At 71.7% G+C, this 113,063-nt stretch carries 104 protein-coding genes, 2 tRNA genes, 3 pseudogenes and 2 riboswitches (2 of these 111 only partly in view); of the genes and pseudogenes, 33 read left to right on the top strand and 76 right to left on the bottom strand.

Going from position 1 to position 113,063, the window contains the following annotated elements; all coding sequences use genetic code 11:
- On the top strand, window positions 1–256 hold the 3' portion of the coding sequence (locus EGX94_RS12315) for a FadR/GntR family transcriptional regulator (RefSeq protein ID WP_021797207.1). Its footprint begins 515 nt before the window's first position; the window shows 256 of its 771 coding nt (coding positions 516–771); its start codon lies off the left edge, out of view; it ends in the stop codon at window positions 254–256.
- Here the strand turns inward: EGX94_RS12315 and EGX94_RS12310 are convergent.
- The 6 genes from EGX94_RS12310 to dapA form a co-directional block, all read right to left on the bottom strand.
- A complete protein-coding gene (locus tag EGX94_RS12310; RefSeq protein WP_021797214.1) occupies window positions 222–1,358 on the bottom strand; it encodes a glycerate kinase in 1,137 nt (378 codons plus the stop codon). The genes EGX94_RS12315 and EGX94_RS12310 overlap by 35 nt on opposite strands.
- A 64-nt stretch (window positions 1,359–1,422) precedes the next feature.
- Window positions 1,423–2,385, bottom strand: a complete 963-nt coding sequence (garR, locus tag EGX94_RS12305) for a 2-hydroxy-3-oxopropionate reductase (protein WP_021797223.1) — start codon at window positions 2,383–2,385, stop codon at window positions 1,423–1,425.
- 20 nt (window positions 2,386–2,405) lie between these two features.
- Window positions 2,406–3,740, bottom strand: a complete 1,335-nt coding sequence (locus EGX94_RS12300; protein ID WP_021797209.1) for an enolase C-terminal domain-like protein — start codon at window positions 3,738–3,740, stop codon at window positions 2,406–2,408.
- A 126-nt stretch (window positions 3,741–3,866) separates the two neighbouring features.
- Window positions 3,867–5,195 carry an enolase C-terminal domain-like protein gene (locus tag EGX94_RS12295; protein WP_021797228.1) on the bottom strand — a complete coding sequence of 443 codons (1,329 nt, stop codon included), beginning with the start codon at window positions 5,193–5,195 and terminating at the stop codon, window positions 3,867–3,869.
- 31 nt (window positions 5,196–5,226) lie between these two features.
- Window positions 5,227–6,576: a gluconate:H+ symporter gene (locus EGX94_RS12290; RefSeq protein WP_021797237.1), complete on the bottom strand. Its 1,350-nt coding sequence runs from the start codon at window positions 6,574–6,576 to the stop codon at window positions 5,227–5,229.
- A 103-nt stretch (window positions 6,577–6,679) separates the two neighbouring features.
- Window positions 6,680–7,567 (bottom strand): 4-hydroxy-tetrahydrodipicolinate synthase, encoded by an 888-nt coding sequence (dapA, locus tag EGX94_RS12285; protein ID WP_028707225.1) that lies wholly within the window; start codon window positions 7,565–7,567, stop codon window positions 6,680–6,682.
- Between the two features lie 276 nt (window positions 7,568–7,843).
- Between dapA and EGX94_RS12280 the strand changes: the two genes are divergently transcribed.
- Window positions 7,844–8,611 carry an IclR family transcriptional regulator gene (locus EGX94_RS12280; protein ID WP_028707226.1) on the top strand — a complete coding sequence of 256 codons (768 nt, stop codon included), beginning with the start codon at window positions 7,844–7,846 and terminating at the stop codon, window positions 8,609–8,611.
- Between the two features lie 148 nt (window positions 8,612–8,759).
- Here the strand turns inward: EGX94_RS12280 and EGX94_RS12275 are convergent.
- The 8 genes from EGX94_RS12275 to ribD all read right to left on the bottom strand — a co-directional run bounded on the left by EGX94_RS12275 (window position 8,760) and on the right by ribD (window position 15,048).
- Window positions 8,760–8,832 (bottom strand) — tRNA-Asn (locus tag EGX94_RS12275).
- An 88-nt stretch (window positions 8,833–8,920) separates the two neighbouring features.
- On the bottom strand, window positions 8,921–9,430 hold the full coding sequence (locus EGX94_RS12270) for a hypothetical protein (RefSeq protein ID WP_021797232.1): 510 nt from the start codon (window positions 9,428–9,430) through the stop codon (window positions 8,921–8,923).
- A gap of 30 nt (window positions 9,431–9,460) precedes the next feature.
- A complete protein-coding gene (locus EGX94_RS12265) occupies window positions 9,461–10,198 on the bottom strand; it encodes a sigma factor (protein ID WP_021797208.1) in 738 nt (245 codons plus the stop codon).
- A gap of 112 nt (window positions 10,199–10,310) precedes the next feature.
- Window positions 10,311–12,185, bottom strand: coding sequence for a DNA primase (gene dnaG, locus EGX94_RS12260; protein WP_021797233.1), 1,875 nt, complete (start codon window positions 12,183–12,185; stop codon window positions 10,311–10,313).
- A 25-nt stretch (window positions 12,186–12,210) separates the two neighbouring features.
- Window positions 12,211–12,717, bottom strand: coding sequence for a 6,7-dimethyl-8-ribityllumazine synthase (ribH, locus tag EGX94_RS12255; RefSeq protein ID WP_021797235.1), 507 nt, complete (start codon window positions 12,715–12,717; stop codon window positions 12,211–12,213).
- 11 nt (window positions 12,718–12,728) lie between these two features.
- Window positions 12,729–13,370, bottom strand: a complete 642-nt coding sequence (ribA, locus tag EGX94_RS12250; protein ID WP_021797219.1) for a GTP cyclohydrolase II — start codon at window positions 13,368–13,370, stop codon at window positions 12,729–12,731.
- On the bottom strand, window positions 13,367–14,020 hold the full coding sequence (locus EGX94_RS12245; protein WP_021797227.1) for a riboflavin synthase: 654 nt from the start codon (window positions 14,018–14,020) through the stop codon (window positions 13,367–13,369). Before EGX94_RS12245 ends, ribA begins: the two co-directional genes overlap by 4 nt.
- Entirely contained in the window at window positions 14,002–15,048 is a 1,047-nt protein-coding gene (ribD, locus tag EGX94_RS12240) for a bifunctional diaminohydroxyphosphoribosylaminopyrimidine deaminase/5-amino-6-(5-phosphoribosylamino)uracil reductase RibD (protein WP_051383768.1), read from the bottom strand. The genes EGX94_RS12245 and ribD overlap by 19 nt, the downstream gene beginning before the upstream one ends.
- Window positions 15,049–15,203: 155 nt before the next feature.
- A riboswitch (FMN riboswitch) is annotated at window positions 15,204–15,326 on the bottom strand.
- A gap of 103 nt (window positions 15,327–15,429) precedes the next feature.
- Here ribD and EGX94_RS12235 point away from each other — a divergent pair.
- Complete coding sequence (locus EGX94_RS12235; protein ID WP_021797206.1) at window positions 15,430–16,005, top strand: GNAT family N-acetyltransferase; 576 nt, start codon at window positions 15,430–15,432, stop codon at window positions 16,003–16,005.
- 9 nt (window positions 16,006–16,014) lie between these two features.
- On the opposite strand, the gene EGX94_RS14125 is transcribed toward EGX94_RS12235, so the two are convergent.
- The 14 genes and pseudogenes from EGX94_RS14125 to EGX94_RS12170 all read right to left on the bottom strand — a co-directional run bounded on the left by EGX94_RS14125 (window position 16,015) and on the right by EGX94_RS12170 (window position 29,189).
- Window positions 16,015–16,266 (bottom strand): Rossmann-like domain-containing protein, encoded by a 252-nt coding sequence (locus tag EGX94_RS14125; RefSeq protein ID WP_021797231.1) that lies wholly within the window; start codon window positions 16,264–16,266, stop codon window positions 16,015–16,017.
- A gap of 185 nt (window positions 16,267–16,451) precedes the next feature.
- Window positions 16,452–16,784 carry a DUF4213 domain-containing protein gene (locus tag EGX94_RS13945; protein ID WP_021797216.1) on the bottom strand — a complete coding sequence of 111 codons (333 nt, stop codon included), beginning with the start codon at window positions 16,782–16,784 and terminating at the stop codon, window positions 16,452–16,454.
- An 871-nt stretch (window positions 16,785–17,655) separates the two neighbouring features.
- Window positions 17,656–18,738 (bottom strand): HD domain-containing protein, encoded by a 1,083-nt coding sequence (locus EGX94_RS12225; RefSeq protein WP_043121072.1) that lies wholly within the window; start codon window positions 18,736–18,738, stop codon window positions 17,656–17,658.
- A gap of 143 nt (window positions 18,739–18,881) precedes the next feature.
- Window positions 18,882–20,051, bottom strand: a complete 1,170-nt coding sequence (gene dusB / locus EGX94_RS12220) for a tRNA dihydrouridine synthase DusB (RefSeq protein ID WP_021797238.1) — start codon at window positions 20,049–20,051, stop codon at window positions 18,882–18,884.
- A gap of 9 nt (window positions 20,052–20,060) precedes the next feature.
- Window positions 20,061–21,266, bottom strand: coding sequence for a cation:proton antiporter domain-containing protein (locus EGX94_RS12215; protein ID WP_021797210.1), 1,206 nt, complete (start codon window positions 21,264–21,266; stop codon window positions 20,061–20,063).
- Window positions 21,214–21,552 (bottom strand): annotated as a pseudogene (locus EGX94_RS14465) (cation:proton antiporter domain-containing protein); the annotation flags it as partial. The pseudogene EGX94_RS14465 and the gene EGX94_RS12215, both read right to left, overlap by 53 nt.
- Before the next feature lie 290 nt (window positions 21,553–21,842).
- Window positions 21,843–22,130, bottom strand: a complete 288-nt coding sequence (locus EGX94_RS12205; protein ID WP_043121057.1) for a prealbumin-like fold domain-containing protein — start codon at window positions 22,128–22,130, stop codon at window positions 21,843–21,845.
- A 277-nt stretch (window positions 22,131–22,407) separates the two neighbouring features.
- The gene (locus tag EGX94_RS12200) at window positions 22,408–22,917 is read right to left on the bottom strand and encodes a SpaA isopeptide-forming pilin-related protein (protein ID WP_123826371.1); all 510 of its coding nucleotides are present in this window, start codon (window positions 22,915–22,917) and stop codon (window positions 22,408–22,410) included.
- Window positions 22,918–23,502: 585 nt separating this feature from the next.
- The gene (locus EGX94_RS12195; protein WP_028707237.1) at window positions 23,503–23,712 is read right to left on the bottom strand and encodes a hypothetical protein; all 210 of its coding nucleotides are present in this window, start codon (window positions 23,710–23,712) and stop codon (window positions 23,503–23,505) included.
- Between the two features lie 366 nt (window positions 23,713–24,078).
- Window positions 24,079–24,507, bottom strand: a complete 429-nt coding sequence (locus tag EGX94_RS12190) for an Ig-like domain-containing protein (protein WP_021797239.1) — start codon at window positions 24,505–24,507, stop codon at window positions 24,079–24,081.
- A 231-nt stretch (window positions 24,508–24,738) separates the two neighbouring features.
- On the bottom strand, window positions 24,739–25,497 hold the full coding sequence (locus EGX94_RS12185; protein WP_021797211.1) for a succinate dehydrogenase/fumarate reductase iron-sulfur subunit: 759 nt from the start codon (window positions 25,495–25,497) through the stop codon (window positions 24,739–24,741).
- Window positions 25,494–27,605: a fumarate reductase/succinate dehydrogenase flavoprotein subunit gene (locus EGX94_RS12180; protein WP_021797221.1), complete on the bottom strand. Its 2,112-nt coding sequence runs from the start codon at window positions 27,603–27,605 to the stop codon at window positions 25,494–25,496. Before EGX94_RS12180 ends, EGX94_RS12185 begins: the two co-directional genes overlap by 4 nt.
- Complete coding sequence (locus EGX94_RS12175; protein WP_028707239.1) at window positions 27,602–28,270, bottom strand: succinate dehydrogenase cytochrome b subunit; 669 nt, start codon at window positions 28,268–28,270, stop codon at window positions 27,602–27,604. The genes EGX94_RS12180 and EGX94_RS12175 overlap by 4 nt, the downstream gene beginning before the upstream one ends.
- Before the next feature lie 187 nt (window positions 28,271–28,457).
- A complete protein-coding gene (locus EGX94_RS12170; protein WP_021797226.1) occupies window positions 28,458–29,189 on the bottom strand; it encodes an NUDIX hydrolase in 732 nt (243 codons plus the stop codon).
- 110 nt (window positions 29,190–29,299) lie between these two features.
- Between EGX94_RS12170 and nadA the strand changes: the two genes are divergently transcribed.
- The 3 genes from nadA to nadC are packed head-to-tail and all read left to right on the top strand — an operon-like array spanning window position 29,300 to window position 32,858.
- The gene (nadA, locus tag EGX94_RS12165; RefSeq protein WP_021797204.1) at window positions 29,300–30,295 is read left to right on the top strand and encodes a quinolinate synthase NadA; all 996 of its coding nucleotides are present in this window, start codon (window positions 29,300–29,302) and stop codon (window positions 30,293–30,295) included.
- 11 nt (window positions 30,296–30,306) lie between these two features.
- Complete coding sequence (nadB, locus tag EGX94_RS12160) at window positions 30,307–31,944, top strand: L-aspartate oxidase (protein ID WP_051245834.1); 1,638 nt, start codon at window positions 30,307–30,309, stop codon at window positions 31,942–31,944.
- Window positions 31,941–32,858, top strand: a complete 918-nt coding sequence (gene nadC / locus EGX94_RS12155; RefSeq protein WP_021796644.1) for a carboxylating nicotinate-nucleotide diphosphorylase — start codon at window positions 31,941–31,943, stop codon at window positions 32,856–32,858. Before nadB ends, nadC begins: the two co-directional genes overlap by 4 nt.
- Window positions 32,859–32,895: 37 nt before the next feature.
- Here nadC and EGX94_RS12150 read toward each other — a convergent pair whose 3' ends face one another.
- Window positions 32,896–34,302 carry a glycine--tRNA ligase gene (locus EGX94_RS12150; RefSeq protein ID WP_043120442.1) on the bottom strand — a complete coding sequence of 469 codons (1,407 nt, stop codon included), beginning with the start codon at window positions 34,300–34,302 and terminating at the stop codon, window positions 32,896–32,898.
- 196 nt (window positions 34,303–34,498) lie between these two features.
- Between EGX94_RS12150 and EGX94_RS12145 the strand changes: the two genes are divergently transcribed.
- The 5 genes from EGX94_RS12145 to EGX94_RS12125 all read left to right on the top strand — a co-directional run bounded on the left by EGX94_RS12145 (window position 34,499) and on the right by EGX94_RS12125 (window position 38,860).
- A complete protein-coding gene (locus EGX94_RS12145; protein ID WP_226906029.1) occupies window positions 34,499–35,443 on the top strand; it encodes a metal ABC transporter substrate-binding protein in 945 nt (314 codons plus the stop codon).
- Window positions 35,444–35,493: 50 nt separating this feature from the next.
- Window positions 35,494–36,330, top strand: a complete 837-nt coding sequence (locus EGX94_RS12140; RefSeq protein WP_021796654.1) for a metal ABC transporter ATP-binding protein — start codon at window positions 35,494–35,496, stop codon at window positions 36,328–36,330.
- A gap of 1 nt (window position 36,331) precedes the next feature.
- Window positions 36,332–37,300, top strand: a complete 969-nt coding sequence (locus tag EGX94_RS12135) for a metal ABC transporter permease (protein WP_021796641.1) — start codon at window positions 36,332–36,334, stop codon at window positions 37,298–37,300.
- The gene (locus EGX94_RS12130; protein ID WP_043120446.1) at window positions 37,290–37,727 is read left to right on the top strand and encodes a Fur family transcriptional regulator; all 438 of its coding nucleotides are present in this window, start codon (window positions 37,290–37,292) and stop codon (window positions 37,725–37,727) included. The genes EGX94_RS12135 and EGX94_RS12130 overlap by 11 nt, the downstream gene beginning before the upstream one ends.
- A gap of 14 nt (window positions 37,728–37,741) precedes the next feature.
- Window positions 37,742–37,898, top strand: a riboswitch (cobalamin riboswitch).
- 65 nt (window positions 37,899–37,963) lie between these two features.
- Window positions 37,964–38,860 (top strand): tyrosine-type recombinase/integrase, encoded by an 897-nt coding sequence (locus tag EGX94_RS12125; RefSeq protein ID WP_021796649.1) that lies wholly within the window; start codon window positions 37,964–37,966, stop codon window positions 38,858–38,860.
- Here the strand turns inward: EGX94_RS12125 and EGX94_RS14115 are convergent.
- Window positions 38,850–39,122: a hypothetical protein gene (locus EGX94_RS14115; protein ID WP_028707245.1), complete on the bottom strand. Its 273-nt coding sequence runs from the start codon at window positions 39,120–39,122 to the stop codon at window positions 38,850–38,852. The two genes, EGX94_RS12125 and EGX94_RS14115, sit on opposite strands and share 11 nt — an antisense overlap.
- Window positions 39,123–39,183: 61 nt before the next feature.
- Window positions 39,184–39,429: pseudogene (locus tag EGX94_RS14110) on the bottom strand (MFS transporter); the annotation flags it as partial.
- Window positions 39,430–39,715: 286 nt separating this feature from the next.
- On the opposite strand from EGX94_RS14110, the gene EGX94_RS12115 reads away from it, so the two are divergent.
- A complete protein-coding gene (locus EGX94_RS12115) occupies window positions 39,716–40,588 on the top strand; it encodes an ABC transporter ATP-binding protein (RefSeq protein ID WP_021796652.1) in 873 nt (290 codons plus the stop codon).
- The gene (locus tag EGX94_RS12110; RefSeq protein WP_021796645.1) at window positions 40,585–43,164 is read left to right on the top strand and encodes an ABC transporter permease; all 2,580 of its coding nucleotides are present in this window, start codon (window positions 40,585–40,587) and stop codon (window positions 43,162–43,164) included. The genes EGX94_RS12115 and EGX94_RS12110 overlap by 4 nt, the downstream gene beginning before the upstream one ends.
- Window positions 43,165–43,254: 90 nt before the next feature.
- On the opposite strand, the gene EGX94_RS12105 is transcribed toward EGX94_RS12110, so the two are convergent.
- The 14 genes from EGX94_RS12105 to pduA are packed head-to-tail and all read right to left on the bottom strand — an operon-like array spanning window position 43,255 to window position 54,995.
- A complete protein-coding gene (locus tag EGX94_RS12105) occupies window positions 43,255–44,682 on the bottom strand; it encodes an aldehyde dehydrogenase family protein (protein WP_021796648.1) in 1,428 nt (475 codons plus the stop codon).
- Window positions 44,679–45,758: a cob(I)yrinic acid a,c-diamide adenosyltransferase gene (locus tag EGX94_RS12100; RefSeq protein WP_028707247.1), complete on the bottom strand. Its 1,080-nt coding sequence runs from the start codon at window positions 45,756–45,758 to the stop codon at window positions 44,679–44,681. Before EGX94_RS12100 ends, EGX94_RS12105 begins: the two co-directional genes overlap by 4 nt.
- Window positions 45,759–45,760: 2 nt before the next feature.
- The gene (locus tag EGX94_RS12095; RefSeq protein ID WP_021798367.1) at window positions 45,761–46,033 is read right to left on the bottom strand and encodes a EutN/CcmL family microcompartment protein; all 273 of its coding nucleotides are present in this window, start codon (window positions 46,031–46,033) and stop codon (window positions 45,761–45,763) included.
- Window position 46,034: 1 nt separating this feature from the next.
- The gene (locus EGX94_RS12090; protein WP_021798364.1) at window positions 46,035–46,892 is read right to left on the bottom strand and encodes a flavoprotein; all 858 of its coding nucleotides are present in this window, start codon (window positions 46,890–46,892) and stop codon (window positions 46,035–46,037) included.
- Window positions 46,889–47,737, bottom strand: coding sequence for an ethanolamine utilization protein EutJ (gene eutJ / locus EGX94_RS12085; RefSeq protein ID WP_021798362.1), 849 nt, complete (start codon window positions 47,735–47,737; stop codon window positions 46,889–46,891). The genes EGX94_RS12090 and eutJ overlap by 4 nt, the downstream gene beginning before the upstream one ends.
- Window positions 47,738–47,780: 43 nt before the next feature.
- Window positions 47,781–48,059 (bottom strand): BMC domain-containing protein, encoded by a 279-nt coding sequence (locus tag EGX94_RS12080; RefSeq protein ID WP_021798363.1) that lies wholly within the window; start codon window positions 48,057–48,059, stop codon window positions 47,781–47,783.
- Between the two features lie 2 nt (window positions 48,060–48,061).
- Window positions 48,062–48,679 carry a BMC domain-containing protein gene (locus EGX94_RS14175; RefSeq protein ID WP_051245809.1) on the bottom strand — a complete coding sequence of 206 codons (618 nt, stop codon included), beginning with the start codon at window positions 48,677–48,679 and terminating at the stop codon, window positions 48,062–48,064.
- Window positions 48,680–48,696: 17 nt separating this feature from the next.
- Window positions 48,697–49,089, bottom strand: coding sequence for a glycerol dehydratase reactivase beta/small subunit family protein (locus EGX94_RS12070; RefSeq protein WP_021797831.1), 393 nt, complete (start codon window positions 49,087–49,089; stop codon window positions 48,697–48,699).
- Complete coding sequence (locus EGX94_RS12065; protein WP_021797828.1) at window positions 49,086–50,900, bottom strand: diol dehydratase reactivase subunit alpha; 1,815 nt, start codon at window positions 50,898–50,900, stop codon at window positions 49,086–49,088. The genes EGX94_RS12070 and EGX94_RS12065 overlap by 4 nt, the downstream gene beginning before the upstream one ends.
- Window positions 50,901–50,947: 47 nt before the next feature.
- Window positions 50,948–51,481, bottom strand: a complete 534-nt coding sequence (locus EGX94_RS12060) for a diol dehydratase small subunit (RefSeq protein ID WP_021797819.1) — start codon at window positions 51,479–51,481, stop codon at window positions 50,948–50,950.
- On the bottom strand, window positions 51,463–52,215 hold the full coding sequence (locus EGX94_RS12055; RefSeq protein ID WP_028707249.1) for a propanediol/glycerol family dehydratase medium subunit: 753 nt from the start codon (window positions 52,213–52,215) through the stop codon (window positions 51,463–51,465). The genes EGX94_RS12060 and EGX94_RS12055 overlap by 19 nt, the downstream gene beginning before the upstream one ends.
- A gap of 10 nt (window positions 52,216–52,225) precedes the next feature.
- The gene (locus EGX94_RS12050; protein WP_021797825.1) at window positions 52,226–53,887 is read right to left on the bottom strand and encodes a propanediol/glycerol family dehydratase large subunit; all 1,662 of its coding nucleotides are present in this window, start codon (window positions 53,885–53,887) and stop codon (window positions 52,226–52,228) included.
- 17 nt (window positions 53,888–53,904) lie between these two features.
- Window positions 53,905–54,699, bottom strand: coding sequence for a propanediol utilization microcompartment protein PduB (gene pduB, locus EGX94_RS12045; protein WP_021797820.1), 795 nt, complete (start codon window positions 54,697–54,699; stop codon window positions 53,905–53,907).
- Window positions 54,700–54,713: 14 nt separating this feature from the next.
- A complete protein-coding gene (pduA, locus tag EGX94_RS12040) occupies window positions 54,714–54,995 on the bottom strand; it encodes a propanediol utilization microcompartment protein PduA (RefSeq protein WP_021797827.1) in 282 nt (93 codons plus the stop codon).
- 394 nt (window positions 54,996–55,389) lie between these two features.
- Here pduA and EGX94_RS12035 point away from each other — a divergent pair, with 394 nt between their 5' ends.
- Together EGX94_RS12035 and EGX94_RS12030 are read left to right on the top strand one after the other, a co-directional pair.
- Entirely contained in the window at window positions 55,390–55,734 is a 345-nt protein-coding gene (locus EGX94_RS12035; protein ID WP_021797824.1) for a BMC domain-containing protein, read from the top strand.
- Window positions 55,735–55,745: 11 nt separating this feature from the next.
- Complete coding sequence (locus EGX94_RS12030; RefSeq protein ID WP_162142634.1) at window positions 55,746–56,156, top strand: EutP/PduV family microcompartment system protein; 411 nt, start codon at window positions 55,746–55,748, stop codon at window positions 56,154–56,156.
- 69 nt (window positions 56,157–56,225) lie between these two features.
- On the opposite strand, the gene EGX94_RS12025 is transcribed toward EGX94_RS12030, so the two are convergent.
- The 3 genes from EGX94_RS12025 to recO all read right to left on the bottom strand — a co-directional run bounded on the left by EGX94_RS12025 (window position 56,226) and on the right by recO (window position 59,459).
- The gene (locus tag EGX94_RS12025; protein WP_021797829.1) at window positions 56,226–57,353 is read right to left on the bottom strand and encodes a 1-propanol dehydrogenase PduQ; all 1,128 of its coding nucleotides are present in this window, start codon (window positions 57,351–57,353) and stop codon (window positions 56,226–56,228) included.
- Entirely contained in the window at window positions 57,310–58,614 is a 1,305-nt protein-coding gene (locus tag EGX94_RS12020) for a PocR ligand-binding domain-containing protein (RefSeq protein ID WP_081660878.1), read from the bottom strand. The genes EGX94_RS12025 and EGX94_RS12020 overlap by 44 nt, the downstream gene beginning before the upstream one ends.
- A gap of 101 nt (window positions 58,615–58,715) precedes the next feature.
- Window positions 58,716–59,459 (bottom strand): DNA repair protein RecO, encoded by a 744-nt coding sequence (gene recO / locus EGX94_RS12015; protein ID WP_021797833.1) that lies wholly within the window; start codon window positions 59,457–59,459, stop codon window positions 58,716–58,718.
- Window positions 59,460–59,556: 97 nt separating this feature from the next.
- On the opposite strand from recO, the gene EGX94_RS12010 reads away from it, so the two are divergent.
- The 10 genes from EGX94_RS12010 (at window position 59,557) to EGX94_RS11965 (ending at window position 72,215) form a co-directional block, all read left to right on the top strand.
- Window positions 59,557–60,339 carry an isoprenyl transferase gene (locus EGX94_RS12010; protein WP_021797832.1) on the top strand — a complete coding sequence of 261 codons (783 nt, stop codon included), beginning with the start codon at window positions 59,557–59,559 and terminating at the stop codon, window positions 60,337–60,339.
- Between the two features lie 7 nt (window positions 60,340–60,346).
- Complete coding sequence (locus EGX94_RS12005) at window positions 60,347–61,369, top strand: LacI family DNA-binding transcriptional regulator (RefSeq protein ID WP_021797830.1); 1,023 nt, start codon at window positions 60,347–60,349, stop codon at window positions 61,367–61,369.
- 103 nt (window positions 61,370–61,472) lie between these two features.
- A complete protein-coding gene (locus tag EGX94_RS12000) occupies window positions 61,473–62,861 on the top strand; it encodes a class-II fumarase/aspartase family protein (protein ID WP_021797835.1) in 1,389 nt (462 codons plus the stop codon).
- Between the two features lie 5 nt (window positions 62,862–62,866).
- Entirely contained in the window at window positions 62,867–64,357 is a 1,491-nt protein-coding gene (locus EGX94_RS11995) for a DASS family sodium-coupled anion symporter (protein WP_021797818.1), read from the top strand.
- Window positions 64,358–64,367: 10 nt separating this feature from the next.
- Complete coding sequence (locus EGX94_RS14460; RefSeq protein ID WP_021797822.1) at window positions 64,368–64,892, top strand: dihydrodipicolinate synthase family protein; 525 nt, start codon at window positions 64,368–64,370, stop codon at window positions 64,890–64,892.
- The gene (locus tag EGX94_RS11985; RefSeq protein ID WP_123826369.1) at window positions 64,889–65,278 is read left to right on the top strand and encodes a dihydrodipicolinate synthase family protein; all 390 of its coding nucleotides are present in this window, start codon (window positions 64,889–64,891) and stop codon (window positions 65,276–65,278) included. The genes EGX94_RS14460 and EGX94_RS11985 overlap by 4 nt, the downstream gene beginning before the upstream one ends.
- A 927-nt stretch (window positions 65,279–66,205) precedes the next feature.
- Window positions 66,206–67,714, top strand: a complete 1,509-nt coding sequence (locus tag EGX94_RS11980) for an aldehyde dehydrogenase family protein (RefSeq protein WP_043123166.1) — start codon at window positions 66,206–66,208, stop codon at window positions 67,712–67,714.
- A 183-nt stretch (window positions 67,715–67,897) separates the two neighbouring features.
- Window positions 67,898–69,667, top strand: coding sequence for a choline dehydrogenase (gene betA, locus EGX94_RS11975; RefSeq protein ID WP_021798683.1), 1,770 nt, complete (start codon window positions 67,898–67,900; stop codon window positions 69,665–69,667).
- The gene (gene betT, locus EGX94_RS11970) at window positions 69,664–71,718 is read left to right on the top strand and encodes a choline BCCT transporter BetT (RefSeq protein WP_021798680.1); all 2,055 of its coding nucleotides are present in this window, start codon (window positions 69,664–69,666) and stop codon (window positions 71,716–71,718) included. Before betA ends, betT begins: the two co-directional genes overlap by 4 nt.
- Before the next feature lie 137 nt (window positions 71,719–71,855).
- The gene (locus EGX94_RS11965) at window positions 71,856–72,215 is read left to right on the top strand and encodes a DUF488 domain-containing protein (protein WP_021798681.1); all 360 of its coding nucleotides are present in this window, start codon (window positions 71,856–71,858) and stop codon (window positions 72,213–72,215) included.
- 24 nt (window positions 72,216–72,239) lie between these two features.
- Here the strand turns inward: EGX94_RS11965 and leuA are convergent, their stop codons facing one another.
- Window positions 72,240–73,919, bottom strand: coding sequence for a 2-isopropylmalate synthase (leuA, locus tag EGX94_RS11960; RefSeq protein ID WP_051383863.1), 1,680 nt, complete (start codon window positions 73,917–73,919; stop codon window positions 72,240–72,242).
- Between the two features lie 315 nt (window positions 73,920–74,234).
- Here leuA and EGX94_RS11955 point away from each other — a divergent pair, with 315 nt between their 5' ends.
- Entirely contained in the window at window positions 74,235–75,728 is a 1,494-nt protein-coding gene (locus EGX94_RS11955) for an amidohydrolase (protein WP_021798682.1), read from the top strand.
- Between the two features lie 215 nt (window positions 75,729–75,943).
- Here EGX94_RS11955 and EGX94_RS11950 read toward each other — a convergent pair whose 3' ends face one another.
- From EGX94_RS11950 to tgt, 9 genes are all read right to left on the bottom strand, one after another.
- A complete protein-coding gene (locus EGX94_RS11950; protein ID WP_021798115.1) occupies window positions 75,944–76,156 on the bottom strand; it encodes a hypothetical protein in 213 nt (70 codons plus the stop codon).
- A 79-nt stretch (window positions 76,157–76,235) separates the two neighbouring features.
- Window positions 76,236–76,841: a hypothetical protein gene (locus EGX94_RS11945; RefSeq protein WP_021798132.1), complete on the bottom strand. Its 606-nt coding sequence runs from the start codon at window positions 76,839–76,841 to the stop codon at window positions 76,236–76,238.
- An 11-nt stretch (window positions 76,842–76,852) separates the two neighbouring features.
- A complete protein-coding gene (gene era / locus EGX94_RS11940; protein WP_021798125.1) occupies window positions 76,853–77,794 on the bottom strand; it encodes a GTPase Era in 942 nt (313 codons plus the stop codon).
- Window positions 77,787–79,088, bottom strand: coding sequence for a hemolysin family protein (locus EGX94_RS11935; RefSeq protein ID WP_021798122.1), 1,302 nt, complete (start codon window positions 79,086–79,088; stop codon window positions 77,787–77,789). The genes era and EGX94_RS11935 overlap by 8 nt, the downstream gene beginning before the upstream one ends.
- The gene (gene ybeY, locus EGX94_RS11930; RefSeq protein ID WP_021798128.1) at window positions 79,085–79,534 is read right to left on the bottom strand and encodes an rRNA maturation RNase YbeY; all 450 of its coding nucleotides are present in this window, start codon (window positions 79,532–79,534) and stop codon (window positions 79,085–79,087) included. The genes EGX94_RS11935 and ybeY overlap by 4 nt, the downstream gene beginning before the upstream one ends.
- A complete protein-coding gene (locus tag EGX94_RS11925) occupies window positions 79,531–80,478 on the bottom strand; it encodes a PhoH family protein (RefSeq protein ID WP_043122388.1) in 948 nt (315 codons plus the stop codon). The genes ybeY and EGX94_RS11925 overlap by 4 nt, the downstream gene beginning before the upstream one ends.
- A gap of 214 nt (window positions 80,479–80,692) precedes the next feature.
- Entirely contained in the window at window positions 80,693–82,123 is a 1,431-nt protein-coding gene (locus EGX94_RS11920) for an MFS transporter (RefSeq protein WP_021798129.1), read from the bottom strand.
- A gap of 114 nt (window positions 82,124–82,237) precedes the next feature.
- Window positions 82,238–82,729, bottom strand: coding sequence for a DUF5709 domain-containing protein (locus EGX94_RS11915; RefSeq protein ID WP_043122376.1), 492 nt, complete (start codon window positions 82,727–82,729; stop codon window positions 82,238–82,240).
- An 83-nt stretch (window positions 82,730–82,812) separates the two neighbouring features.
- Window positions 82,813–84,069, bottom strand: a complete 1,257-nt coding sequence (gene tgt, locus EGX94_RS11910; RefSeq protein ID WP_021798116.1) for a tRNA guanosine(34) transglycosylase Tgt — start codon at window positions 84,067–84,069, stop codon at window positions 82,813–82,815.
- Window positions 84,070–84,202: 133 nt separating this feature from the next.
- Here tgt and EGX94_RS11905 point away from each other — a divergent pair, with 133 nt between their 5' ends.
- The gene (locus tag EGX94_RS11905) at window positions 84,203–85,510 is read left to right on the top strand and encodes a metallophosphoesterase (protein WP_021798117.1); all 1,308 of its coding nucleotides are present in this window, start codon (window positions 84,203–84,205) and stop codon (window positions 85,508–85,510) included.
- Between the two features lie 43 nt (window positions 85,511–85,553).
- Here the strand turns inward: EGX94_RS11905 and EGX94_RS11900 are convergent, their stop codons facing one another.
- From EGX94_RS11900 to lepA, 7 genes are all read right to left on the bottom strand, one after another.
- Complete coding sequence (locus EGX94_RS11900) at window positions 85,554–86,288, bottom strand: 16S rRNA (uracil(1498)-N(3))-methyltransferase (RefSeq protein ID WP_021798131.1); 735 nt, start codon at window positions 86,286–86,288, stop codon at window positions 85,554–85,556.
- On the bottom strand, window positions 86,285–87,511 hold the full coding sequence (gene dnaJ, locus EGX94_RS11895; RefSeq protein ID WP_021798121.1) for a molecular chaperone DnaJ: 1,227 nt from the start codon (window positions 87,509–87,511) through the stop codon (window positions 86,285–86,287). The genes EGX94_RS11900 and dnaJ overlap by 4 nt, the downstream gene beginning before the upstream one ends.
- A 12-nt stretch (window positions 87,512–87,523) precedes the next feature.
- Complete coding sequence (gene hrcA / locus EGX94_RS11890) at window positions 87,524–88,534, bottom strand: heat-inducible transcriptional repressor HrcA (protein WP_021798127.1); 1,011 nt, start codon at window positions 88,532–88,534, stop codon at window positions 87,524–87,526.
- A 147-nt stretch (window positions 88,535–88,681) separates the two neighbouring features.
- Window positions 88,682–89,467 carry an inositol monophosphatase family protein gene (locus EGX94_RS11885; protein WP_021798124.1) on the bottom strand — a complete coding sequence of 262 codons (786 nt, stop codon included), beginning with the start codon at window positions 89,465–89,467 and terminating at the stop codon, window positions 88,682–88,684.
- 40 nt (window positions 89,468–89,507) lie between these two features.
- Window positions 89,508–90,386: a DUF3097 domain-containing protein gene (locus EGX94_RS11880; protein WP_021798114.1), complete on the bottom strand. Its 879-nt coding sequence runs from the start codon at window positions 90,384–90,386 to the stop codon at window positions 89,508–89,510.
- Between the two features lie 138 nt (window positions 90,387–90,524).
- Complete coding sequence (gene hemW / locus EGX94_RS11875) at window positions 90,525–91,643, bottom strand: radical SAM family heme chaperone HemW (RefSeq protein WP_043122381.1); 1,119 nt, start codon at window positions 91,641–91,643, stop codon at window positions 90,525–90,527.
- A 65-nt stretch (window positions 91,644–91,708) separates the two neighbouring features.
- Window positions 91,709–93,541 (bottom strand): translation elongation factor 4, encoded by a 1,833-nt coding sequence (lepA, locus tag EGX94_RS11870; protein WP_021798130.1) that lies wholly within the window; start codon window positions 93,539–93,541, stop codon window positions 91,709–91,711.
- 479 nt (window positions 93,542–94,020) lie between these two features.
- Here lepA and rpsT point away from each other — a divergent pair, with 479 nt between their 5' ends.
- A complete protein-coding gene (gene rpsT / locus EGX94_RS11865; protein WP_021798133.1) occupies window positions 94,021–94,281 on the top strand; it encodes a 30S ribosomal protein S20 in 261 nt (86 codons plus the stop codon).
- A 68-nt stretch (window positions 94,282–94,349) separates the two neighbouring features.
- Here rpsT and holA read toward each other — a convergent pair whose 3' ends face one another.
- The 7 genes from holA to EGX94_RS11830 form a co-directional block, all read right to left on the bottom strand.
- Complete coding sequence (gene holA / locus EGX94_RS11860) at window positions 94,350–95,360, bottom strand: DNA polymerase III subunit delta (RefSeq protein WP_021798123.1); 1,011 nt, start codon at window positions 95,358–95,360, stop codon at window positions 94,350–94,352.
- Between the two features lie 71 nt (window positions 95,361–95,431).
- On the bottom strand, window positions 95,432–97,852 hold the full coding sequence (locus tag EGX94_RS11855; protein WP_051245823.1) for a ComEC/Rec2 family competence protein: 2,421 nt from the start codon (window positions 97,850–97,852) through the stop codon (window positions 95,432–95,434).
- Complete coding sequence (locus EGX94_RS11850) at window positions 97,839–98,906, bottom strand: ComEA family DNA-binding protein (RefSeq protein ID WP_123826365.1); 1,068 nt, start codon at window positions 98,904–98,906, stop codon at window positions 97,839–97,841. Before EGX94_RS11850 ends, EGX94_RS11855 begins: the two co-directional genes overlap by 14 nt.
- Window positions 98,907–98,971: 65 nt before the next feature.
- Window positions 98,972–100,684, bottom strand: coding sequence for an NAD-dependent malic enzyme (locus tag EGX94_RS11845; protein WP_021797958.1), 1,713 nt, complete (start codon window positions 100,682–100,684; stop codon window positions 98,972–98,974).
- A 28-nt stretch (window positions 100,685–100,712) separates the two neighbouring features.
- Window positions 100,713–102,002 (bottom strand): dihydroorotase, encoded by a 1,290-nt coding sequence (locus EGX94_RS11840; RefSeq protein WP_021797957.1) that lies wholly within the window; start codon window positions 102,000–102,002, stop codon window positions 100,713–100,715.
- A 77-nt stretch (window positions 102,003–102,079) separates the two neighbouring features.
- Window positions 102,080–104,575 carry a leucine--tRNA ligase gene (gene leuS / locus EGX94_RS11835; protein ID WP_051383819.1) on the bottom strand — a complete coding sequence of 832 codons (2,496 nt, stop codon included), beginning with the start codon at window positions 104,573–104,575 and terminating at the stop codon, window positions 102,080–102,082.
- Window positions 104,576–104,722: 147 nt separating this feature from the next.
- Window positions 104,723–105,667 (bottom strand): DUF4192 domain-containing protein, encoded by a 945-nt coding sequence (locus tag EGX94_RS11830; RefSeq protein ID WP_021797956.1) that lies wholly within the window; start codon window positions 105,665–105,667, stop codon window positions 104,723–104,725.
- Window positions 105,668–105,796: 129 nt separating this feature from the next.
- Between EGX94_RS11830 and EGX94_RS11825 the strand changes: the two genes are divergently transcribed.
- The 3 genes and pseudogenes from EGX94_RS11825 to EGX94_RS11815 form a co-directional block, all read left to right on the top strand.
- Window positions 105,797–106,651 carry a hypothetical protein gene (locus EGX94_RS11825; protein WP_028707273.1) on the top strand — a complete coding sequence of 285 codons (855 nt, stop codon included), beginning with the start codon at window positions 105,797–105,799 and terminating at the stop codon, window positions 106,649–106,651.
- A gap of 123 nt (window positions 106,652–106,774) precedes the next feature.
- Window positions 106,775–106,847, top strand: a tRNA-Ala gene (locus EGX94_RS11820).
- A 117-nt stretch (window positions 106,848–106,964) separates the two neighbouring features.
- Window positions 106,965–107,989 (top strand): annotated as a pseudogene (locus tag EGX94_RS11815) (IS256 family transposase); the annotation flags it as partial.
- Between the two features lie 138 nt (window positions 107,990–108,127).
- Here EGX94_RS11815 and EGX94_RS11810 read toward each other — a convergent pair.
- Complete coding sequence (locus EGX94_RS11810) at window positions 108,128–109,195, bottom strand: IS630 family transposase (protein ID WP_021797348.1); 1,068 nt, start codon at window positions 109,193–109,195, stop codon at window positions 108,128–108,130.
- Between the two features lie 736 nt (window positions 109,196–109,931).
- Here EGX94_RS11810 and EGX94_RS13515 point away from each other — a divergent pair.
- A complete protein-coding gene (locus tag EGX94_RS13515) occupies window positions 109,932–110,237 on the top strand; it encodes a helix-turn-helix domain-containing protein (RefSeq protein WP_192962662.1) in 306 nt (101 codons plus the stop codon).
- Between the two features lie 127 nt (window positions 110,238–110,364).
- A complete protein-coding gene (locus tag EGX94_RS11805; RefSeq protein WP_021797338.1) occupies window positions 110,365–110,988 on the top strand; it encodes a transposase in 624 nt (207 codons plus the stop codon).
- A 162-nt stretch (window positions 110,989–111,150) separates the two neighbouring features.
- Here EGX94_RS11805 and EGX94_RS14455 read toward each other — a convergent pair whose 3' ends face one another.
- From EGX94_RS14455 to EGX94_RS11790, 3 genes are all read right to left on the bottom strand, one after another.
- Window positions 111,151–111,831, bottom strand: a complete 681-nt coding sequence (locus EGX94_RS14455; RefSeq protein WP_226906104.1) for a prenyltransferase/squalene oxidase repeat-containing protein — start codon at window positions 111,829–111,831, stop codon at window positions 111,151–111,153.
- Between the two features lie 83 nt (window positions 111,832–111,914).
- Window positions 111,915–112,418, bottom strand: a complete 504-nt coding sequence (locus EGX94_RS14450; RefSeq protein ID WP_226906103.1) for a prenyltransferase/squalene oxidase repeat-containing protein — start codon at window positions 112,416–112,418, stop codon at window positions 111,915–111,917.
- A 4-nt stretch (window positions 112,419–112,422) separates the two neighbouring features.
- Window positions 112,423–113,063, bottom strand: partial view of an ABC transporter permease gene (locus EGX94_RS11790; RefSeq protein ID WP_162142616.1) — the 3' portion only. It continues 466 nt past the right edge of the window; only the last 641 of its 1,107 coding nucleotides appear in the window; the start codon falls outside the window, past its right edge; the stop codon is at window positions 112,423–112,425.

Below are 113,063 nucleotides of genomic sequence, written 5' to 3'. Positions count from 1 at the left end.
GCACGCCGTTCTCCGCCATCGGGCGGGTCTGGCCGACCCCACGGTGCTGGCACCGGGGCATGCCGACCTCCTCGTGCACGAGCACCAGCAGATCTGCGATGCGATCGCCAGGCGGGACCCCGAGGCGTCGAGGGCCGCGATGCGCACTCATCTCTCCCGCTCCCTCGCGGCCCTCGACGCCGAGACGGAGGGGCCCGCGGGAACGGGACGGCCCGGGATTCTTAGGGGTTGCCCGTCCGCCGGCCCGCCAGGATGAGGCGGACGGCCCGCTCGGCCGCGTCCGCGAGGGCCTGTCGCCCGTTGCGCAGGGAGTCCTCGAGGGTCGTGATGGTGGCGACGATCGGGACGAGTCCGACGAAGCCGTGGTCGTACAGCTCCTCGACGCCCTCACCGAGCCTGCCGGCGAAGGCGACGACGGGCACGCCGGCCGGCCGGGCCACGCGGGCGATGCCCGAGAGGGTCTTTCCCATGAGCGTCTGACGGTCCATGGCGCCCTCGCCGGTGAAGACGAAATCGGCGCCCTCGATGGTCCGGGCGAGCTCGACGGCCTCGACGACCAGATCGGCCCCGGACTGGAGCCTGCCGCCGAGGAAGGCGCGGAAGGCATAGCCCAGACCGCCAGCGGCACCGGCCCCCTCCTCGGCCGCGACGGAGTCCAGGTGTCCGCACACCGCGGCGAGGCGCCGCAGGGCGGCATCGAGGAATTCGACGTCCTCGGGTGACGCGCCCTTCTGCGGGCCGTAGACGGCGGAGGCGCCGCGGTCGCCGAGCAGGGGGTTGTCGACGTCGCAGGCGATCCTGAAGACCGCATCCCGGGCCCGCGGGTCGAGACCCGTGGTGTCCACCGCGGCGAGCCGGACGAGGGAGGCCGGGCTCCCGTCCAGCTCGGCGCCCTCGTCATCGGTGAACCGCACGCCGAGGGCGCGCAGCATTCCCGCGCCGCCGTCGTTCGTGGCCGATCCGCCGATGCCGATGAGGAACTCGCGCGCGCCCCGATCGAGTGCGGCGAGGATCATCTGCCCGACGCCGGCCGTGGTCGCCTCACGGAGGCGGCGGCGCTCGGCGAGGATCATGCCCAGCCCGATCGCCTGCGCGCACTCCATGACGGCCACGCCGTCGGCCAGCGCGAACCGTGCGGACGCCGGGCCGCCGTAGGCGTCGGTGACAGGCGCCTCGACCATCCCGAGGTCGAGCGCATCGGCGAGGGACTCGGTGAAGCCCTCGCCGCCGTCGGCCATGGGGACCTGGGGGCAGTCGGCGTCGGGGAGCACCCGGTGCACGCCCTCGGCGAGTGCCGCAGCGGCCTCGGCCGCGCTCATGGACTCCTTGAAGCTGTCGGGTGCGCAGACGATCTTCATGTCGGTTCCTCCTTCGCATCGGCGGCGTGCCCGCCGGCCCGGTGGAACGGCGGTGGTCCGCGAATCAGTCCTGCGACCCGCCCGGCCTCAGCTCGATGTTGGCGAGCTTCTCGTACACCTTGACGAGCGAGGAGTGATCCTCTGCGGCGGAGCCGTCGCCGTCCAGCACACTCATCATCTCGCGGACCAGGGAGGTCAGCGGAAGGGGCGCGTCGACCCCGTGGCCGGTGTCCAGCGCATTCGCCAGGTCCTTGATGTGAAGGTTGATGCGGAACCCCGGGGCGAAGTCGCGGGCCAGCATCATCGGGACCTTCGCGTCCATGACCGTCGACCCGGCCAGGCCGCCGCGGATGGCCCGGTAGACGGCCTCCGGGTCGACCCCGGCCTTCTGGGCGAGGGTGAAGGCCTCGGCGCACGCGGCGATGTTGACCGCGACGATGGTCTGGTTCGCGAGCTTGGCGATGTTGCCGGCCCCGATGGCGCCGACATGGGTGACGTCTCCGGCCATCGCGTCGAGGACCGGCGCGACCCGGTCGAACACGTCCTTGTCGCCACCGACCATGACCGACATCGTCCCGTCGATCGCCTTGGGCTCCCCGCCGGAGACCGGGGCGTCGAGCATGGCGATGCCGGCCGCGGCGAGGGCGTCGTGCACCTCACGAGACACGAGCGGGGCGATCGACGACATGTCGACATGGACGAGCCCCTCGTGGGTGCCCTCGATGATGCCGCCCGGGCCCAGTGCGACCTCCTTCACCTGCGGCGAGTTCGGGAGCATCGTAATGACCAGTTCGGCGGCCTCGGCGGCCTGGGCGGCCTTCTCGACGGCGGTCGCCCCGAGCGACACGAGATCGTCGACGGCGTCCTGGTGATGATCGTTCACGTAGAGCTCGTGGCCAGCCCTCACGAGGTTCTTGGCCATGGGGCGGCCCATGATGCCCAGTCCGATGAAACCGATCTTCATGAGTTCTTCTCCTTCAGCTGTCTCGTTGATCATCCGTGAACGGTCCCGAAGAGCCTCGTTCACGGCTCATCCTGTCGATCGTCTCATCTGACGAGGGCCGGCTTCTTCGGGTCGAAGGTCCAGCCGGGGATGAGGTACTGCATGCCGATCGCGTCGTCACGGGCCCCGGAGCCGGCGATCCTCTCCCGGTACGACTCGTGGGCGGCCAGGATCCGGTCCATGTCCGGCTCGACGCCCAGACCCGGCCGATCGGGTATCGTCACCTGTCCGTCGACGATGACCGGCGGCTCCTTCGTCAGCCGTTCCAGTCCCTCCTGCCAGATCCAGTGCGTGTCGAGCGCGTTGTACTCCCCCGGGGCCGCCGCACCGCAGTGGCTGATCATGGCCAGGGAGATGTCGAAGTGGTTGTTCGAATGGCAGCCCCAGGTCAGCCCCATGTCGTGGCACAGCTGCGCCACCCGCACCGAGCCCTGCATCGTCCAGAAGTGCGGGTCGGCCAGCGGGATCGACACCGCCTGGAGGGCCATCGAGTGGGTCATCTGGCGCCAGTCCGTGTCGACCATGTTCGTGGCGGTGGGCAGTCCGGTCGCCCTGCGGAACTCGGCGAGGATCTCGCGGCCGGAGAAGCCGCCCTCGGCGCCGCAGGGGTCCTCGGCGTAGGCGAGCACGCCGACCTTGTCCCGGCACAGTGCGATCGCCTCGCCGAGCGACCACGCGCCGTTGGGGTCGAGGGTGATGCGCGCCTGCGGGAACCGCTCCTTGAGCGCGAGCACCGCCCTCATCTCCTCCTCGCCGGCCAGCACGCCGCCCTTGAGCTTGAAGTCGTGGAAGCCGTACAGCTCGTGGGCGGCCTCGGCCTGCCGGACGATGGCCTCGGGGGTCAGCGCCTCCTCGTGTCGGATGCGGTACCACTCGACCGGGGAGTCCTTCTCGCGGGCGTACTCCAGGTCGGTCCTGTCCGGGTCGGCGACGTAGAAGAGGTAGCCGAGGGTCCTGACCCGGTCACGGACCTGGCCGTCGCCCAGGAGGGCGGCGACGGGCACGCCGACGAACTGGCCGAAGAGGTCGAGCAGGGCCGCCTCGATCGCCGTCACGGCGTGCACCGTGGTGCGCAGGTCGAAGGTCTGCAGGCCCCGCCCCCCGGCGTCGCGGTCGGCGAAGGCCGCCCTGATCTGCGCGAGGATGTTCTTGTACTGGCCGAGCGGCCTGCCCAGCACGATCGGTTCAGCGTCCTCGATGGTCCGCGTGATCCTCTCACCGCCCGGCACCTCGCCGACCCCCACGTTTCCGGAGGAGTCCTCGATGATGACGACGTTCCGGGTGAAATAGGGGCCGTGCGCGCCGGAGAGGTTGAGTTCCATGCAGTCGCGTCCGGCGACGGGGAAGACGTCGATTCTGGCTACCGCGGGAACGGTCATCGGATCTCCTTGCTCTGGTGGTGTACGGGTTGGGAGCAGTCGTGGTCTCCGGCCGTCCCGGGACGGCGGACACGGCTGCCATCGTGCGGCCCTTCCGGATTCCGCCCGCGCCGGCCGACGGTGCTCTCATCTGACGAGGGCCGGCTTCTTCGGGTCGAAGGTCCAGCCGGGGATGAGGTACTGCATGCCGATCGCGTCGTCACGGGCCCCGGAGCCGGCGATCCTCTCCCGGTACGACTCGTGGGCGGCCAGGATCCGGTCCATGTCCGGCTCGACGCCCAGACCCGGCCGATCGGGGACACGCACCACGCCGTCGGCGATGACCGGCGGGGAGACGGTCAGCCGCTCGACCCCCTCCTGCCAGATCCAGTGCGTGTCGAGCGCGTTGTACTCCCCCGGGGCCGCCGCACCGCACTGGACGGCCATCGCCAGGGAGATGTCGAAGTGGTTGTTCGAGTGGCAGCCCCAGGTCAGCCCCATGTCGTGGCACAGCTGCGCCACCCGCACCGAGCCCTGCATCGTCCAGAAGTGCGGGTCGGCCAGCGGGATCGACACCGCCTGGAGCAGCAGCGTCGAGGCCATCTCGCGCCAGGTCGTGGCGACCATGTTCGTGGCGGTGGGCATGCCGGTCAGACGGCGGAACTCGCCCAGGGTCTCGCGGCCGGAGAAGCCGTCCTCGGCGCCGCAGGGATCCTCGGCGTAGGCGAGCACGCCGAGCAGCGGTGCGCACAGCTCGACGGCCCGGTCCAGCGACCAGCAGCCGTTGGGGTCGAGGGTGATGCGCGCCTGCGGGAACCGCTCCTTGAGCCTCGTGACGGCCTCGACCTCCTGCTCGGGTTCCAGGACCCCGCCCTTGAGCTTGAAGTCGCGGAAGCCGTACTCCTCGTGGGCGGCCTCGGCCTGCCGGACGATGGCCTCGGGCGTGAGCGCCTCCTCGCGGCGCAGCCGGTACCACTGGCAGTCGCCGTCGTCCTCACGCAGGTAGTCCAGGTCGGTCCTGTCCGGGTCGGCGACGAAGAAGAGATAGCCGAGGACCCGGACCTCGTCGCGCTGCTGCCCCTCACCGAGCAGCTCGGCCACCGGAAGACCCACGAGCTGGCCGAAGAGGTCGAGCAGGGCCGCCTCGATCGCCGTCACGGCGTGGATCGCCGTGCGCTCGAAGGTCCAGAAGGCGGTGGTGTCGTCGCGCCCGGCCACGGCACGGGCGACATCGCGCAGGATCCTCCGGTGGCTCGTGACGGGCCGGCCGATGACGGCGGCGAACCCATCCCTGATCGCCGTCGTGATGCGTCGTGCCCCGGGGACCTCCCCGAGGCCGAGGCGGCCCTCCGAATCGGTGAGGACGACGACGTCGCGCGTGAACCAGGGCTGGTGGGCGCCGGCCAGGTTGAGGAGCATCGAGTCGTGTCCGGCGACCGGGTAGACGTCGGCCTTGACAATGGTGGGAGCCTTCATGGACTTGTTCCTCCTCTGCTGGGGGTGCGGCTCATGCGTGGATGAAGAGGCTCAGGAGCAGGCAGCCGGCCAGGCCGAGGACGGCGAGCACCGTCGTGTAGGTGGTCCGCACCTTGAGGGTGTCCTTGACCGACAGGCCGAGGAACTCCTTGAACATCCAGAACCCCGGATCGTTGAGATGTGAGGCGATGACGGAACCGCACGCCGTGGCCAGCACCATGAGTTCCGGGCTGACGGCCCCCGCGGCCACCAGGGGCTGGGCGATGCCGGCGGCGGCCACCACGGCCACCGACGCCGAGCCGAGGGCGATGCGCATGAGGGCCGCGATCGCCCAGGCGAGAATGATCGGGGAGACGTCCCACCCGCCGGTCAGCCCGATGATGTAGTCGGAGATGCCGCCGGCCTGGAGGACCTGTTTGAAGGCGCCGCCCGCGCCGATGATGAAGATGATCATCGCGATGGACTTGATGGAGGAGCTGCACGAACCCATGAGGGTGTCCATCGGCACCCTGCGCACCAGCGCGAAGTAGCAGATCGCGGCGAGGAGCCCGATGAGGAGGGCGACCGGGGCGTCGCCGATCGCGGCGAACACCCGGGTGATGATGTGATCCTCGCCGAGTCCCAGCTCGAAGACGGCCGATCCCGCGATGAGGAGGACGGGCAGGGCCGTGATGCCGAGCGAGACCCCGAAGCCAGGCATGGTCTCGTCGGTGAACTCCTTCTCGCTCACGAGCCCCTCGGGGGCGGTCGCGGTGACGTTGCGGACGAAACCGAGCCGGGGCCAGACGAGGGCGACCACGAGGCCGACGGGCAGGGCGATGATGAGCCCGAAGAGCAGGGTCTTGCCGATCGAGGCCTCGTAGATGCCCGCCACCGCGGTCGGCCCGGGGTGCGGTGGCAGGAAGGAGTGCATCGAGGACAGCGCGATCGCCAGCGGCATGGCCAGCCACATGATGGACAGTTTCTCCTGCCGGGCGACGGCGAAGACGATCGGGATGAGGATGATCCACGCCGTCTCCCAGAACAGGACGACGCCGACGAGGAAGGCCACGATGATGATGGCCAGCTGGGCGCGTTGCACGCCGAAACCGCGGATGAGCGTGGTGGCCAGCCGGTTCGCGGCGCCCATGTCGGCCATGAGGACCCCGAGCATCGCGCCGAAGCCGAGGATGAGGATGAGGTCATCGACCTGTCCGCCGACGCCGTCGACGATCGAACTCATCACCGTGACGTCGTCGCTGTCACCGCTGATGAAGGGCAGCCCCTGCAGGAGACCGACCACGACGGCGACGAGGACGAGTGAGATGAAGCCGTTGAGCTTGAAGACGAGCATGAGCAGCAGCAAGAGTGCTATGCCAACGGCGAGAATGACGAGGGGCATGGAGTCCTCCCAACGTGAGCCGGAGGTGCGGGAAGCCGCGCTGCGTCCCGCGACGCGTCCGGTGATGCAGTTTGCGGTTGTGGACCGGGGCGGACGAGCCCGCTCAGCCGGCGGTGACGGCGCGGACCGCCGTGCGCAGCGCTTCGCGGTACTGCTCGTCGAGCTCACGGGCCGGCGCGAAGCAGTACCCGGCCTCCACGCCCGCACACCTCAGGCCCTCCTTGAGAACGACCGGGAAGGTCGCCTTGTCGACGAGGTTGCGCAGCGGGGAGAGGCGCTCCTGCAGTTCGAGTGCACGGGCCCGGTCGCCGGCCACGAAGCTGTCGTACAGACCGGCGAGCAGTCGTGGCGCGATGTTCGCGGTGGAGGCGATCGCACCATCGGCGCCCATGGCAAGGGCGGGGTAGATGAGGGTGTCGCGGCCCATGAGGACGCTGAAGCCCTCCGGCGCCTCGCGGATGTAGTCAGCGGTCAGGGTCATGTCGCCGGCCGAGTCCTTGACCCCGATGATGTTGTCGACCTCGGCCAGCTCGAGGACCGTGCAGAGCGTCACCGGCACCTGGGTACGGCCCGGATTCGAGTAGACGAGGATCGGGAGATCCGTCTCGGCGGCGATCGCCCGGTAGTGCTCGACGAGTTCCGACTGGGTCGGCGTCATGAAGTAGGGGGTGAGGACCGACAGGGCCTGCACTCCCCCGACGCTCTGGACCATGTGCGCCGTCGCGATGCAGTCGCGCGTCGTGATCTCGGAGGCGCCGGCGTAGATCGGCACCCGGCCGGCCACGTGCTCGACGGTGATCTCGACGACGCGGCGTTTCTGGACCTCCGACAACCCGTAGATCTCGCCGGAGGATCCGAGGACGAAGACCCCGTGCACCCCGTTGGAGATCGTGTAGTCGAGCAGATCCCGCAAGCCCTGCTCCAAGAGCTCGCCGTCCCTGTCGAGGGGGGTCACGAGGGCCGGGATGATCCCGTGGGGCCTGAACGGCATGACCGTCTCCCTTCCCGCATCGCCGATGATGCGTTCGCGTCGTGCCAAGCCTAGCCTTTTCGTAGACTCATGTCCACATTTGTAGACATACGTCTTAAGAGGAGAACACTCATCGACCATCGGGGACAGTCGTCACGCGACACGCGCACGAATCGAGAGCCGACAAGGGATCGGGCTATCGTGTTGACGCGTCCAACGCCATTCGGCCCGTCCTCGCGACGGGACGAGACGGCGAGAGGCCTTCCGCGGGCGGACGCCACCGGTGAAAGGATCCCCATGACGAGCACTCACGACGCGACAGGTGGTGTGCGCGACGTGAAGTCCGCGGGCCGGGCGATCGAACTCCTCGAGTTCCTCGCGCGCCGCCGGGCGAACCCGCCCCGGCTGAACGAGATGGCACAGGCACTGGACGCCCCGCGGTCGTCCGTGTACGCGATCCTCAGGACGCTTCAGGCACGTGGCTGGGTGCAGACCGATGGCTCCGAGGGGTACTCCCTCGGCCTCAGAGCACTCATCACGGGCACCTCCTACATCGACGCCGATCCCCATGTGAGGATCGTCGGCCCGCTCCTGACCGACCTGGCCACCCAGTTCGACGAGACCTTCCATCTCGGACGCATCGACACCGACAGGATCGTCTACCTCGTCACCCAGGAGTCCCGCCAGGACATCCGTCCCTACTCGCGCGTGGGACGGCGCATGCCCGCCACCGCGACGGGGCTCGGCAAGGCCGTTCTCGCCGAGCGGCCCGAACTCGTCCCCGCCACGTTCGAGCAGCTCACGCCCCGCTCCATCACCGACACGGAGGCCTTCGAGGCCGAGATGAGGGCGACTCGCCTGCGCGGCTACGCCATCGACAACGAGGAGAGCACGACGGGCCTGCGGTGCATCGCGCTGGCCCTGCCGTACACCGAGCCCGTGACCGATGCGATCTCCTGCTCGATCCCCGCCTCGCGCTGGACCCAGCAGCGGGAGGACGAGATCGTCGCAGCGATGCGGCTCGCCGCCGAACGGGCGGTCGCCCAGGCTCCCCTGCGCTCCTGATCCCCCGCGCACGCCCGAGGTCACCGGCTGCGGCGCCCCACCGGGAGGACGGCACGGCCGACAGCCCGGCGACCGCGGGAAACCGCCTGCGAGGTGCGCGGGAGCCGACAGAAAAAGCCCAGTTCGCAACGGACCGGGCCTCGCTCTGCTCCCCCGACTGGACTCGAACCAGTAACCCTCTGATTAACAGTCAGATGCTCTGCCGATTGAGCTACAGGGGATCGGCCCGACGCTTCGTGCCCGAGGCGTCCGGCGCGTGAAAACACGCTACCAGCAGCCCACCCGAAACAAAAATCGGGGCCGGCGCCGTCACAGGCCGTACTCGGCGGCCAGCCGTTCGCCCTGGCCGACGATGAACTCCTGCACCGCCGGGTCGTCCATGGCGACCCTGGCCGAGGGCTCGGCCATCCACGTGACCCCGCCCGTGCCATCGGGGTTGCGGCGGCCGCTGAGCACGACCGATCCTCCGCCGGGGACCTCGACCCGCTCCTGGACGAGGACCGAGGCCTGCACGCGCTCCATGAAGGCGCCGGGGAGCAGGCCGGCGCCGGGGAGCACGACGGCGTCCCGGGTTCCGTCGACGAGCTCCCACGCCAGACGGCCCTCGTCCTCGGCCCACGAGCCGTGCTGGATGCTCTGCCAGCCGACCTGGCTCCACCGTCCCTCGCGACGGACGGCGAGCGCGTCGCGCAGGGCCACGGCGAGCACGCCCTCGCCCCGCCCGTGGGCGATGACGTGCGGGGCGCGGCCCCGCAGCGCGCGCAGCTGCCGGAGCTCCTCGCGGGTGGGAGGGGCTGCGTCGTGTCCGGTCATGCGCATGACCCCATTGTGGCCGCCGCCGGGCCGGGTTCAGGCGGCACTCGCCTGCGCGGCGAGTCGCCGGCCCCGCTCCAGGGCGCGGCGCTTGGTGCGCGCCACGCTGGCCACGCTCACGCCCATGGCGAGGCTCATCTGCGCGAGCGTCCTGGGCCCGTGGCCGTCCAGACCGAAGGCCATGACGAGCACGCGTCGCTCGTCGCCGGGCAGGGCGGCGATCCACTCGATGCCGGCGCCGGTCTCGTCGTGGTACTCGGCGGCGAGGCGCTCGCCGACGTCGGGGCTGCTCGTCCACAGGGAGCTCAGGCGCAGCGGCTCGCCGTCCGCGCCGGACAGGCTCCTGGCGAGCGCGCGCCCGCCCATGCCCGCGCTGTGCTCCTGGGCGCCGAGGGCGCCGACGCGCTGGGCGACGATGAGCCAGGCGAGGGTGCTGAAGCGGGCCCCGCGGCGCCAGTCCCAGCGGTGGATCGCCTCGACCAGGGCGGCGGAGCCCTCGGCGACGAGTTCGTCGAGCTCCGCCACGCCCGGCTTGTCCCACTTGCGCGCGATGCGGCGCACCATGGCCATGTTGGCCCGGTGGAAGACGAGGAGGGCGTGTTCGCCCTGCTCGGCGACCAGTTCCAGCTCGGCGGCGCTGGCGTCGGCGCCCCACAGGCCCCTGGTCAGGCAGCATCGGGCGTAGAGGCCGGCCTCGATGGCCTTCGCCAGGGCGACCTCCTGCTCGGCCCCGAGCCTGCTCGGTTCGTTCTCGATGACGTCGATGGCATCCATGGCCCCAGCCTCACGGCGGCCGCCGGGCGGCTCCAGCGCTGTGGATGCCGGGGAACGGACAACACCGTTTCCTGTGGACAGGCCCCCGGCACGCCCGGTGCGTGCTAACGGCTCACTCCAGGAAGCCGATGCTGGTCTCGGCGAGCCTCTGACGGCTCGTCTCCAGGGTCAGCATCTCGTCGAACATCGCGTCGTAGCCGGCCTCGTCGGTCACCGGGTTGGTGCGCTGCAGCCGCGACTTGAGGTCGTCGATGCGCCGCATCGTGGTGAGCATGCGCAGCTTGGCGGTGTACGCGGCGGCGTAGCGCTCGGTCGGGTCCTCGCGCAGCAGCGGTTCGACGAGCAGGGCCACCTCGAGCTGCCGGGCCGTCGGGTCGGCCGTCGCGGCCTGCACCTGCTCCGCCCAGCCCTGGGGCCGGTAGCCGGTGTCGGCGATCGCCTCGAAGACGGCGCGCAGGGCCGGGTGGGTGAAGTCGTCGGCGGTCACGCCGTTCCAGGCGGTGTCGAACAGGGTGGGGCACTGGAGCATGAGCTTGAGGGTGCCGCGCTCGACCTCGAGGCGGTGGTCTCTCGGGTCGGGCCACGGCAGGCCCACCGGTGCGGGCATGACGGGCCCGGGCTCGACGATGCGCGCCGGTGCCTGCTCGGGCCCGGGGCGGCGGGGTCCGCGGCGGCGCTGGCCGTTGACGATCCGGCGCACCTCGTCGGGGTCCATGCCCACCAGGTGCGACAGATCGCGGAGGTACTGGTTGACCAGGGAGGAGTCGCGGATCGAGGTGATCATGTCGGACGCGGCGCGCACGGCGGCGACCCGGCCGTCGGCGCGGTCGAGGTCGTAGCCGTCGATCGTACGGGCCATGACGTACCGGTAGAGGGGCTCGCGGCACCCGATGAGCTCGCGGACGGCGGCGTCGCCCTGGGCCATCCGCAGGTCGCACGGGTCGAGGCCCCCCGGCTCGACGGCGACGTAGGTCTGGGTCGTGAAGGAGCGGTCGAGCCGGTAGACCTTGAGGGCCGCCGCCTGGCCCGCGCGGTCGCCGTCGAAGGTGAAGACGACCTCCCCGCGCGTCGCGTCAGAGTTGCCCATGAGGCGCTGGAGGAGGCGGGCGTGGTCCTCGCCGAAGGCGGTGCCGCAGACGGCGACGGCCGTGTCGATGCCGGCCAGGTGGGCGCTCATGACGTCGGTGTAGCCCTCCATGACGACGGCCTGGAGCTTCCTGCCGATGTTCTGTCGGGCCAGGTCGAGGCCGTAGAGGACGTGCGACTTCTTGTAGACGGGGGTCTCGGGTGTGTTGATGTACTTGGCGGGCAGGCGGTCGTCGTCGTAGAGGCGGCGGGCGCCGAAGCCCAGGACGGAGCGGCCCGAGTCCTTGATGGGCCAGATGACGCGGCCCTGGAAGTAGTCCCAGCCGCCGTGCTCGCGGATGAGGCCGGCGCGGACGAGCTCGTCGTCGCGGAACCCCGCCCTCGTCAGGTGGCGGTGCAGCGCCCGGCCGTCCTTGGGGGCGTAGCCCACGCCGAACCGCTGGGCGGCGGCGCGGTCGAAGCCGCGCCCGTCGAGCATGCGGCGGGCCTCGATGGCCTCGGGGGAGGCGAGCTGGGTGGCGAAGAAGTCGGCGGCCACCTGGTTGGCCTCCATGATGCGCACCCGCTGTCCGGGCGGCGCCGCCGGGCGGCCGTCGTCGACGATGCGCAGCTGCACGCCGGTCCGGTCGGCCAGGGCCTGGACGGCCTCGCCGAACGAGAGGTTGTCGATCTTCTCCATGAAGGTGATGACGTCGCCGCCCTCGCCGCAGCCGAAGCAGTAGAACAGGCCGCGCGCCGGCGTCACCTGGAAGCTCGGGGTCTTCTCGTCGTGGAACGGGCACAAGCCCTTGAGCGAGCCGCCGCCGGCGTTGCGCAACGTGACGTACGAGCCGACGACCTCGTCGATCCGGGCGCGCTCTCTCACGAGGGCGATGTCCTCGTCGTTGATGCGTCCGGCCATGCCCGAATTCTATGCGTCCGGCCCCTCAGCCCCTGCCCTCGGCGACGGCGACCATGCGCAGCGCCGCGACGGTCGCCTCGTAGCCGTGGTCCTTGGCGGAGCCGGGCAGCCCGGCGCGGTCGCGGGCCTGCTCGGCGTCCTCGCAGGTCAGCAGGCCGAAGCCGACGGGCTTGCCGGCGTCCAGGCCGACGCGGGTGAGGCCGGCGGTGGCGGCCTCGCAGACGTAGTCGAAGTGGGGGGTGCCGCCGCGCACGACGACGCCGAGGGCCACGACGGCGTCGTGGCCGTGCAGGGCGGCCTGGGCGCCGAGCGGCAGCTCGAAGCTGCCGGGCACCCGCACGATGTCGGGCTCGATGGCGGCGTCGGCGCAGGCCCGGACGGCGCCGGCGATGAGGCCGGCCATGATCTCGTCGTACCAGCTGGCCGCGACGATGGCGACGCTCACGGGTCGTCCGTCCTCGTGCAGGCCGGCGTCGGCGGTGAGGGTGGGAAGGTCGATGGCGTTGGCCGGGGCCCCGTCGGTGCGGGTCATGGTTTCCTCCTTCAGTCCAGGTCCAGCAGGTGGTGCATGCGGTCGCGCTTGGTGCGCAGATAGCTGATGTTCTCGGGCCGGGCTCGCACCTGATCGGGCTCGAGGGCGACCACCTCGATGCCCGCGGCGCGCAGGCCGACGGCCTTCGCGGGATTGTTGGTGAGCAGCCTGATGCTCGTCATGCCGATGCCCCGCAGGATCGTGGCGGCCGACCCGTAGTCGCGCGCCTCGGCGGGCAGCCCGAGCAGCTCGTTGGCCGTCACGGTGTCGGCCCCCTGCTCCTGGAGCCGGTAGGCGCGGAGCTTGTCGAACAGGCCGATGCCCCGCCCCTCGTGGTCACGCAGGTAGACGAGGGCCCCTCCCTCGTCGGCGATCCTGTCCATGGCGGCGTGGAGCTGCTCGCCGCAGTCGCAGCGGTGGGAGCCGAGCACGTCGCCCGTGAGGCACTCGGAGTGCACGCGCACGAGCGGGGCGCCGGCGGCCCCGATCGGCGAGACGAGGCTCATGTGCTCGACGCCGTTGATGCGCCAGCACTGGGCGGTGAAGGTGCCCCACTGGGTGGGCAGCGTGACAGGGTCGGTGCACTCCACTCCCGGCGCGATCTCGGTCATGGCGGCCTCGGCGGGCATGGCGTCCATCCGCTGGGCGCTCACGTGCGGTTCCCCGCGCAGGACTCGTCGGGCCCGGACGCGAAGGCCATGAGCCGGCTCACGTACTTGGCGAGGACGTCGGTCTCGATGTTCACCAGCTCGCCCTCGCGCAGTCGGCCGAGGCGGGTTCCGGTGAGGGTGCTGGGGATGAGGCCGACCTCGAACCAGCCGTCGCCGTCGTCGGGGGCGCCGACCGCGGTGACGGTGAGCGAGACGCCGTCCACGGCGATGGCGCCCTTCTCCGCGATCTGCGGGCCCAGGCGCGCCGGGACGCCGACGCGCAGCGTCGTCCACCCTCCCTGCGGGGTGATCGACAGCACACGGCCCGCGCCGTCGACGTGGCCCTGGACGACGTGGCCGTCCAGACGCCCGTCCGCGGGCATGCAGCGCTCGAGGTTGACCGCGTCGCCGGGGGCGACCCGGCCGAGGCTGGTGCGGTCCATCGTCTCGCCCATGAGTTCGGCGACGAACAGGCCGGGACGCGCGGGGTCGGCGATCGAGGTCAGGCAGACGCCGTTGACGGCCATGGAGCCGCCGGCCGGCAGGTCGTCGGCGATGCCGTGGGCGTCGACGACCAGGCGCGCGACGCCGGGGGCCGCGCCGGGGTCGAGCTCGACGACGGTTCCCAGTCCATTCACGATTCCGGTGAACATGCTTCTCCTAGTGGGGTTGACGGTTCCGCGGCCAGGGGGCGGCGGGGCGCGGGTCGAAGAGTGATCTCGAGGTCCCCCCCGAGGACGCGGACGGGCCCGTCCAGCCGCCAGTGGACGGCCTCGCCGAGCGTCCCGACGGTCAGGGAGTCGGTGGCCCCGGCGCCGGGGCCAAGCATGAGGGGGGCCTCGTGGACGACGAGCGTGTCGACCAGGTCGGCCCCGATGAAGGCGCTCGTGACGGACGGGCCGCCCTCGACCAGGACGTGCCCGACGCCCCGGTCGGCGAGCTCGGCGAGGACCCGGGCCGGGTCGTGGTCGGCGATCCGCACCCAGGGGCCGTCGCGCAGGGCGGCCCCGGCGGGGACCGGGCGAGCGCCCATGACGACGTGGAGGGGCTGGTGCTCGAGCGGCGCGTCGTGCTCGTCGCGGGCGGTGAGCCTCGGGTCGTCGGCGAGCACCGTGCCGGTGCCGACGAGGACGGCATCCGCGCGGGCGCGCAGGGCGTGTCCGCTGCGGCGCGCTTCGGGGCCGGTGATCCACTGGCTCGTGCCATCGGCCGCGGCGACACGGCCGTCGAGGCTCTGGGCGATCTTGGCCGTCACATAGGGACGGCCCTGCGCCGTGGCGAGCAGCCAGCGCTCGTTGAGCTCGCGGGCGCGCCCGGCGCCCGGCCCCTCGACGGTCTCGACGCCGGCCGCGCGGAGCCTGACCGCACCGCCCGAGGCGACCGCATGCGGATCGGCCATGGCGTAGACGACCCGGGCGATCCCGGCGTCGACGAGCGCCCGGGCGCAGGGGCCGGTGCGCCCGGTGTGGTTGCAGGGCTCGAGGGTGACGACGGCGGTGGCACCACGGGGGTCCTCGCCGCGCTCACGGACGGCGCGCAGGGCGTCGATCTCGGCGTGCGGGGTGCCCGCCCCCCTGTGGCGACCGACGGCGAGGATCCGCCCGTCGTGGATGATCGCCGCTCCCACGAGTGGGTTCGCGCCGCGGACGCCCTCGGCGGCGGCCCGCAGCGCCAGGTCCATGGCCCGCGCCTCGAGCCGCGTCACGGCGGGACGCGCCTGTCCGGCGCCCCGGTCCGTCTGCGGGCTCATCGGTTCCCCTCCCAGGCTTCCTCGCCCGGGGTCGTGGGACGTCGACGGGAGGTGCTCGGCGGCCGGCGACCGCGCGCCGCGCCGGCGTCATGCGCCTCCCCTCCAGACTCTGACTGTCGGTCCTGGAATTCCACCAGATCGGCCGGCCCACTGGCCGGTTCGCGGACTCTCACCGCCGGTACGGAGTTCCACCGTCCCCGGGACATGACAGGGCAAGTATGCCACTCGCCGGCGGACGCCGCGGACCGTCCGGCGGTGGCAAGGCTGCGGCGGCAGGCCTAGTGTTGGCTCGGTCCGGACGGAGGGAGGCCCATGCGGCACAAGATTCACATGGAGCTGGGCGAGGTGCGTCTGCGCCCGGCGAGGGCGCAGGACGGCGCGGCCCTCCAGCCGCTGCTCGACGAGCGGATGTGGGCGGGCATGGCCACGCCCTTCCCCGCGAGCCCGCAGGAGTTCGCCCGGGCCTACGGGGAGAAGATCGCCGACCCAGCCACCGTGGTCTTCAGCGTCGAGTACCGGGGCGAGCTCGTGGGCCGCACCTGCTTCTACGACATGCACGTGCCGCTGCGCCTGGAGCTCGGCTCGACGTTCTACCTTCCGGCGGCTCAGGGCACGACGGTGAACCCGTCGTGCAAGTATCTGCTGCTCGAGTACGCCTTCACGGTCTACGAGGTGCAGCGCGTGGGCCTGCGCTGCGACGTGCGCAATGAGCGCTCCGCGAGGGCGATCGCCGCGCTCGGCGCGACCGAGGAGGGGGTGGCGCGGGCATTCCGGCGCGGCCCGCACAGCGAGCCCGTCGACACCCGGGTCTTCTCGATCACCGACGGCGACTGGCCGCGCGTGCGCGGCACGCTCCGTGAACGCCTGGGGCTGCCGCCGGATGGCTGAGCCCGGGTGTCAGGAGCCGGGGCGGTCCCGGTGGATGCGGTGGCCGGCCTCAAACATGGCCTTCACGGCGACGCCCGCCAAGGCCCGATCGAGCAGGTACGGGTCGGTGACGACGAAGCCGGTAATGGTGTCAACGCCGTAGTCGAAGAGCATCGGGGGCAAGGGCGTGGAGGGGCCGACGAGCACGGTGTGAGCTCGGCGTGACAACTCCAGCAGCCGCGGCGCGGTCTTGTCGACGAAGCTCGAACTCGAGATGAACACGTAGTCGCACTCGGGCAGGAGGTACTCGCAGGCGGTGTCGGGGTGATCGCCCGGCCGGGGGACGCGTTCCGGACAAGTAGTATTCAGCGGCCCGTTCCAGCGCCTTCCGGGGCGGAATCGAAGTGCCCAACGACGGCCACCCCCTTGCCGGCGACGGCCTGCGCGCAGGGGGCGAAGACCCGCTGTCAGGCGAGGGCCTCCCCCGTCGCGACGAAGCCCTTCTCGGCGGCCGACTCGGGACGCGAGTACCACGAGTCGATGGAGGCCTGGCCGATGGAGGCCTCGGCAGGGTTCCAGCTGCAGACGAGCCCGGCCGCAGTGCGCATCGGCAGACCGTCGAGCACGGCCCCCTCGAAGATCTCGGGCCGCGACCGCTGGTCCATCGTCCAAGCCATCCCGCCGCCCCCGGCGGAGTTCACCACCCGGGTCCCCCGGACGCCGACGTTCACCGTCCCGACCACCACGTCCTGAGGAATCTCGGCGATGAGGTCCTCGTAGACACGCCATGCGTCAGGCATCGTCATCCCTCCTTCGTCCCGTCCGTCCAGATGCCCATCACATTGAAGACGAGGCCACCCTAATTAAACACGGCGTCGCCCAGAGCCTTGGGGCGGACAGCCGGACGTGTCCGCCGATCCGGGGCCAGGCCGGCCGCCATGGCGCTGGTGTTGCTCGTCGCCCTCACGATGCTGACCGCCGGGCCAGCCGCTTCGGCCTCCTCCGATCCGTGCCGCCAGCCGCAGTGCGCGCCGTGATCCAACCGTTCGCCGTCCCGTTCATCGTCGTCGCTGCGGTGACGAGGCTGGGGCGGTCGTGCTGTTCGTCCTCGCGATGTTCGTCGTCGTGGACGACGACCGGACGGGTCCGGAGCCGATCGGCGCCGACGATCTCGGCGGGGTCCAGACGGTATGGCGATCGTCTTCGCCACCGGCGCGGCCCCGCTGAACGGCACATCGATCGTGCCGATCGGCTCCATCATCATCGGCAATGCGATGAGGACCCCACGCTGAACGGGCAGCGGGCCTCACCGCGCCGTGCGAGGGGTGCGAGGTCCTCGGCGGCTCTCACCCTCGGATCCATCCGGCCCGAGACGATCGGCGTCGTCGCCCGCCCCGTCGCCTGGGAATCGCTCATGCACCCTCGGCACGACACGGAGGGCGGGTCTGGTGACGCGCCTGGGGCCTTCATCGGCGTCCTGCTCGGCGGCAGCACGGCCCTCCAGGGCCGGCGCCGCGCAGGTTCCCGTGGTCAGCGGGACCTCGCCGGGGGTCGGTGGCGGTGCTCGTGATGAACGCGCTCGTCACCGCGGCGAGGCCCCTGCCAGGGATCTGGCCGGGACGCTGCGCACCTGAGCGCCGCACGAGGGCCCCGGCGGACCGGGGACGATCCTCAGGCCCCGTGGCCGATGCCCCGCGGCAACCTGGCCGGCTCCCAGCCGAGCAGGTACTCGGCGCAGTCGAAGGCGAAACGGTCGGTCATGCCCGCGACGTAGGTGACGGCGCTGCGCATCGGGTCGTCGCGGTCGCAGTGCTCGGCGGGCAGGTCGTCGGGGTGGTGGAAGTAGTACGAGACGAGCTGCTGGAGCACCTCGATCATCGTGTGCGACTGGGCCAGCGACTCCGGGCGCGTGTAGATCTGCTCGTAGTTGAAGCGACGCAGCACGGCCAGCGCCCCGGCGGTGCGGGCGTCCATGCCGACGACGCCGGTGCGGCAGGTGGTGTCGACGACCGCCCTGATGAGAGCGGACAGCTGCTCGCGCAGGGGCAGCCCGATGACGTCGACGACCCGCCCGGGCACGTCGCCCGGATCGACGATGCCGGCGCGCAGGGCGTCCTCAAGGTCGTGGGCGCAGTAGGCGATGCGGTCGGCCCAGCTCACGATCTCGCCCTCGACGGTGGACGGCGCCGGGCTCGACCAGGAGTGCCTGGCGATGCCGTCGAGGGTCTCGGCGCACAAGTTGAGCCCGGCGAGGGCCACCCGGGCACCCCACGGGCCGTGGTCGAAGCCCTCGGGCAGGAAGACGTCGAAGGCCTCCTCGGAGGCGTGCCCGCCGGGGCCGTGGCCGCAGTCGTGGCCCAGGGCGATGGCATCGGTCAGCGCCATGTTGGCCCCGATGCCCCGGGCGATGGAGCCGGCGACCTGGGCGACCTCGATGGCGTGGGTGAGGCGGGTGCGCTGGTGGTCGGTCGGGTAGACGACGACCTGCGTCTTGCCCGCCAGGCGCCGGAAGCTGGTGGAGTGGACGATGCGGTCGTGGTCGCGCTCGAAGCAGGTGCGCTCGGCGTCGGGGGCCTCGGGGCGGGCCCTGTCGCCGGCGCCGTGCGAGCGGGCCGCGCCCTCGCGCAGCGTCGCGGCCTCGAGCTCCTCGCGGGCGAGCCGCCCGATGGGCTCGCCGCAGCCGATCCGCAGGTGGGAGTCCGCGTGGGGACGCACGACGCCGTCGCCGTCGACCTCGTGCTCGTGTCCGCTCATGGTGGTGGCCCACGCCCTGGCGCGCGCGGTGGGGACCGGGACGCGACCGCCGTCGCCGGCCTGCTCGCTGCTGCTCGTCATGGTCCCAGTATGGCGGCGGGCGCCGACATTGCGGTCGCGAGCCGCGGGGCGCCCGGGGAGGCTCAGGCGATCCTGCCGGAGTAGCCCAGCTCGGCGTCGGACAGGTCGAGGTCGCGCCCGTCGCGGTCGTCCAGCCAGCCGGTCGGCATGGCCACTCTGCGGCGCGCCGAGCCCTGGCGCCCGCGAGGGCGGCCCAGCTCGCGGACCGGGTAGGGGCAGTCCACGCCGGCCTCGTCGATGAGTGAGGCCAGCAGTTCGTCGAGGCGTTCGAAGGAGTCGATCATGCCGAGCGCGTGGCGCAGTTCGCCCCCGACGGGGAAGCCCTTGAAGTACCAGGCCATGTGCTTGCGCAGGTCGGTGAGGCCACTCCTCCCGCCCATCTGGCGGGCCAGCAACTCACCGTGACGGCGCACGACCCGGCAGATCTCGCCCAACGTGGGCAGGGTCAGGCGCTCGACGCCGGTCATCGCCGCGGAGAGGTCGGCGAACAGCCAGGGGCGACCGAGACAGCCCCGCCCGATCTCGACGCCGGCGCAGCCGGTGCGCTCCATCATGGACACCGCGTCGCTGGCCTCCCAGATGTCGCCGTTGCCGAGCACGGGGATGTCGACCCGATCGACGAGCTCGGCGATGACGTCCCAGTGGGCATGGCCGGAGTAGGCCTCCTCGACGGTGCGCGCATGGAGACAGATGGCGGCGGCGCCGGCCTCCTGAGCGATGTCGGCGATGTCGCGCCACGTGGTGTGCCCCTCATCGATGCCGATGCGGGTCTTGACGGTCACAGGCACGCCGTGCCGGTCGCCGGCGCGGACGGCGGCGGTGATGATCTCGCGCACGAGCCCGGTCTTCCAGGGCAGGACTCCCCCGCCGCCCTTGCGCGTGACCTTGGGCACCGGGCATCCGAGGTTGAGGTCGACGTGGGCGGCGCCGTGACGGGTGCACAGCAGCTCGACGGCCCGCGCGACGACCGGCGGGTTCGTGCCGTAGGTCTGGACGCTGCGGATGCGCTCCTCGTCGAAGAAGGTGAGCATGGCGTCGGTCCGGCGGTCGCCGCACACGAGGCCGCGGCTCGTGATCATCTCGCAGAGGTAGAGCCCCGCCCCCTGCTCCCGGCACAGCGTGCGGAAGGCCGCGTTCGTCACGCCGGCCATCGGCGCCAGGACGACGGGGGTCCCCGCCTCGACGCGCCCGCCCGAAGGCGAGCGGAGGACGAGCGGTTCGGCCGGAATCACCAGGCAAGTCTAGGTGCCGTCGGTCATGGTGGCGCGGACGCCCCGGCCGGCGGGGCGGCGCTCCGGCGTCGAGGAGCAGCGGTGCCGGCTCACACCGCGGGGACCGACCGCAGGACCGCGCGCACGCTTACACCTGCCTGCGCGCAGCTCCAGGCCCGCCTGGTCGGCGTCGAGAATGCGGAGCATGCCCGTCAGGGCCGCGGGGCTGTACCGGCCCGTCCGGTTCACCGCGAGCAGAGCCTTCCGCTGGGCGTCGATGACCTCGAGGGCGTGCCGGCCGGCCAGTTCGGCGAGCCGCCGGTCGGCGGGGAGCCGCCCGGCGGCGCCGGCCCTGCCCAGCAGGTTCTGGGCTCGGGAGACGAGCTCGGTCTCCTCGTCGGCCCCCTCGCCGCCACCGCCGTGCGCGGCGGCCGCGCACAGGTCGTCGAGGGCCTCCCGCAGCTCCTCGGGCACCGGCACCCGCAGCGCCGCCTCGCGCATGACCCGGTGCAGCTCGGCCCTCTCCTCGGCGAAGACCGGAGCGGCGGCGGCCGGGTGCACCCCGGCGACGAAGCGCCCCAGAGTGCCGCCCTGCATCCCGAGGGAGATCGCGGCGACGCAGAAGGCGATGAGGATCATCGCCGTGCGCCCGGGCAGCCCGCTCGGCAGCGTCTGCGCGGCGGCGACGGTCACGGCGCCCCGCATGCCGGCCCAGCCGATGGTCGCGCCCTCCCGGGTGCCGAGGCGCTCCTGCACGTAGTAGTCGATGTCCGACAGCGTCCGCTCCATGCGCCGGATGAGGCGCACCACCCTGCGGCGGCTCCGACGCGAGGCGTGGTGCTCGCGCTGGTTGTGCCAGACCGTCATGAGGGCGCGCTCGACGGCCGGCCTGCGCCTCACGTGCCGGGACGAACGGTGCCTGGCCGCGGCGAGCATGAGCGCGACGACGAGCGCCCGGACGACGAGCAGGAGCGCCAGGACGACGGCCCGCGTCGGCGGCACGTCCTGCTCGTCGGCCAGGGCCGCGGGCAGCTGGAGCCCCATGAGCAGGAAGACGCTCGACTCGAGCACGAGGGAGATCTCGGCCCAGGTGGCCTGGTTCGTCGACCGCTGGGCGGCCTCGAGCGCCCTCGAGCACGGCGATGATGCGCTGGCTGACGCCGGCCCGGCGGACGATCGACGTGGCGACGGCGTCGGTCGGGCTGACGACGGCGCCCAGGGCGATGGCGGCGGCAAGTCCCAGCCCGGGCACGAGCGTGTGGAGGACAGTCCCGACGACCACCGCCGAGAGCGCCACGAGCAGCACCGACAGGGTGGCGATCGGGCCCAGGTTGCGTCGGAACTCGGGCATCGGCATCTTGACGGCCGAGGCGTGGAGGAGCCCGGGCAGGATGACCTCGAGGATGATGTCGGGGTCCGCGTGCATGGCGGGCACGGCCGGGATCGCTGCGACCCCGGTGCCGAGGACCAGGAGCAGCACCGGGGCGACGACGCCCGCCCGATCGGCCAATCGCTCGCTCATCGCGATGACGAACAGGGCGACGACGGCGATGGGGAGCATGACGGACACGGCCTCCAGGATCCACGCGCCGGCCGCGTCGGGGGCGGATCCGTCCACCGCCCGGAGACGACGGGGCCCCGACCTCGACGCACCCGCCCGAGGACGTGCGGAGAACGAGGGTCCTGATGCGTGGTACCGTTAGATCCAGGCGGTGGGATCAGCCGCATGTCCTGGCCCTCCGTCCGTCACGTGAGGGTGGGCCCGAACCTCATGAGGCGCCCGCCCCGCCGGCGTTCCGATCACCTCCATGTTCAGCCGAGCCGCTGCCTGCGGCGCTTCATGAGGGCGGACACCGAGGATCCGGCCAGGGGCAGACCGCCAGTGATCAGGAGAAGATCACGGGCCGGGCCGCCGCCGGTCGGGGGCAGGGGTCGCGCCCCGAACTCCTTGTTGACGAAGGCATCGCTGAACTCGTACCGACGGGTCAACGGGTCGGTCTTGAACTCGTGCTCCTTCTCGTCGGTCACGTAGCCGGACGGCGCCTGCACCTCCTTCAGGTGGAAGGGGGAGGCTGGTGCGGCGGTCAGCCCCTTCACCATGAATCGAGCCCGGAGCCGGGTCCTGGTCCGCGCAGGGATCCTTGCCGCACCCGTCAGCGTTGTCCGCGACACAGTCGGTCACGTCGACGGCGACCTTGCCCGCACCGCCCCTGACGTGCCAGACGGAGCCGGCCAGCGGCTTTCCGGAGTCATCGTTCTTCCTCCACACGACCGTGCCCTTGGGGTTGTTGACGATCTGCCCCCGGTCATTGACCAGCAGGATCCTCGGACTGCCCCGATCCAGACCGGCGCGGCGCTCGGCTTCCCCGGTCATCGATCAGCAGGACCTCGGACTGCCCCCGGTGCTGCGCGGCTCGAGTCTCGCGCTCAAGCCACCGACCTTGATCGAGGGGAAGACACAGGTGGCCGTGGAGAACTTGTCGTAGCCCTCGGGCGCGTTCAGCTCCTTGATCCAGTAGTGGAACAGGCCGAGCCCATCGATCCTGAACCTCCCCGGTTCGGGGTCCTGGTCCGCGCACTCCCCCGGCCGGCAGTCGCCGGTGCAGCCCTCGACCGTCGTCCAGTTCTGGGTGTCGTAGCCTCCTTGGATCTGCCAGGACGACCCCGCCAGCAGATTGCCCTCGGCATCGACCTTCTCCCAGGAGAGGGAGCCGCGGAGCTCGGCGGTGGTGCAGGCATCGTTGTTCTCGGGGCCGTCGGCATCGTCCTCCATGGTGACCTTGTTGCAGAGGCCCCTGGTCGGATCCGAGTCGTTCCCGCCGTCGCAACTCCCGAGAGCATCCCGTCCGCTCGCCGTGATCGCATTGGGCTCCACCGCATAGTGCACGGTGATCCTGTCCTGCTTCTCCTGCCCCGGATCCAGGTGGTCGCCCGAGCTGAGTCGGTAGGCACCGCCGCCGAGTGCGGCCGCCGGCTGTCCATCGACATCGACGCCGTCCAGCCGGAACCCCCCCCCCGGGGACCCCCGGACGGTCGATGATCTCGGGGAGGCCACCGCCGGCGGGGCCGGTGGTGCGGGCAGTCACCGCGTACCGACGGTGCAGCTCGGTGTCGCCGCCGTTGATGATCGCCCTGTCCTCGGAGGTCCTCCTCCCGGCGGTGAAGATGGGGATGTTTCCGGGGAAGGTGTTGACGACGCAGATCCTTCACATCCGCAGGCGCGTTGTCGGCGAAGGTCAGGGTCGCCGTGTTGTCGCCGACCGTTGCACCGCTGTCGGGATTGGCCACCGAGTAGCGCACCGCCACTTCCCGGGGGAAGGTCCTTCTCGCGGATGGTGCACGTGGCGGAGGACTTCGTCGATGCCTTGTTGGTGCTCCCCCGACAGTGGTCGGGAAGAACGGCATGAAGTCGTCTCCGAGGCACTCGTACTCGAAGACGAACTCCTGGCCCGCCTCAGGCTGACCGTCGCCATCAGCGTACTTGATGATCGAGAAGGTCGCGGTCTCGCCGATTCCAGAACCACCGGATTGCGGCACCTCGGCATAGGCCCTCCATGTGGTCCGTCGTCATGCCCGGATCGGGCCGACTGGCCTCCTGAGGACTGTTGTCGACGTCGACCACGTTGTGCAGGCGGTCCCAGTCCTTGTAGTCGGGGGTCAGCCGCCCGTTGACGATGATCATCAGTGCTTCGTTCCACCGGACGTATCGGCCGAAACGATCCGGTTCGAAGGTGACGGTGACCCCACTGTTCTCCTCCCGGCAGGACCAGCGGTCGGTGTCGACGTAGTTCTCGTCGTCGATGCCCGTGTACGGCGAGGGGTGCGATCGGCGATGGTCATCCCGTCGCAGCCGAGTACATAGCCGTCACCACCGGGGTCGTGGATGACCGTCGGCTCGTGGACGTCGCCGGCGGTGGCGCTGTTGAGACCGATCCACCGGATGATGTTGGAGTCGGCCTCACTGACCGAGCCGCTCTTGCCGTTCTTCTGGAAGTAGCCCGGCGGGGGCTCCTGGAGCAGGTGCGCGGGCAGGGTGCCGCCGCTGCCGTCACAGCCCCCGAAAGTTCAACTGGTAATCACCGGGGCGGGTCTCGCCCTGCCAGTCGACGCCGAAGTTCGCATCCCCGGAGACATTGCTGTGGGTCTCGACGTAGTCCGTCAACGTGAACCTGGTGGTCTGCCCGTCCCAGGTCACACGGGCGATGTGCTCACCGGTGGGCGAGTCGAGCCAGAACGGAGCGAGCGTCCGCTCGCGTCTGATGGGTTCGGGGATCTGCAGGGTGAAGTAGTCGCCAGCGCGTGAGCCCTCCTTGACCGACCAGTGGAAGACGACCGTGGCGGCCCCGCCGAAGGCGGCTACGCCGTCGTCGGTCACGCTGACGCCCTCGCGCCAGGAGACGTCCGAGAACGAGCCGGCGCAGGACTGCTCCGCGAAGGCCGGCTCCCGGTGCCCCTGGAGTACGGCGAGCATGGTCATGAGGAGCGCGACACCGAGTGCAGCAGCCAGCAGACGACGCGCTGATCAGTGCCCGCGGAGGGCGCCGCGAGCAGCAGGTTCGCGGACACGTTGACGGCCTTGTCAGCCCCGGGAGCATGGCGTTCCACCCTTCAGGTAAATTTGATTTTCAATCTTTTCACACACCGGATGACGGAAGGGTCCGGTGCTCCGGCACCGGACCCTTCCGTTCAGGATGATCGATGGTCGCGATCAGTTCTCACGCGAGTGGCGCCCGCGCAGGACGGAGCGCCAGCGCTCCTTGTTCACCGTGGCGATGGCCGCCAGGGAGATGCCCGCCGGGCAGGACACGGCGCACTCGCCGTACAGTGAGCAGGGGCCGAAGTTCTCGTCGAGCATCGAGACCATCTTGCGGGCCCGACGGCTGCGCTCCTGCCTGCCCTGCGGCATCTTGGCCAGGTGAGCGAGCTTGGCGCCCGCGAACAGCATGGCCGAGCCGTTCGGGCAGGCGGCGACGCAGGCGCCGCAGCCGATGCAGATGGCGTAGTCCATGGCCTGCTCGGATGTCAGGTGGTCCTGCGGCACGGTGTCGGCGTCCGGGGCGGTGCCGGTCATGACGTTCACGTGGCCGGCGGCCTGGACGAGCTCGTCGAGGGCCGAACGGTCGATCGCGAGGTCGCGGATGACCGGGAAGGCCGCCGAGCGGAAGGGTTCGATCGTGAAGTGCGTGACCTCGGGGAACGAGCGCAGGTGCTGACGGCAGGCCGGCGTGTTGGCCAGCGGGCCGTGCGGCTTGCCGTTGACGAGGAAGCCGCAGCATCCGCAGACACCCTCACGGCAGTCCGACTCGAAGACGATCGGCTCGCCGCCGGCCCCGACGATCTCGTCGTTGAGCTGATCGAGCATCTCGAGGAGACTGAGCTCGGGCTCGACGTCCTCCATGACATGGGTCTCGAAGTACCCCTCGGCGTCGGGTCCGTCCTGACGCCAGATATCGAGTGTGACCTTCATCGGTAATCCCTCACCTGCAGATCGATCAGCGAGAAGTTGAGCGGTTCGCTGTGGCGGACATGGGTGCCGTCGGGACGGGTCTCCCACGCGGACACGGCGCACCACTCGTCGTCGTTCCGCTTGGCCTCGCCCTCCGGGGTGGCGTACTCGGTGCGGAAGTGCGCACCGGCCGACTCACGGCGGTCGAGGGCGTCGAGGACCATGACCTCGGCCAGTTCGAGGAAGTCGGCCACCCGGCCCGCCTTCTCGAGCTCCTGGTTGAGACGGTCGTCGGAGCCGACGACCGTGACGTCGCGCCAGAACTCCTCGCGCAGCTCCCGGATCTCGCCGAGGGCCCTGCTCAGACCGGCCTCGTCGCGGCTCACGCCGCAGCCCTCGTAGAGGATGTCGCCGAGGCGGCGGTGGAACCACTCGGGACGACGAGTGCCGTTGTTGCTCGTCAGCTTGTTGATGCGGTCCTCGACGTAGGCGATCGACTCGCGCACCTCGGGGGCCTCGGTGGACAGGACCGGCTTGCCGACGAACCCGGCGAGGTAGTTCGGCACCGCCAGCGGCAGGGTGAACCAGCCGTCGACACTGGCCGACAGGAGCGAGTTGGCGCCCAGGCGGTTCGCACCGTGGTAGTTGTTCGACGCCTCACCGCCCACGAACAGGCCGGGGATGTTGCTCATCTGGTCGAAGTCGACCCACAGGCCGCCCATCGAGAAGTGGGCGCCGGGGGCGATGCGCATGGGCACCTCGTACGGGTTCTCGCCCGTGCAGTCGAGGTACATGTCGAACAGGTTGCCGTAGCGCTCCTTGATCGTCTCCTTGCCGAGACGGCTGATGGCGTCCTTGAAGTCCAGGTACACCGAGTTGTGCAGCGGGCCGACGCCGTGGCCGGAGTCGATCTGCGTGCGGGCGTTGCGGGAGGCGACGTCGCGGGGGGTCAGGTTGCCGAACGACGGGTACTTGCGCTCCAGGTAGTAGTCGCGCTCGTTCTCGGGGATGTCATTGGCGGGACGGTCGTCGCCGGGCTTCTTCGGCACCCAGATGCGGCCGTCGTTGCGCAGCGACTCGCTCATGAGCGTGGTCTTGGACTGCCAGTGCTGGCTGACCGGCAGGGCGGTCGGGTGGAACTGGAGGAAGCAGGGGCTGGCGAAGTAGGCGCCGTGACGGTGCGCGCGCCACGTGGCGGTGGCGTTCGAGCCCTTGGCCAGCGTCGACCAGTGGTAGACCGAGCCGTAGCCGCCGGTGCACAGCACGACGACGTGAGCGGTCCAGCCGCGGACCTCGCCGGTGAGCAGGTCGCGGGTGACGATGCCCTGGGCGCGGCCGTCGGCCACGACGAGGTCGAGCATCTCCATGCGGTTGTGCATCTTCACGGTGCCGGCGTCGACCTGCTCCTGGAGCGCCTGCGAGCAGGCCACCTCGAGCTGCTGGCCGGTCTCGCCGCGCGTGTAGTAGGTGCGGGAGACCTGCACGCCGCCGAACGAGCGGGTGGCCAGCTGGCCGCCGTACTCGCGGGCGAACGGGGCGCCGATGGCGTACATGTGGTCGATGACCTTGACGGACTCGATGCCGAGGCGCACGGCGTCGGCCTCGCGACCGCGGTAGTCGCCGCCCTTGACCGTGTCCTTCACGAAGCGCTTGAGCGAATCGCCGTCGATCTTGCGGGCGCGGGCCGCGTTGATGCCGCCCTGGGCGGCCACCGAGTGGGCGCGCCGCGGCGAGTCGTGGAAGCAGAAGCAGTCGACGTCGTAGCCGAGTTGGCCGAGCGTGGCCGCCGCGCCGGAGCCCGACAGGCCGGTGCCGACGATGATGATCTTCATCTTGCGACGGTTGGCCGGGTTGACGAGCCTGTACTCGTCCTGACGACGGCTCCAGGCGGTCAGCGGATCTCCCTCGGGGACGTGGGCGTCGAGCTCGGGGCCCACCTCGTAGCCTGCGGCCTTCTGCGCCGGGCCGAGCACGTCGCGCTTGCGCGGGGCGTCGTTCGGACGGACGAGGGGGCGGCTGGGGTCGTGCCCGGCGGCCGCGGGGGCCGGAACCGGGGTCGCGCCCGCCGGCGGCGTGACGTCGAGCTTCTCGGCGACCGCGCCGATGACGTTCTTGATGATGTTGGTCATGAGATCACCCCAGACAGGACGAGCATGGGCAGGGCGCCATTGCAGACCATGATGATGAGCGCAATGAGCAGGAAGGCGATGAGCCAGATCTTGCGCAGACGCGGGCCGGTGCCGCCGAAGTCGTTGACGGCGTTCCAGCCGCCCTGGCCGATGTGCAGCGCGGCGACGATCATGATGACCGTGTAGAAGATCGCCATCCACGGGCGGGAGAAGCTGGCGACAAGGTTCTCGTAGGCGTGCGCGTGGACGACCATCTCGTTGCCGACCATCTCGTGGGTGGCCTCCTGGAACCGGGAGGGCGCGAGGCCGCGGCCGATGGTGAGGTCGAGCAGGTGGACGATGATGAACGCGAGGAGCAGGACGCCCTCGACGACCATGTACTTGGCGAACCAGGCCTTCTTCTTCATGCCCTTGCGGGAGAACCCGCCGCGGGCCCTGCGACCGCGGACGTAGATCGTCAGACCGGCCCACACGTGCAGGATCAGGCAGACGCCGAGCGCCAGGCGCATGACGTAGAGCAGACCCTCGTAGGGCAGGAACGGGAAGAGGAAGGTGCGCAGGAAGGCCGCATACGCGTTGTAGTCCTCGGCGCCGAGGAACAGCTTGAGGTTGCCGACCATGTGGACAAAGACGAAGAGAACGAAGATCGTGCCGGTGGCGGCCATGATCAGCTTCAGGGTCACGTTCGACGGATGCTGGTTCAGCTTCTGCCGGACGACCGTGTCCCCCTGTCCTCGCGCCTTCTCGGTGACGCTCATGGGTTACTCCAATCGGGTGATGAATTGGTCCTACCATATGCCCTTCGCCGGGGGCACGCGGCATCGGGACGCACCTTTGGGACGATTTGCAGACCTATTCGGTCGGGGCGACCGGATTCACTGGTCTGAGAACCGCAAACGGGTCCGTCACGCGGTAGCCGGATGATCCAAACCTATAGGTGCGGGCGGGCCGCCCTCCACCGGCCCCGGGGGTCGACAGGCGGCCCGTCGCGACGATCTCGCCCCGTCTGCCCAGGACGCGGCCCAGGTTCGTCGCGTCGACGTCGTGGCCGAGCACCTCGATGTACAGGTCGCGCAGCCGCGCGAGGGTGAACTCGGCCGGGGCCAGGGCGTACGCGATGTTGGTGTACGACAGCTTGGCCCGCACCCGCCCCAGGGCCGCCGTGACGATGCGGCGGTGGTCGAAAGCCATCCCACCCAGCCCCGCGAGGGGCTCCCAGCGGCCTGCCGAGTCGCCGCCGGGCTCGACGGACGGCCCGACGAGCCCGACGTAGGCGGTGGCGATGGTGCGCTCGAAGGGGTCGCGCCCGGGGTCGGACAGGGTCACGAGCTGCTCGCAGTGCCCCAGGTCGGTCAGGTCGAGCTTCGTCGCCAAGTGCCGCTCCAGGGCCTCGTCCATCGTCTCCCCCGCGTCGACCGGGCCGCTGGGCAGGGCGAGCCTGCCGGTGAAGGGTTCACGGGTCCGGCGCCAGACCAGCACCTCGAGCCGCGCGCCCCCGACCGGCGACACGCGGAGGATCACGGCGATGACCTCATGGCGGAACTTCGCCACGCCATGACCATCGCGGAAGGGCTCGTTCGACACGGCATGATGGTACCGCCCCGAATTTTCGACTCAGAGACGATATTAAGCTATGTTATCGACTCATGAGCAGTAACTTGATCGGCAGCGATCCCGAGGACGGGAGGAACCCAATGACCATCACCGCGACCACCGATCCCGCACCGGCCGTCCGCGCCTGGGCCGACGCCGTGCGCCGGGAGGCCGCCGGGCAGGATGCGGTCATCCTGGCTCACAACTACCAGCCGCCGCTGATCCAGGACGTCGCCGACCACGTCGGGGACTCGCTCGCGCTGTCGCGCATCGCGGCGGACTGCGACGCGGGCACCATCGTCTTCGCCGGGGTGCACTTCATGGCGGAGACCGCCAAGCTCCTGTCCCCCGGCAAGCGTGTCCTCATCCCCGACGCGGGGGCCGGCTGCTCCCTGGCCGACTCGATCACCGCGGACCAGGTGCGGGGCTGGAGGCGCGAGCACCCCGGCGCGGTGGTGGTGAGCTACGTCAACACGACCGCCGAGGTGAAGGCCGAGTCGGACATCTGCTGCACCTCGTCGAACGCCGTCGAGGTCGTGGCCTCGGTGCCGGCCGACCGGGAGGTGCTCTTCTGCCCCGACCAGTTCCTCGGGGCGCACGTGCGGCGCATGACCGGGCGCGACACCATCCGCGTGTGGCCCGGGGAGTGCCACGTCCACGCCGAGATCTCCCCCGCCGAGCTCATCGACCGGGTGCACGAGCACCACGAGGCCGAGCTGTTCGTCCACCCCGAGTGCGGGTGCACGACCGCCGCGCTGTGGCTCGCCGGACGCGGCGAGCTGCCGCCCGGGCGCACCAGGGTGCTGTCGACCGGCGGCATGCTCGACGCCGCGAGGAGCACGCGGGCCGGCGAGGTGCTCGTCGCGACGGAGGTGGGCATGCTCCACCAGCTGCGCCGGGCGAACCGCGCCACCCGCTTCACCGCGGTGAACCCGCGCGCGGCCTGCCCCTTCATGAAGCTCACGACCCCGGAGAAGTTGCTGCGCTGCCTGCGCGAGGGCCGGGACGAGCTCCATGTGGACGAGCGGATCGCGGCCCGCGCCCGCGTCGCCGTCGAGCGCATGATCGCCATCGGGCGCACCGGCGGGGGCGAGTGAGGGTGGGCGCCGTGCACGGCTGGGAACTGCCCCACGGAGCCGAGGACAGGCCCCTGCGCACCGGCGTCCTCGTCGTCGGTTCCGGCGTGGCCGGGCTCACGACCGCCTGGTGCCTCTGCCGCTCGGGCGTCCCCACGACGATCCTCACGCGGGCCTCGCTGTCCGACTCGAGCACCGACTGGGCGCAGGGCGGGCTCGCTGCGGTGTGGTCGCCCGAGGACTCGACCCGTTCGCACGTCGCGGACACGCTGACGGCCGGGGCCGGGCTGTGCGAACCGGGCCCGGTGCGCGCGCTCGCCGCCGAGGCGCCGGAGGCGCTGCGCCGGCTCATCGCGCTGGGCGCGCGCTTCGACACGGGCCCCGACGGAGGCGCCGACCTGCACCTGGAGGGCGGCCACAGCGCCCGGCGCATCCTCCACGCGGGCGGCGACCGGTCGGGGCACGAGGTGCACCGGGCCCTCGTGGCGGCGCTCCGCGGTCGGGCCCGCCTGGACGTCCGCGAGTCGGTGCGCGTCGTCGACGTCCTCACCGACGCCGACGGCGAGGCCTGCGGCGCCCGGGTCCTCGACGGACGCGGCCGGACGGGAAGCATCCTCGCCGGCGCCGTCGTGCTCGCCTCCGGCGGGATCGCCGGCCTGTGGCCGACCTCGACGAATCCTCCGGTGTGCACGGGCGACGGCCTCGCCGCGGCGCTGCGAGCCGGGGCGCGGGCCCGCGACGTCGAGTTCCTCCAGTTCCACCCCACGGTGCTCGTCGTCCCGCCGCGATGGCGCCGACCCGGCGACCGCGGCGTCCTCATCTCGGAGGCCGTGCGCGGGGACGGCGCCCTCCTCGTCGACCACGGGGGCGCGCGGATCATGGCGGGGGTGCACCAGCTCGCCGACCTTGCGCCGCGCGACGTCGTCTCGTCCGCCGAGCACGCCCACATGGCCCGCACCGGGGAGCCCCACCTGTTCCTCGACGCCACCGCCTTCGGCGCCGCCGCCTGGCGGGAGCGGTTCCCCTCGATCCTGCGGATGTGCCGCGAGCGCGGCGTCGATCCCGTCACCGAACCGATCCCCGTGCGCCCCGGCGCCCATTACCACTGCGGCGGCGTCCGGGCCGACATGGCGGGACGGACCGACGTGCCCGGGCTCCACGCCGTCGGCGAGGCCGCCTGCACCGGGGTCCAGGGGGCCAACCGTCTCGCCTCGAACTCCCTCACCGAGGGGCTCGTCATGGGGCGGAGGGCCGCCGAGGCCATCATCGCCGACTTCCCCCGTCCCGGACCGCCGGTCGCGCGCCCCTCGTCCCCGCCGGCGGACGGCGGCGCCACCGGGGGCATCCGCCGGCTCCTCGCCGAGTACGCCGGGGTGCTGCGCACCGACGAGGGCCTCGCCCTGGTCGAGGCGGCGGCGCAGGAGCCGGGGCGGGCCGCGGGGCTGGACGACGCGAGCCTCACGGCGACGAACACGGCCCTCGTCGCGGCGCTCCTCGCCCGCGCCGCCCGGCGCCGACGCGAGTCGCGCGGCTGCCACCGCAGGGCCGATCTGCTCGTGGAGGACCCCGCCTGGCTGGTCCACCAGGACTGGAGTCTGGACGACGAGCGCCGACCGCGCGTCCGCGACGTCCCGGTGGGCCGGTGCGACGACGCGGAGGGTCCGCGATGAGCGCCCCGGGGACGGCGCCCGGCGTCCTGGGGCCCGAGCGGGTGCCGGATGCCCTGCGCGCCGCCGGTCTCGACCCGCGCGGCGTGCTGGAGGTCGTCGACGGGGCGCTGCGGGAGGACCTGGCCCTGGGCCCGGACGTCACGACGGACGCGATCCTTCCGGCCGGGGCGCGGGGCTCGGCATCGGTCGTGGCGCGGGGCGACGGCCGTCTGGCGGGGATCCCGGTGGCGGCCGCGGTCGTCCACCGCCTCGCCCGGGCCCGGGGCGTCGACGCGACGGTGGAGGTCCTCGTCGAAGACGGGCGGCCGGTGTCCGCCGGACGGACGGTGCTGCGCATCCGGACGCAGCTGCGCTGCCTGCTCACCGCCGAGCGCACGATGCTCAACCTGCTGGGGCAGCTCTCGGGCGTGGCGACCGCGACGGCCGCCTGGGCCGACGCGCTGGCGGGCACGGGAACGGTCGTGCGCGACACCCGCAAGACGGTGCCCGGTCTGCGGGCCCTTCAGAAGTACGCCGTGCGCTGCGGAGGAGGGGCGAACCACAGGATGGGGCTCGGCGACGCGGCACTCGTCAAGGACAACCACGTCGCGGCGGCCGGCTCGGTGGCGGCGGCCCTCGAGTCGGTCCGGGCGCACGCGCCGCGACTGCCCTGCGAGGTGGAGTGCGACACCCTCGAGCAGGTGCGGGAGGCCGTCGCCGCGGGGGCCTCGCTCGTGCTCCTCGACAACATGGAGCCGGCGTCCATGGCCGAGGCCGTGGCGCTGTGCCGGCCCGTGGGAGTGCGCACCGAGGCGAGCGGGGGCCTCGTGCTGCCCGACGCGGCGGCCGTCGCCGCCACGGGGGTCGACTACGTCGCCGTGGGGGCGCTCACCCATTCATCCCCCGTGCTCGACCTGGGCCTGGACCTGGACTGACACGGCGGGGCCGACGCGGACGCGGCGCCGGGCGGGCTCAGCAGCCGGCCAGCCGGACGGCCAGGTAGTCCTTCACCCGGGCGAGCCCGACTCGCTCCTGGGTCATGGTGTCGCGCTCGCGGATCGTCACGGCGTCGTCGTCGAGGGTGTCGAAGTCGACCGTCACGCAGAAGGGGGTGCCGATCTCGTCCTGGCGGCGGTAGCGCTTGCCGATGGCCTGGGCATCGTCGAAATCGACGTTCCAGACCCCGCGCAGCTCGTCGGCCAGGGAGCGCGCCTTCGGGGAGAGCCGCTCGTTGCGGCTCAGCGGCAGCACGGCGGCCTTGACGGGGGCCAGGCGCGGGTCGAGCCGCAGCACGGTGCGCTTGTCGACGCCGCCCTTCGTGTTCGGGGCCTCGTCCTCGGTGCAGGCGTCCACGAGGAAGGCCATGAGGGAGCGGGTCAGGCCGGCCGAGGGCTCGATGACGTACGGCAGGTAGTGCTCGTTCCTGGCCTGGTCGAAGTAGGTCAGGTCGGCTCCGGAGTGCTCGGCGTGGGTGCCAAGGTCGAAGTCGGTGCGGTTGGCGATGCCCTCGAGCTCGCCCCAGTCGCCGCCGGCGAAGCCGAAGCGGTACTCGATGTCGACGGTCCTCTTGGAGTAGTGCGAGAGCTTCTCGGCCGGGTGCTCGTAGAGGCGCAGGTTCTCCTCGGCGATGCCCAGGCCGGTGTACCAGGCCTTGCGGTGGTCGATCCAGTACTGGTGCCAGTCCTCGTCGGTGCCGGGCTCGACGAAGAACTCCAGCTCCATCTGCTCGAACTCGCGGGTGCGGAAGATGAAGTTGCCGGGCGTGATCTCGTTGCGGAAGCTCTTGCCGGTCTGGGCGACGCCGAACGGGGGCTTCATGCGCGTGGTGGTGAGGATGTTCTTGAAGTTGATGAAGATCCCCTGGGCGGTCTCGGGGCGCAGGTAGTGCAGCCCGGACTCGTCCTGGACCGGACCGAGGCAGGTCCTGAGCATCATGTTGAAGTCGCGCGGCTCGGTGTACCGGCCGCGGGTGCCGCAGTTGGGGCAGGGGATCTCGGCGGCCTCGACGGTGTCGGGGTCGGCGATGCCCTTGCGGTTCGCGTACTCCTCGGCCAGCTGGTCGGCGCGGAAGCGCTTGTGGCAGGACAGGCACTCGACGAGCGGGTCGTTGAAGACCGCGACGTGGCCCGAGGCCACCCACACCTGGGGCGGCAGGATGACCGACGAGTCCAGACCGACGACGTCGCCGCGGCTCGTGACCGTGCTGCGCCACCACTGGCGCTTGATGTTCTCCTTGAGCTCGACGCCCAGCGGTCCGTAGTCCCAGGCCGCGCGCGTCCCGCCGTAGATCTCGCCGCAGGGGAAGACGAATCCGCGCCGCTTGCACAGGCCGATGACCCTGTCGAGTTTGCTCTCTGCCACTGATGGCTCCTTCGTCATGCCGGATGACCGGCGACGGGCCGATACCTGGCTGGCACCGGCGCGGGCCCGCTGGCCCGTGGCCCATCATGCCCGAAGCGGGTCCGGCGGTGCCCCGCGCACCGCAGCGCGGACGCCCCGGCGGGCCCGGGCCGGGGCGACCCATCTTCTTGCGAATCATTTGCATTTAGAGCCGAGCCGATCCAGAATGGCTCTCATGAGACTTCGATCCGCACCCGTGACCCTGCGCGCCGCCGCCGCCGTGCTCGCCGGCGCGCTGACCCTGAGCGGCTGCTCGTCGTCCGGCGCCGGCGGGAGCACCGACGGCCTCGACGTCGTGGCCGCCTTCTACCCCTTCCAGTTCGTCGCCGAACAGGTCGGCGGGGACCTCGTGCAGGTCACGAACCTGACCCAGCCCGGCTCCGAGCCGCACGACCTGGAGCTCACCGCCCAGCAGACCGCCTCCCTCGGCCAGGCCGACCTCGTGCTCTACCAGACCGGATTCCAGGCGGCCGTCGACGACGCCGTCGCGCAGAGCGCGCCGAAGGCCTCGATCGACGTCGCCTCGATCGTCCCCCTCGCCGATCCCGTCGAGTCCGTCGACCTCGGCGAGGACGACGCCGGGGACGACGACGAGCACTTCGCCAAGGACCCCCACGAGTGGCTCGATCCGCGGAACATGATCACGATCACGAACGCCGTGCGCGACGAGCTGAGCGAGCTCGATGCCGAGCACGCCGAGCAGTACCGGGCGAACGCCGACACCCTCGTCGAGCGACTCACCCGGCTCGACGCCGACTTCGCCGCGCTCGGGGAATGCCAGCAGAAGACCTTCGTGACGACGCACGCGGCGTTCGGCTACCTGGCCACCCGCTACGGGCTGAACCAGATCGGCATCTCGGGGCTGTCCCCGGACGAGGAACCCTCGCCGGCGCGCATCGCGCGGGTGCAGCAGCTGGCCCGCGACAACGGCGTGACGACGATCTTCTACGAGACCCTCGTCTCCGACAAGGTCGCGAGCTCGATCGCCGGGGACCTGGGCCTGGCCACAGACGTGCTCGACCCGCTCGAGGGCATCACCGACCAGTCGCGGGGCGACGACTACATCGAGGTCATGGAGTCGAACCTCGCCGCCCTCAGGACGGCGAACCGGTGCGGGTGAACCGCCGGGCGCCGGACACGGCACGCCGGGCACGACGAGGAGGAGCAGGGATGGACGGGACGACGAGGGGGCGCGCGGCCGCCCCGGAGGACGGGGACGGGACGGTCCTGGAGTGCCGCGGGCTGTGCGTCACCCTCGACGGGCACCAGATCCTCGTCGACATCGACGTGCAGGTGCACCGGGGCGAGGCGGTCGCCCTCCTCGGCGCCAACGGGTCGGGCAAGTCGACCCTCGTCAAGGCACTCCTCGGGCTCGTCCCGACCAGCGCCGGCAGCGTCCGGCTGTTCGGTGAGCCGCTCGCCCGCTTCACGCGGTGGCGTCTCATCGGCTACGTGCCCCAGCGCGGCGAGTCCTCGGTGAGCAATGCCACCGTCCGCGAGATCGTCACCACCGGGAGGCTCGCCCACCGCAGGCCCTTCCGTCCGCTGGGGGCCGCCGACCGTGCCGCCGTCGGCGAGGCCCTGGAGCGCGTCGGCCTGACGGACCGGGCCGGCGACCCGCTGCGCATCCTCTCGGGCGGGCAGCAGCAGCGCGCGCTCATCGCACGGGCCCTCGCCGGCCGGGCCGAGCTGCTCGTCATGGACGAGCCCCTGGCCGCCCTCGACGTGGACACCCAGGAGAGCCTCGCCGGGCTCTTCGGGACGCTCAAGGCCGACGGCCTGTCGATCCTCGTCATCATGCACGAGCTGGGGCCGATGGCCGGGCTCATCGACCGCTCGATCGTGCTGCGCACCGGGCACAAGGTCCACGACGGCCCGCTCGAACCGACCGGCGGCGGGAGCGGCGACCACCACGTGAACGCGCCGCGGGCGGGCGCCTACCTGCCCGACCCCCGGATCCTGCCCGGCCCCAGGGTCGTACGGCTCCACGCCGGACAGGAGCACTGAGATGTCCTTCCTCGCCCTCGCGTTCATGCAGCGCGCGCTCGTCGCGGCGCTGCTGTCCGGCGTCATGAGCCCGGCCGTCGGCACCTACATCGTCCAGCGGCGGCTCTCACTGCTCGGCGACGGCCTGGGCCACGTGGCCATCGCCGGCGTCGGCCTCGCCCTGATCACGGGCTGGGCGCCCACACCGGTCGCCATCGCCGTGTGCGTCGCCGGCGCGGTCGCCATCGAGCTCGCCCGCCAGAGCGGCCGGGCGCCGGCCGACGTCGGGCTGGCCATCCTCTTCTACGGCGGGCTGGCCACCGGCGTCCTCATGGCGGGCATCTCGGGCCGGGGTTCGGGGGTGCTCTCGCAGTACCTCTTCGGCTCGCTCACCACGGTGAGCACCTCGGACGTCGTCGTCGTCGCCGTCATGGCCGTGGTCATCGTGACGCTGTGCCTCGGCCTGGCACCGCAGCTGTTCGCCGTGTGCGCCGACGAGGACCACGCCCGGAGCCAGGGCCTGCCGGTGCGGGCGCTCGAACTGTGCATCGTCGTCATGGCCTCGGTCACCGTCGCCGTCTCGATGCGCACCGTCGGACTCCTGCTCGTGAGCGCCATGATGGTCGTGCCCGTGGCGGCGGCGAACAACCTCGTGACCGGCTTCCACCGCGCGCTGCTCACCTCGATGGGGATGGGCCTGGTGGTCAGCGCGGTCGGCGTGATCGGCTCGTACTACTGGAACACCGCCTCCGGAGCGACGATCGTCGTGAGCGCCATCGTCGTCTTCATGGTCAGCGCACCGATCGGCTCGTGGCTGACCCGCAGGAGGTCGCTGAGGGCCTCCGACGACCCTATAGTGAGGACAACGGGCGGGGGTCCCGACCCCCGGTGCGCCATGACGCGCCACGACACCGCGGACGGGGGCGCCGACGGCGGGGGCGTCCCCGGGAGGACACGGACGAGGATCGGTGACGCGGGCGATGAGCACTGACAGGGCCGGCACCACGGACAGGGCGCAGCCGCGCAACACGCGCCAGCGCCGGCTCATCCTGCGAACCCTCGGCGAGGGCCGCGGCTTCCGCACCGCCCAGCAGCTGCACGCCGAGCTCGTGGAGGCCGGCGAGCAGGCCTCGCTGGCCACCGTCTACCGCGTCCTCAGCTCACTGGCCGACAACGGCGAGGCCGACACCTGGCGCACCCCCGAGGGCGAGATGGCCTACCGCCGCTGCTCGACGGTCCGGCACCACCACCACCTGATCTGCCGCACCTGCGGTCGCACCGTCGAGGTCAGCGGCGGCCCGGCCGAGCGGTGGTCCGAGGCGATCGCCGCCGAGCACGGTTTCATCCAGCCCGAGCACCACGTCGAGATCTTCGGGATCTGCCCCGAGTGCGCCGCCCGCGGGCCGCTCGAGGACTGACGGTCGCGGGACGACCCCGCCGGTGGATCCGGGGCCCCTGGCGATAGGATCGATCCGTACAACACACATCACCTCTGCGAGGGAAGCCGGTGGGAATCCGGCGCTGACGCGCAGCCGTGAGTCGGGGACGCCCCGACGAGTCGGAATGCTCGCTCCGGTGATTCCAACCTCGACCGCTGCCGCGAACGCACCGGCGACCGTGATGTCGTCGTGCATGCAGCACAAAGGATGACATCATGAGCGCCACGACCTGGCCGCTCGGACAGCCCCACGAGACCGAGCCGAGCACCGCACCCTCCCTCCACCCGCTGCCGACCGCGCAGATGATCCCGCGTCTGGACACCTACCTCCATGCGTGGCTCGCCACCCGCGCCGGAACCGTCGCCGACAAGACCCTGCGCACCGACCAGGATCTGCTCCGCCTCATCCCGCAGCCCTGGATGCGCCAGGATCCGTGCACCTTCACCCAGTCCGACGTGCGCCAGCTCCTCGCGCACTTCCGCTCGCGGGGACTCGGCGAGCTCTCGGTGCGCCGCTACCGCGCCAGCCTCTCGTCCTTCTTCACCTGGCTGCGCGAGGGCGGGCTCATCGACCGCTCCCCCGTGCCCCGGTCCGCCCGCCGCCCCGCCGAGCCGACCACCTCGGCGATGCCGTTCACCGCGGACGAGCTCCACGAGGCCTTCCGCCAGTGGCAGGCCCAGGACCGCCGCCTGGCGCTCGTCATGCTCGTCCTGTCGCACACCGGGCTGCGCTGGGCCGAGGCCCGCTCCCTGCTCGTCGGGGACGTGCACCTGCGCGAGGGCTTCCTCGTCGTCCACCGGTCCACGCCCGAGGGGGTGAGCACCCGCGAGTTCGGACCCGAGCTCGTCCGGAGGGTCCCGCTCTCGAAGTGCGCGACCCGCGCGCTGGCCGAGCTCACCGCCGGGGCCCGCCCCGATCAGCTGGCCATGACCACCGACCGCGGCTGCCAGCTGCACCGCACCTCGGTGCTGCGCACGCTCGACTGGCCGCGCACGGGCCGGGGCCGCCGGCTGGTCGACCTGCGGCACACCGCCGCCCAGCTGTGGCTCGACTGCGGCCGTTCCCCGGCCCAGGTGCGCTCCTGGATGGGGCACAGCCTCATCACGGGCTGACCCCCGCGGCCCGGCCGGCCCCGTCCACGGCCCCGGCGGGGCCCGCCTCACTCGACCATGTCGAGGCTTCGGCGCTCGGGCAGAAGCAGGGCCGAGGCGGCGATGACGAAGCTGATCGCGAAAACACGGCGGGGACGATCCCGACCAGCAGGGCCCACCGCCAGCCGGGCACCCCGCCGAGGGTCCGCGGCACGAGGAAGCGGCCGAGCAGGGCGGCCAGGATCCAGCCGAGGGCCCAGAGGCTCTCGAGCCAGACCACCATGCGCCCGCGGATGCGCCGGGGGGGCGAACTCGCTCACGAGGGTCGAGGCGACGGGCGGCTCGGCGCCCAGGCCGATGCCCACGACGAGGCGCAGGACGATGAGCATGCCGACGCCGACCGACAGGGCCGCGGCGCCGGTGGCGATGCCGTGGATGAGCAGGATGAGGGCGAAGACGGTGCGCCGGCCGAGCCGGTCGGCGAGCAGGCCCCCGACCGAGACGCCGATCATCATGCCGACGAAGCCGATCGAGCCGATCCAGCCGAGCCGGCTGTTCGACAGGCCCCACTGGGCGGCGAGGGCCGTCATGACGTCGCTGATGAGGAGGCCCACGTCCATCGCGTCGAGCGCCCAGCCGACGCCCGAGCCGACGAGCAGCCTGGCGTGCTCGGGGGCGAAGCGCAGACGATCGAGTCTGCCGCCCTGGTGGGCAGGGGGGAGGCGCTCATGGCCGGCTCCTCGGCGTCTTGGCCCCGGACGCCGGGGCCGACAAGCTTTCGACACGGAGACAATAACATCTGCGGGGCACCCCGAACCCGCTTCTCAAGGGCGGTTGGGGGTATCTGCGGCCCGGGTCGACCGGTAATCTCGCGCCATGGAGAAGAACAACCCCGACGGCGGCGCGGCCCCGCGGACGGCCGGCGACGGACCCGTCATCCTCACCCGGGGCCTGACGAAGGTCTTCGGTTACGGCGACAACGCCGTCACCGCGCTGAACCAGGTGACCGTGGACATCGCCCGGGCCCGTTTCACCGCGATCATGGGCCCCTCGGGCTCGGGCAAGTCGACCCTCATGCACTGCCTGGCCGGCCTGGAGAGCCCCACCGCGGGCTCGATCGTCCTCGACGGCCAGGAGATCTCCTCGATGAGTCAGCGGCGCCTGACGAGACTGCGCCGCGAACGCATCGGCTTCGTCTTCCAGTCCTTCAACCTCGTGCCCTCGCTGACCGCCGAGGAGAACATCACCCTCCCCATGGACATCGCCCACCGCAGGATCGACCGAGCCCGCTTCGAACGCATCGTCGAGGCGGTGGGGCTGAAGGACCGTCTCGGGCACCGCCCGGCCGAGCTCTCGGGCGGCCAGGTGCAGCGCGTGGCGTGCGCCCGGGCGCTGATCGGCGAGCCGGCGGTGGTCTTCGCCGACGAGCCGACCGGCAATCTCGATTCGCAGGCGACAGAGCAGATCCTCCGGGTGCTGCGCTCCAGCGTCGACGATCTGGGCCAGAGCGTGGTGATGGTGACGCACGAGCCCGATGCCGCGGCCTGGGCGGACGTGGTCTCCTTCCTGCGCGACGGCGGCTTCGTCGCCCAGATCGACCAGCCCGACCGCACCAGGGTGCTGAGCTTCCTCGACCGGCTCGGCGCGAACACGGGCCCGCCCGCGCCCGGCCCGCAGGCCCCGGCCGACCGGCAGCAGGAGAGCCCGGCCGAGGGCGGGCAGGAGAAGCCCCGGAGGTCGCTCACGTGAGACGAGTCGCCTGGCGCTCCGTGCGCTCCCATGCGGGCCAGTTCATCCTGACGACGCTGGCCGTCGTCCTGGGCGCGGCCTTCCTCTCGGGCACGCTGGCCCTGCGCGGCGTGCTCTCGGAGACCTTCTCGGCGCTGACCTCCTCCACGTTCAAGGCGGATCTGTACGTCAGCGGCTCCCGCGTCGAGGAATCGGGCTCGAGCTCGAACTCGAGCTCGGGCGTCCTCACCCAGCCGATCGACGGCTCGCTGGCCGAGCGGATCTCCGCCCTCGACGGCGTCGCGGCGGCCCGCCCCTACTCCTCGACCACCGTGACCCTCGTCGGCGCCGACCAGACGCCGGTGAGGAGCAACGGGGCGCCGTCCATGCTGCTGCCCGTCTACCCCGACGAGTACGACGAGCAGCTCGTCTCCGGCTCCCGGCCGACGGGCCCCGACCAGATCGTCCTGGAATCGGACGCCCTGAAGCGCTCGGGGCTGAGGATCGGCGACAGCACCCACATGGTCGTCAACGGCGAGCCGCTCGAGGTCAGGGTCGTCGGCGAGATCAGCTACGGCGCCTCCATGGCCGGCGCGACCATCGTCGGCATGGACCCGTCCTGGCTCATGCCGACGATCGCCCCGGACGGCAAGGTCTCGTCCATCTCGATCCATCTGTCCCCGGGAGCCCGGACCCAGCAGGTCTGCGACGAGATCAGGGCGCTGCTGCCCCAGGGCGAGCGGTTGCAGACCCGCGCCGAGGCCATCGACGAGCAGAACGAGGCGGTCGAGAACATCCTCGGCTATGTGCAGACCTTCCTGCTGGTCTTCGTGGTCCTGGCCATGTTCGTCGGCTCCTTCATCATCATGAACACCTTCGCGATGAGCGTGCGCCAGCGCGTCAAGGAGTTCGCCCTGCTGCGCGCGATCGGCGCCTCCGTCTCGTCGGTCTTCGCCGTCGTGATCTTCCAGGCCGTCGTCATCGGCATCATCGGATCCGCGCTGGGCGTTCTGGCTGGCACGGGCCTGACGCGCCTGCTCATGGTGATGCTGGAGGCCGGCGGCATGCCCCTGCCCGGCGGCGGGATCCCGATGACGACGCGGATCATCACGGTCTCGCTCATCACGGGCGTGCTCGTCACCGTGGCCGGCGCCCTGCTCCCGGCCAGGGACGCCGCCCTGACCGCCCCCGTCGAGGCCATGCGCGCCACCTCCGGCTCGCGGGAGAGGCCGCTGAGACTGCGCGGCGCCGTCGGCGCCGTGCTCGCCGCGGCCGGAGCGGCCGGGGTCACGGCCGTGTGGACGACCGACGGTCTGACGCATCGCTCCGCGGTCCTCGGCGCGGGCGCGGGCGCCCTCGTCATCGGGCTGCTCGTCCTCTCCCCCGTCCTCGCCAGGCCCGTCGTCGCCGTCCTCGGGCTGGCGACCAGGATCATCCGTCCCGGCGGGCGCCTGGCCGTGCGCAATCTGGTGGCCAACACCCGTCGCACGGCGGCGACCTCGGCGGCCCTGCTCATCGGGATGTCCCTGGTGTGCGCGGGCGCCACCGTCGCGGCCTCGATGCGCTCCTCGATCGAGAGCATCGTCAACGACTCGATGCATGCCGATCTCATGGTCCGCTCCGCGAGCACCCGGCAGGCGGTCCAGCTGCCGGCCGGGACGGCCGAGCGGATCAAGGAGCTCGACGGCGTCGAGTCGACGACCGGCTACGCCCTCTCCGTGGCCGCCCTGAGCGGCCGGAACGGCACGAGCGGGACCGGCTACCTCGCCACCGTGGATCCGCAGCACTACGGGGAGTTCTACGACCCGGGGATCACCAGCGGTTCCCTGGACTCGCTGGACGCCACGCACGTGGCCGCCTTCGCCGACACCGGCTACGCGCTCGGCGACCAGCTCACGGTGAACGGTCCGAACGGCGCCGTCACGGCCACGGTCTCGGCCATCGCCGATCCGAAGGGGATCTCCGCCTCCCTCTACGTCGCGCCCGAGCTGAGCGCCGCCGTCGGCTCCTGGCAGGGCTACGTGCCGACCGACCCGACGCAGGTGCTCGCCAGCCCGAGGGGCATGATGATCAACCTCGAACCGGGCGCCGACAAGGAGTCCGTGCGCAAGCAGATCCAGGAGATCGTCGCCCCGAGCTACGTCTTCGAGGTCCTCGACGCGGACCAGCTGTCCGATCAGACCGGCCAGCAGGCCGCCCGGATGCTGTCGGTCCTCTACGCGCTGCTCGGCCTGTCGATCGTCATCGCCATCCTCGGCATCGTCAACACGCTCGTCCTGTCGGTCTCCGAACGCATCCGGGAGATCGGCCTCATGCGGGCGGTCGGGCTGGGCCGGGCCCAGCTGGCCGGGGAGATCATCTGCGAGTCCGTGCTGACCGCCGTCTACGGCACGGTGATCGGCGGCGCCACCGGGGTGCTGCTGGCCGGGGCCCTGCGCAGGGTGCTGGCCGACGAGGGGCTGACCGAGCTGGTCATCCCCTGGTCGCAGCTGGGCGTGATGCTGGGGATCGCCGTCGTCGTCGGCGTCATCGCCGCCCTGTGGCCGGCCCTGCGGGCCACCCGCCTGCCGGTGCTGAGGGCCATCGCCACCGAGTGAGCGCACCGAGGCGCCGCGGGGAGCGCCTCGAGGTCGCACCGGGCGCCTTCGGCCTCGGTGCGCGGGGGCCGAGGACGCCCGGTGCGACGCTCAGCGCACGGACAGGCCGCCCTTGAGGACGCAGCGGCGCCGACGGGCGAAGTTGCGGGCCGAGGTCAGGCCCTCTCCGGTCGGGCCGGCGATCGTGAAGGTCGCATGGCCCTCCCCTCCGATGCCGATCCCGTTGTAGGACGGGCCGTTCTTCACGAAGATCGTCGTCTGGATCCGCTTGCCCATCCGCGTGAGGGCCCGGACGTCGAGGGAGTGCATGACCGCCGTGTGGCGGTTGCCGTGCTCGGCCTCCACCGCCTTGTCGATGGCCTCGTCGACGTCCTTGACCCGGACGATGCCGAGGATCGGCATCATGAGCTCGGTCTGGACGAAGGTGTGCTCGAAGGGCACCTCGGCGATGAGCAGGCGGGTGCCGTCCGGAACGCTCAGGCCTGCCTCGGCGGCCAGGGCGGTCGCCGGCTTGCCGACCCAGGACGCCACGGCGTGGCCGTCCTTCGCGACGAAGGAGGCGAGCCGCTCGATGACGGCCGGGTCCCTGACCTCGACGGCGCCGTGCTTGAGCATCTCGAACTTGAGCAGGTCCGTGATCGAGTCGACCGCGATGACCTCCTTCTCCGCGGTGCAGGGCAGGTTGTTGTCGAAGCTGGCTCCGTCGACGATGTCCTCGGCCGCCTGGGGGATGTCGGCGGTGGCGTCGACGACGGCCGGCGGGTTGCCGGCACCGGCGCCGATGGCCTTCTTCCCGCTCGACAGGACCGACCGCACGATGCCGGGGCCGCCCGTCGCGACGAGCAGGCGCACCGCCGGGTGGGCCATCATCGCATTCGTGTTCTCGATCGAGGGCCTCTCCACGGTGGTGATGAGGTTCGCCGGGGCGCCCGCCTCGGCCAGGGCCGCGTTGATGCGGCGGATGAGCCAGTGGGTGATCCGGGTGGCGCGGGGATGGGGGCTGAAGACGACGGCGTTGCCCGCGGCGAGCATGCCGATCGAGTTGTTGATGACGGTCTCGGTCGGGTTCGTCGTCGGGGTGATCGCGCCGATGACGCCGAAGGGCGAGAACTCGATGGTGGTGAGGCCGTCGTCGCCGCTCCAGGCCTCGGTGACGATGTCCTCGACGCCGGGGGTGTCCAGGGCGGCCGCGCGGTTCTTGAGGCACTTGTCGCGCGCGTCGCCCATGCCGGTCTCCTCGACCGCGGCCTCGGACATGCGCCGGAGCGCGGCATCGTCGGAGCAGACGTCGCGGATCGTCTGGACGTAGCACCGGCGGTCGCGCATCGAGCAGTCGAGGTACTGCCGCCAGGCCCGGTCGGCGGCCTCGACGGCGTCGTCCATGGTCGCGAAGATCCCGCCGCCGTCGCGCCCGCCCGGGGCCGGGGCGGCCCGTCCGGGCTCTTCGGGGCGCCGCGCGACGACCTCCTGGACGGTCTGGCGGACGATCCTCGAGACGAGTTCGGGGCTGATGCTCATGAACGGTGCTCCTTCCGGGCTGCTGCGAGTGCGTGCGTGACGATGGACACGTCCTGGTCGACCGTGCCGCCGGAGACGCCGATGCCTCCGACCAGTTCGCCGTCGACGAGGACGGGGAGCCCTCCCCCGAAGACGACCACGCGGCCGCCGTTCGAGTTCTGGATCCCGTGCAGCTCCCCGCCGGGGCCCGAGGCGTCCCCGAGGTCGGCGGTGGGCCGCTTGAAGGCCGCGGCGGTGAACGCCTTGCCCTGGGCCAGGTCGAGGCTGCCCAGCAGCGAACCGGCCATGCGCTCCAGGAGCACGAGATTGCCGCCGGCGTCGACGCCGGCGAAGACGCAGGGCACGCCGAGCTCGGCGGCCCGCTCCTGCGCCGCGGCGGCCATGGTCCTGAGCGCGGCGAGGTCGTAGCGGGGCAGCTCGTGCGGGTCGGACGGCCCGGCGCTCCCGGCCGCGGCGGGGCGCGGGTCGCCGGCGGCGCCGCCGCTTCCCGCGGGGTCCTGGGGCCCCGCGAGCGCCCGGGTGACGGCCTCGCGCACGAGCCCCTCGAGGCGGGCCGTGTCGTGGCGGTGCTCGGCCAGCCGGGCCAGCGCGAAGAGCGCATCGGAGAGCCGGTTGAGATAGGTGACGATCTCGGGGCGTATCGGCTCGTGCTCGGCGGCGGTGAGCACCCGGCGCTCGGCCCGGCGGACGACCGTGCGGGCGCGGTGCAGGACCGCCGAGACCGGATCGCGCCCCGGGATGACGAAGTGGTGCTGCGGGCCCGTGACGGCCAGGCAGTCGTCGATGAGGCGCTCCAGCCCGGTGACGTCGTCCTCGCCGATCCGGTCCGTGAGGAGCCCGCGGCCCTTCTCGTCGCTGGCCAGCTCGGAGGCCAGGGCGAACAGGCGCCGCTGGATGCGGTGCAGCTGGTCGCGGGAGCGGGGATCGTCCATGGCCGCCTTCGCCTCGCCGATCGCGACGTTGGCCTCGTCGACGGTGCCGTAGGCCTCGACGAGGGGCGACTGCTTGGGCACGCGGGAGCCGCCGAGGAGGCCGGTCGTGCCCTTGTCGCCGCTGCGGGTGTAGACGTCGGGCACGATCAGTCCCCCGCCAGCTCGACGGAGTCGACGATGCCGACGACCGTCGAGTCGATCGGCGACTCCTTCCGGGACGCCGCGAAGCGGGCCGAGGAGCCCTTGGTGACGATGACCGTGGCGCCGATGCCGGCGCCGACGGTGTCGACGGCGATCTCGGGCCGGCCGGTCGGGCCCCCGTCGACGTCGAGGGGCTGGACCAGCAGGAGCTTGAAGCCGACGAGCCGTTCGTCCTTGCTCGTCGAGACGACGGTGCCGCGCACCGTGGCGAGGAACATCTCAGGCCTCCCTGATGATCGTGACGGAACGGGTGCGGGCGACGTCCGCGGCCATCGCCGTGATCTGCGCGCCGGCGGGGACCCGCAGCACCGTGCCGACCGGCAGGCGCTGGACGACGCGCTGGCTGATGAGCCGCAGCTGGACGCTGACGGCTCCCGTCCGGGGCGCCGGGGCCGCAGCGGCCCGGGCCGCCCGCCCGCCGACGGCGACGGGGGTCGCCGGGGCGGGCGCACCGAGCCTGTCCAGCAGTTCGCGGCGGCTCATGCCCAGAGCCGTGGTGAGGGGGGCCGTCCTGGCGCGCTCGGCGCGCTCGTAGGCGGCCAGGACCGTGCGGGCCAGGGCCCCGGCGCGGGCGGTGCGCACGCCGAAGCCGCGCAGCGTCTCGAGGTTCTCGCGCATCACCGCGGCGAGGCCCTCGGGAATGGTGGGGAACCAGCGCCGCTTGTCGGGATCATCGGGGTCGCAGCCCGACGCGGCGGCGACGACGGGCCTGCCGGCCAGCAGGTAGTCGTTGAGCAGATTGCTCGCCAGGCAGTCGGCGATGCCGTGGGCGGTCTTGGCGGCGGCGTTCTGCGTGAGCGTCGCGACGACGAGCGTGTCGTGGGAGCCCGTGAGGTGCCGGTCGGCCGGTCTCATGGGGACCGAGGCGATGAGTCGCTGGTCGAGGATCCGCTCGGCGCTGGGGGTCTGGACGTACTCGAGCTCGACGCCCGAGGCGGCGAGCAGATCCAGCTCGCCGATGACCCGCTCGAAGCCGACGAGCGCCCCGGTGAAGAGCACGAGGGCGCGGCGGGGCGGCGGGGTCACGAGCTCGGCGAGGGCCCGGCGCACGAGGGCGCTCACGTCGTCGGCGGTCATGAGGGATCCTCCTCCCCCGCCGTCATGGGGATGCCCAGCGGCGTCACGAACAGGGGCTCGATCGGGCGGACGACCGGGCGGTGCAGCCGCGCCGCGAAGACCTCGGGGGCGTTGGAGAAGGAGCTCGAGCCGCCGACGAGGTGGACGACGGGCACGTCGACGCCCGCGAGGACGCGGTCGGCGATCGAGGCCATCTTGTCGAGCGTCGGGCGGATGACGCCCAGCACGCCGTCGCGGCGCCGCGGGTCCTTCTTCATGGCCTCCGCCTCCTCGTAGCTCAGCCCGTGGGCGCCGGCCAGGACGAGCGTCATGTGGTGCCCGCCGGTGGCCTCGTCGACCGACAGCCGCACGCGGCCCCCCTCGAGCACCGAGACCCCGGTGGTGCCGTGACCGATGTCGATGACGCACCCGTCGGTGACGCCGAGCGCGCGGGCAGCCGCGACCGGCTCGTCGACGATCTCGTCGGGTTCCGGGCCGGCCGCCGACACGACGTTCTCGAAGACCCGGACGTCGCCGGCGCCGATCCCGGGCGGGACCGCGACGCTGGCCCGGTCGAACCGGTGCCCGAGCCGCGACTCGAGGTCCGCGAGCAGGCCGCGCACCGCGCCGGTGGCGCCGGCCCAGTCGACGACGACCCCGTCACGGACCACCGACGAGTGGACCCACCCGCCGGCGACGGGGCGGTTGGCGGCATCGACCACGGACACGACGACGTTGGCGGTGCCGAGGTCGATGCCGAGCCGCAGCCCGCCCCCGTGCTCCTCGACCTCGCCCGTGCGCACGAGCTCGGCGAACCGGGCGATCGCCCGTTCGCGCCCGGACGGCGCCGTCGTGTCCGTGGTCATCCGCACCTCACTCGATCGGATCCGTTCACCGGCCTGCTTCTTCTCAGGCCTGCTTCGGCAGCAGCTTCTCCACGTCCGTGTGCGGACGCGGGATCACGTGGCGGGAGAGAACCTCCTCGCCCACGTTCGTGGCCGCGACGTGGCCGGCGTCGACGGCGGCCTTCACCGCGCCGACGTCGCCGCGCACCATCACCGTCACCAGCCCGGCGCCGACCTTCTGGTAGCCGATCAGCGTCACGTTCGCGGCCTTCGCCATGGCATCGGCGGCCTCGACGGCCCCGACGTAGCCCTTCGTCTCGATGAGACCCAGCGCCTCACCCATGGTCATCCCTCCTTCTGTCGTTCCTTCTCGGTCGACGGTCCGTCACCGCCGACGGAAGCCCTGCGCCCGGACGGGCGGTTCGCCCGGCCCGTTCCGATCGTCGAGGGCGCGTCCTTCTGACGCGCCCCGCCCCGGGCCCCGTCCGGCGCGCAGCCGGAGCCCTCGTCGCCGGCCTGCTCGGCCCCGTCCTGCGCGGGCTCGCCCCGCTCGGATCCGGCACCGTCCTGGTCGGCATCGCCCTGCCCGGGCTCGGGCTCGGCCGGCGCCTCCTCGGGCGGGGTCGGGACGGCGGCCCCGTGGCCCGGCCGGTCCGCGCTGGTCGGCGCGCCGAGCCCGACGGTGAGCGGCGACAGGACGACGTCGCCCAGCTGGGGGTCGGGCCGCGGGATCACCGAGGTGGCGAAGACGGTGCTCACCCGGGCCGCCGCCGCGGCGGCCGCGGCGACCGCCGCGGAGACCGAGGAGACCTGCCCCTCGACCTTGACGGTGACCATGCCGGCGCCGTCGGTGGTCTCGTACCCGATGAGCCGGACGTTCGCGGCCTTCACCGCGACGTCGGCGGCCTCGATGGCCGCGGCCAGACCGAGGACCTCGATCTCGCCCAGGGCGTTCGTGAGCATTGCCTCTCCTCCACTCCTCATTGATGGCCCCGATTCCTCGACGACCCCGATCGGTCGCCGCCGATCCCGATGAGCGGCATGCGCTTGACGAGCCGGGCCGCGTCGGCGCCCATGGCGCGGACGCGCTCGGGCCCCGCGTCGACGTCGAGGACGAGATAGGGGCGCGCGGCGTCGAGCTTCTCGGTCGTCACGGCGACCCGCCTCCCGTCGACCCCGACGCCGACGCCGAGCCGGGAGGCCAGCGCCGCCCCGTGGGCCAGCGCGGCGGCGTCCCCGGCGTCGGCGCGCGTCACCGAGCCGGGCACGCCCTCCTCCTCCATGCCGACGCGGATGAGGTCGATGCACTCGGCGCTCGCCCCCGGGCCGACCCCGACCCCGATCGTCGGCCTGGTCTGCTCGACGATCCTCATGGCCGCTCCTTCCGGGACAGCACGAGACCGGTGGCCACGGCGTTGCGCGGGCCCTCGGTGCCGCGGATGTTGGCCCGCCCGGCGACGACCCGGTACTCCCCGAGCGCCCTCGTGACGAGCTGCGGGATCTCGAAGTCGAGGGCCGAGCCGCCGACGAGGACGACATGGGCGATGTCGCGCACATTGCGGGTGGGGCTCACCGCGGCCAGGGCGCGCAGGGCGTTGGTGACGAAGACGCGCTCCTTGGCGCGGATCCTGATCCGACGGATGGCCTCCAGCGGCTGGCGCAGCGGCAGCGGCAGCATCCCCTCGGCGTCGAGGACGACCGTGCGGGCGTACAGTTCGGGCGCCAGCGGCTCGTCGAAGAACTGGACGGTGCCGTCCTCGTGGCGGATGTTGAACAGGGTCTCGACGCGGGCCAGCGGGTGGCGCTTGATGCGCTCGGCGAGGTCGGTGCCCTCTAGGCCCAGCTCGGAGGCGATGAGCATGGTCACCATGTCCCCGGCCCCGGCCAGGTGGATCGAGACGGCCTCGTCGCCCTCGCGCAGGACCGAGGCGTCGGTGGACCCGGCGCCCATGTCGAGGATGGCGATCGGCAGCGAGGTCCCGGGGGTCGTCAGCGCACCGCGGATCGCCATGTCGGCCTCGACCCCGCCGATCTCGACGCGGATGCCGAACTGCCCGGTCATCTCCTCGGCGATGCGCTGCATCTGGAGTCTGTCGGCCTTCACCATGACGGCCATGCCGACGGCGGCCTCCAGCGAGAACTCCCCCGCCAGGCCGCCGGTGACCGACTGGGGGACCTGGGTGTCGACGGCGAGCAGATCGGTGATCTCGATGTCGGACGGCTCACGGCCGGTGAGCCGCGCCATCGTGACGCGGACCTTCTCCATCATCCCGCCGATGTTCGTCCCGGGCTCGCCCCGCACGTCGCGCAGGAGGCCCGCTCGGGCGGCGGCGCGCATGATCTCCTCGGCGCCCGCCTCGACGTCGACGTCGACGGCGCGCTCGCCGAGCAGATGCAGGGTGCCCGCGGGGATGCGGCGCTCGGTGACGTCGCCGGCCGGGGTCTTGATGACGACCGCGGAGCGGTTGCCGACGAGGGCGCGGGCCATCGGGACGACGGCCGCCGTCTCCGAGGCGGACAGGCCGAAGAGGGTGGCGATGCCGTAGGGGTTCGACAGGGTCTCGATGACGCGGCCGGCCTCGGCCACCTCGATCGCCGCCGGCATGCCGGTCGGCACCCTGTCGATGAGCCGGACCTCGTCGACGATGGGCATCCTGCGTTCGAGCCGGTTGTCGACGAGGACGCCGTCGTCGAGCTGCAGGATGGCGCCGGTGACCGTGACGCGTTCGGCGTGCTCGTTGATGCGCCGGGCCACGTCGCGGAAGTCGTGGGTGCGGTCGGCCAGGACGATGTACTGCTCCCCCGCCCTGGCGAGCCCGAGGTCCTCGATGCGGATCGTCGTGCCGACCGCGACGCCGAGCCCGCCGGGGGTCGACGGGTTGTGCCCGATCATCGTGGACTCGGTGATGATCGTCTCGGAGATCGTCTCCATGGCCACGTCGCCGATCACCGGCGCGGCCTCGTTGATGCGGATCAGGTCGAGCTCGCCGAGCTCGCGGCCGGCCCTCTCGAGGGCGACGGTGAGCCCTTGGAAGACCCCCTGGGTGTTCTGGGGGGTGCCCTTGATGCCCGTCGTGGGGATCGTCGCCGTGGCCAGGAACCGCGGGGCGGCGCCGGCGGGGACCTCCGCCAGCGCCACCTCCGTGGTGGCGTTGCCGATGTCGACACCGGCGATGAGGGTCATGGCACGAATCTCCTGCTGCTCGAGGCGGGCTGCTCAGCGGGCCGGGCTCACTCGCTGTCCTTGAGGCGGCCGCGCTTCTCGTAGACGTCGGCGCCCTCGCGGATGAAGGCCGCGTTGATGGTGCAGCCGTAGTCCTTCTCGAGCTTGTCGGCGATGGCGTAGAGCTCGGCCTTGGTCGAGCGGTACGGGCGCAGCGCGCCGTAGACCTCGAGCAGCTCGTCGTCGGGCACGGCGATGAGCTCCGCCGCGCGGCGCATGTTGCGCGCCAGGGCGTCGCGGCCCGCGGACTCGGCGACCTGGGCCTGGAGCTCGAGGGTCTGCGGGGCGATGCGGAAGTCCTCGGCCTGCAGCTCGCCGCTCTTCAGCTTCTCGAAGGAGAACTCCGACAGGGGACGGCCGTTGGCCGCCCTGATCCTCTCGGGCGCCTTCTCGCCGAGCGGGTACTGGGACGCGTCGACGCGCCCGGCATCTGCCGCGGCGCCCCTGCCGGCCGCCGCGGCGGGGGCGACCGTGTCCTTGTCGAGGTCGAGGTTCGCCATGACCTCGTTCATGACCTGGCGGATCAGCTCCTCGGTGTCCATGGCTTCTCCTCTCGGTACTCGACCCGCAGGGCCTGGGGCTTCTTCCTCAGGTCGCACAGGCCGGCCTCCTTGATGTGGAACAGTGCGGCGATGGCCTGGTACTTCGGGCGGGCCATCTGGTCGTTGCGCACCGGCACGGGGTCCGGCGACTCGCCCTTGGCGTAGCGGGCGGCGTTCCTGCCGATCGCGCGGAAGGTCTCCAGGTCGATGAGCGGCGCCTGGCTGAACAGCTCGAGGTTGGACAGCGGGGGCAGGTCCTTCTGGTGGATGACCGTGGTACCGCGCGACTGGATGCCGATGCCGACGCCGGAACCGGAGTACTCGGCGGCGTCGTGGGCGATGAAGCCCACGTCGGCCGTGCGGAAGATCCTGATGAAGCGGTGGCTCAGGCCCTCCTCCTCGATGCCGGCGCAGACCTCGCGGATCACGTCGGCGTGCGGCAGTCCGATGATCGTCCGCTGCATGGCGCCGCCGAAGGCCGGCGCCAGGGCGATGACGACCTCCCGGGGATCGGTGCCGCGCTGGGCGGGACCGTCCTCGGTGACGACCAGCTCCTCCCCGTCGTCCGCCGACGTCCCGGCGGCCGGCGAGGTCGCGCCCCCGGTACCCGAACCCGTCGCGACGGGTTCGGCGACGGCCGTGGCGGTCGCCGCCGGCGCGGCCTCGACGCCCCGGCCGGCGGTGAGCTCGTCGACGACCTGCTCGATGATGCTGCGCAGTGTCTTCTCGTCCATGGTGCTCACCTCAGATGCTCTCGGGGCTGATGGCCTGGCGGATGTTCGAGAGCCTGGCCCATCTTTCGTCGCTGATCTGGTAGCCCGTGAGCGGCCCGGCGTAGGTGTTCGGGTAGTTGACAGAGCTGATCACGTGGAAGTCCTCGTCGAGGATTGCCGAGGTGTGCAGGTAGTCGCCCGCGACGCGCTGGATCAGCATGTTGTAGACGGACTCGGCGACGTCCTCGAAGCCGCCGCGGATGAGGGCCCGGACGATGTCGACGCCGGTGAGGCCCCGGTTCATGAGGTCCTCGGCCGCCTTGAGGTCCTCGACGACGTTGCGGGCGGGCATGTCCTGGGAGCCCCGGGCGTAGGTGGCCGCCTCGACCTCCTCGTCGGTGATCTCCGTGAGGCCGAGCTCGCGGAAGATCGCCTGCATGGCGCGGGCGGCCTTGTTGCGGGCCCTCACGACCTCCTCCTCGGTGACGGGCACGAGACCGCCGTCGATCCTGAGGTCGCGCTGGATGACGAGCCAGTCGTCGAAGTCGTCGGCGTCCCAGTTCGAGCCGGCGAACATGTTGTCGTAGTTCGGCGTGGCCGAGTAACCCGAGCAGATGAAGTCCGTGCCCGGCACGAACTGCATGAGCGAGCGGGCGACCCTGCGCAGGTCCGAGTGGGTGAAGGTCTGGTCGTTCGACGAGGCGCACTCGAGGTCGAGGGCCATGGCGATGAGGTTCTCGGCCAGCACGGCGCGGATGCCGCCGGGGACGGCGGCCGGGACGCCGATGCAGGAGACCGAGCCGTTCTGGATGCCCTGAGAGCCGGCGCTCTTGGTGAAGTAGAGGCAGCGGGCCTCCAGGTAGAGCATCGACTTGCCCTCGGCGTAGCCCATCTGGACCTCCGAGCCGGTGCCCGAGGTGAACCGCATCTTGAGACCGCGGGACGCGTAGCAGGAGGCGAGGAAGGCCTTCGACCACGGCGTGTCGTCCCCGTCCATGAACACCTGCTCGGTGCCGTAGACCGACACGGTCTCGGCGTACGCGGTGAAGCCGCGCATGCCGAGGGCGAGCTCGGTGGCCTCCTCGACGGAGCACTGGGTGAGGATGCCGGGGCGCCCCACCTGGGCGCCCACCATGTTGGCGATCGCGTTGAACGGCGCGTAGCGCACGATGCCGACCGTCGTCTCCTCCTCGGCGAAGCCGCGCAGCGAGCCCTCGGCGGCGTCGGCGGCGATCTGCACCGGGTTGTCCTTGAGGTTGGTCACGTGGGCCTGGTTCGCGGGGAACAGCCGCGACCGCATCTTGGTCACGGCCATCATCATCTCGAGCACGTTCATCGTGCCGACGACCTCGACCATCTTGGCGGGGGTCATGGCCGTCGTGAGCTTCACGACCTCCTCGCGCGGCACGGTGAAGTCGACCATCCTGCGGGCCAGCTCCAGCGAGGGCGTCGCATTGACCTCCACCGCGTTGTCCAGGCGGATGCCGTAGTCGGCGATGAAGGTGTCGATCATGTCGAAGTCCTCGCGGCGCTTGCCGTCGAGCTCGACGACCACGCCGCCCTCGATCCTGATCGAGGGAGTGGGATCGGACGGCGAGTTCATGGCGATGAGGCCCACCTCGGGCCACTCTCTCACATAGCCGTCCTGGCTGACCGGACGCGCGTCCAGAGCCTCGAAACGCTTGCTTCTCACGGCGGATGCCTCGTTCCTCAGATGTACGGGGTGGTGGTCGAGACGGGGGCGTCGCCCATGGCGCCGAGCAGGCCGAGACCGACCTCGCGGGCCGCGACGATGGCCTGGCGCACCGCCCCGGAGTCGCCGGTGAAGGCGGAGATGACCTCGTTGGAGTGGCTCGTCCCCTTGCTCGGGCTCGAGTAGGCGATGACGTCGATCGTCGACGCCTTGACCGCGGTGTCGGCGAGGACGACGCCGATGGCCGCCGGGGCCCCGACCGTGATGCCGAAGGACTTGCCGAGCGGGGCGCCGAAGGCCTTGTTGAGGGCGTGCGAGGCGCGCGCGGTGTACTGGAACTCCAAGTGGCCGGCGTCGTTGCCGTAGACGTCGCCGAAGGTCCGCTCGAGCTCGCCGAGGGTCACCTCGACGGCGCGACGGGCGTCCGAGACGTCCTCGGCGCCGAAGACGATGAGGCTGCCGTGGCCGGCGCCGCCCTTGGTGTCGCGGGCCAGCTCGATCGAGACGATCTCGGTGTTGGTGGCCTTGACGCCCTCGTCCGCCGCGAAGATCTGCGGTCCGGCGCCGGTGCGGTCGCCGATGATGCCGATCGAGCGGAACCCGGGGTCGATGCCCATGAGCGCGTGGAGCTGCGGGTCGACGTTGGGGATGACCAGGCCGATGGTGTCGCCGAGCGCGGTGGTGCCGACGAACTGGGTGGCCTCGGGCACGGTGGTGACCTGCTGCCTGGCCGCGGGCGCGGCGGGCCGATCGGCGGAGATCTTGGTCATGACGGCCGACATGATCTGGTCGACGAGCTGGTCGTTGGTCATGATCGTTCAGCGCCTCACTTCGCGTCGACGGACGGGAGGATCTTCTCCACGTCGGTGTGGGGACGCGGGATGACGTGGACCGAGACGAGCTCGCCCACGTTCTGCGCGGCGACCGCGCCGGCGTCGGTGGCGGCCTTCACAGCACCGACGTCGCCGCGCACGAGCACGGTCACCAGACCGGAGCCGACGCGCTGACTGCCGACGAGCACGACATTGGCCGACTTCACCATCGCGTCGGCGGCCTCAACGGCGGGGACGAAACCCTTCGTCTCCACCATGCCAAGGGCTTCCTGCATTCTGAACTCCTCCGTTGGGTGTGAACACGAGCCGCCGTCGACCTCTCTGGCCACGGGCGGGAAGTACTGACGACTCTAAGCCAGGAAATCAGAGAGAAGGTCACGTGGAGCTCCACTTTTCAGCCCTTCTCGAAAGGCCTGGAACGACCAAAAAGCACCCCGGGGACCAAAAAGTGCAACTGGCCGGGACGCCCGGCGACAATACCGTCAGGACCGTCGCGCGGGCCTTGACCCGGAATGCGACGGCGCGGCGACAATCAGGAGTGGTGCGCCCGGTGGACGCGCGGATCGGCCCGTCACCGCCGGCACCACCCGCCGGGGCGCCGGGCCGGAGGGGGCGCCGGGCGGACCGCCCGGCGCCGAACCACAGGAGCCGACCCGTAGGAGAGAGGCGATGGCGACCGCGAAGCAGCGCATCATCCAGGAGTTCGTCCCCGGCAAGCAGGTCACGCTCGCGCACGTCCTGTCGAACCCGGACGACGGCCTCCACCCCAAGATCGGCCTGCCGAACAACGGCGGCGCGATCGGCATCATGACCATCACGCCGAGCGAGGCGGCGATCATCGCCGCCGACGTGGCGACCAAGGCCTCCACCGTCGAGCTGGGCTTCGTGGACCGCTTCTCCGGATCCCTCGTCGTGCTCGGCCGGCTCGCCGACGTCGAGGCCTCGATCAGCGCGGCGACCGACGTCCTGTGCGACGAGCTCGGCTTCGCCCCCGCCCCCCTGACCCGCACATGAGGCGCCTGCTCATGGTCGGCAGCGTGGGCTGCGGCAAGACGACGCTCATGCAGCGCCTGCACGGGCAGGAGATCCGCTACGCGAAGACCGAGACGATCACCGCCGAGGACGAGGTCGTGGACACCCCCGGCGAGTACCTCGAGCTGCCCTTCTACAAGCACGCCCTCCGCCTGGCCTCCTTCGACCGGGAGCTGGTGGTCATGCTCGCCTCGGCCACCGCCGCCGAGAGCAGGTACCCGCCCGGTTTCGCGACCTTCTTCACCGTGCCGGTGCTGGGCGTCGTCACGCAGATCGACCGCGCCGGGCCGGACGCCGTCGAGGCGGCCGAGGCCCACCTGCGCCTGGCAGGGGCGACCGAGGTGCTCCGCGTCTCGGCCGTGACCGGCGAGGGCATGGCCGAGCTCGAGGCGCGCCTGGCGTGAGCCCCCGGGCCCCGCCGGGGCGAGGACGCCCGGAGGGACGCACTGCCCGAGGCCCGGGGGGGCGGGCGCTCAGACCAGTGCGCGGAGGATCGCCACGACCTCCTCGTGGGTGGGCACGACGGGGTTGCCCCCGCTGCAGAAGTCCGCCAGGGCCGTCGTGGCCAGGTCCGGGACGGCCGCGGTGAACTCGCCCCGGTCGACGCCCGCCCCGGTGACCCTGTCGGGCATGCCGAGCGTCTCCCGCAGCCGCACGACGCGGCGGATGAGGGCGAGGACCAGGTTGCGGGCCGTGGTCGCCTGGAGGCCCGAGTGGGCGGCCAGCCGGGAGTAGCGCAGGGCGGGCCCGGACAGCGTCCCGCCGGCCGACAGGTCGCCTGCGTTGAGGGCCATGACGTGGGGCATGATCATCGCGTTGAGTCGGCCGTGGGCGACGTGGAAGCTGCCGCCGATCGCGTGCGAGATGCCGTGGACGAGCCCCAGGCCGGAGTTCTGGAAGGCCACGCCGGCCATGGTGGCGGCGTTCTGCAGGTGGTCGCGCGCCTCGAGGTCGTCCCCGTCGGCCCAGCTGCGGGGCAGGTGGCGGAGGATGATGCGCACCGCCTTCTCGGCCAGGGCGTCGGACAGGTCGTTGTGGCCCCTGGCGACGACCGCCTCGATCGCATGGCTCAGCGCGTCCATGCCCGAGTCGGCGGTGAGCCCGGGCGGGCAGGTGCGGACGGCCTCGGGGTCGAGGATCGCCACGTCCGCGATCATGTCGGGGGACGTGAGCGGGACCTTCGCGCGGCTCGCGGGATCGGTGACGACCGCGAAGGAGCTCACCTCGGAGCCGGTGCCGCTCGTGGTCGGGATGACGATGAAGCCGGCCGGCAGCTCCTCGCCCCGCTGGCGGGCCATGTGACGGACGGCCTTGGCGGTGTCGATCGGGGAGCCGCCGCCCAGGCCGATGAGCGCCTCGGGCCCGAACTCGAGATAGGCCCCGAGCGCGGCGGCGATGGCGTGGGTGTCGGGATCGGGCCGCACGTCGGAGAAGACGCGCAGCACGGCGTCGCCGAGCCGGTCCCGCACCTGGTCCATGAGCGGTGCGGCGGCCATGAAGCCGTCCGTGATGACGAGCACCCGACGACCGGACAGGGCACTCAGCGCACCGAGCGCGTCAGGCCCGGAGACGACCCTTGTCGGAACCTGGAACTGCAGCACCGGTGTGTCCCTCCTCGCGCGACCGGCAATGACGCCGGTACTCGCTCGGAGACATTCCCGTACTCGCCCGGAAGACCCTGGAGAAGTAATTCACCTGGCTGAACTCGAGCTCCGAGGAAATCCTCTGGACCGGCATCTGCGTTGACGCTAGCATCAGTTTCGCCCGCTCGACGCGGCGCGCGGTGACGTAGGACACAAAAGTGCATCCGGTGACGGATTTGAACAACTTCGACAGGTGACCGGGCGACCAGTGCAGGGAATTCGCCGCCTCGCTGAGGGAGATCGCCTGCTCGGGGTGCCGGGCGATGTCGTTGAGCAGGTCGCCGATCTCGCGGCGCCGGCGCGGACGGTGGCGCTGGAACTCGTCGAGCACCATGCCGATGAAGCGCTCGGCGGCCAGCTGCGCCCCGAAGCGGTCGATCCCGCCGCGGCGCCGGTCGCGCTCCACGAGCTGGCGCAGGTGGGGGACGATGCGCGGCGAGCACGCCGCGGCGGCGGCCAGGATCATCTCGTCCAGCCGATCGCGGCCCGCGAGGACGGCCTCGGGGGAGCCCTGGGCGTACACGGTGTCGAGGAAGGTGCCGGCCTCGAGGAAGGCGGCCCTCAGGTCCTCGCGGCGCACGGCCGCCGTGATGAACTCGGTCGGGTTGCGCTGTTGCGCCTCGGGCGGGCGGGCGTCGGAGGCCGCTGTGGCGCGCGAGGGCGGGACGACGGAGAGCCGGGCGGCTCCCTCGTCCTGGGGGCGGACCGTCCCGGCGCGCAGGGCCAGGTCGACGAGGTCGTGGAGGCCGAGCAGGGTCTCCGCCGCGGCGGTGACCCGCCGCCGGCTCACCACCGGCACCCTGTCGTAGAGCTCCTGGAGGAACGGGTCGTCGTGCCAGCCCGACTGGGCGAGCAGGGGCGCGGGCATCTCGTCCTCGGGCATCCTCACCTGGCCGCACAGGATGGCGCCGACGTAGGCGTCACCGTCGGTCAGCGGGATCGAGAAGTCGACCAGCCCGGCGTGGCAGCGGTAGATCTGGGGGGTGCCCTCGAGGAGGGCCTGCAGGCCGCCGTGGGCGTCGCAGCCGTGGCAGGCGCGCGAGCGCAGCGGATCGGCGCGCATGGCCTTGCAGAACTCGGTGAAGGCGCACAGCCTCGTCACCGGAACACCCTGGGTGTCCACAGCGACCGTCGCCAACCCTGTCGCCTCGGAGAAGTCCTCGAGGATCCTCTGCAGTTCTTCGGGGTCCGGTCGTCTCGGCGTCCATTGCTGGGGCATCGTCAACCTCCGCCCTCAGGGTAACAGGTGAGAAGGTCAGGGGAACGGGGTCCCTCCCCCGGGCCCGCCTCGGTCCGGTCGGCCCCGCCCCGGGCGCCCGCTCAGTCGCCGGGGATCATCCGCAGGGAGCGCAGCCCGTGGTCCATGTGCCAGGTGGCGAAGGCGGAGACCAGCCCCGCCGTCCGGCGCTCGACATCCTCGCCGACGCCCCTCGTGGCGGGCCAGTCGCCGCAGACGAGGGCGCTCAGCAGCGCCCAGCACTCGGGGCCCGGGCGGGTCGAGCCGGGCGGGCGGCAGGAGTTGCACACCATGCCCCCCGCGGCGGGCGCGAACCACTCGTGCGGCCCCCGCAGTCCGCAGCGCGCGCAGGAGTCCAGCACCGGCGCGTAGCCGGCGATCGCCAGCGCGCGCAGCAGATAGGAGCCGAGGATCATCGAGGCCGGCCGGGACCCGTCGCTCGTGCCCCGGCCGAGCACCCGCAGGGCGCCCTGGAGCAGCAGGTACTGGCGCCGGGAGGGCTCCTTCTCGACGACCATGAGCCGGTCGGCCGTCTCGAGCATCGTCTCTCCGCTCGTGTACAGGGTGTAGTCGCCGACGAGGGCGTCCCCGTAGTGGTGCAGCGACTCGGCCTGGGCGACCACGTCGAGGCTGCGGCCGACGGCCAGTTGGACGTCGACGTGGCTGAACGGCTCGAGGCGCCCGCCGAACCGGCTGGAGGTGCGGCGCACCCCACGGGCCACCGCGCGCACCTTGCCGTGGTCGCGGCACAGCAGGGTGATGATGCGGTCGGCCTCGCCCAGCTTGTGGGTGCGCAGCACGATGGCCTCGTCGCGATAGGTGGGCACGACTCCATTGTGCCGCCGCGCGGAAGGTCCGAGGGGGCGCCCGGTCGTCCGGCCGTCCACCCCCGCCGGGGACGGGGACGCCGTTAGGCTGGTGCCCGTGAACGCATCGTCCCGTCATCCCGTGCGCCCGCCGGATCCGCACCCGAGCGGCGTCCGCCCCCCGCAGCTGCCCGCGCGGTTCGTCCCGCGGCACGTGGCGATCGTCATGGACGGCAACGGACGCTGGGCGAGATCGCGCGGCATGGCGCGCACGGAGGGCCACGAGCGAGGCGAGGCCGTGCTCATCGAGGTGCTCCAGGGCGCCATCGAGATGGGCATCGGCACGCTGTCGATGTACGCCTTCAGCACCGAGAACTGGCGGCGCTCCCCCGACGAGGTGCGCTTCCTCATGGGCTTCAGCCGCCGCATGATCCACACCCACCGCGACCTCCTCGACGGGCTCGGCGTGCGCGTGGCCTGGGCCGGGCGCCGGCCCAGGCTGTGGGCGAGCGTGCTCCGCGAGCTCCAGGCGGCCGAGGAGCAGACCCGCGACAACACCGTCATCACCCTGCAGCTGTGCCTCAACTACGGCGGCCGCGCGGAGATCGCCGATGCGGCGCGGGCCATCGGCCGCGACGTGCGCGCCGGCCGGCTCAACCCCGACCGGGTCGACGAGAGGACGCTCCAGCGCTACCTCTACCACCCCGAGCTGGGTGACGTGGACCTGTTCATCCGCACCTCCGGCGAGCAGCGGACGAGCAACTTCCTGCTGTGGCAGAGCGCCTACGCCGAACTGGTGTTCAGCGACAAGCTCTGGCCCGACTGGGACCGCCGGGACCTGTGGGCCGCCGTCGAGCAGTACGCCCGCCGCGACCGCCGGTTCGGCGGCGTACGGGCCTGAGACGGCGATGGGATCGACGCTGCGCCAGATCGCCCTCGAGTGCGGAGTCGCCGTCTCAACGGTCTCGCGCGCCCTCAACGGGCACCCGCACGTCAACGAGGAGACTCGTCGGCTCATCCGGGAGACGGCCGAGCGCCTGGGCTACCGGCCCTCGGCGGCGGCGCGCGCCCTGCGCGGCTCGGGGACCCGCACCGTCGGCGTCGTGCTGCCCGACATGATGAACGCCTTCTACGCCCGGACGATCTCCATGGTGCAGGACCAGCTCGAGGAGCGCGGCCACAGCGTCGTCATGGCGGTGACGAACAACGAGGGCCGGCGCGAGCGAACGGGCCTCGAGCGGCTCATCGCGAGCGGGGTCGACGGCATCATCGTCGTCCCGACGCCGACCCGCCGGCCCCCGACCCCCGAGGGCCCGCCCCTCGTCGAGATGAACCGCCGGTCGAGCAGGCGCGTCGACTGGGTGGGCTACGACGAGGACGAGGGGGCCCGCACGCTCGCGGGGCTCCTCGTCGGCGCCGGCCATCACGACATCGCCTTCATCGGCGGACAGCCCTCGTTCAGCACGACCCGCCGCCGGCTGGAGGGCTACCGCCGGGCGCTCGCCGAGGCCGGCGTGGAGCCCGATCCGCGGTGGGTGCAGCTGCGCGCCTACTCCCCCGACTGGGGCTCGGAGGCCCTCAGGCGCCTGCTGGCGCTGCGCCCGGCGCCCACCGCCGTGTGCGCGTCCTCGAGCGAGCTGGTCCTCGGGCTGCTCACCGAGGCCCGGCGGCGGGGTCTGCGCCTGCCGTCGGAGCTGTCGCTCGTGGCCTTCGGGAAGACGGACTGGTACGCCGTCACGGATCCCGGCATCACCACCTACGAGCAGCCGATCGAGCAGGTGGCCCACATCGCCGTGCAGCTGCTGGCCGACCGCATGGCCGGTTCGACGGCCGACCCGACAACGGTCCTGGTCGAGGGCCGTGCGGTCGAGCGCGACAGCGTCGCGGCCCCGCCGACGGGCCCCGAGCCGCCCTGCGGCACCGCAATTTAACTGCAAACGATTCCAGTTCCATCGTCATGATGCGGAGCGTCTCGCCGAATTTACGCTGAACCCATCCTGCAAGCGTTTCCATTCAATGGCGAAAGGCGACACGATGTCCTACGCAGCCCCCTTCTCCCTCCTCTGGCGGAACGCAGGCGACCCGGTCCAGGCCGAACTCTTCGGCGAGGACTCCTGCATCGAGTCGTGGCTGAGCGTCGAACGGGCGCTGGCCACGGCGCAGGCCTCGCTGGGCGTCATCGGGCCCTCGGACGCCGAGGCCATCGTCCGCGCCGCACGGATCGGGAACATCGACCGCGACCGGCTGTGGCGGGACGCGCAGAACGTCGGCTACCCGATCCTCGGGCTGGTCCGGCAGATCTCCGCCCACTGCCCCGCCGGCCCCGACGGGCGCGTCCACTACGGCGCGACCACCCAGGACATCATGGACACCGCACTGGCGCTCCAGATGTCCCGCTCCCTGGAGGCCCTGGACGAGCGGCTCCAGCGCCTCGGCGACGCCCTGGCCGAGCGCGCCACCGAGCACGCCGGCACCGTGATGCCCGGCCGCACGCACGCCCAGCAGGCCGTGCCGACCACCTTCGGCGCGACACTGGCCACTCTGCTCGACCAGGTGCGCCGCCAGCGCACGCGTCTGCAGCAGGCCCACGAGCGGATCGCCGTCGTGTCGCTCTTCGGCGCCGGCGGCACGAACGCCGCCGAGGGGCCCCGCTCCGTCGGGATCCGGTCCCGGCTGGCCGCCGAGCTCGGTCTCGCGGACGTGCCCGTGCCCTGGCACGTCGACCGCGACGTCCTGTCCGAGTACGGCTGGATCTGCGCCACGATCGCCGGCACCTGCGCGAAGCTCGGGCGCAACATCGTCGACCTGTCGCGCACCGAGATCGGCGAGGTCTTCGAGCCCTTCACCAGCCACCGGGGCGCCTCGTCCACGATGCCGCAGAAGGTCAACCCGATCAGCTCGGAGCTCATGATCGGCGTCGGCGCCGTCGCCGGCGCGCTGGCCTCGGGACTGGTCCGCATCCAGGAGGCCGGCCACGAACGGGCCGCCGGCGAGTGGCAGGCCGAGTGGTACCTCGTCCCGAACCTGGGCTGCCTGGCCGGCTCGGCCCTCGGCGAGGCCCTCGTCGTCGCCGAGGGCATGCGGGTCGACCCGCAGCGGATGGCCGCCAACCTCGACCTCGACGGCGGACTCATCATGGCCGAGGCGATGATGATCCAGCTCGCCCCGGCGATGGGCCGCGAGCACGCCCACGACCTCGTGTACGAGGCGGCCGAGCGGGCGCGCGAGCAGAAGCGGACCCTGCACGAGATCATGCCGGTCGTGGCGGCCGAGCAGGGCAGGGCCGATCTGCTGCCCGAGCACCTGGTCGGGCCGTCCGACTACGTCGGCGAGGCGGGTCGCATCGTCTCGACGGCCGTCGAGCGGTGGCGGACCACGCGGGCGCTGCCCGCCGGCCCGGCGATCGCGGACCTGGGCGGGTGAGCACCATGGCCGCAGCATCCGCCCCGTCGCAGGCAGACCGGCGGGGGAACGTCGAGGAGCGGGGCGGGCTCAGCCCGGCCCCCCTGCTGCGCGTTCTGGTCCCGCTGGTCGTCGGGGCGGTCATCTGGTTCGCCCCGCCGCCCGGCGGCGTCACCGGTCGCGCCTGGCACATGCTCGCGATCTTCCTCGCCACCATCGTCGGGATCATCGCCAAGCCCCTGCCCATGGGCGCGGTGACCATCATCGGCACCGTCGTGTGCATCCTCACCGGCACCGTCCCGCTGACCGCCGAGAAGGCGGGCGACCCGACCGCGCTCATGGGCTTCTCGAACTCCACCATCTGGCTCATCGTCGTGGCCTTCCTCATCTCGAGGGGCTTCATCACGACCGGACTCGGACGGCGCATCGCGCTCCTCTTCGTCTCCAGGATCGGCGGGCGCATGCTCGGCGTGAGCTACGGCCTGGCCCTGGCCGACCTGGTTCTGTCCCCCGCGATCCCGTCCGCGACCGCCCGCGGCGGCGGCATCATGGCGCCGATCATGCGCTCGGTGGCGCTCACCTACGACTCGACCCCCGGCCCGACGGCCCGACGCGCGGGATCCTTCCTCGCGATCAACGTCGGCCAGGTCAACGCGGTCACCTGCGCCATGTTCCTCACCGCGATGGCGGGCAACCCGCTCATCGCCTCGCTCGCCTCCTCCCAGGGCGTGACGCTCAGCTGGACCTCCTGGGCGCTGGGCGCCATCGTGCCGGGCCTGTGCGCCCTGGCCGTGGTGCCGCTGGTCGTCCACGTGGTCTGCCCGCCCGAGCTCGAGGAGACTCCCGAGGTCGTCGCCATGGCCAAGCGCGAGCTGGCGACCCTCGGCCCGACGAGCCCGGCCGAGAAGATCATGGCGGGCACCTTCGTGCTGCTCCTGCTGCTGTGGACGGTCGGGGACATCGTCCTCGGCGTCGACGCCACGACGACCGGCCTCATCGGTCTCGTCGTCCTGCTGCTGAGCGGCGTGCTCACCTGGGAGGACGTCATCCGCGAGAAGGCGGCCTGGGACACGATGGTGTGGTTCGCGGTGCTCTACATGATGGCCACCGCCCTCGGGAAGTACGGGCTCCTCGGCTGGCTCGCGGACGTGATCGCAGGCTCGCTCGGCGGCATGCGCTGGCAGTTCGCGTTCATCATCCTCACGCTGGTCTACTTCTTCAGCCACTACCTGTTCGCCTCCGCCACGGCGCACATCTCGGCCATGTACGCGGCCTTCCTGGCGGCGGCCGTCGCCGTCGGGACTCCCCCGCTCATGGCCGCCCTCGTACTGGGCTACATCTCGAACCTGTTCACCTCGATCACCCAGTACTCCGGCGGCGCGAGCCCGGCCCTGTTCGGCACCGGCTACAACAGCGTCGGAGACTGGTGGCGGGTCAGCTTCATCGCCGCCCTCGCCTCGATCGCCGTGTGGATGGTCGTCGGCGGCGGCTGGATGAAGCTGATCGGCTACTGGTGAGGAGAAGACGATGACCACCGGGAACGCGACGACCGCCGGAGGCGGGGGCCTCAGCGGCATCTACCCCTATCCGGTGTCACCGCTCGACGGGCGCGACCGGGTGGACGAACGGGCCCTGCGCCGCCTCGTCGGGCATCTGCTCGACGAGGGGGTGCACGGCCTGTCCCCGTCGGACTCCACTGGCGAGGTGACGCACCTCACGCCCGCCCAGCGGGAGGCCGTCGTGCGGATCACCGTCGACGAGGCCGCCGGCCGGGTGCCGGTCGTCGCGGGGGTGGCGGCCTTCGCCATCGCCGATGCCGCGGCCCAGGCGCAGGCCATGGCCTCGTGGGGTCGACGGCCTCGTCGGCATCCAGCTGGTTCACGGCCAGCCGTCCCCCGACGAGATCGTCGACCACGTCCACGCGCTCGCCACGGCCACGGACCTGCCGGTCGTCCTCTGCACGAATCCGCGTCTCGAACCTGCCCCTGTCGGCGCTGGAGCGGATCGTCGCCGACGAGACGGTGTAGTACCTCGAGGACGCGTCCGGGGTGACCGGCAGGCTGGTGACCATCCGGTCCGCGCTGGGCGGGCGGCTGCGGTTCTTCGCCGCCTCGGCCCACCTGCCCGCCGCGGTCCTCGACCTCGGCGGGGTGGGCCGGATGGCCGGGCCGGCCTGCGTCGCGCCCGCGGCGGCGGTCGCCCTGTGGGATGCGCACCGCCGCGGCGACCTGGCCCGCCGGGCGAGGCTCCAGGAGGCGATCTGGCCGCTCAACGCCCTGTTCGTCCGGCACGGGGCGGCCCCGCTCGTCAAGCTGGCGCTCGACGAGGCCGGGTACCCGTGCGGCGATCCCGTGCGCCCGCAGCGGCCGGCGCCGGAGTCGGTCCGCGGCGAGCTGCGGGCGGTCCTGGCCGGCATCGCCGAGGCGCTGGACGCCTGAGCGCCGCCCCGGGTGAATCGTCCGGCCCGGCGCCGTGCACGTCGGGCAGGCCGCCCGGAGCCGTGACCGATGCCGGCGACGCGGGACCGGTCGGCGGCGCACGGCGAACCCGCCGGCGGCGGCCCTGTCGCGCAGGCCCTGCCGTCGGGGGTCGGCGGCTCGGAGCGGCAGCGGGACCGGCCGGGCGACACGGATCGCGCCGGGAACCAGGATCATCTGCGGGTTGCCGGCCCTCCTCCCTGAGTCCGGAGGAGGGCCGGCCCCTTCCGCGGCCCTCCTCCGGACGGGGCGAGGGCCCCTCTCGGAGGCCCGGTCCGCCGACTGGGCCGGCGCGCCCCTCCCCGGCGGACGCGGGCCCTGACGAACCGAGCGCTCCGGCAGGAGCCCCGCGCCCCGTGACCGCCGGGGACCGCTCGTCGGGGGGCCGCTCCGGCAGGTCTCCGACGAGCGGGTCCGGGCTCCTCCCGGGACGGATCCCGATCATCCGCTGGCCCCGGAGCCCTCCCCATCCGCCCGGTCGCTCGGGCCGTCCCCGACCCACCGCCGACGCCCCGACCGTCGGACGCGCTCCGAACCGCGAGGCGATCGCGACGAGCACCCTCGGTGGAGCCGGTCAGGGGACGATCAGGGCACCCCCGACGGGAGGGCGCCCCGGGGGAACGAGCCCAGGGCTCATCATCGGACCATGACGCACGAGGTGTTTATCCTGAACACGGAGCTGGCCCACGGCATGGGCCGGCCCACGGCAGGGCCCGCCGGCCCACGGCAGGGCCCACGGTGGAACGGACCGAGTGGCGTTCGGTCCCGAGTCCCAGGAAGTCCCTGTCACCGCGCCACCGGCGCACCCGCACGAACCCACCGCCCGATGCGCTCGGACAACACATCCACAGGCAACACATTTTCAGAACATCCAGACAGGAGACACTCATGGATCGACCGGACCGACTGCTCATCGGGGGGAGCTGGCGGGCCGCATCGGACGGCGGCACGCGACGCATCCTGTGTCCAGCGGACGGGGAGCAGGTGGCCGAGGTTCCCGAGGCGACGGTCGAGGACTGCCGGGCCGCAGTCGCAGCGGCCCGCCGCGCGTTCGACCGGGGCCCCTGGCCGACGACCCCGTCACCGGAGCGGGCCGGGCTCCTCATGGCCGTCGCCGACCGGCTCGAGGCCGAGTCGGACGAGGTGGCCCGTCTGGAATCGCTCGACACGGGCAAGCGCCACGTGGAGAGCCTCCTCGACATGGCCGACATCGTGAACGTGTTCCGTCACTTCGCAGCCCTCGCCCAGAGCGAGGCGGGCCGGGTGGTCGACACCGGTGTACCGGACGTCGCGAGCCGCGTCGTGACCGAGCCCGTCGGGGTCTGCGTGCTCATCACCCCGTGGAACTACCCGCTCCTCCAGACGGCATGGAAGGTCGCACCGGCGCTCGCCGCGGGCAACACGTTCGTCCTGAAGCCCTCGGAGCTCACCCCGCAGACCGCCATCTGGCTGTGCCGGACGCTCACCGAACTCGGCCTTCCCGAGGGCGTCGCCAACTTGGTCCTCGGTCCGGGGTCTGTCCTGGGCCCGACCATGACCGCCTCTCCGGACGTCGACCTGGTGTCGTTCACAGGCGGTGTGGTGACCGGACGCTCGATCATGGCCTCTGCGGCCGGCACGGTGAAACGGGTGGCGCTCGAGCTGGGCGGCAAGAACCCGAACGTCGTCTTCGCGGACGCCGATCTGGATGCCGCGATCGACAACGCGCTCACGGCCGTCTTCCTCGACTCCGGGCAGGTCTGCTCGGCCGGCGCCAGGCTCGTCGTCGAGGAGTCGGTCCACGACCGGGTCGTCGACGAGCTCGTCCGGAGGGCCCGGGCCATTCGTCTCGGCGGGCCCTTCGATCCGAACGCCGAAACCGGTCCCCTCATCAGCGAGGCCCACCGCGACAAGGTCGAGCGCCACGTGGCCCAAGCCCTGGCGGAGGGCGCCGTCCTGCGCTGCGGCGGCCAGCGCCCCGGCGGGGACCTGGCCTCCGGCTGGTACTACCTGCCGACGATCCTTGACGACTGCGCGTCCCCGATGGCCTGCGTCCACGAGGAGTCCTTCGGGCCCGTCCTCACTGTCGAGAGCTTCAGCGGGCCGACGCCCGAGGAGGCCGAGGACGCCGCGGTGGCGATCGCCAACGACACCGTCTACGGGCTCGCGGGCGCCGTCTGGACCGAGAACGCCGGACGCGCCGAACGCGTGGCCCGACGGCTCCGCCACGGGACGATCTGGATCAACGACTACCACCCCTACGTACCGCAGGCGGAATGGGGCGGCATGAAGCAGTCCGGCATCGGTCGCGAGCTGGGGATCGCCGGGCTGGGCGAGTACCAGGAGCACAAGCACATCTGGCACAACCTCCGACCGGCACGAGCCGGATGGTTCGACGATCCCGCAGACAAGGGCTGAGGCCCTCACCTCATCCCCACCGTTTTTCCGCCGTGGCACCGCCGCGGCGGTGCGCCCCCGCGATGAATGCGTCCGGGGCCGTCCCGGGCCGTGGGATCGGCTGTCCCGTGGCCCCGCCACCGGATTCCGCGGCACTCCGCAGCACCGGGAGTCCGCAGTACCCAGAAGAAGGAGAAGAGCTCAGTGAAGAAGCGCTACGACTACGTCATCGTCGGAGGGGGCTCGGCCGGATCGGCCCTCGCGAACCGTCTCTCGGCGGACGCCTCCGCCTCCGTCCTCGTCCTGGAGGCGGGCCGGGCCGACTTCATCATCGATCCCCTCGTGCACATGCCGGCAGCGCTGATGTTCCCGTCCGGCAACCCGCTCTACGACTGGGCCTATGAGACGGACCCCGAGCCCTTCATGGGCGGGCGTCGCGTTAAGCACACCCGTGGCAAGCTGCTGGGGGGCTCCTCATCGATCAACGGCATGATCTTCCAGCACGGCAACCCGGGCGACTACGACCGCTGGGCCGCCGCCCCGGGGATGCAGGAGTGGGACTTCGCGCACTGCCTGCCCTATTTCAAGCGCATGGAGACCCGTCTGGGCGGCGCGAACGCATGGCGCGGGGGATCCGGCCCGCTCCACCTGGAGCGCGGCCCCGCCACGTCGCCACTGTTCCAGGCGTTCTTCGAGGCGACCGTCCAGGCCGGCTATCCGCGCACGGATGACGTCAACGGCTACCGTCAGGAGGGCTTCGCGCCGTTCGACCAGAACATCAACCACGGCTCACGCTGGAGTGCGGCGCGAGCCTATCTGCGCCCGGTCAGGGGCCGGAGGAATCTCGACGTCACGACCCTCGCGTACGTGACGGGCCTGACCTGGAGGGGCACCCGCGTCACCGGGGTCGACTTCCACCGCATGAACCGGACCCATCACGTGGACGCCGGTGAGGTCATCCTGTGCGGCGGCGCGTTCAACAGCCCCCGCCTGCTCGAGCTGTCCGGCGTGGGGGATCCCCAGGTGCTGCGCGCCGCCGGCGTGACCCCGCGCATCGAGCTGCCGGGCGTCGGCGAGAACCTCCAGGACCACTTGGAGGTCTACCTCCAGCACGAGTGCCTGCAGCCCGTCTCGATCGCCCCGTGGCTGAAGATGTGGAAGGCGCCCTGGATCGGAGCCCAGTGGCTCTTCCTCGACTCGGGCGTGGGGGCGTCCAATCACTTCGAGGGAGGCGGCTTCATCCGCACCAACGACGAGGTCCCGTACCCGAACCTGCAGTTCCACTTCCTTCCCATCGCGGTCCGCTACGACGGATCCGCCCCGGCGTCCGAGCACGGCTACCAGGTGCACATCGGACCGATGAACTCCGACGTCCGCGGACACATCCACATCACGGACCCGGACCCCGCCGTGCGCCCGTCCATCCTGTTCAACTACCTGTCGACCGAGCGCGACCGCCGCGAGTGGGTCGAGGTCATCCGCGCCGCCCGCCACATCCTGGCCCAGCCGGCCTTCGCCCCGTTCGACGCCGGCGAGATCTCCCCCGGCCCTCAGGTCGAGTCCGACGAGGAGATCCTCAGCTGGGTCGCGCGGGACGCCGAGACCGCACTGCACCCGTCCTGCTCGACCAGGATGGGCACGGACGACATGTCCGTCGTCGATCCCGCGTCCATGCGGGTCCACGGGGCCGAGGGCCTCCGCGTCGTCGACGCGTCCGTCTTCCCGACGATCACGAACGCCAACATCTACGCGCCGGTCATGATGGTGGCCGAGAAGGCCGCCGACCTGATCATCGGCAACACGCCCCTCGCACCCGAGCGTCCCCCCGTCTACAGGGCTGACGGATCGATGCCGATCTACCCGCCGGGCGATCCGCGCAACAAGGCCTGGGACGCCGTCCCGCGCGTCCCCAGCGCCGCACAGGCGGAGGCGGAGCACCCGGTTCCGCCGCGACGCGTCGGGAGCCACCGGTGACCGGTACCGGTCACCGGGCGGCCGCCCGCACCGACAGGCCGCCCGTCAGGTGGCCCGTCTTCATCACCGCCCTGTCGATCACCGGCTTGGTGGCCGCGTGGTGCCTGGCGGCCCCGGAGTTCGCGGGCGGGGTCCTCGGGAAGACCGTCTCCCGGGCCGCCGACCGCCTCGGCTGGTTCTACATCGCCCTCGCCACCGCGGCGCTGCTCTTCGTGATCCACCTGGGCCTCCGCTATCCGAGGGTCCGCCTGGGCGGCGACTACGACCGTCCCGAGTACTCCACCTTCTCGTGGGCGGCCATGCTGTTCGCGGCGGGCATCGGCACGGACCTCATGTTCTACGCCGTCGCCGAGCCCGCCGCGCAGTTCCTGTCGCCGCCCCAGATCCCCGGCGGAACCGTGGACGCGGCCCGACAGTCGACCGTGTGGGCGATCTACCACTACGGGATCACGGGCTGGGGGATGTACGCCCTCATGGGACTCGCCCTGGGGTACTTCGCCCACCGCAAGAAGGCGCCGCTGGCCGTCCGCTCGGTGCTGGCGCCCCTCTTCGGCAAGCGGGTCCGGGGACTCATCGGGCACTCGGTCGACATCGCGACGGTGATCGGCACGATCTTCGGTGTCGCCACATCACTCGGGATCGGCGTCGTGATGCTCAACGTGGGGTTGAACATCCTCTTCGGGATCCCCCAGGGCCTCGGCGCCCAGACGGCCCTGGTCGTCCTGGCGGTCGTCCTGGCCACCATCTCGGCGACCACCGGCGTCGACAAGGGCATTCGCAGCCTCTCGCAGCTGAACGTGGCGCTGGCGGTCGTCCTCGCGGGCTGGGCGCTGTTCACGGGCAACACCACCTTCCTGCTCCGCTCCATGGTGATGAACATCGGCGACTTCGTCACGATGTTCCCCGGCATGACGCTCGACACGATGGCCTACGACTACCCGGCCGGCTGGATGCAGTCGTGGACGCTGTTCTTCTGGGCGTGGTGGATCGCGTGGTCGGCCTTCGTGGGCATGTTCCTGGCCCGCATCTCGAAGGGGCGCACGATCGGGCAGTTCGTCCTCGGCACGCTGATGATCCCGTTCTCGTACATCGTCATGTGGATCTCGATCTTCGGGAACAGCGCCGTGAAGCGGATCATGGACGGGGACGCCGCGTTCGGTCAGGCCGCGACGGCGTCGCCGGAGCAGGGCTTCTTCCAGCTCCTCACCACGATCCCGGGGACGCCCGTCCTGATCGCGCTGTCCACCTTCGTCGGGCTGCTGTTCTACGTCACCTCCGCCGACTCCGGCGCGCTCGTCATGGCGAACCTCTGCAGCGAGCTGCCCGCGGCCGACACGGACGCGCGACCGTCGCTGCGCATCCTGTGGGCCGCCGCCACGGGGATCCTGACCATCGGCATGCTGATGGTCGGGGGCATCCCGGCGCTGCAGAGCGCGACGATCATCATGGCGATCCCCTTCGCCCTCGTCCTCATGCTCGTCATGGTCGGCCTCGACCGGGCCCTGCGCGAGGAGCACCTGCACGAGCAGGCCGTCCAGCGCTCGTTCACCGCCCAGTGGGCGAGCCCCGAGACGGCGATCTCGAGTGGATCGTGGCGCCGCCGCCTCTCGCTGTCGCTCGACTCGGTGTCCTCGCGCCAGGCCGAGGAGAGGCTCCAGAACGTCATCCGCCCGGCTCTGGACGAGGTCGCCGAGGCCCTGCAGGAGCGCGGGGTCCCGGCCGTCGTCCGCGAGGTCTCGAACGGGCTGCAGCAGAACGTCTCGCGGCGTGTCCAGCTTGAGGCCCTCTCGGAGAGCGAGGACGGCGAGGACTTCGTCTACCCCGTCCAGATCCGGCGCTCGTCCGCGACGTCCTGCGGTGCCCGCACGATCGGGACGGACGACGTGACGATCCATCTCGAAGTGGCATTCGGAGAAGGGCTGAGTTACAACATCTACCCCTACGAGTGCAACCAGATCTGCAACGACGTGCTCGACCATTACGAGCGCTACGAGCTGGTGGCAGCATCCAGGCAGGAGGAGGCCACCCTCCAGGCCGCGGTGCAGCACTGAGGCCGCCGGCGACGGCACGGCAGGAACCGACAGGAGGGGTCATCCGCTCTCCGACCAGGCCGAGACCAGCGCCGTCGAGGAGGGAGAGGCCGGGCCCGGGGGCACGGGCCGTCGGCGTCCGTGCTAGACCGGAGGGCATGGAGATCGTCATCAAGCGCGCATACGAGCAGGCATCGGACGAGGACGGCTACCGGGTGCTCGTCGACCGGCTGTGGCCGCGGGGCGTCTCGAAGGCCCGCGCCGCGCTGGACGAGTGGTGCAAGGACGTGGCCCCCAGCCCCGAGCTGCGGGTCTGGTTCGGGCACCGGCCCGAGCGCTTCGAGGAGTTCGCCGCCCGCTACGCGAAGGAGCTGGACGCCTCCGGGGCCCCGGCCGCGCTCTTGGAGCGCGCGGCGGCCTCCGGCAAGGGGCGGCTCACCCTCGTCTACGCGGCGAAGGACGCCGGCAACGATCACGTCACGGTCCTCGCGGACCGCCTGAGCCGACTGCCGGCCTGAGCCGGCGGTCGGCCCGGACCCGGCTCAGGCCCGGTTCACGGCGCTGACGGCGGCCTTGAGGGTCGCCGTCGTGATGTCCGGGTCGATGCCGACGCCCCACAGGACGACGGCGTCGTCGCCGCGGCCGACCTCCACCTCGACATAGGCGGCGGCGTAGGCGTCGCCGCCCGAGGTGAGGGCGTGCTCGGTGTAGTCGAGCACCTTGACCGTCAGGCCGACCTGCCCGAGCGCGTCGATGAAGGCGGACAGCGGGCCGTTGCCCTCGCCGTTGATGCGCTCGTCCCGGCCGTTGAACCCGATCGTCGCGTCGACGCTCGTGAGGCCCCTCGCGGCGCCGACGGTGAAGTCGAGGGCGCCGATCGGTTCGGCGCGCTCGAGGTACTCGTCGTGGAAGAGCCGCCACAGCTCCTCGGAGCTGATCTCCCGGCCGCTGGCGTCGGCGCGGTCCTGCACGACGCGGCTGAACTCCATCTGGAGGCGCCGCGGCAGGTCGAGGTGGTGGTCGCTCTTCATGAGATAGGCCATGCCGCCCTTGCCGGACTGGCTGTTGACGCGGATGACGGCCTCGTAGGTGCGCCCGACGTCGTGCGGGTCGATGGGCAGATACGGGGCGAGCCAGTCGACCTCGTGGATGGTCCTGCCCTGCGCCCGGCCCCTGGCCTCGAGGTCCTCCAGGCCCTTCTTGATGGCGTCCTGGTGGGAGCCGGAGAAGGCGGTGTAGACGAGGTCGCCGGCGTACGGCTGGCGGGCCGGCACGGGCATGCCGGTGCAGTACTCGACGGTGCGGCGGATGCGGTCCATGTCGGAGAAGTCGATCTGCGGGTCGACCCCCTGGCTGTACAGGTTCATGCCGAGGGTCACGAGGTCGACGTTGCCGGTGCGCTCGCCGTGGCCGAACAGGCAGCCCTCGACGCGCTGACCGCCGGCCATCATGCCCAGCTCGGTGGCCGCGACGGCGCAGCCCCGGTCGTTGTGGCAGTGCATGGAGACGCAGACGTTGTCGCGGTGGGCGATGGTGCGGCCGAAGTACTCGATGCGGTCGGCGTAGACGTTCGGGGTGGAGACCTCGACGGTGGCCGGCAGGTTGAGGATGATCTCGCGCTCGTCGTCGGGCTGCCAGACGTCCATGACGGCGTTGCACACCTCGACGGCGAAGTCGACGGGCGCCTGGGTGAAGATCTCGGGGCTGTACTCGTAGCCGACAGGCGTGTCGGGCAGGTGCTCCTCGATGGCCCGGATCACCCAGCCGGTGCCGCGCCGGGCCAGGTCGACCGTCTCGGCCTCGGTGTTGTGGAAGACGACGCGGCGGAAGAGCTCGGCGATGGCGTTGTACATGTGGATGACCGCGTGGTGCGCGCCGACGAGCGACTGGGCGGTGCGGTCGATGAGGTCCTCGCGGGCCTGGGTGAGCACCGAGATGGTGACGTCCTCGGGGATGGCGTCGTCCTCGATGAGCGAACGGACGAAGTCCCACTCGGTCTGCGAGGCCGACGGGAAGCCGACCTCGATCTCCTTGTAGCCCATCTGGACGAGCAGGTCGAACATCTTGCGCTTGCGCCCCGGGGTCATCGGGTCGATGAGGGCCTGGTTGCCGTCGCGCAGATCGGTGGACAGCCAGCGCGGGGCCTTCGTGATGCGCCGGTCGGGCCAGGTGCGGTCGGGCAGCGGGATCGTCTCGGCCGGACGGTACCGGCCGACGCTCATGCCGCTGGGCCGCTGGACCGGCGCCGCCAGCGGGCACACGTGGGGGACGGGGGGAACGGTGGTCATGTGAGGATCCTTCGTCAGGAGAGGACTCCGGGCACTGGCCCGGGCGCCGGCGCGACAGCACTCCGCAGCGAGACTGGCCGACTACTCGGAACGGATCTCACTGCGGCACAGAAGTAGCAGCCCCCTCAGGGCGGCACTGTCCACAGCCACGGACCCATGCTAGCTCACAGCCCCGGCACGACGCGACAGCATGTCCTGACGCCCCGGACACCCCTCCGGGCCCATTGCGTCGAGGGGTTTGATGGGGGCATGAGACTCCGCAATGCCAGGATGGTCGACCTCGCGACGGGCGTGTCGGACCGACCCCGCGACATTGTGATCAGCGGCTCGCGCATCTACCGCTCCGACGTGTCGACGACGGGCGCCGGCGACGACGGCGCCGAGATCGACCTGCAGGGCCGCTGGGTCATGCCCGGGCTGTGGGACGCGCACGTGCACTTCGACCTGTGGGCCATGGCCTGCCGTCGCCCCGATGCGGGCCGGGCCGACAGCGCGGCCGAGCTGTGCGCAGGCCTGCGACGCATCGTCGAGGCCGGCTCGGACGAGGATCCCGTCATCGCGATGGGCGCCCAGCACTGGGCCTGGGCCGACGACCTGGACGGCAGGATGCTCGACGCGATCAGCGGGACCCGGCCCCTCGTCGTCGTGGCGGCGAACCTCCACACCGCCTGGGCGAACCGGGCCGCCCGGCGCCACTGGGGCATGGACCGCGAGGATCTCGCCGACGGCGTCCTGCGCGAGAAGGACGCCTTCCGGCTCGAGGACCGGTTCAGCGTCGTGGACGAGGCCCTGCTCGACGACTGGGTCGCCAGGGCGCAGGAGCAGGCGGCCTCCCGCGGCATCGTGGGCATCGTCGACATGCAGCACGGGCCCGAGCGCATCCGCACGTGGCGGCGCCGCGCCGCCCGGACCGACCAGCTCCTGCGCGTCGTCATCGCCTGCTGGGCCGACAGCATCGACGAGGCCATCGGGGCGGGGATGCGCACCGGCCACCCCATCGACGAGGCCGGATGGCTGCGCGGCGGGCCGCTCAAGATCATCACCGACGGCTCCTTCACCGCCCAGACCGCCTGGTGCACGCACCCGTACGGGGATCCGGACAGCGGCCTGGACCCGCACGGCTCGCCGAGCATCAGCCGGGAGAAGCTCGCCACCCTCATGAGCCGCGGCGAGCTGAACGGCCTGCAGCTCGCGGTCCACGCCATCGGGGACCGGGCGATCGCCATGACGCTCGACTGCTTCGCCGAGACGGGGGCCTCGGGCAGCATCGAGCACGCCATGGTGCCGAGCGCGGCGGACATCGCCCGCATGGCCGAGCTCGGCCTCCACGCGAGCGTGCAGCCGGTGCACATGCTCGCGGACCGGGAGCTCATCGAGGACAGCTGGCCGACCGGGGCCGGGCGCTCCTTCCCGCTGCGCTCGATGCTCGAGGCGGGCGTACCCCTCGCCTTCGGCACCGACGCCCCGGTCACGCCGATCGATCCGTGGCTGGCGATCCGGACCGCGGTGCTGCGCGCCGTCCCGGGGCAGGAGCCGTGGAACGCCTCCGAGTCGCTGAGCATCGCCCAGGCCCTGCGCTCCTCGACCGGGCGCATCGCCGCGCTCGTGCCCGGCGGCCACGCCGATCTCATCGCCCTCGACGAGAACCCGCTCGAGACCGATCCCGAGCACCTCGCCGAGACGCGGGTCCACCTCACGATGGCCAACGGCGAGCTCACCTGGTGGGCGGACGCCGCCGACTGAACGCGCCCGGGGCCGGGATGCGCGGGGAGGGACCGGCCCATGGGCCGGTCCCTCCCCGCGCATCCGCCTCGTCCTGCGCCCACCGGCTCCCGCACGCACCGGGCGCCGAGCCGCTCCGCACCGGACGGTCGGCGCAGGGCCCTCGGGCCGGCGTCGGGGCGCCGACCCCGGACCATCGGGCGCCGGCGGTCCCGACGCGGGGTCCGCGGCGGAACTCAGGCGTCCTCGCCGTCCCCCGTCCCGGGGCGGCCGAGGTAGGCCATGGCACCGACGATGCCGCCGAGGACGAGTGTGCAGACGAACAGCCTGCGCACGCAGCGGCCGAGGAACGAGCCCTTCCTCCTGGTCTGGGCCTCCTCGGCCCGGGCAGCGGCCTTGGCGGCCCTCTTCTCCGCCTTCTTCGCGGCACGTTTCTTGCAGATCGCCATGATTGCCTCCTAGTGCGTTGTGCGGTTCCATCGTCTCACGGCCGCGGCCCTCGTCCGGTCATGGCACCGCGGGAACGGCTCATCGCCTGTTCGCGTCCTTCATGAAGTCGATGACACGGTACCGGATGGCCGGCGCGATGTCGGACAGCAGGTCGTCCTCATCGGCGGCGAGCACCGCGGTGAGGGCGCCCTGCTCGCTGGAGACGATCCGCTCGGAGGCGACCGTGTAGCGCCGGCGGAGCGCCCCGTCGAGGGTCCAGGTGATGGTCCCGGGCCCGGTCCAGGTGAAGACCGCCCGGTGCCGCCCCCCGGTGATCTCGTCGATCATCGTGCACGCGATCGGGGCGTGCTCGGGCTTGTCGGCGAGGTAGGTGGCGATGGCGTACTCGGTCCGGCCGGGCACGCAGGGATCGGGCATGTCGGGGGTGCGCTCCAGGTCGTGGAGCCGGTCGTCGACCCTGGTCAGGGCGTGCGTCCAGGTGAAGGGGTTGGCGTTCTTGCACTCGATGCGCGAGCTCACCTCGACCAGGTCCCCGTCGACGGGCCGCACCGAGAAGCTCAGGACGTTGGTCGCGCCGAGGTCGTGCACGATCGCGCCCACCTTGTCGCCCTGCGCGTTGACGAGGCCCTCGAAGATGAGCCGCGTGCCGAATGCGGCACGGCGTTCGCGTCCGATGAGTGCCATGACGGTCCCCCTCAGAATCCCAGTCGGTTCAGCTGCTTGGCGTCGCGCTGCCAGTCCTTGACCACCTTGACCCTGAGGTCGAGGCGCACGGGGGTGCCGAGCAGCGACGAGATCTGGCGCCGCGCGCGGGTGCCGATCCGTTTGACGCGCTCGCCGCCCCTGCCGACCATGATGCCCTTCTGCGAGTCCCGCTCGACGACGAGGTCGGCATGGATGTCGAGCAGCGGACGGCGCCCGTCGCGGTCCTCGCGCAGACCCATCTCGACGACGGACACGGTGATCGAGTGCGGCAGCTCGTCGCGCACCTCCTCGAGGGCGGCCTCGCGGATGAGCTCGGCGGCCAGGGTCTCGTCGGGCTCGTCGGTGATCTCGCCGTCGGGGTAGAACGCCGGCCCGGGCTCCATGAGGCCGAGCAGCACGTCGGCGACCTCGTCGACCTGGTCCCCCACGAGCGCCGAGCACGGCACGACCTGCTCGAGGGCGAGGCCGCACTCGTCCTCGAGGGCGCCGATGCCGGCCAGGTGCCGGGCCAGGCGCGGCGGGTTCACGAGGTCGGTCTTCGTGGCGACGGCCACGACCGACGGGCCACCCCGCAGCCGGGCCAGCTGGCCCGCCAGGTATCTGTCGCCGGGGCCGATCCGCTCGTCGCTGGGCAGCACGAGAGCGACGACGTCGACCTCGGCCCAGGTGTCGCGGACGAGGTCGTTGAGCCGGTTCTGGAGCAGCGAGCGGGGTCTGCTCACGCCGGGCGTGTCGATGACGACGAGCTGGCCCTCGGCGCGGTGGACGATGCCGCGCACCGTGTGGCGAGTGGTCTGCGGCTTCGGGCTGGTGATGGCGATCTTACGCCTGACGAGGGCGTTCATCAGCGTCGACTTGCCCGCGTTGGGGCGGCCGACGAAGCAGACGAAGCCGCTGCGGAATCCCTCGGGGGCACTCGCGGGCTCACTCATCGGCGTCCTCCTGCTCGTCGGCCGTCGGCTCCGGAGGCCGGGAGACGACGATGGTGTCGATCTGGTGGCGCCGGCCGGTGGCCCGTTCGGCGGTGAACTCGACGCCCTGCCACGCGACGTGCGCCCCGGGGATGGGGACGCGGTTGAGCAGCTTGGCCATGAGTCCTCCGGCGGTCTCGACGTCCTCGTCGGCGAGCTCGAGGTCGAACAGGTCGCCGACCTCGTCGAGGGGCATGCGGGCCGAGACGCGCCAGCGGTCGGGACCGAGCTCCTCGGCCATGTCGGGCTCGGCGTCGTACTCATCGGTGATCTCGCCGACGATCTCCTCGACGAGGTCCTCGATGGTGGCCAGGCCGGCCGAGCCGCCGAACTCGTCGACGACGACGACCATGTGGTTGCGGCTGGCCTGCATCTCGGCGAGCAGCTCGTCCACCGGCTTGGAGTCCGGGCAGAAGGCGACCGGACGCATGTGCTGGTCGACGGTCTCGGCGCGCTCGGCGTCGGGGTTGTCGAAGACCCGCTGGGTGAGGTCCTTGATGTACATGACGCCGCGCACGTCGTCGAGGTTCTCGCCGATGACGGGGATGCGGCTGAAGCCCGAGCGCAGGGCCAGGCTCATGCCCTGGCGCAGCGTCCGGCCCGACTCGATGAAGACGACGTCGGTGCGGGGCACCATGACCTCGCGCACGAGCGTGTCGCCCAGCTCGAAGACCGAGTGGATCATCTCGCGCTCGCCGTGCTCGATGGCGTCGTTCTGCTCGGCGATGTCGACGAGCCGGCGCAGCTCCTCCTCGGAGGCGAAGGGCCCGTCGGCGTAGCCGCGGCCCGGTGTGACCGCATTGCCGACGAGGATGAGCGCGCTGGTCAGCCAGCCGAGCAGCGCGGTGCACAGGCGCAGCGGGGCGGCGGCGCGCACGGCGACGGTCTCGGCGCGCTGGCGGCCGAGGGTGCGCGGCATGACGCCCCAGAGGATGAAGGCGACAACGGTGAGGATGAGCACGGGCACGACGAGACGCGCCCCGGTGCCCTTCAGGTGCTCGGAGAGCACGTGGAGGACGGCGCAGGCGGTGACCATCTCGCACCCGATGCGCAGGAGCATCGCCGTGTTGATGGTCGGGGCCGGATCGGCCTCGATCTCGGCGACGCGCGCGGCGCCGGCGATGCCGTCGTCGACCATGTGCCGGGCCCGCGAGGGCGTGATGACCTGCAGCGCCGTCTCGCCGGCCGCGAGCAGGCTGGCGAGGACCGTCGCGAGGAGCGCGACGGCCAGCGCGATCCACTGGCCGGAGGTCATCCGGCCTCCCGCCAGCCGGCGATGACGCGGTCGTTGAGGTCGAACATGACGGCCTTCTCCTCGGGCTCGGCGTGGTCGTGGCCGAGCAGGTGGAGCAGCCCGTGGACGAGCAGGTACTCCATCTCCTCCTGGTTGGTGCGGCCGTTGCCCCCCGCCTGGGCGTCCGTGAAGGACGGGCAGAGGACGATGTCGCCGAGCAGGCCCTGCGGGGGCTCCTCCTCGTCGTCGGGGACGCGCAGCTCATCCATGGGGAAGCTCATGACGTCGGTCGGGCCCTCCAGGTCCATGAACCGGCGGTGGTAGGCGGCCATGGTGTCCTCGTCGACGAGCAGGATCGACAGCTCGGCCTGCGGGTGGATGCGCAGCGCCCCGAGGGCGTAGCGCGCCAGCCGGACGAGCGCCTGGGTGTCGACCTGCTCGCCGGACTCGTTGTTGATGTCGATCACTGCTGCTCCTGGCGGCGCCCCGAACGGCGCGCATGGGTGGTGTCGTATCGGTCGTAGGCGGCGACGATGCGCCCGACGAGCCGGTGCCGGACGACGTCGTGGCTGGTCAGCCTGCAGAAGGCGATGTCCTCGATCCCGTCGAGGATGCCCTCGACCTGGCGCAGGCCGCTCGGGGCCCCGCCGGGCAGGTCGACCTGCGTGGTGTCGCCCGTGACGACGATCCTCGAGTTGAAGCCCAGCCGGGTCAGGAACATCTTCATCTGCTCGGGGCTCGTGTTCTGGGCCTCGTCGAGGACGATGAAGGCGTCGTTGAGCGTGCGGCCGCGCATGTAGGCCAGCGGGGCCACCTCGATGACGCCGCTCGTGATGAGCTTCGGCACCCGGTCGGGGTCGAGCATGTCGTGCAGGGCGTCGTGGAGGGGGCGCAGGTACGGGTCGATCTTGTCCGAGAGGGTGCCGGGCAGGAAGCCGAGCCGCTCCCCCGCCTCGATGGCCGGACGGGTCAGGATGAGGCGGTTGACCTGCTTGGACTGCAGCGCCTGGACGGCCTTCGCCATGGCCAGGTAGGTCTTGCCGGTGCCGGCGGGACCGACGCCGAAGGTGAGCGTGTGGGTGTCGATCGCGTCGACGTAGCGCTTCTGGTTGAGGGTCTTGGGCCGGATCGTCCGGCCCCGATTCGACAGGATGTTCTGGGTGAGGACCGCCGAGGGGTGCACCCGCGGGTCGTCCGACTCCATCGCGACGATGCGCTCGACGGCCTCGCCGGTCAGGCCCTGGCCGGTGCGAATGATGGTGATCATCTCGGTGAGCACCCGCCAGGCCAGCTCGACCGCGTCGGCGGGCCCGGTGAGGGTGATGCGGTTGCCGCGGACCATGACGTCCGCGTCGAGGCGCCCCTCGAGCAGGCGCAGGAACTCGTCGCGCGGACCGAGCAGGTTGACCATGTCGAGCGAGGCGGGCACGAGGATGGTGCGCACGCCTTGGTCGTCGGTGTCGTCGGCGCCATCGGCGCGCCGGATGTTCGTGCTGGTCAGAACGGGGCCTTTCACAAGAGAACGATCTCCCCCGAAGGGGCGGTGCCGGCCCCCATGCTACGCGGTGACCGCCCCCGGCGGACGTCCGCCGCACCCGGGCGACGCCGGACGCGGCGGGCGCAGGTCAGCCCTGCGCCACGACGACGACCGTGCCGTCGCGGCCCACGGTGTCGAGGTCGAGGTCCTTGGTCTCCCTCATGGTGACGAGCGAGGCCAGGGTGCACAGGGCCATGGCGATGAGGTAGAGACCGACGGCGCCCGGGCCGAAGCGGCCGGCGAGCCAGGCGGCGATGAACGGGGCCACCGAGGCGCCCAGGATCGAAGCCACGTTGTAGCTGATGGCCGAGCCGGTGTAGCGCACATTGGTCGGGAACAGCTCGGGCAGCAGGGCCGACTGGATGCCGAAGGTCAGGCCCATGAGGGCCATGCCGATGAGCATGAAGACGGTCATGCGGACGAGGTTGGCGTCGGAGCCGGTGCCGATCCTCTCGGGGCTCAGGAAGAAGCCGAAGCTGGCCCCGAAGAGCACGATGGCGGCGGTGACGATCGTGAGGAAGCGCTTGCGCCCCCAGCGGTCGCCGAGGATGCCCGAGATCGGGATGGTCACGGCGAACGCGCAGATCGTGATGAGCTGGACGACGAGGAAGTCGTGGTAGCCGATGCCGAGGAAGCCGGAGCCGACCTTGCCGATCGAGTAGGACAGGATCCACGTCGTCATGAGGTAGAAGAGCGTGTAGGTGGCGACCATGAGGAAGGTGCCGCGCACCAGTGGGCCCCAGGAGGTCCGGAAGACCTCGACGACCGGGGCCTTCACCACGTCGCCCCGCTGCTGGGCCCGCCGGAAACTCGGGGTCTCGTCCAGCGTGAAGCGCACCCACAGGCCGAGGACGACGATGACGGCCGAGAAGAGGAAGGGCAGGCGCCATCCCCAGGCGAGGAAGACGTGGTTGCTCGGGGCCGTCGTCGAGTCGTAGTCCATCGCCACGGTGAGCAGGAGGAAGAAGCCGTTGGCCAGCAGGAAGCCGATCGGGGCGCCCAGCTGGGGCCACATCGAGTCGAAGCCGCGCTTGCCGGGGCGGGAGTTCTCACCGGCCAGCAGCGAGGCGCCCGACCACTCGCCGCCGAGGCCCAGACCCTGGCAGAAGCGCATGAGGGCGAGGAATGCGGGGGCGGCGATGCCGACCGCCTCGTAGGTGGGCAGCAGGCCGATGAGGACGGTGGCGATGCCCATGGTCAGCAGCGAGGCGACGAGGGTGGCCTTGCGCCCGGCGCGGTCGCCGAAGTGGCCGAAGAGCACGGAGCCGACGGGACGCGCGACGAAGGCGACGCCGAAGGTGGCCAGCGAGGCCAGCAACGCGCCGGTGTCGGTCGCCGTCCTGAAGAACAGGAGCGGGAAGACCGAGATGGCCGCCGTCGCGTACGCGTAGAAGTCGTAGAACTCGATGGTCGTGCCGACCAACGAGGAGACGATGATGCGCCATGCGGAACTGCCGCCGGCAGGGGCTCCCCGGTCGGCGGTCATGGCGTCATTCGTGAGATCGGTTGCTGTTGACACGCCCTCCAGGATAAGTGTGTCTCACGAAACGAGACAGTTATTTCATCATTCGAGACGCATGCCGTGAGCGAACCACGCCCGTGCGGGGCGGACGGCGGACCGGGGGCGCGGGGCTCAGCCGTGGGCGGGGCGGGACCCCGCCGGCTCGTCGTCCTCGTCGCCGCGGCGGGCGAGGTCGTCCTCGTCGATGATGTGCATCGCGGCCTCCTCGGCGCTGGCGGCGCCCCCGGAGATGCCCACGTCGGAGGCGACCGCCTGGGACTCCGTGTCCGGGCCGTCGATACCGCCGCCCGCGGCCACGAGCCGTCCGGCCCGTGTCGAACCGACCTGGCGCTTCTCGCCGCCGGGGTTCCAGTCGGGGCCGGGCTCGCCGCTGGGCTCGGGCTCCTCCTGGGCGGCCCGCTGGTCGATGGTCTCCCCCTGCGCCATCTCCGCCGGGGTGTTCCCGAAGCGCTGGGCCGCGGACCAGTGGTCGGGGGCGACGAAGCCCTCGTCCAGGGGATCGGCGACCCCCCGGTCGATGAGCGAATCGGCCTGGGACAGCTGGGCCAGATCGCTGTTCTCCGCGCTCTCGCCGACGGGCAGCTCCTCGTTGATCTCACTCATGTCTCGATCCTGCCATGACAGGGCCGCCGATGGCGGCATTGCCGACGATGATCCCGAACGGATTCGCCCCGCCCGACGGGACGTCACGGCGAGGCGGCCCGCCCCCCGTTGGCGTTGTAGCGGCCGAGCCACTCGGCGCGGAAGTCCTCGAAGTCGCCGTCGGCCATGGAGCGGCGGATGCGGTCGACGAGCCGGACGGTGAAGCGCTCGTTGTGCACCGTCGCGAGGACCTTCCCGTTGATCTCGTGGGCCTTGAACAGGTGGTGCAGATAGGCGCGTGTGCAGTGCGTGCAGGTGTAGCAGTCGCAGCCGTCCTCGAGGGGGACGAAGGCGCGGCGGTTCGCGGCGGTGGTGACGTTGTAGCGCCCGTCCGCCGTGTAGATGGCGGCGTTGCGGGCCACGCGGCTGGGGTTGACGCAGTCGAAGGTGTCGGCGCCGGCCGCGCAGGCGGCGAAGAGGTCGTCGGGCTCGCTGATGCCGAGCAGGTGGCGGGGCCGGTCGTCGGGCAGCTCGTCGGCGCACCAGCCGACGATCTCGCCCAGGCGGGCCTTCTCGATGGCGCCGCCGATGCCGTAGCCGTCGAAGGGCAGACCGCCGTCGGACGAGCGCATCGCCGACAGCTCGCGGCAGGCCCTGCGGCGCAGGTCCTCGTACTGGGCGCCCTGGATGATGCCGAAGAGCGCCTGGTAGGGCCGGTGGCGGCGCGCCCCGGTCAGGCGCGCATGCTCGTCGAGGCAGCGCCGGGCCCAGCGCCGGGTGCGCTCGAGGGCCTCGACCTGGTAGCCGCGAGTGTTGAACAACGTCGTCAACTCGTCGAAGGCGAACATGATGTCGGCACCGAGGCGGTGCTGGACGCCCATGCTCACCTCGGGGGTGAAGCGGTGCGGGGAGCCGTCCAGGGGGCTCTTGAAGTCGACGCCGTCGTCGTCGACGCGGGCCCGGCGCTCATGCCCGGCGGCGATGACGTCGTCGTCCTGGAGGCCCGTGGTGTCCATGGCGAGGGTCTTCCGGAAGCCCGAGCCGAGGCTCATCACCTGGAAACCGCCGGAGTCGGTGAGGGTGGGCCCGGGCCAGCCCATGAAGCGGCCCAGGCCGCCCGCCGCGTCGACGATCCCCGGCCCGGGCTGGAGGTACAGGTGGAAGGCGTTGGCCAGCACGGCCTGGCCTCCGGCGGCCGCGACCTGCTCGGGCAGCATGGCCTTGACGGCCGCCTTCGTCCCGACGACGACGAACGCCGGGGTCCGGACCGTCCCGTGCGGCGTCGTGATCGTCCCCGTGCGCCCCAGGCCGTTGGGCAGCCGCGCGCCCGGGGTGAAGCCGAAGTCGTCCTGGGAGGTCATGGAGATGATTGTGGCAGAACCACCGCCGCGCCCGGTTCCCGTGAACGGGGTGCGGCCGCCCCGCGTGCACCGGCATCGGCGGAACCGGCGAGCTGGCACCCGGCCGCGGGCCGGAGCGCAGTAGTCTCGGCCCGTGCCGAAGCCCTTCCTAGCGACCGATCTCGAAGTCCTCACCATCACCCCCACGAGCGTGGTGATCAGCTGGATCACGCGATGCATCCGCCACGGCAGGCTCGTCCCCCAGCCCTACCGCACCGACGCGCGGGTCTGGCTGGCCCCGGCCGGCGCCCCGCTGCGGCTCGTCCACGAGGACAGTCGGCCGACCGCCTTCCACAAGGTGCGGATCGACGGTCTGGAGCCAGGGTGCGAGTACCACTTCCGCGCCATGTCCGGCGACCAGCAGCCCACGCCCGGCATGGCCATCACGAACCGTCGCCACAGCCCGGAGCGCACCCACCGCTTCATGACGCTCACCCCTCCGCCCGGGCACTACCTGGAGACGATCGCCCTGGCCAACGACTCGCACCTGGGCGAGAAGCGCCAGGGCATCGTCCTCGGGCCGCTGCCCACCTCGGTGAAGCCGGGACCGGGGCAGAAGAACTACGCGCAGGCGATGTTCACCGCCATGCTCGACGAGCTCGACTCGCGGCGGGGTCACCCCTTCCTCGTGCTCGGCGGCGACGTGACCTCCAAGGGCACGGCCGAGCAGACCGCCTGCGCCCGCGCCCTGCTGGACAGCTACGGCCGGCGCCACGAGTCCTGGCTGGCGGTGCGCGGCAACCATGACAGATCGCAGCACGACGGCACCGATCCCTTCGCCGAGCACTTCACCGACTACCAGGCGATGTGCACCACCACGACGGCCTCGGGGCTGCGCATCATCGGCCTGGACACCACCCGCGGCGGGGGCGGCGGCTGGATCACGCCGGCGCAGATGAGCGACTTCCGGTCCCTCCTGTCCGAGGACCACGACCGGCCCACCATCGTCACCGCCCACCACCCCGCGACCAACGATGCGGCCCTGACCTATCCGTCGGGGCCGCAGTTCATGCTGCGCATGCGCGACCGCATGGAGCTCCAGCTCGCCGAGCGGAAGGCCCGCGGGCTGTTCCTGCACCACGCCGGGCACACCCACCGGATGCGCCGCGGCCGCGCCGACGTGCAGGGGGCCAGCGCCGAGTACCTCGAGGTGGCGGCCTGCTCGTCCTACCCGGCCGGCTACGCCCTGCTCCATCTGTACGAGGGCGGCTACCTGGTGAACTTCTGGCGCATCGGCGGCGACGACGCAGCGGCCTGGCAGATGCGCAGCCGCTGGCAGTCGATGGGCCTGGGCCCCCTGTTCACGGTGGGCTCGACGAACGACCGCAACCACGTCGTCCTCAAGGACCTGTCCGGCCTGCGCCCCTCGGGCATGCCCGTACCGCCCGAACTGCGGGTGTGAGAACCCGACGGCCCCGCCCCGACGGCGAACACGACGCCAGGAGTCAACGACCCGCGAGGGCCCGCACCTGGGCGAGCGCGACGACGCCCGCCGTCGAGCTGCGCAGCACCGCGTCCGAGACGAGGACGGGTCGGGCACCGGCTGCGGTGAACGTCCCGAGCTCGTCGGGGGCGATGCCGCCCTCGGGCCCGATGACCACGACGACGCGGCCCGTGGACGGCACCGGCACCTCCGACAGCGGCTGCGCGGATCCCTCGTGGAGGACCAGGGGCAGGTCGGCGCCGGCGAGCAGCTCCGCGACGGAGCCGGTGCCGGCCGCCTCGAGCCGCGGGATGCGCAGACGGCGCGACTGCTTGGCGGCACGGGCGGCTGCGGCGCGCCACCTGGCGAGGCCCTTGTCAACCTTGCCGTCCCAGCGCACGACGCTGCGCGAGGCCTGCCAGGCGACGATGCGGCGGACCCCCAGCTCCGTCATGGCCTCGATGGCGATCTCGGAGCGGTCCCCCTTGGCCAGGCCCTGGACGGCGACGAGCTCCAGGGGCTCGGCGGGGGCCTCGAGCAGTTCGTCGACCGCGACTTCGAGCGAGGACCCCCCGACCGCCGTGACGCGGCCGCGCACGCCGCGGCCCTCGCCGTCGGCCAGCACGACGGACTCGCCGACGCGCAGGCGCCGCACGGCGGCGGCGTGACGGCCCTCGTCGCCCTCGAGGAGGATCGTGGCGCCGGGCCGGGCCGCGGCGACGTCCTCGGGACCGGCCCAGAAGAGCGGATCGGTCATCCGTTGAAGGCCTCGCGCAGCCGGTTGAAGAAGCCCCTGTCGGCGCCGGGCCGCACACCGACCCCGCCATCGCCCTCGCCGCGCAGCTCCGCGAGCCGGGCCAGCAGCTCGCGCTGCTCGTCGCTGAGCCGGGTCGGGGTCTCGACGACGACGGTGACGCCCAGTTCGCCGCGCCGGCCCTTGTCGCGGCCGCGCAGGGCCGGGACGCCGCGGCCCTTGACGACGAGCCGGGTGGCGGCCTGGGTTCCGGCCGGGATCGCGAGCTCGACCGTCGAGTCCTCAGGGGTGGCGCCCTCCAGCTCGGCCTCGAGCGTGGTGATCGGCACGGTGCAGCCGAGGGCGGCGGCCGTCATCGGGATGGTCAGGACCATCTCGAGATTGTCGCCGTCGCGCCGGAAGACCTCGTGCTCGGCCACGAGGACCTCGACGTACAGGTCGCCGGCCGGGCCGCCGCCGGTGCCGACCTCGCCCTGGCCGCGCAGGTGGATGCGGTTGCCGCTGCTCACCCCGGCGGGGATCTTCACCGAGATCTGGCGGCGGGTGCGCACCCTGCCCTGGCCGGAGCACTCCGGGCAGGGGCTCGGAATCGTCGAGCCGTAGCCGTTGCACGTCGGGCAGACGGTGGTGGAGCGGATGTCGCCGAGGAAGGAGCGCTGCACCTGCGTCACCGAGCCGGAGCCGTGGCACTGGACGCAGATGACCGGCTCGGAGCCGGCCGCCGAGCCCTTGCCGGAGCAGGTCGGGCAGACGACGTAGGTGTCGAGGTCGAGCTTGCTCGTCGTGCCGAACGCGGCCTCGGCCAGGCTGAGCCGCACGCGCAGCAGCTGGTCGGAGCCCTGGTGGACGCGCGAGCGAGGGCCGCGGCTCGAGGCGCCCCCGGCGCCGCCGAACATGGCGCCGAGCAGGTCGCCGACGTCGAAGCCGCCGGCGCCGGAGAAGCCGCCGAAACCGCCCATGCCGCCGAAGGGGTCGCCGTAGCCGGCACCGCCGGAGCCGCCGGCGCCGTTGCGCATGGGGTCGCCGCCGCGGTCGAAGACCGCCTTCTTCTGCGGATCGGAGAGCACCTCGTAGGCCTCGTTGACGGCCTTGAACTTCTCCTCGGCGTCCGGATCGTCCGTGACGTCCGGGTGCACCTGCATCGCCTTCTTCCGGTAGGCGCGCTTGATCTGCTCGGCGGTGGCGTCGCGGGGGACGCCGAGGACCTCGTAATAGTCAGTACTCATCGGTGGAGTTGATCAACCTTCTGTCAGGAACTGGCCGACATAGCGGGCGACGGCACGCACGATGGCCATCATGGACGGGTAGTCCATCCGGGTGGGACCGACGATACCCAGGTGCGCCGGCGAATCGGAGGGCCCGTAGCTGCTCGCCACGACGGAGGTCGTCCGGAGCGGGCCGTAGGGGTTCTCCTCGCCGATGCGCACGGCGACGTCACCGGGAAGGTCGGCGGCGGCGGCGCCGAGCAGCTTGAGCAGGACGACCTGCTCCTCGAGGGCCTCGAGCATCGGCTTGACGGTCGTGTCGAACTCGGCGCCGAGGCGCGACAGGTTCGGCACGCCGCCGACCGCGATCCGCGGGGCGGTGTCGGCCGCGAGCATGTCGTCGAGGGCGCCCAGGACATCGCCGGCGACCGACGGCAGGCCGCGCGGGTCGAGGCCGCGCAGCGCCTCGAGGGCCGTCGAGACGGTCCGGGCGCCCACCGCGGAGTTGATGCGCTCGCGCAGCAGGGCCAGGTCGTCCGCCGAGTGCTCGGGGACCAGCAGACTGCGCTGGTGGATGCTGCCGACCGAGGTGATGAGGATCACCATGACCGTCTGGGGGGCCAGGGTGACGAGCTCCACGTGGCGCACGCGCACGGAGCCGACGGCCGGGTACTGCACGAGGGCGACCTGGTGGGTGATCATGGCCAGCAGCCGCACGGTGCGCGTGACGATGTCGTCCAGGTCGACGGCCCCGTCGAGGAAGGTCGAGATGGCGCGGCGCTCGGCCGGCGACAGCGGCTTGACCTGCGCGATCCGGTCGACGAAGAGGCGGTAGCCCTTGTCGGTGGGGATGCGCCCGGCGCTCGTGTGCGGCTGGGTGAGGTAGCCCTCCTCCTCGAGGGCCGCCATGTCGTTGCGCACGGTGGCCGGCGAGACCTTCATGCGGTGGCGCTCGACGAGGGCCTTGGAGCCGACGGGCTCGCGGCTCGAGACGTAGTCGGTGACGACAGCCCTGAGCACGTCGAGCTTGCGATCGTCGATCACCGCTGCCCCCTCTGCTGGATCCGCCGTTCCCCGATCCGCCGACGCCGGCCGGGCCCTCGCGCGCCGGGCTCTGGCACTCTCGGCCATCGAGTGCCAGCATAGCGCGCCGCCCGCCGCCGTCGGGCGCCCGCACCGCCCCGGGACGGGTCAGGAGCGCAGGGTGTACGGCAGCCACAGGGCGCCGACGCGCCGGGCGGTGTCCAGGTCGCGGCTGCTGATGATCGGGGTCTCGGGGCCGCCGGGCGTCCACGGGGAGCCGTCGAGGTGGACGATGCCGCCGCCCATCTCGGTGAGCATGAGGCCGCCCGCCAGGTGGTCCCAGGGTCTGGGGCGGCGGTAGGCGACGAAGTCGAGCAGGCCGGTGACGACCTGCGGGTAGTCGACGCCGGCGCAGTGCGAGGACTCCCGGAGCGGGGCCAGGCGCCCGGCGGCGTCGAAGCCGCGCCACAGGCGCTGCCCGGTGGCGCCGGTCGGGCGCGGATGGGTGGGGCTCGGCGTGACGGGCGCGCCGTTGCGGGTGACTCCCCCGCCGACCGTCGCCTGGTAGCCGAGCCCGTGGCGGGGCTGCCAGATCCATCCGGCGACGGTCCGCGGCCCCCGCATCTCGGCGACCATGACGGCGAAGTCGTCGCTGCCGCGGACGAAGTTGCCGGTTCCGTCGACCGGATCGATGACGAAGCAGTGCTCGGCGGCGCCGATGGCGCCCATGAGGGACGGGTCGGCGTAGCAGCTTTCCTCGCCGACGACGACGGCGCCGGGGAAGGCCCGCCCGAGGAGCCGGATGAACTCCGCCTCGGCCTGGCGGTCGGCGACGGTGACGAAGTCGCCGGGCCCCTTCGTGCCCACGTCGCCGCTGCCGAGCGCGCGGAAGCGCGGCTCGATGATGCGGGCGCTGACGTCCTTGATCAGGTCCATCACGTCGTCGGGGTTCATGCCCTCTCCTGTCCGGTCCCCACCGGTCCCGCGGCCGGCATCAGCCCAGCTCGTCCAGGTGGTCCTGGGTGACGAAGTCGATGAGTCTCTCGACCTCGCGGACGAAGTCGATGTCGAGGTCCTTGTAGGTGCGCACGCGTGCGAGCATCGCCCGCCAGGCCCGGCCGACGTCGGCCTGGTCGATCTGCTCGTAGCGCTTGCCGCGGGGGATGCCCAGGCGCGCCAGCGTGCCCCGCTTCCAGTCCTGGTCGAGCGGCACCTGCGGCCAGGCGGAGAAGCCGAGCAGGTGCGGGTCGATGGTCTGCCAGATGTCGATGAACCGGTGCCCGGTGATCATGACGTGGTCGCCGCGGCCCGCGCGACGCACCTGCGCGGCGATGCGCGACTCCTTGGTGTCGGCGACCAGGTGGTCGATGAGCACGCCGAGGCGACGGCCCGGGCCGGGACGGAACTCGGCGACGATGCCGAGCAGGTCGTCCATGCCGCCCATGTACTCGACGACGACGCCGACGTGACGCAGGTCGGCGCCCCAGATCTTCTCGACGAGCTCGGCGTCGTGGCGGCCCTCGACGTAGATGCGACTGCCGAGCGCCGTCCGGGCGTCCTCGCGCGGGCCGGCGAGCGAGCCGGAGGCGGTGCGGCGGCGGGTGGAGCCGCGGCGCGGGGGAATGCGCAGCGCGACGGGGCGGCCCTCGACGAGGTAGCCGTACTCGCCGACGGGGAAGGTGCGGCGCCGTCCGGCCCGGTCCTCGAGGACGACCAGTCCGTTCTCCCAGCCCACGACCTCGCCGCAGTAGCCGTCGGGGCCGACCTCGATGATGAGCCCGAGCTCCAGGGGCAGGTCGACCGTCCTCGGCCTGTTGCCGCGCCTCCAGTCCCCCGAGAGCACGTCGGCGCCGTAGCGATCCTGACCAGCCATGGTCCCCAGCCTAATGGTCGCGGTCGTCGCTCTCGTCCGGCGGGCGCCCCGCGACCGGTCGGGCGCTCAGCCGACCGCTGGACCGCGGGATCGCAGTCGAGATCTGCCAACCGGAGGCCCCGGCGGCCGGCCGGACGCTCAGCCGAGGATCTCCAGCGTCACGGCGTCGCCGAGCAGCCGCCCCGCCGGGGTGAGGCGCACCTCCCCGCCGGCCGTGGTGACGAGCCCGCGCTCGACCAGGCCGGGCAGCGGGGAGCGCTCGGGGCCGCTCAGCTCGGCCACGTCGAGGCCCTCGCGCAGGCGCAGCCGCAGCATGACCGTCTCCTCGTGGCGGGTCCGCGCGTCGAGGATCTCGTGGCCGGCCCGCGGGCTGGCCCCGGCGGCGAGCATCGTCGCATAACGGCGCGGGTGCTTCACGTTCCACCAGCGCGCCGATCCGAGGTGGCTGTGCGCGCCGGGGCCGATCCCCCACCAGTCACCGCCGCGCCAGTAGGCGAGGTTGTGGACGGCCTCGCGCCCCGGACGGGCCCAGTTGCTGATCTCGTAGTTGGACAGCCCGGCGCTCCCCAGCAGTTCCTCGGCGAGCAGGTACTCGTCGGCCTCGAGGTCCTCGTCGGGCTCGGGCAGCTCGCTGCGGGCGATGCGCCGGGCCATGGCGGTTCCGGGCTCGACGATGAGGCCGTAGGCGCTGACGTGCTCGGGCTCGGCGCCCAGGGCGGTCTCGAGCGAGACCCGCCACTGGTCCAGCGTCTCGCCCGGCGCGCCGTAGATGAGGTCGAGCGAGACGTTGTCGAAGCCCGCCCGGTGGGCCCAGCGCGCCGCCTGCACCGCGCGGCCCGGGCGGTGGCGCCGTTCGAGGGTGGCGAGCACCCGCTCGTCGCCGGACTGCATGCCCAGGCTGAGCCGGTTGAAGCCCGCCGCCCGCAGGTTCGCCAGGCGACGCTCGTCGAGGGTCTCGGGGTTGGCCTCGATGGTGATCTCGGCGCCCGGGACGAGGGCGAAGGAGCGGTGCAGGTGCTCCAGCAAGCCGGCGAGCTCGTCATCGGTGGCCATCGTCGGGGTGCCGCCGCCGAGGAAGACGCTCGTGAGGGCCCGGCCGTCGCCGGCCAGCGCCCGTGCGGCCAGGTCGATCTCGCGGCGGGCGGCCCGCGCGTAGTCACCCGTCGACATGCCGGGCAGCTGGGCGGGCGTGTAGGTGTTGAAGTCGCAGTAGCCGCAGCGCGCCGCGCAGAAGGGCACGTGGACGTAGCACGACAGCGTCCGCCCGGGCGTCGTGACGAGGGCGCCCGGTTCGGCGGCCGCGGCGGGGCCGGCCGGCGGCACTACGCCCTCTTCCCGGCGGCGTCGACGGCGGTGAGGGCGGCGACGAAGGCCTCCTGCGGCACCTCGACGCGACCGACCATCTTCATGCGCTTCTTGCCCTGCTTCTGCTTCTCGAGCAGCTTGCGCTTGCGGGTGATGTCGCCGCCGTAGCACTTCGCCAGGACGTCCTTCCGGACCGCGCGGATGGTCTCGCGGGCGATGACGCGGGTGCCGACGGCTGCCTGGACGGGCACCTCGAACTGCTGACGGGGGATGAGTCTGCGCAGCCTGCCCGTCATCTCGACCCCGTAGTCGAAGGCCTTGTCGCGGTGGACGATCGCGCTGAAGGCGTCGACCGGTTCGCCGTTGAGCAGGATGTCGACCTTGACCATGTCGGCGCTCTGCTCGCCGGCCTCCTCGCAGTCGAGGCTGGCGTAGCCCTTCGTCCGGGACTTGAGGGCGTCGAAGAAGTCGAAGACGATCTCGCCGAGCGGCAGCGTGTAGCGCATCTCGACGCGGTCCTCGGACAGGTAGTCGACGCCGTCCTGGGTGCCGCGGCGGCTCTGGCACAGCTCCATGACGGGGCCGATGAACTCGGCCGGGCACAGGATCGTGGCGCGCACGACCGGCTCATGGACGGATTCGACCCTCCCGTCGGGGAACTCGGAGGGGTTCTGCACCCGGTGCTCCGTGCCGTCCTCCATGACGACGCGGTAGTCGACGCTCGGGGCCGTGCTGATGAGGTCGAGGCCGAACTCGCGTTCGAGGCGCTCCTGGATGATCTCCATGTGGAGCAGCCCGAGGAAGCCTGCGCGGAAGCCGAAGCCCAGGGCGCTGGAGGTCTCGGGCTCGAAGGTCAGGGAGGCGTCGTTGAGCTGGAGCTTCTCGAGGGCCTCGCGCAGCTCGGGGAAGTCGCTCGCGTCGATCGGGTAGAGGCCCGCGAAGACCATCGGCTTCGGGTCCTTGTACCCGGCCAGCGGCTCCGCGGCGGGCCGCGGGGCCAGGGTGATGGTGTCGCCGACGCGCGACTGGCGCACGTCCTTCACCCCGGTGATGAGATAGCCGACCTCGCCGACCGACAGCCCCTCGGAGGGGGCCGGCTCGGGCGCGTGGACGCCGATCTCGAGCACCTCGTGGGTGGCGCCGGTCGACATCATGCGGATGCGGTCGCGATGGCTCAGGCGGCCGTCGACGACGCGCACGTAGGTGACGACGCCGCGGTAGACGTCGTAGACGGAGTCGAAGATGAGTGCCCTGGCCCGTCCGTCGGCGTCGCCGACCGGCGCGGGGACCTGTTCGACGATTGCGTCGAGCAGCTCGGGGACGCCCTCGCCGGTCTTGGCCGAGACGCGCAGGACGTCGGAGGGCTCGCAGCCGATGATGCCGGCGAGCTCCGCGGCGAACTTGTCGGGCTGGGCGCCGGGGAGGTCGATCTTGTTGAGCACCGGGATGATCGTCAGATCGGCCTCGAGCGCCAGGTAGAGGTTCGCGAGGGTCTGGGCCTCGATGCCCTGGGCCGCGTCGACGAGCAGCACGGCGCCCTCGCAGGCCTCGAGCGAGCGGCTCACCTCGTAGGTGAAGTCGACGTGGCCGGGGGTGTCGATCATGTTGAGGACGTGCTCCCGGCCCCCGACGATCCAGGGCATGCGCACCGCCTGCGACTTGATGGTGATGCCGCGCTCGCGCTCGATGTCCATCCTGTCGAGGTACTGGGCGCGCATCTCGCGCTCGTCGACGATGCCGGTCAGCTGGAGCATGCGGTCGGCCAGCGTCGACTTGCCGTGGTCGATGTGCGCGATGATGCTGAAATTGCGGATGATGGCCGGATCGGTGGCTCCGGGCTGGACGGTCAAATCTCGTCGACTCCTCGATCGATCGTGCGCCGCCCGTGGGGCCGCCGTGGACGACGCGTTCTGGCCGGCGGCCGGGCCGCGGGCGAACCCATTGTCGCACGGCCGCGAAACGCGCCCGGCCCGCGCGGGGCCGTGTGATCGGCCATGCCGATCCTGCCCTGCGGATGCGCATCGGTCCGGCCCGCGCTGGGCCGTGCGATCGCGCGGAGGATCGACGCACGGGTCGACAACGCGTCCGGCCCGCGCGGGACCTCGGGGCGATCCACGGGGCCATCGCCGCCCCGCCGGCGCGTCCGGTCCGTACGGGGCCGGGCGGGTGCGCCGGCTCGCCCGGGCCCGGGCGCCCGCGCGTGGTTTGAGGCGGCATGCGTTCGGGTGATAGAATTTCTCGCTGTGTCTGTGCGCCGTCCGCGCGACAACGCCGGATCGTGCTCACGCGACACGAATCACCCAGTACCGGCACCAGAGGTTGAGGACACGTGGCAAACATCAAGTCGCAGAAGAAGCGCATCAAGACCAATGAGAAGGCCCGTCGGCGCAACAGGGCGGTGAAGTCCGCCCTGCGCACGCACGTGCGTCACTTCCGCGAGGCCGCAGCCGCAGGCGACAGGGAGAAGGCACTCGAGCTGGCGAAGGTCGCCAACCGCGCCCTCGACAAGGCGGCGTCCGCCGGCGTCATCCACGCCAACCAGGCGGCCAACCGCAAATCGGCCATCTCCCTGAGGGCCGACTCCCTCTGATCCTCATCCGAGTCCGCCGCGCCCGCACCGGGCCGGGGACTGACTCCCCGCAGCAAGCGCCCCGATCCTCACTGGGTGGTCGGGGCGCTTGCGCGCGCCCTGGACCGGCCGGCCGAGCGGGCACGGTCGACGGCCAGGAGCAGCTGCTCCAGGGCGAAGTGCGGATCGGTGGCGGCCCCCTTGACGGCGGCGTCCGCGGCGGCGACGGCGACGAGCGCCCGGGCGACACCGCCGGGCTGCCAGCCCCGCGCCTGGGCGCGCAGCGTCTTGACCTTCCACGGGCCGACGCCGCAGATCTCGGCCATCTGGTTGTCGCGCAAGCGCTCGCCCTGGGCGCCGAGGTAAAGGCCGAGGGCGCGCAGATCGGCGGCGAAGGCGGCGGTGACGGCCGCCGGGTGGACGCCGCACGACAGGGCCCAGCGCAGTTTCTCGAGGGCCTGGCCGGGGCGTCCGGCGAGCGCATCGGCGCTCACCGCGTAGCCGGTGACGTCGACGCGGCCCGCGAAGTAGCGGTTGACGACATCGACGGTGAGCCGCTCGCCCCGCCAGTCGGACGCGAGCTGCCCGACGGCGCCCGCCAGGGCGCGAAGGTCCTTGCCGACGGCCTCGACGAGCCCCTGGGCGGCCCGGCCGTCGATGCTCATGCCCTGCTCGCGGGCCTCCCCGGCAACGAAGTCGGTGAGCTCCCAGGCCTTGAGGGGCTCGGCGGCGATCCGGGCGACCCCGGCCTTGCGGAGCCTGGTGAGCAGCCCGCGGCCCTTCGTGCCGCCGGTGTGCTCGGCGACGACGCAGACCGTCTCGCTCGGGGTGGCGGCGAACTCGACGAGCCTGGCCCCCAGTCCGTCGTCGGCGCTGCCCAGGTCGTGGATGACGACGACGCTGTGGCTGGCGAACAGGGAGCCGCCGGTGGCCTCGAGGAAGTCGGCCGGGCTCGCCGAGGAGGCGTCGAGCTCGTTGACCTGGACGTCCGGCCGCTCGGCGCGGGCCCGCGCGAGGATCGCGGCCGTGGCGCGCTCGGCCAGCAGCGACTCGGAGCCGTGGACGAGTGTCGTCGTACCGAAGACGGAATCTGAACTCACCCTGCCATCGTGCCACCCGGCACCGGCGGCGGCGCCCCGGGCGCGTCGACGACGGGTCGTCGCAGCGCGTCTCATCGCCTGCTCACCGCCCTCAGCGCGCCGTCGCCGAGAACCACCACGGCGACGGCCCCGTTGCGGTCCGTGCGCATGACCCGCATGCCGAGCAGGCCCAGCGCGTCCACCGTCCTCGCGGCGGGGTGGCCGTAGGAGTTCCCGGCCCCGACGCTCACGAGGGCCAGTCGCGCGCCGGTGGCGGCGAGGAAGTCGGGGCTCTGCCGCGCTGAGCCGTGGTGGGCGACCTTGAGGACGTCGGCGCGCAGGTCGAGACCGGCCGTGACGGCCCTGTCCTGGCCGTCCGTCTCGAGATCGCCCGTGACGACGAGGCCGATCCCCTGCACCGTGATCCGGCCCAGGATGCTCGAGTCGTTCTCGGCCGAGCTCTCCGAGGCCGCCCGCTGCCCGCCGGCGTCGCCGGCGGCGGCCCGGGCCTGGTCGGGGCCCGCGTCCGCGCCGGCCTGCAGGGTCAGCCAGCGGACCGGGCCGACGTCGATGCGCTCGCCGGCCCTCGCGGTGCGGGTCGGCACCCCGGCGGCGTCGAGCAGCTCGTGCACCCGGCGGGCGTTGCCGGCCGGGGACTCCAGCGGGTCGAGGAGGGCCAGGTCGATGCCCATGTGCCCGACGATCTGGGGGAGGCCGCCGACGTGGTCGTCGTGGAAGTGACTCAGGACGAGCATGCTCAGGTGGTCGACGTGCTGCTCGCGCAGGCAGCGCGCCGCCGCGTCCCCGGGCGGGCCGGCGTCGACGAGGACGGCGGAGCGGGCGCCGGTGCGCACGAGGGTGGCGTCGCCCTGGCCGACGTCGCAGCTGACGATCGCCCAGCCGGACGGCCAGCCCGGCGCGGCGGGACGCCACAGGCAGCCGACGAGGAGGACGCCCGCCAGGGCGGCGCAGGCCCCCGGCCGGGCGGCCGCCCGGCCGATGAGTCGGACCAGGGCCAGGCACACGCAGCCCAGCACGGCCAGCGACCAGCCGGAGACGGGCCAGGCGAGCGTCGCTGCGGGCAGGCCGGCGCACAGGCGGGCGACGAGGATGATCGGCTCGGCGCACCAGCCGGCGCACCAGCCGAGGACCGCTCCGGCGGGCGGGCACGCCACCCCGCACAGGGCGGCCAGCAGCCCCAGCACGGTGACCGGCGCGACGAACGGCCCCGCGGCCATGTTGGCGACGAGCCCCGTCATGGAGACGGTGCCCGACAGGGCGGTGATGAGCGGCTGCGTCGCGAGCTGCGCGGCCGCCGGGACGCAGACCGACTCGGCGAGCCAGCCGGGCGCCCAGCCGCTCATCGCGCGCTGCCAGGGGCCGGCCCAGAGCAGGATGCCGCCGGTGGCGGCGACGGACAGCGCGAAGCCCCAGCTGCGGGCCAGCCACGGGTCGACGAGGAGGAGCAGCCACACGGCGCAGGCCAGCTGGCGCAGGCCCGACGGGCCCAGGCCCCTGCGCCCCGTGGCCGCCAGCGCCACGAGACCCATGGCGGCGGCCCGCACGACGCTGGGCTCGGCCCGGCACAGGACGACGAAGGCCGCCACGACGAGCACGGCGAGCGACCTCAGCGACCAGCCGCGGACGCCCGCCGCCCTGGCGACCGCGAGGAAGAAGGCGAGCATGAGGGTGAGGTTCGTGCCGGAGACCGCCGTGAGATGGGTGAGGCTGGACGCCCTGAAGTCCTCCTCGAGCGTCCCGTCGAGGCCGCTCGTGTCCCCCTCGACGAGGGAGGGCACGAGCCCCGCCTGGTCGTGGGGGCTCCACCGCATCGACTCGCGCAGACGCGATCGCACCGCGTTGACCGCCCGGTCGACCGGGCCGGGGCCCGCGAGCCGCTCGACGGGGCCCCGGGGGCGCAGCACGGCGACGAGGCCGTCGTCGTGGTCGTCGGGGGACGAGGCCAGGGCGAGCAGCCGGACCCGTTCCCCCACCCTCAGGCTGGCGATCCGCTCGCCCCGCTCGCCGGAGGCGGTGAGCTCGGCCCTGCTCCGGACGTGCCAGGACCCGCCCCTGACCCGCACGGTCTCGACGACGACCGTCACGCGGGTGGCGGCCGGGAAGGAGCCCCGCTGCTCGAGGGCCACCGGGTCGGCCGCCACCCGGGCGGTGACCTCGACGACCGCCTCGTCGGCGGCGGCCCCGGCCAGCGGACCGTGCTCGCACCAGTGGAGCTGGCCGAGGCAGCAGCCGATGGCGCTCGCGGTCACGAGCGCCGCACCGGCGAGCGCCCACCGGCGGCGGCGGGCCGCGTGGACCGTCAGGGCCAGGCAGAGCCCCAGCACAGGCCAGCTCACCCGGGGCGGGGCGCCGAGCGTCATGAGGGCCCCGGCCCATGCGCACAGCGCCGGGGCGACGAGCCGCAGGTCGCGGGCCGGGCCGCCCCGGCCCTGCGGCGGATCCGCGGCGTCTCGCCCGCCGGGGCGGACGCGTCCGCGCTCAGACCCTGACATGGTCCTTGACCCGCGAGTAGAGCTTCTCGCCGATGCCGTCGACCTCCTGGAGCTCCTCGACCCGACTGAAGCGGCCGTGCTGAGTGCGCCACTCGACGATGCGCTCGGCGAGCACCGGGCCGATGCCGGGCAGTTCCTCGAGCTGGGAGGCGGTGGCCGAGTTGAGGTCGAGCGCGTCGCCCTGCCCGGAGCCCGACGACGGGGCCGGCGCGGCGGGGGCGCCCCCTGCGGACCCCCGGTCGGAGGCCCCCGCCCCGCCCGGCCCGTTCAGCTCGCCCCGCGGGGCGCCGGTCGTGCCGATGACGACCTGGCAGCCGTCGCAGACGGTCTGGGCGAGGTTGAGCTCACCCGGGTCGGCGTCGGCCCCGAGGCCCCCGGCGGCGTCGAGGGCGTCCGAGACTCGGGATCCCTCGGGCAGCTCCACGACGCCCGGGGCCGCGACCGCGCCGATGACGTGCACGCGGATGGCTGCGGGCGACTGGGCCCCCTGGGGCGTCTGCCCGGCGGGCGGGGTCGGCTGCGCCGACGCCTCGGGCCCCGGGCCCTGCACGCCACCGGAGTCCTGAACGCTCGGGCTCGGCGCGTCGACCGTCGTGGCCCGGGCGCGCAGCACCTGGATGACGCTGAACACGAGGACGACGACGCAGACGACCACGATGACCGCGAAGTGCGCGCGGCCGAACTCGCGCAGCCGCTCCCCGGGCCCCGCGACGGGGCCGGGCCCGCGGCCGGGGCCCCGCCGCGGGGCCGGCTCCGCGCCGTCGACGCGGCCCGGTGGGGCGCCGACGAACGGCTCGTCGCTCTCGTCGCCGTCGGGGGCCTCGTCCGCGCCCGGCTCCTCGGGCCCGTCCCAGTCCTCGACGCCGTCGTACCCGGCGGGGTCGACGTCGCCGTACGGGGCGAGGCCCTCGTCGTCGCACCAGGCGGGACCGGCGGACCGTCCACCCCGTGCGCGCCGGGGGCCGCCGACGAGCGGGCCCGCTCCGGCCATGACCTCGCGCAGACGGGAGACCGCCTCGTCGGCGCCCGCGCCGCGCCCGAATCCGTGTGCCATGCCCGCAGTGTGTGCGGGAGGCCGCCGAGTCGATCAGACGGACAACACCCTGTGAGACGGGCGGCTCACAGCTGGTCGACGACCTCGACCTCGGGGTACTCGGCGCGCCACATGCGGTCGGCGATCGCCTGCACCGTGTCGTCGGGGACGACACGGGCCAGCCCCTCGTCGATGGCCTGCTGCGCCACGGCCAGCCCGACCTTCGCGCTGATGACGCGCAGCCGGTGGATGGAGGGCAGGAGGGAGGCGCCCTCGGCGTCCCTGGCCCCGGAGCGGGCGAGGCATGTCGCCGCGGCGCGGATCATGCCGTCGCTGACGCGCGAGGCCTCGACGGCGATGGTCCCCAGACCGATGCCGGGGAACACGAGCGCGTTGTTCGCCTGGGCGATCTCGTAGCGGGTGCCCCCGACGGCGATCGGTTCGAAGGGCGAGCCCGTGGCGATGAGGGCCCTGCCGTCGGTCCACTCGAGGAGGTCGGCCGGAAGGGCCTCGGCCTTCGAGGTCGGGTTCGACAGCGGCATGATGATCGGCCGCTCCTGGTGGGAGGCCATCTCGCGGACGACCCGCTCGGTGAAGGCGCCGGACTGGGCCGAGCAGCCGATGAGCATCGTGGGCCGGGCCCGGTGGACGACCTCGTCCAGGCCGTGGCCGTGCGGGGCGTCCGGCCAGTCGACGACGTCCGAGGCGGGGCGCGCGTAGGGCTCCTGGAAGTCGCGCATCCGACCGCCCTCGACGATGAGGCCGCGGCTTCCCATCGCCCAGAAGCGGCGGCGCGCCTCCGCGGCGTCGAGTCCCTGCTCGACCATGACCTGCACGAGCAGGTCGCTGATGCCGATGCCGGCGGTGCCCGCGCCGAAGACGACGATCCGCTGCTCCTCGATCGGCACCCCGGAGCGCCTGATGCCGGCCAGCGCCGCGGAGACCACGACGGCCGCCGTGCCCTGGATGTCGTCGTTGAAGGTGCACATCTCGGCGCGGTAGCGGCTGAGGATGCGGTGGGCGTTCGACGCGCCGAAGTCCTCCCAGTGGAGCATCGCATGCGGGAAGAGCTCACCGACCGCCCGCACGAACTGCTCGATGAAGTCGTCGTAGCGCCGCCCGCGCACCCGCGAGTGGCGCACGCCGAGGTAGCAGTCGTCGTTGAGCAGCTCGAGGTTGTTCGTGCCGGTGTCGAGCACGACGGGCAGCACCCGGTCGGGGCGGATGCCGGCGGCCGCGGTGTACACGGCGAGCTTGCCGACCGCGATGGAGACGCCCCCGACGCCCTGGTCCCCGATGCCGAGGATGCCCTCGGAGTCGGTGACGACGATGAGGTCGACCTCGTCGGGGCCGTAGCCGTAGGCGAGGAGCGCCTCGGTCATGTCCTCGGGGTGGTCGATGTCGATGAAGACGCCGCGGGGCCGGTGGAACCAGTGGCTGTACTCCTCGATGGCCCGGCCGATGGTCGGCGTGTAGATGATGGGCAGCATCTGCTCGATGTGCTCGGACACGAGCCGGTAGAACAGGATCTCGTTGCGCTCCTTGAGCGTGTTGAGGAAGACGTAGCGGGCCATGTCGGTCGGCTCGGTGAGGTACTGGTCGTGGATGCGCCGGAGCTGGCCGTTGATGTCCACGACGCCGGGCGGCAGCAGGCCGACGAGACCGAGGCGTTCGCGCTGGTCCCTCGTGAAGGCGGTGCCGAAGTTCGTCATCGGGTGGGTGAGCACGTCGCGGCCGCGCGCGGCGATGCGCACGACGTCGTGGCCGTCGCTGCGGACGTACTCGAAATTCTTGCTCACGTGATCCTCCTCCGTGCGGCGGGCGCGCTCAGCCCGCCGCGAAGACGCCGTCCAGGTCGAAGGTGGGACGGCCGTGCAGGACGGTGGCCACGACCCGGGCGTGATAGGTGCGCCCCTTGTACGGGGTGTTGCGGGCGATCGACGACAGCCCGGCGGGATCGACCGTCCAGGACCGCTGCGGGTCGATCAGGCACAGATTCCCGGGCCGGCCGACGGACAGGTCGCCGCCGTAGCGGTGCCCGAGGCCGAGGAGGCCGGCGGGCCGGGTGGACATCCGGTCGGCCAGCTGCGCCCAGCTCATGCGCCCGGTGCGGACGAACAGCTCGGCCACGACGGCCAGGGCGGTCTCGAGACCGAGCATGCCGTTGGCCGCCCGGCTCCAGTCGCAGCCCTTGGCCGAGTCGGGGTGCGGGGCGTGGTCGGTGCCGATCATGTCGATGGTGCCGTCGAGGAGCCCTTCGCGCACCGCGGCGACGTCCGCGGTGCCGCGCAGCGGCGGGTTCACCTTGAAGTCGGGGTCGCCCGCGGCGGTCGCGCCCGAGTCGAGCGCCAGGTGGTGCGGGGTCGCCTCGGCGGTCACCTGGAAGCCCTGCGCCTTGGCCCAGCGCACGACCTCGACGCCCGTGGCGGTGGAGATGTGGCAGACGTGCAGGCGGGCGCCCAGGTGGCCGGCCATGATCGCGTCGCGGGCGATGATCGTCGACTCGGCCATCGCGGGCCAGCCCGTCATCCCGAGGGCCCGCGACAGCTCGCCCTCGTCGAGCTGGGCGCCCGCCGTGAGAGCCAGGTCCTGGCTGTGCTGGGCGAGCACCCCGCCGAGGGCGCTGATGCGCTCGAGGGCCTCGCGCATGAGATCGGAGCGCCCCACGCACATGCCGTCGTCGCTGAACATGCGCACGGCGGCGCGGCTGGAGGCCATGGCCTCCAGGTCGGCGAGTTCCTGCCCGGCGAGGCCCTTCGTGACGGCCCCGATCGGGTGAAGATCGCACAGACCCGCCCGCTCGGCGGTGTCGCGCTCGTACTCGACAACGGCCGCGGTGTCGGCGACCGGCTCGGTGTTGGCCATGACGAAGACCGCCCCGTAGCCGCCGGCGGCCGCGGCCCTCAGACCCGTGGCGATCGTCTCGGCGTCCCCGGCGCCCGGGTCGCGCAGGTGCGTGTGCGGGTCGACGAGGGCCGGCAGCGCGACGAGCCCGGAGCAGCCGACGGACCGTGCGGCCGGCCCGACGAGGGCGGGGTCGATGATCGCGTCGCCGTCGAGGGCGATGTCGCGGCGCCCCCGCCCGAGGACGTCGACGTCACGCAGAAGCCACTGCACGGGGTCCTCCTCCTCGCTGTGCCGCCCTCAGCATGCCACGGGCCCCCGGGGGCTCCCGCGCCGGGGCGGCGCCCCGGTCAGCGGCCGGGGACGATGCTCACCATGCGCGGCAGCCGGGTGATCGTCTTCGCGACCGGGCGGCCGTCGAGGGCCCGACGGACTTTCGGGTCGGCCAGGGCCAGCGCGACGGCGTCGTCCTCGGCGATGTCGGGGGCGACCTGCAGCTTGGCGCGCACCTTGCCCTGCACTTGGACGACCATCGTCACCTCGTCGGCGACGAGCAGGGCGGGATCGGCGGTCGGCCAGGTGGAGTTGGCGATGGACGGGGCGCCGCCGAGCAGCTCCCACATCTCCTCGGCGACGTACGGGGCGAACAGGCTGAGGGCCTGGGCGATGAACTCGACCGCCTCGCGCACCGCCGGGTCGGCGGCGCCGGGACCGGTGTCGATGGCCTTGCGGGTCGTGTTGACGAGTTCCATGATGCGGGCGATCGCCACGTTGAAGCGGCCGGAGCCGACCAGCTCGGTGATCTCGGCGACGGCCCGGTGGGTGGCCCGGCGCCGCTGCCGGTCGCCGGCGGCCGGGTCGGCGCCGTGGGGGGCCCTCACGTCCTGGGCGAGGCGGTGGGCGCGCTGCAGGAAGCGCAGCGAGCTCGCCGGGGAGACGTCGGCCCAGTCGATGTCGTCGGCCGGCGGCCCGGCGAAGACGACGGTGAGGCGCACCGCGTCGACGCCGTACGCGTCGAGCTGGGCGCCGAGGTCGACGCCGTTGCCGAGGGACTTGCTCATGGCCTTGCCCTCGTTGATGACCTGGCCCTGGTTGAGCAGGCGCGTGAAGGGCTCATCGAAGTCGACCAGCCCCAGGTCGCGCAGCACCTTGGTGAAGAAGCGCGAGTAGAGCAGGTGCATCGTGGCGTGCTCGACGCCGCCGACGTACTGGTCGACGGGGGACCAGAGCCGGACCTGCGCGGGGTCGAAGGGGCCCTCGTCGTCCTGCGGGGAGCAGTAACGGAAGAAGTACCAGGACGAGTCGACGAAAGTGTCCATCGTGTCGGTGTCGCGCTCCGCGTCGGCGCCGCAGCGCGGGCAGGCCACCTGCTTCCACTCGGTCGCGGCGGCCAGGGGCGAGACGCCGCGGGGCGCCAGCGCCTCGCCGCGCAGGTCGGGCAGCCGGACCGGCAGCCGGTCCTCGGGGACGGGGACGTCCCCGCAGGCCGGGCAGCGGATGATCGGGATGGGGCAGCCCCAGAAGCGCTGCCGACTGAGCAGCCAGTCGCGCAGCCGGTAGGTGACGGTGGCCTCGCCGGTGCCGGCGGCCTCGAGCTCGGCGATGATGCGGCGCGCGGCGGAGGCCTTGTCGGACAGGCCGTCGAGCGAGCCGGAGTTCACGTAGGCGCCGTCGCCGGTGGTGGCGATGCCGGAGACCGCCGGGTCGGGCTCGCCGGTGTCGATGACCATGCGGACTGGCAGGCCGTACGTGCGGGCGAAGTCGAGGTCGCGCTGGTCGTGGGCGGGCACGGCCATGATGGCGCCGGAGCCGTACTCGGACAGCACGTAGTCGCCGGCCCAGATCGGGATCGATTCGCCGTTGACGGGGTTGACGGCGGTGACGCCCAGCGGCACGCCGGTCTTGACGTGCTCGGTGGACTGGCGCTCGATGTCATTGGTCCTCTTGACCCGCTCGAGGTACTCCTCGAAGGCCGGGCGGCACTCGTCCGAGACGATCTCCTCGGCCAGCGGGGCGTCGGGGGCGACGACCATGAAGCTGGCGCCGTGGAGCGTGTCGGGGCGCGTGGTGAAGACGGTGATGGGCTCGTCGCGGCCCTCGACGGCGAACGTCACCCAGGCGCCCTCGGAACGGCCGATCCAGTTGCGCTGCATCGCGAGCACCCGGTCGGGCCACGTGCCCTCCAGCTGGCCCATGTCGTCGAGCAGCTCCTGGGCGTAGTCGGTGATGCGGAAGTACCACTGGGTGAGCTCGCGCTTGGTCACGACCGAGCCGCAGCGCTCGCACAGACCCTCCTTGACCTGCTCGTTGGCGAGCACGGTCTGGTCGGTCGGGCACCAGTTGACGTAGCCGTCCTTGCGGTAGGCCAGGCCCTTGCGGAAGAACTGCAGGAAGAGCCACTGGGTCCAGCGGTAGTACTCCTCGTCGCAGGTGTGGATCTCGCGGCTCCAGTCCAGGCTCAGGCCGTAGCGCTTGAACGACTTCTTCTGCGTCTCGATGTTCTCGTAGGTCCAGCGGGACGGGTGCTCGTCGTTGCGGATGGCCGCGTTCTCGGCCGGCAGGCCGAAGGCGTCCCAGCCGATCGGGTGCATGACGTTGTAGCCCTGCATCCGCCAGATGCGGGCGAGCACGTCGCCCATCGCGTACGCCTCGGCGTGCCCCATGTGGAGGTCGCCGGAGGGGTACGGGAACATGTCGAGCATGTAGCGGCGTTCGCGGGGGTCGTCGTCGCGGGCCACGAACGTCCGGTCCTCGGCCCAGAACCTCTGCCACTTCGCCTCGGCGGCAGCGGCGTCGTAGCCGCCGCGCTCGGCCCGCGGCTGGCCCGCGCCCTGGCTCGTCTCCACCTGGCTCACTTCGAGCTCCTCCTGCGACTCGTGCCCGTGCCCCTGTCGGATGCCGGTCGTGCCGGCACAGCATACCGCCGCGCCCGCGAGCGTCCCGTGCCCCGCCGGATGCCGGCCGCCCGACGGCCCGTCCCGCCGGGCTGGCCCTCAGCGGTGCGGGCGCCGACGACCCCGGGGAGGGCGACGGGTGCGCAGATCAGTGAGGACGAGGATCATGCCCGACGCCGGGTCGAGCGCCTCGAGACGGGCGATCACCTCGCTGAGCAGCGCTCCCCCGCCGCGCCGCCAGGACGCGATGCCGAGCAGGCCGAGCACCGGGGGCGCCCACCGCGCGGGGGCGATCGTCACGGCGTCGGCCCACAGCTGCTCGTAGGCCGCTGGGTCGTCCTCGTCGAGGCCCGTCCGGACCATGACGTGCCGGCGCATGGGCCCGCCCGCGAGCACGCACAGCCGACGCAGCCGCTCGCGGTCCAGGCGCCGCCCGGCCTCGACGGCGTCGGCGAGGCAGTCGTCGACGAACGCCCGCTGGCGGCCCGGCGGCCAGCCCAGGCATTCGCAGGCCACGTCCCACGCCGCGGCCTCGTCGGGCCCGGGGTCGCCCGGCCCGGCGACGACGGCGACGAGCTCGTCGCGGCTGGCGTAGGCCGACATGCCCGAGGCGATCGCCTGGACGGCGACCGGGGAGGTGCTCGGGTCGAACTCGTGGCCGGGGGCCAGGCCTGGGACCTCGCCCGCGCCGACGTCCCAGAACAGACGGTCGGTGACCACGAGGCAGCAGAGCATCTCGCCGGGGCGCAGCTCCTGCCGGACGGTCATAACGGCGGCGTCGGCCCATTCGGGCGGGCCGTAGCCGACGACGATGAACTCCGAGCCGGGGGTGGCGGCCCGCATGGACCCGATGATGGGCGTCAGGGAGTCGGGCTCGTCGACGAGGGCCCTGCTCATGCACGAGGACTGCGCGACGGCGCCGTCGCAGTGCGTCATGACGAGCAGCGCCTCGTCGGGCTCGTAGCCGATGAGATAGGGGATGAGCGCGAGCAGGTCCTCGCAGGAGCCGACGGTGAAGCGGTCGAGGGCGGTTGTGGCTGTCATGCCCTCACTGTGCGCAGCGAGGACCGGCTTTCTCGCCTCCGGCGGAAGCTGTGGACAACTCCCGCCGTTCGGTCCGACGGCCCGGACGCCGACCGGCCGTCACCCGGCTGGCCTAGGCTGAGAACCATCATGAGCGAGCAGAGCAGCGACGGCACCAGCCCCGGCACGGGCCCGAACGCACCCGGGCCCGGCGCCGGCGGCCCGGCGGCGCCCCAGGGCCCCGCGCCCGGGGCCACGGCTCCGACGTGGGACCGCCTGAAACCGGCCGGCCGGGCCCCCGGACCCGCCCAGCAGCCGGCCGGCTGGTACCCCGGGGCCGAGCTGCCCGGTTTCGACGAGGCCGCTGCGGGGGTCCCGCCGGCCGCACCGGGCCCCCGGATCGATCCCTACGGCGACCGCAGCAGCGCGGCGACGAGCGCTCCGGTCGCCCCGCCGCCGCAGGAGCCGTGCGCGCCATCGGGCGCACCGACGGCGCCGAGCAACGCGATCGGGCAGTACGCGGTGCACCGCAACCGCACCTACCTCATCGCCGTCGCCGCCCTCGTCCTCGTGATCCTCATGGCGATGATGGCCGTGGCGATGCGCAGCCCCCGGCAGGACCAGGGCGGGCAGGGCGCCGCGCCGTCCACGAGCGCGGCGCCGTCCACCCCCGGCCAGTCGACGAGCGTCGTCGGCGCGATCCCCGTCGAGTCGGGCTCCTTCACCGGTACCTGGCAGATCAGCAGCTCCCGCTGGGACTCGAACGGGCTCGTGATCGACATGACGATCACGAGCACGAAGGGTCGGCTGGCGTTCACGACGTTCGCGATCGACAATGCGAGCACCGGGCAGACCAACGGCACCGGCGAGATGGCCTCCGGCACGGTCGAAGACGGACGGACGACGCAGGGCGAGGTGCGCTTCGGCAAGGACCGCAACGACACGACCATCGTGCTCGCGGACGCCAGCGGCCACCAAATCACCGCCCTCGTCGTGCCCGCCTGAGTCCCCGCGGCAGGGCCCGGAGCGGGACCCCGTCGGCGCCGGGGCACTGATTTTGCATCGCGCCGATGGTGCGTTACCATATGTCAGGCCGCCGCGGCCGACCGGCCGGCGCGGCACCCGTTCGGGGCTATGGCGCAGTTGGTAGCGCGCTTCCATGGCATGGAAGAGGTCAGGGGTTCGAATCCCCTTAGCTCCACCCCGTTGGTTTCGACATGGCCCCGCCCGATGGCGGGGCCGCTTCGTTTTCAGTCTCGAAGCGGGCGACCGTTCGGCCCGAACTGATGAGAAGACTGGTCCCGCTGGTGGGCGCAGCGTGGTCGAGAAACTACGTGCCTCGGGTGGCTTGGGCGAGCTGTTCGAGCTGATTGACTCCGGCCAAGTGGAGCTGACGGGCAGTGACGGGCTGCTGCCGGCACTGCTCAAAGAGGCTCTGGAACGGGGTCTGGCCGCCGAGTTGACCGATCACTTGGGCTATGAGAAGGGCGGGCCGACACCGGTGGCCCGTGGCAACGCGCGTAACGGCACCACGACCAAGACGATCGACTCCGAGGCCGGCTCGTTCGAGACCCGTGGTCCCCCGCGACCGCGCCGGCACGTACACGCCCCGCCTGGTCAGGAAGGGTCAGCGGCGCATGGACGGGTTGGACGCGATGATCATCAGCCTGTACGCCGGCGGAATTGAAGGTCCGCGAGATCCGCCATCGGCTGGACTCCACCCTCGGGGTGGAACTGAGCGCCGGCACGATCAGCAAGATCACCGACGCCGTGCCCGACGCCGTCCTGGCCTGGCAGGCCCACCCGCTGGAGGCCTTCTACCCGGTGATTTACCTCGACGCGATCCGCGTCAAGGTCCGCCATAACTCGCGCGTGACCAATCGGGCTGCTCACATCGCCGTCGGCGTCAATATGGACGGGATCAAGCACGTCCTGGGGATCTGGGTCCAAGCCGATGAGGGAGCCCCCTTCTGGGCTCACGTGTGCGCCGAGCTCGCCAACAGGGGCGTGAAGGACGTACTCATCGTGTGCTGCGACGGGCTGGCGGGCCTGGCCGAGGCCATCGAGGCCACCTGGTGGCCCGACTCGGTGGTCCAGACCTGCGTGGTCCACCTGATCCGTTCCTTGATGAGGTTCGTGGCCTACCAAGACCGCAAGAAGGTCGCCGCCGCCCTCAAACCGGTCTACGCCGCCCCGAGCGAGGACGCCGCCCGCAAGGCCCTGGCGGACTTCTCCGACTCTGCGCTGGGAGCCCGGTACCCCGACACCGTGACGACCTGGGAGAGAGCCTGGGAACGGTTCACGCCGTTCCTGTCCTTCCCACCCATGCTGCGCCGCGTGATCTTGGAGTGAAGTGGGTTTTCGGACAGTGGTGAACTTCTGGTTCAGGCTGTCTTATTATGGCGTCTCCATTCGGCGTCGACTTCGTTGGGTGTGCGGTAGTCGATCGCCGAGCGGGGATCGTTTGTGATTGTATGGCTGTCATGAAACAAAATCGTTTCTGGTTTCGCGGAGTGGGAGGTGTTCGAAGTCGTAGTCGAAGGCGCGGCCGGTGATGTATGAGGCGAACGCGCCGAAGGTTTCTTCGGGGGTTTCGCGCTGGATGTTCGCGGTGTTGTTCTTGGCCGTGTTCCGGACGTGCTCGACCGGGTTGTGGTCGGGCGCGTACGGCGGCAGGAAAACAGGGGTGATGCGCTCCAGCAGCCGGCCGGGCTCGTAGAGGGCGGTCAACGCTTTCGCGTGGTGGAAGCGGGCGTTGTCCAGGACAACTGCGATCTTCTCTGTCTCGGTTTCTCGTTGGAGCCGGTCCAGGGAGAGGATCGTCTGCTCGGTGTTCTGGTTGCCCTCGATCGGGTACAGTTTGACTTTTTTGCTGGTCAGGGAGAGCGCGCCGAAGAAGGACTGGGACGTCTTCTGCCGGTCCACGGACAGCTTGGTGCGCTGCCCTCTGGGGAGCCACATGCGGCGGGTCTCGGCCTCGTGCTCCAAGCGGACCTCGTCTGCCGTGTAGACCTCCCAGCCGGCGTCCAACAGGGCATTGACTTGGGTCTTCACCTCGGCCATGCGCCGGGTGATGGCTTTCTCGTTGCGGTGCTCGTCGAACGGGTCGGGCAGCTTGAAACTCAGCCCGCACAGGCGCAGGAGCAGCTGGTACGAAGAATCCGCCTGGTACTCGACATCGAACAGGATCTTCACGACCTCACGTATCGCCGGGACATCCCAGAACTCGGCATGAACACCGGACCGGGAGGGCGGCTGGGCCAAGATGGCCTTGAGTTCTTCCTTCTGGGTGCGAGTGAGTTTCGCCGCGTTCTGGTTCCCGGCATGGCCGGTCAGCACCGAGCACATCCTGGTGGCCCGCCACTCGGCCAGCCATTCCTGCACGGTCCGCTCCGTGCGCTCAACCATTTCAGCGATGATACCCACATCAACGCCACGGGAGGCGTACAGAATCGCTTCTGCTTTCATCCGAACCAGCACATGATTGTCGGAACGCTTCTTCCATCTGATCAGGACGGCGGTTTCTTCCAGGGTGACCTCAACCTGCATGCCTCAATCATATCCGAAACAGCACAGGAAATCCACGAAAAATACGGTTTCGTTTCATGTCAGCCATATCTCAGTTCGATCCAGGATGCCACGTCCCGGATCGCGTGAATCCTGGTCGGGTAGACCTTGCGGTTCACGAGTTCTTTCTTCAGGGTCCCGTTGATATCGGAATGAAACACCGTGGCGCCCCGGACCGGTGGGCGGACCCTGGTGACCACGGGTGGGGGCCTCGCCGGTCAGCCCGGTGCGCATGTGGCCGGTCATGGCGTGGCCGATGATCTTCTTGCCAGATGCAGCCCCGTGACCGTGGCCAGGTAGACGAATCCTTGCCAGGTCGGGATGCAGGGTGGTGTCACCGACCCGTGTCACCGCCGGCGCGTCGGCGGTGACGTTCCTGCGGAGCCTGTCCGGCCGGCCCGGGAGGTCCGCGGCCTGGATGGTGGTTCGGGCCTTCTTCCTGGGTTGACAAGGAGTCATGCCGTTTGCGGCCATGATCTTCCGGAGGCTCTAGCGCGCTGGCTTGGATTCCGTGGCGGGCGAGTTCGGCCCGGATGCGGCCGGTGGCCGCAGAATCTGCTCGGACTCGTCGAAGAACCGGGCGATGGTGGCGGCCGGGGTCCTGTCTTCTCCGGGCTGTTGCCGGCAAGGGTCGGTCGCGTCAGGCGTAGTATGGCTGGCATGAAATGAAACCGTATTTTTTGTGGATTTCCTGTGCCGTTTCGGATGCGGTGGGGGCGTGCAGGTCGGGGTCGCCCCGGAGGAAACCGCCGTCCTGACCAGGTGGAGGAAGCGTTCCGACAATCATGTGCTGGTGCGGATTAAGGCCGAAGCGATCCTGCACGCCTCCCGTGGCGTCGACGTGGGCATCATCGCTGAAATGGTCAAACGGGCCGAGAGGACGGTGCAGGAATGGCTGGCCGACTGGCGGGACACCAGGATGTGCTCGGTCCCGGCCGGGCATGCGGGGAATCAGAACGCGGCGGAACCCGCCCGCGCCCGGAAGCAGGAACTCAAGGCCGTCCTGGCCCGATGGCCGAGGTGACGACCCAAGTCAAAACCCTGTTGGACCAGGGCCGGGAACTCTACACGGCAGGCGAGGCCCGCTTGGAGCACGAGGCCTGGACCCGCCGCATGCAGCCCCCAAAAGAGGACAGCGCACCAGGCCGTCCGTGGACCGGCAGAGGACGTCCCAGTCCTTCTCCGGCGCCCTCCCCCCGACCAGCAGAACAGTCACGCCGTACCCGACCGAGCAGAACCGGAACACCTGGCAGACGACCCTCGCACCGGACCCGCTCCAACGAGAAACCGAGGCCGGCAAGATCGCGGTCGTCCCGGACAACGCCCGATCCCACCACGCGAAAGCGTTGACCGCCCTCCACGAGCCCGGCCGGCTGCTGGAACGCATCACACCGATCCATCCGCCGCCGTACGCGCCCGACCACAACCCGGCCGAGCACGTCCGGAACACGGCCAAGAACAACACCGCCACCATCCAGCACGAGACCCCCGAAGAAACCTTCAGCGCGTCCGCCTCACACATCACCGGCCGCACCGTCGACCACGACTCCGAACACCCCCACTCCGCGAAACCAGAAACGATCTTGTTTCATGACGGCCATAACTTTATCACACGATCATTTTCCCACTGTCCGAAAAACACCAAGCACTCCAGAGCGCTGCGGCAGCTCACCCCAAGCGGCTTCGATGACGTACGAGCGCCTACAACGCATGGGCATTGGTCCACATCCGATCGGTGTATCCAGCTCGCCACGCTCCCTCCACGTCGCCCATGAAGCCCGGTCGTGGCAAGCGGCCAGCTTCCATCCTTCTTCTGATTGTCGACCAGCCACCGGCACGCCTCGATCAGCGGACGAGCGCGGGGAGTCTCAAGTTCCCCGAGCGCCAACAGCGTGTATGCGGCCTGCTCAGAGGTTATCGACGACGTCAACTGGCAATCATGCCAGCTGCGCTTGGAAGATGCGGACTCCTACTAAGGGACCAGCATCGGGGTTCATCCCGGCGGCACGGAATGCCCGCACCACCCTCCAGCAAGCAATCTGAGGCTGTACGTACCACCGGGTCGCCCACGAGCCGTCGGGTTGTTGGTGGTTGAGCAGCCAAGCGATGCCCCGCTGCGCCGCGGAGCGATGCCGCTGTGTCGAAGAAATCATCAGTGCTGCCGTTGCAGCGGCAGTGTCCTCGGACAGGTTGGCCCCTACATGACGCGGATAACCCCATGAGCCGTTGCGGTTCTGACTTCGACACAAGAAGTCCAACGCATCACACACGTCAGTGTCGTTCCCATCGCTGCCTGCTGCCACCAAGGCGAGGACTGCAGCACCGGTGTCGTCTGCATCCGGAGGAGCCGCGATGTGTTGTCCCCATCCGCGCTCGGGCGAGCGCCGTGCGCGTATCCACGTCGCGGCCCTGCTGATACTCGTCTGCACTTGCTGACCAGCCAGATCACCCAAGCAGCCTACGGTTAGCGCGGTGTCCAAGAACTGCCCTTCGGGGCACCATGACCATCCTCCATCGAGGTTCTGTCTTTCATGCGCCCAGGACCTAGCACGTCGAACGACCACCGGATCGAACCCCTCGCCATACTTCGCCAGTGCGGCCAGTGAAAGGCCCGGCATGAACCATCTGCCTTGACGATCCCACATCGAACTGAGCAGACGACTGGCCTTCCGCATGATGAACCTCCCCCCGACATCAGAGGTCATCCCTGCGAAAGCCATGGTTGAAACCACGATGAACTCGTGTAAATGTCGGGCACGATAGGTATGCGTGCCAGAAGTGGCGGTGCAAGAACACCGATGTACCCCAGCCTCCTCATCATGGCAGGCGAGCGGTCAGACAGAAGTGCAGAATCATCGCGGACGAAGGCACGCATCACGCGCGCCATTCCGAGGACCTCGCCATCGTCGACCTGTGCCGGGGCGCTCTGGACTTCCCTGCCACACGCCCCAAGAACCGAATGGACGAGTTGAGTGACATCCCGGTGTGAGGGCTCCCCCGCCGCTCCTCCCCAGCCTCCATCAGGATTCCGAGTCCGGCACAGCCAGTCCAGAGCATCCTGCGCGGTCTCATCACCCCACAAATGAAGCCCATAGGCAAGCCAAGCAGTCACCGTCGTGTCCGAGCTCAGATTTCCATCCCAGTGCCCATCGTCTGCTTGATGAGCGAGCACCCATTCAGTAGCCGAGACGATGGCCCGGTCCACATCATCAAGACTCAACGCCCCTCCTGCCCATTCGGGAGAGTGATCTATGCAAGACAGCAAGGCTCATCGCTACAACACCCACCGTCATCACGGCGAGAACACCGACGCAGGCTAGGAGCACTGATTCCTCCAGATTGGAGCCCCGCAAGACATCGAACGCGTATGACGTCGGCAACACCCTTGACAGTGCAAAGAGGAATGTACCCCGCACTGCCACCAAGTCTTGGAAACCACCACTAAGGAACCACAGCAGGATGGCTGTGATTCCGGCCACGGGTAAAGTGGCATAGAAGCGTCGTGTCAATGTTCCCACCAGCATCCCGATCGCCGTTGCAAAGAATGACGTAAGCATCAGAACAGCCGCCATCATCCACTTCTCTTCCGGGAGCGAGAAATCGGTGCATGTCACAGCCACGACAACCATGATCATGCCGATCACGATCGACCGAATAGCATTGGCCAGAAGAAATCCAGTACCGATCAGAATACCGGACACCGGGGCCACCCTGAGACCTTTGATCGTCCTCATCTCCCACTGACGCGCAGTTGCCACACCACCGAACAGAACGCCAGCAAAAACAATACCGTAGATGATTGATCCGGACGCCAAGAATCCAGTACGTGACACGACCGAGCCATCCTTCG

Origin of the sequence: Propionibacterium acidifaciens (assembly GCF_003798325.1) — a bacterium.
Taxonomy (GTDB): Bacteria; Actinomycetota; Actinomycetes; order Propionibacteriales; family Propionibacteriaceae; genus Propionibacterium; species Propionibacterium acidifaciens.
This window is presented reverse-complemented; position numbering and strand designations above follow the sequence as displayed.

What these genes read in the sequence shown, in the direction of transcription:
- EGX94_RS11825 (WP_028707273.1), top strand. Translation starts at nt 105,797, where the DNA reads ATGAGCGAGCAGAGCAGCGACGGCACCAGCCCCGGCACGGGCCCGAAC.
- EGX94_RS12035 (WP_021797824.1), top strand. Translation starts at nt 55,390, where the DNA reads ATGGCGACCGCGAAGCAGCGCATCATCCAGGAGTTCGTCCCCGGCAAG.
- EGX94_RS11965 (WP_021798681.1), top strand. Translation starts at nt 71,856, where the DNA reads ATGGAGATCGTCATCAAGCGCGCATACGAGCAGGCATCGGACGAGGAC.
- eutJ (WP_021798362.1), bottom strand. Translation starts at nt 47,737, where the DNA reads ATGACCACGGACACGACGGCGCCGTCCGGGCGCGAACGGGCGATCGCC.
- EGX94_RS11915 (WP_043122376.1), bottom strand. Translation starts at nt 82,729, where the DNA reads ATGAGTGAGATCAACGAGGAGCTGCCCGTCGGCGAGAGCGCGGAGAAC.
- dnaJ (WP_021798121.1), bottom strand. Translation starts at nt 87,511, where the DNA reads ATGAGTACTGACTATTACGAGGTCCTCGGCGTCCCCCGCGACGCCACC.
- leuA (WP_051383863.1), bottom strand. Translation starts at nt 73,919, where the DNA reads ATGAGCGTCGGCCGGTACCGTCCGGCCGAGACGATCCCGCTGCCCGAC.
- pduA (WP_021797827.1), bottom strand. Translation starts at nt 54,995, where the DNA reads ATGCAGGAAGCCCTTGGCATGGTGGAGACGAAGGGTTTCGTCCCCGCC.
- ribD (WP_051383768.1), bottom strand. Translation starts at nt 15,048, where the DNA reads ATGGACCTGGCGCTGCGGGCCGCCGCCGAGGGCGTCCGCGGCGCGAAC.
- EGX94_RS14115 (WP_028707245.1), bottom strand. Translation starts at nt 39,122, where the DNA reads ATGGTGGTCTGGCTCGAGAGCCTCTGGGCCCTCGGCTGGATCCTGGCC.
- EGX94_RS12205 (WP_043121057.1), bottom strand. Translation starts at nt 22,130, where the DNA reads ATGGTGAAGGGGCTGACCGCCGCACCAGCCTCCCCCTTCCACCTGAAG.
- EGX94_RS12310 (WP_021797214.1), bottom strand. Translation starts at nt 1,358, where the DNA reads ATGAAGATCGTCTGCGCACCCGACAGCTTCAAGGAGTCCATGAGCGCG.
- EGX94_RS12090 (WP_021798364.1), bottom strand. Translation starts at nt 46,892, where the DNA reads ATGACCGCCGACGACGTGAGCGCCCTCGTGCGCCGGGCCCTCGCCGAG.
- EGX94_RS14455 (WP_226906104.1), bottom strand. Translation starts at nt 111,831, where the DNA reads ATGCCGGGCCTTTCACTGGCCGCACTGGCGAAGTATGGCGAGGGGTTC.
- pduB (WP_021797820.1), bottom strand. Translation starts at nt 54,699, where the DNA reads ATGACCAACGACCAGCTCGTCGACCAGATCATGTCGGCCGTCATGACC.
- tgt (WP_021798116.1), bottom strand. Translation starts at nt 84,069, where the DNA reads ATGACCTCCCAGGACGACTTCGGCTTCACCCCGGGCGCGCGGCTGCCC.
- dnaG (WP_021797233.1), bottom strand. Translation starts at nt 12,185, where the DNA reads ATGGCCGGACGCATCAACGACGAGGACATCGCCCTCGTGAGAGAGCGC.
- EGX94_RS12030 (WP_162142634.1), top strand. Translation starts at nt 55,746, where the DNA reads ATGGTCGGCAGCGTGGGCTGCGGCAAGACGACGCTCATGCAGCGCCTG.
- EGX94_RS14175 (WP_051245809.1), bottom strand. Translation starts at nt 48,679, where the DNA reads ATGCTCACGAACGCCCTGGGCGAGATCGAGGTCCTCGGTCTGGCCGCG.
- EGX94_RS12245 (WP_021797227.1), bottom strand. Translation starts at nt 14,020, where the DNA reads ATGTTCACCGGAATCGTGAATGGACTGGGAACCGTCGTCGAGCTCGAC.
- EGX94_RS12190 (WP_021797239.1), bottom strand. Translation starts at nt 24,507, where the DNA reads ATGACCATGCTCGCCGTACTCCAGGGGCACCGGGAGCCGGCCTTCGCG.
- EGX94_RS12180 (WP_021797221.1), bottom strand. Translation starts at nt 27,605, where the DNA reads ATGACCAACATCATCAAGAACGTCATCGGCGCGGTCGCCGAGAAGCTC.
- EGX94_RS12265 (WP_021797208.1), bottom strand. Translation starts at nt 10,198, where the DNA reads ATGGATGCCATCGACGTCATCGAGAACGAACCGAGCAGGCTCGGGGCC.
- EGX94_RS12055 (WP_028707249.1), bottom strand. Translation starts at nt 52,215, where the DNA reads ATGGACGAGAAGACACTGCGCAGCATCATCGAGCAGGTCGTCGACGAG.
- EGX94_RS12270 (WP_021797232.1), bottom strand. Translation starts at nt 9,430, where the DNA reads ATGCGCATGACCGGACACGACGCAGCCCCTCCCACCCGCGAGGAGCTC.
- EGX94_RS11830 (WP_021797956.1), bottom strand. Translation starts at nt 105,667, where the DNA reads ATGACAGCCACAACCGCCCTCGACCGCTTCACCGTCGGCTCCTGCGAG.
- EGX94_RS12280 (WP_028707226.1), top strand. Translation starts at nt 7,844, where the DNA reads ATGACGAGCACTCACGACGCGACAGGTGGTGTGCGCGACGTGAAGTCC.
- EGX94_RS12145 (WP_226906029.1), top strand. Translation starts at nt 34,499, where the DNA reads ATGAGACTTCGATCCGCACCCGTGACCCTGCGCGCCGCCGCCGCCGTG.
- EGX94_RS12290 (WP_021797237.1), bottom strand. Translation starts at nt 6,576, where the DNA reads ATGCCCCTCGTCATTCTCGCCGTTGGCATAGCACTCTTGCTGCTGCTC.
- EGX94_RS14460 (WP_021797822.1), top strand. Translation starts at nt 64,368, where the DNA reads ATGACCACCGGGAACGCGACGACCGCCGGAGGCGGGGGCCTCAGCGGC.
- EGX94_RS12125 (WP_021796649.1), top strand. Translation starts at nt 37,964, where the DNA reads ATGAGCGCCACGACCTGGCCGCTCGGACAGCCCCACGAGACCGAGCCG.
- EGX94_RS11885 (WP_021798124.1), bottom strand. Translation starts at nt 89,467, where the DNA reads ATGAACCCCGACGACGTGATGGACCTGATCAAGGACGTCAGCGCCCGC.
- EGX94_RS12130 (WP_043120446.1), top strand. Translation starts at nt 37,290, where the DNA reads ATGAGCACTGACAGGGCCGGCACCACGGACAGGGCGCAGCCGCGCAAC.
- EGX94_RS11995 (WP_021797818.1), top strand. Translation starts at nt 62,867, where the DNA reads ATGGCCGCAGCATCCGCCCCGTCGCAGGCAGACCGGCGGGGGAACGTC.
- EGX94_RS11950 (WP_021798115.1), bottom strand. Translation starts at nt 76,156, where the DNA reads ATGGCGATCTGCAAGAAACGTGCCGCGAAGAAGGCGGAGAAGAGGGCC.
- EGX94_RS12105 (WP_021796648.1), bottom strand. Translation starts at nt 44,682, where the DNA reads ATGAGCATCAGCCCCGAACTCGTCTCGAGGATCGTCCGCCAGACCGTC.
- EGX94_RS11955 (WP_021798682.1), top strand. Translation starts at nt 74,235, where the DNA reads ATGAGACTCCGCAATGCCAGGATGGTCGACCTCGCGACGGGCGTGTCG.
- EGX94_RS12175 (WP_028707239.1), bottom strand. Translation starts at nt 28,270, where the DNA reads ATGGCCGCCACCGGCACGATCTTCGTTCTCTTCGTCTTTGTCCACATG.
- EGX94_RS12020 (WP_081660878.1), bottom strand. Translation starts at nt 58,614, where the DNA reads ATGCCCCAGCAATGGACGCCGAGACGACCGGACCCCGAAGAACTGCAG.
- EGX94_RS11850 (WP_123826365.1), bottom strand. Translation starts at nt 98,906, where the DNA reads ATGGCACACGGATTCGGGCGCGGCGCGGGCGCCGACGAGGCGGTCTCC.
- EGX94_RS11945 (WP_021798132.1), bottom strand. Translation starts at nt 76,841, where the DNA reads ATGGCACTCATCGGACGCGAACGCCGTGCCGCATTCGGCACGCGGCTC.
- EGX94_RS11900 (WP_021798131.1), bottom strand. Translation starts at nt 86,288, where the DNA reads ATGACCGATCCGCTCTTCTGGGCCGGTCCCGAGGACGTCGCCGCGGCC.
- EGX94_RS12135 (WP_021796641.1), top strand. Translation starts at nt 36,332, where the DNA reads ATGTCCTTCCTCGCCCTCGCGTTCATGCAGCGCGCGCTCGTCGCGGCG.
- dapA (WP_028707225.1), bottom strand. Translation starts at nt 7,567, where the DNA reads ATGCCGTTCAGGCCCCACGGGATCATCCCGGCCCTCGTGACCCCCCTC.
- nadA (WP_021797204.1), top strand. Translation starts at nt 29,300, where the DNA reads ATGACCATCACCGCGACCACCGATCCCGCACCGGCCGTCCGCGCCTGG.
- EGX94_RS12095 (WP_021798367.1), bottom strand. Translation starts at nt 46,033, where the DNA reads ATGTTCCTCGCCACGGTGCGCGGCACCGTCGTCTCGACGAGCAAGGAC.
- EGX94_RS12195 (WP_028707237.1), bottom strand. Translation starts at nt 23,712, where the DNA reads ATGATCATCGTCAACGGGCGGCTGACCCCCGACTACAAGGACTGGGAC.
- EGX94_RS12080 (WP_021798363.1), bottom strand. Translation starts at nt 48,059, where the DNA reads ATGGGTGAGGCGCTGGGTCTCATCGAGACGAAGGGCTACGTCGGGGCC.
- EGX94_RS12140 (WP_021796654.1), top strand. Translation starts at nt 35,494, where the DNA reads ATGGACGGGACGACGAGGGGGCGCGCGGCCGCCCCGGAGGACGGGGAC.
- EGX94_RS12300 (WP_021797209.1), bottom strand. Translation starts at nt 3,740, where the DNA reads ATGACCGTTCCCGCGGTAGCCAGAATCGACGTCTTCCCCGTCGCCGGA.
- EGX94_RS12000 (WP_021797835.1), top strand. Translation starts at nt 61,473, where the DNA reads ATGTCCTACGCAGCCCCCTTCTCCCTCCTCTGGCGGAACGCAGGCGAC.
- EGX94_RS11980 (WP_043123166.1), top strand. Translation starts at nt 66,206, where the DNA reads ATGGATCGACCGGACCGACTGCTCATCGGGGGGAGCTGGCGGGCCGCA.
- EGX94_RS12115 (WP_021796652.1), top strand. Translation starts at nt 39,716, where the DNA reads ATGGAGAAGAACAACCCCGACGGCGGCGCGGCCCCGCGGACGGCCGGC.
- era (WP_021798125.1), bottom strand. Translation starts at nt 77,794, where the DNA reads ATGAGTGAGCCCGCGAGTGCCCCCGAGGGATTCCGCAGCGGCTTCGTC.
- EGX94_RS12065 (WP_021797828.1), bottom strand. Translation starts at nt 50,900, where the DNA reads ATGACCCTCATCGCCGGTGTCGACATCGGCAACGCCACCACGGAGGTG.
- EGX94_RS11935 (WP_021798122.1), bottom strand. Translation starts at nt 79,088, where the DNA reads ATGACCTCCGGCCAGTGGATCGCGCTGGCCGTCGCGCTCCTCGCGACG.
- ribH (WP_021797235.1), bottom strand. Translation starts at nt 12,717, where the DNA reads ATGACCCGCACCGACGGGGCCCCGGCCAACGCCATCGACCTTCCCACC.
- EGX94_RS12235 (WP_021797206.1), top strand. Translation starts at nt 15,430, where the DNA reads ATGCGGCACAAGATTCACATGGAGCTGGGCGAGGTGCGTCTGCGCCCG.
- EGX94_RS12295 (WP_021797228.1), bottom strand. Translation starts at nt 5,195, where the DNA reads ATGAAGGCTCCCACCATTGTCAAGGCCGACGTCTACCCGGTCGCCGGA.
- EGX94_RS11925 (WP_043122388.1), bottom strand. Translation starts at nt 80,478, where the DNA reads ATGGTCAACCTGCTCGGTCCGCGCGACGAGTTCCTGCGCCTGCTCGAG.
- nadC (WP_021796644.1), top strand. Translation starts at nt 31,941, where the DNA reads ATGAGCGCCCCGGGGACGGCGCCCGGCGTCCTGGGGCCCGAGCGGGTG.
- EGX94_RS12005 (WP_021797830.1), top strand. Translation starts at nt 60,347, where the DNA reads ATGGGATCGACGCTGCGCCAGATCGCCCTCGAGTGCGGAGTCGCCGTC.
- EGX94_RS12225 (WP_043121072.1), bottom strand. Translation starts at nt 18,738, where the DNA reads ATGAGCGGACACGAGCACGAGGTCGACGGCGACGGCGTCGTGCGTCCC.
- EGX94_RS12185 (WP_021797211.1), bottom strand. Translation starts at nt 25,497, where the DNA reads ATGAAGGTCACACTCGATATCTGGCGTCAGGACGGACCCGACGCCGAG.
- EGX94_RS12070 (WP_021797831.1), bottom strand. Translation starts at nt 49,089, where the DNA reads ATGAGGATCGTCGAGCAGACCAGGCCGACGATCGGGGTCGGGGTCGGC.
- EGX94_RS13945 (WP_021797216.1), bottom strand. Translation starts at nt 16,784, where the DNA reads ATGCCTGACGCATGGCGTGTCTACGAGGACCTCATCGCCGAGATTCCT.
- EGX94_RS12060 (WP_021797819.1), bottom strand. Translation starts at nt 51,481, where the DNA reads ATGGACACCGAGGAGCTGATCCGCCAGGTCATGAACGAGGTCATGGCG.
- EGX94_RS12150 (WP_043120442.1), bottom strand. Translation starts at nt 34,302, where the DNA reads ATGACGAAGGAGCCATCAGTGGCAGAGAGCAAACTCGACAGGGTCATC.
- EGX94_RS11810 (WP_021797348.1), bottom strand. Translation starts at nt 109,195, where the DNA reads ATGCAGGTTGAGGTCACCCTGGAAGAAACCGCCGTCCTGATCAGATGG.
- EGX94_RS11880 (WP_021798114.1), bottom strand. Translation starts at nt 90,386, where the DNA reads ATGGCTGGTCAGGATCGCTACGGCGCCGACGTGCTCTCGGGGGACTGG.
- EGX94_RS11855 (WP_051245823.1), bottom strand. Translation starts at nt 97,852, where the DNA reads ATGTCAGGGTCTGAGCGCGGACGCGTCCGCCCCGGCGGGCGAGACGCC.